Genomic DNA, 113,536 nt, shown 5'->3' with positions numbered 1-113,536 from the left:
CCGCCCGCGCCCCCGGCACCTCCCCGGGCCGTCCGGGCCCCGGCCGCCCCGGCCTCCCGGGCACGGTGCCCCCGGGACGCCGGGGCTTGGCCGTACGCGCGGGTACGGGCCGCACGGGCGACCGAGGGGAGAACGAGGGACGCCGTACGGCGGCGGGGACGGCCACCGCAGCCGCACCGGCCACCGATCCCGCACCGGCCTGGGCCGCGGCCCAGGAGGCGACGGGCGCCGGTCCGGGTCCGGTTCCGGGTCCGGCGGAGGTCAGATACGCCCCTGCCGCCGCCGCCAGGGCGGCGGCCGCCACTCCCGCGAGGACGACTCCGGTACGGAGTCGGGGGCGGCGCGCGGGGCCCCGCCGCGAGCCGGTGCCCGAAGGTCGCGACGGGCGGACCCGCCACCGGCGGACGGGCCCCGGGAGACCGCTCCGCTTGCGGTGCCGCCCGTCCGTCCGGGGTGCGGGGGCGCCGGGGCGGGACGGGTGAGGGTCGGGGTGGCCGTGGTGCCGCATGGAGGTCCGCTCTCTCGCCGTGGTCGCCGTACGGTCCGGGGCGGGGGAGGGCCACCGGGGCGACGGCGATAACCCTTTCCGGTCGCGGCCGCCCCGACACTCCTTGTCAACCGGACGCGTCAATCCGACCCGCCCGGCCCCCTTCAGCCCTGCGGGATCACCGCCACCGGGCAGGGCGCGAGGTGCAGCGCCGCGTGCGCCACGGAGCCGATGCGCGGCCCGATGGCCCCGCGCTTGGCGCGCCGGCCGACCACCAGGAGCTGTGCGGCGCCCGAGGCGGAGAGCAGCACCTGCCCGGCGCTGCCCAGCTCCACGTGCTCGGTGACGGGCACGTCCGGGTACTGCTCCCGCCAGGGCGCGAGGGCTTCACGCAGGGCCTTCTCCTCGTACGGCACGAGCCCGCCGGCCTCGTCGGCGAGCCGCATCGAGGCGGGGCTGTACGCGTACAGCGGGGGCAGGCTCCAGGCCCGAACGGCGTGTACGCCCACACCGCGCGCGGCGGCGGTGGCGAACGCGAAGCCGAGGGACCCCGCGCTGTCCTCGGGGGTGCCGAGCTGGCCGACGAGCACATGCCCGGTGGGCGGCTCGATCTGTTCGCCGTCGCGGGTGCGGACGGCCACCACCGGACGGGTGGCCCCGGCGATGATCTGCTGACCGTACGAACCGAGCAGGAAGCCCATCAGACGGCCCTGGCCGCGCGAGCCGATGACCAGCATCTCGGCCCGCTCCTCGATGCCGAGCAGCGCGGCCACCGGGGTGTCGGGAAGCACCTCGGAGGCGATCACGAGACCGGGGTACCGGTCGGCGACGGCGGCCTCGGCCTCGTGGAGGAGGGTCTGCGCCGCGCGTTCCTGGGTCGCGCGGTCCTGGATCAGGGGGAGGTCGATGGGTTCCCAGCGCCACGCGTGCGCGAGCCGTAGCGGGAGCCCCCGGTGGAGGGCCTCGCGAGCGGCCCAGTCGGCCGCGGCGAGGCTCTCCGGGGAACCGTCCACTCCTGCGACGATCTCACGACTCATCAGGCTGCCTCCGTCGGTGCGGTGACGGGCCCGCCCGGTGGTCGGACCCTGCTGTCTCCCAGCTTGGGCCCAACAGCCCCCGGGCGAGAGGGTCGGACGTCCCGACATGCCGGTCCGACCGGCCCTTCGTCCCCGTGGCGGAGGGCGTGTCAGGCCAACAGGGTGAGCCGGGCGTGGGTCGAGTTGAGGTAGTGGTCGCCGATGTCCCGCAGCCGGTGGGCCGAGGGCGTGGGGGCGGTGAGCGCGCGGGCGTTGCGCCAGAAGCGGTCGAAGCCGGGCCCGCCGCGCCGTATGTCGGCGCCCGCCGCGCCGTCGACGAGTTCGAGGACGCGGGTCGTGATGGAGACGGCGGCGTTCCCCGCGACGGTCTCGGCGGCGGCCACCAGGACGGCGATGTCGGCCCGTTCCTCCACGCCGAGGGTCCACCCGGCGAGCAGACCGCGGGTCAGGGCGTCCGTGGCCCGCTCCACCACGGCGGCGGCGGTGTGCGCGGCCGTCGCCAGCTCCCCGTAGGCGAGCAGCAGATACGGGTCGTCCCCGGTGCCGTCCGTGGCGGGGTGCCGCCCCGGGTGTCCGGCGCGGCTGATGTCCCGCGCCTCGGCGAGCGCCCCCTCGGCGATCCCGAGCCCGACATGGACGAGGAGGAGCCGCAGGGCGAGCGGGGCGAGGGTGGTGAACGGGGCGACGGCGTGCTCGTCGTGGGGGAGGACGCCGAGGACGTGCTCGGGTGTCACGGGCACCCGCTCGAAGGCGACGGTGCCCGCCCCCGCGAGCCGCTGTCCGACCCGGTCCGGCCCGGCTTCGGTGAACACGCCGGGCGCGGCGGGGTCCACGAGGATCACGAGCAGATCGCCGATGCCGCCGGGGCGGGCGCCGACGACGAGCCGGTCGGCCACGGCGACGGCGGAGGCGAAGGAGCGGGTCCCGTCGAGGAACCAGCCGCCTTCGGGCGTGTCGGAGGGCGTCAGGACGAGCCCGGGGTCGGACTCGGAGCACGGCGCCTCGATGTCCCCGGCGAGCAGCCAGTTCTCCTCGGCGGTCCGCGCGTCGAGCGGGATGTCCGAGGTGTGGAACGGGGCGAGGAAGCGGCTGCTCCAGGACAACGCGTAGTGATGGGCGAGGAGTTCGCCCACGGAGCTGTCGGCGGCGGAGATCTCCCGGACGACCGCGCAGGCGGCCCGCCAGTCGGCTCCCCGCCGGTCCGGCCCCGGCGCGGTGAGCAGGGCGGGAAGCCCGGCTTCCTGGAGCCGGGCGACCTCGTCGAAGGGGGCCTTGCCCGCCCGGTCCCTGGCCAGGGCGTCGACGGCGAGGTCGTCGGCGAGTTCGCGGGTGACGCGGGGCCAGAAGTCGTCCTCGACGGGCCGGTCGGGCGGTGCGGAGGCGGTGCGGTTCGCTGCTCTGGTCGGCGCTTTCCTTGGTGTGCTCACGTCACCTCACCTGATTCCCTAATCCCCAGTGGAATACTAGGGATAGTGACAGAGGAGGATCCTCCGGCCCAAGGGGCGTCCGAAGGGTGGACGGGGCTGTACTGAAGGGTGAGATTCCGTCAAGTCACCGCAGGTCGGCGAGGGTTGATCCGATCCGCAGGGGAGAAGGGCGGAGCCTTCGGGGTGGGTCTCGGAGCCCGTAAGGGGCGGCGTCGGAGCCGCCGGGGAGTGGCACTGAGGCTCCCAAGGGGCGTTTCCGGGGCCCTCAGGGGTTGGTCCAGGCCTCCGGATCCTCCGTCCGGCCCACGATCTCCTCCGGCAGCCGGGCCGCCGCCACCTCCGCGAGGGAGACCCCGAGCACCTCGCGGACCCCCACCCGCAGCGCGATCCACAAGGTGAGCAGCGATTCGGCGGGCCCCGTGTAGGACAGGTCCGGCGGGCGCTCCCCGCGCACCGAGACCAACGGCCCGTCCACACAGCGGATGACCTCCGCCACCGAGATCGACTCGGCCGGCCGGGCCAGCCAGTACCCGCCGTTGCCGCCGCGCTGGCTCTGCACCAGCCCGCCTCTGCGCATATCGCCGAGGATGCCCTCCAGAAACTTGTGCGAGATGCCCTGGTCCTCGGCGATCGCCTCGGCCTTCAGGGGACCCGCGTCCTGGGCGGCGGCGAGCTGGAGGGCGGCCCGCACCGCGTAGTCGGCCCTGGCTGAAATGCGCATGCGCGCATTATTCCGTACAGGTGTGGGCCGATCCCTGCCCGAGCGGCACCGGGCCCGGGAACTGCCCGAACCGGCCGCAGGTCGGCCGGGAGGCGGCGGACCCGCGCGCATGAGACAGTCCGTGAGACGGCCGTGCAGCACCTCTTGACGCCGCTCCGGGCCGGTCGGACACTCGGGACGGGATAACCGAGTGAACAGGTAGGGAACCATGGGACGCACCGGCCGGCGGAACACCGGGTTCGCCGCGCCCCTTCCGCGCTCCCTGCCCCTCACCTCGCGCCGCCACATCGATCTGCTGCGGGTCTGTAGCGCGGCGAGTCGCCCCGCCTGAGCCGCCTCCCGGCACACGGCACCGCTCCGCTCCGAACCTCCCCACCCGTCCGGCCGCCCCTCACCGGGGTGCCTCCGGCGGGCGCCCGGGGGTGGTGCCGGAACCGGGGTGGCGCCTGACACCGGTTGGCGCCTGCGCCCCCGGTACGGGCCCCTTCCGGGCGCCGCCCTGGCCGCCGTACGCGCCTGGTCGCCGTTCGTCCCCGGCCGGGCATCCGTTCCCGGCCGGGCATCGGTCCGGGCGGCCGGGCATCCGTCCGGGCCGGACATCCGTCCCGGCCACCGAGACAACCCGTCCGTGAATCGGCCTCGCGCCCGCCATCCCTCCTTCCCCCGCCGTCCCTCCTTGCCCTTCCTTCCCGCCGTCCCTTTCCGCCCGTATCCCTATCCCTGCCGTCCCTGCCCCCGGACCGCCCACCGCACCACGGCCCCCGGCCGGGGCGGCACTCAGCCCGAGTGCCCAGCCCCGAGCACCCGGCACCGAGCACTCTCAAGGGAGAAGCATGTCCGTCGTCGTCCCGTCCTCGCTGCTGCCCGCCTCCGCCGTGCCCGCCTTCCGCGGTCGCATCGGCCGTGACGTGCACAGCGGCCACTACGCCGCCCCGCACCGCTACCGCCTCCATGTCGCCCCCTCCGATCCCGACTGTCTGAGGATCGCGCTCACCCACGCCCTCCTCGGACTCGACGGCACCCTCCCCCTCACCGTCCTCCCCGAGGCCCCCGACACGCCCGACGGCGGATACGACGCGCTCCGCCCGCTCTACGAGGCGAGCGCCCACCTCTACGGCGGTCCCGCCGCCGCCCCCGTCCTCAGCGACGACTGGACCGGACGCATCGTCAGCACCCACGTCCCCGACATCCTGCGCGACCTCGCCCTGCGCTTCCGGGGCGAAGGCCCCGACCTGCTGCCCGAGGAGCACCGCGGCGACATCGAAGCCCTCTCCGACCTGTGCGAGCGCGGCATCAACCAGGCCGCGCAGCGCGCCGGGGAGCTGGGTCTCGACGACGAGGCCGCCCACCGTGACCCGCTCACCGTCCTCTTCACCGCCCTCGACTCCCTCGAACACCGCATCGCGCGCCACCCCTACCTCCTCGGCGACGCGCCGACCGCCGCCGACGTCCACGTCTGGGTCACCCTGGTCCGGCTCGACACCGTCCACCGCTGGCACCTGGACGCCGCCGCCATGGACCGGGTCGCCGGATATCCGGCGCTCTGGGCGTACGCCCGACGGCTGGCCGCCCTCCCCGAGTTCGGCCGCTGCCTGGACATCGACGCGCTTCTCCGCCGCCACCAGGCCGACTGCCGGGGCCGCGAGGCGGCCGGTGGCGCGATCCGCCTCATCGACTGGCCCGCGGCGACGGACAACTGAGCCAAGGGCCGGGGCCGGGGAGCCGGGCTGCGGGCAAGGGACAGGGGTGTGGGCGCGGGCGGAGCGGCGCCTCCGGCCCTCGGCTGCCCCTCCTGCCCTCGGGCCCGGCCCGTCCTGCCCCGGCCCGCCCGGTTCCGGTCCGACGGCCGGGGGCTCCCGCACTGGCACCCGGCCGCCGGACCCTCCTCGTCCGCCCGTCCGCCCGTCCGCCCGACCGATACGCCGATACGCCCGCGCCCGGCCACCCCCTCCCTCCCCGTGCGCACCAAGGGACCCGGTCGCCACCCCGTACGCCCCTGACCTTCCCCGTACGATCGAAGGCCGCCGACCCCGTCAGCCGATCCGGTGTCCCGCCAAGGGCCCCGTGGACTCGCCCTTGCCCGAGCGGACCCCGCGCAGAAACGCTTCCACCGCTTCGAGGGAACTCTTCTTCGGCTCCCATTCCAGCTCCCGGCGCGCCCGTTCGGTGGCGAGCAGGGGGAGTTGCCGCAGTGCCTCGAAGAGGCCGGGGGAGGCGGGGACGAGGCGCAGGTGCCAGGCCGCCGACAGGGCGCCCCGCACCGCGCCCGCCGGGACCCGTACCGGCTTGGCGTTCAGCAGCCCGCCGAGGGTCGCCGCGTCGAGCACCGGCTCCGCGGCCAGGTTGAACGGGCCCCGCACATCCCGAAGGAGCGCCCGCAGATAGGCGTCGGCCGCGTCCTCGGTGTGCAGGACCTGGAAGCGCAGTCCCTCGAACTCGGGGAGCAGCGGCAGCAGATCGGGCCGTATCAGCTGCCCGGGGAAGAACCGCCCCGCGAAGATCCGCCGCTGCTCGCTCGCCGCCTCCTCCTTGAACAGGAACGCGGGACGCATCCGTACCACCCGCACCAGCGGATGGTCTCTTTCGAAGGTGTCGAGGACCCTCTCCAGATAGGCCTTCTCCCGGGTGTACGCGGCTTCCGGCCAGCCGTGCGTCGGCCATGCCTCGGACACCGGGGCACCGCCCGACGGGCCGGGGGAGTAGGCCCCCACCGAGGAGGCGTGCACCAGGACCGGGACGCGCGCCGCCGCCACCGCGTCGAAGACCCGCACCGCGCCGAGGACATTGGTCCGCCAGGTCTCCGCCGGATCGTGGGTCGGCCCGAACCGCCAGGCCAGGTGCACCACCGCGTCCGCCTCCGCGACGTACCCGGCGAGTCGCGGCTCGTGCCCCTCCTCGGAGAGGTCCACCTCGGCCCACTCCACGCCGGGCACGTCGAGGTCCGGACGGCGCCGGGCGAGGCCCAGGACCGAGCCGACCCGGGGTTCGTCCGCCAGGGCCCGGACCAGGCTCGTACCGACGTTGCCGGTCGCTCCGGTGACGACGACCCTCGACAGGGTGTTCGGGTTCATGTCTCCGACCCTCCGCCATGGGCGGGCGAACCGCACCCCGGGAGACCCCGGCGGGACCCCGTCACCCAGCGTGTCCGTGCGGGTCGCGGCCGTGGCCGGTGCCCGGCAGGATGGAGCGATCCACCAGAGAGGAGGCCCCCATGCTGCTGCTGCCCGACCGGAAGACGGTCGACCGGCTGCTCCGGCACTACCGCGCCCAGGAGCGGACCGTACGGGCCAGACCGTGCGACCTGTCGGCCCGGCGGCGCTTCGAGGACACGACGTACACCCTGTGCGTCCTGATGGGAGAGCGGACCGCACCCGCCGCCGTCTTCGCCGCCGAGCGCCATCTGGCCGGAATGAGCCTGGTGCCGCCCCTCGATGCCGGAACTCTGGCGGCGCCCCTCGAAGGTCTTCCCGTGGCGCCGCCCCTTGAGGACGTCCCTCTCGCGCCGCCCCTCGAAGGCGTCCCCTGAGTCCCGGCTCCGGCCATCGGTCAGGAAGCGAGAAGCGTCGCCGTCCCGCCGCCGCTAGTGTGGCGGTCATGGACCCCGCGACACGTCCGCCGCCTGGCGCGGCGCGACGCGCGGGTCCATGCACCGGACCCGTGCGACAGCTGGAGAGACGATGAGCAAGGCCCCGAGGGCGGACGAGCGGACCGCGCACCCGGCCGACCGGCACGACCTGATCCGCGTGCACGGCGCGCGCGAGAACAACCTCAAGGACGTCAGCATCGAGATCCCGAAGCGCCGGCTCACGGTCTTCACCGGTGTCTCGGGCTCCGGCAAGAGCTCCCTCGTCTTCGACACGATCGCCGCCGAGTCGCAGCGGCTCATCAACGAGACGTACAGCTCCTTCGTCCAGGGCTTCATGCCCACCCTGGCCCGCCCCGAGGTCGACCTCCTCGACGGGCTCACCACCGCGATCATCGTCGACCAGCAGCGGATGGGCGCCGACCCCCGCTCCACCGTCGGCACCGCCACCGACGCCAACGCGATGCTGCGGATCCTCTTCAGCCGCCTCGGCGACCCCCACATAGGCCCGCCCGGCGCGTACGCCTTCAACGTCCCCTCGGTGAAGGCCAGCGGCGCCATCACCGTCGAGCGCGGCGACAAGAAGGCGGTCAGGGCCGACTTCCAGCGCACCGGAGGCATGTGCCCCCGCTGCGAGGGCCGGGGCACCGTCTCCGACATCGATTTCACACAGCTCTACGACGACACCAAGTCGCTCGACGAAGGCGCCCTCACCATCCCCGGCTACACGCCCGGTGGCTGGAACTACCGCCTCTACGCCGAATCCGGGCTCGTCGACCCCGCCAAGCCGATCCGCCGCTACACCAAGAAGGAACTCCACGCCTTCCTCCACCACGAGCCCACCCGCATGAAGATCGCGGGCATCAACATGACCTACGAAGGGCTCGTCCCCCGCATCCAGAAGTCCTTCCTGGCCAAGGACAAGGAGGGCATGCAGCCGCACATCCGCGCCTTCGTGGAGCGCGCCGTCACCTTCACCACCTGCCCCGAGTGCGACGGCACCCGCCTCACCGAAGGCGCCAGGTCCTCGAAGATCGGGCGGATCAGCATCGCCGACGCCTGCGCGATGCAGATCAGCGACCTCGCCGCCTGGGTCAGGAGCCTCGGGGAACCCTCCGTCGCCCCGCTGCTCACCGCCCTCCAGCTCACCCTGGACTCCTTCGTCGACATCGGCCTCGGCTACCTCTCCCTCGACCGGCCCGCCGGCACCCTGTCCGGCGGCGAGGCCCAGCGCGTCAAGATGATCCGGCACCTCGGCTCCTCGCTCACCGACGTCACCTACGTCTTCGACGAACCCACCGTCGGGCTGCACCCGCACGACATCCAGCGCATGAACGAACTGCTGCTCCAGCTCCGCGACAAGGGCAACACCGTCCTCGTCGTGGAGCACAAGCCGGAGACGATCGCGATCGCCGACCACGTCGTCGACCTCGGACCGGGCGCCGGTACGGCGGGCGGCACCGTCTGCTTCGAGGGCACCGTCGACGGGCTGCGCGGCGCGGACACCGTCACCGGCAGGCACCTCGACGACCGGGCGTCCGTCAAGGACGAGGTGCGGCGGCCGACCGGCGTCCTGGAGATCCGGGGCGCGACCGCCCACAACCTGCGGAACGTCGACGTCGACCTTCCGCTCGGCGTCCTCACCGTCGTCACGGGAGTCGCGGGCTCCGGCAAGAGTTCCCTCGTCCACGGCTCCCTCCCGGCGGGCACGGACGTCGTCTCCGTCGACCAGAGCCCCATCCGGGGCTCGCGCCGCAGCAACCCGGCCACCTACACCGGGCTCCTCGACCCGATCCGCAAGGCCTTCGCCAAGGCCAACGGCGTGAAGCCCGCGCTCTTCAGCGCCAACTCCGAGGGCGCCTGCCCCACCTGCAACGGCGCCGGAGTCGTCTACACCGACCTCGGCATGATGGCCGGAGTCTCCTCCACCTGCGAGGACTGCGAGGGCAAGCGGTTCCAGCCCGCCGTCCTCGCCTATCTCCTCGGCGGCCGGGACATCAGCGAGGTCCTCGCGATGTCCGTCACCGAGGCGGTGGAGTTCTTCGCCTCGGGCGAGGCGAAGACCCCGGCGGCGCAGCGTGTCCTCGCCCGCCTCGCCGACGTCGGCCTCGGCTACATCAGCCTCGGCCAGCCCCTCACCACCCTCTCCGGCGGCGAGCGCCAGCGCCTCAAGCTGGCCACGCACATGGGCGAGACGGGCGGGATCTACATCCTCGACGAGCCGACCACCGGACTGCACCTCGCCGACGTCGAACAGCTCCTCGGCCTGCTCGACCGGCTCGTGGACTCCGGGAAGTCGGTCATCGTCGTGGAACACCACCAGGCGGTCATGGCCCACGCGGACTGGATCGTCGACCTCGGCCCCGGAGCGGGCCACGACGGCGGCACGATCGTCTACGAGGGCACCCCGGCCGAACTCGTCGCGACCCGCGCCACCCTGACCGGCGAGCACTTGGCGGCGTACGTGGGGGCGTAAGGCTTACGGGGAGGGCGGGGCGGCCCCCTCGGCGCCGGGCGGGCGCAGGGGCGTGGGCGGGGGCGCGGGGGGCGGCTCACAGCGGGGTCCAACATCGAGGGCGGCGGCTCTCAGCGGGGCCGGAGGGACGCCCTCCGGCGCAGCGTCCACAGGGCGAGGGCCGCCAGACAGGCCGAGCCCACGAAGATCAACGGCAGCCCCTTCGAGCCGCCGGGGGCCGCCTCGCGACCGTGCGTCCCGGCGGCCCCGGCGCGGGACTGCGGGCCGCCCGCCTCGACGGGCTCGCCGCCGTGCGCCACCGACACCGGACGCGGGTCCGAGGCGCCCGCCTCCTTCGCCTTCTCCGGCAGCAGCGAACCCACCGCCTGCACCCGGCCCGCCGCATCGAACCCCCAGTCGAGCAGCTCGCGCGCCTCCTCGTACACCGCGAAACCGCCCCCGGCCTGCGGGTTCATCACCGAGACGACAAGGGTTCTGCCATCTCGCCGGGCGGCCGTCACCAGGGTGTTGCCCGCATTGGTCGTATAGCCGTTCTTGATGCCGATCAGGCCGGGATAGCCTGCCACGCCGTCCGTGCCCGTCAGCAGCCGGTTGGTGTTCGCGATCCCGTACGACCACGAGCCCGCCGGGAAGTCCGCGTACCGGGTCGAGCAGTACCGGGTGAACGCCGGGTCCTGGAGTCCCGCCCTGCCGAAGAGCGCCAGATCGTACGCGGACGAGACCTGCCCCGGAGCGTCGTACCCGTCCGGGGAGACCACCTCGGTGTCCCGGGCACCCAGCGACCGGGCCTTCTCCTGCATCTGCCGGGTCATCGACTCCCAGCCGCCGTTCATCGCGGCCAGGACGTGCACGGCGTCGTTCCCCGAACTGAGGAAGACCCCGTTCCACAGATCGGAGACCTTGTACGTGTACCCCTCCTTCACCCCGACCAGACTGCTGCCGTCCCCGATCCCGGTCAGCTCGGCATCGCCCACCGTGTGTTCCTCGGACGGCTGGTGACGGGGGAGCGCCGTGAGCGCGAACAGCGTCTTCAGGGTGCTGGCGGGCGGAAGCTTCCGGTGCGCGTCCCGCGCGGCGAGCACCTCGCCCGTGGCGGCGTCCGCCACCACCCACGACAGGGCGGAGACCGAGGGCACGGCCGGTGCGCCCGGCAGCGGCCGTACCTGCACACCCGCACGGTCGAGCCCCGCCGGGTCGATGCGGTGCCGGGCGGGCGGCGTCGGCTCCTCGGGCACGAGGGTCGTGCCGTGCCGCCGGACGGCTACGGGGAAGGGACCGGCGGAGGCGGAGGCCACCGGGACGGGCAGCACCAACAGCAGCACCACGGCACCGGCGGCAGCGGGACGGACAGCTGACGTGACGATCATTCAGCCACCGTAGGAACCGCCCGCCGTCCCCGCAGATCGAAGTGCGCCGACCGGCGTAGCGCGTGTCGCGGGCGGTGCGGCATACGGGTGGGGACCCGGCATGAACGGGCCCCCACCCGGGTGATCCGCACGGCTCGCGAAGGCGGGCACCGGCGCGCACGGTGGGCGGGTACAACGTGCGTCAGTTGGGCCGGTACAACGCGCGGATGGTGGGCGGGTACAGCGCGGCCACGGTGGGTGGGCTCGACGGGTGGGGTTGGGGTAGGACGGGTGGGGTACGACGTGGGCACGGTAGGCGGGCACGGTGCGCGCCCGACGGCGGGCACGGCGCTTCGGGACCGGCCCGACCGGCCCCGGCCCCGGTCCGGGGCCGCGCAGGGGGCCCGCCTTCGGCGGTCGACCCCTCCGAACCGGCCGGCGGTCCGCTGTCGGTGGTGCGAGGCATCCTGGTGACGTGCCCTCATACCCCGACCCGAGCGATACCGTTCCGGCCACGAACGTCCCCGCGCCGGCCGCCGAGCCGGTCCCCGGCCCCGTCAGAAGTCCCTTCGGCGCACCCGTCTCCCGGGCCGAGCGTCAGCCCCGTGACGCCCTCGACGGGCACATGATCGTCTGCGGGGACGACGCCCTCGCCCACCGCCTCGCGGGCGAACTGCACGAGGTGTACGGGGAGCGGGTCACCCTCCTGGTCCCCGCCCGGCCCGACACGCCCCGCGCGCCCACCGCCCGCACCGGCCGCGCCCTGGCGCTCTTCGGCCGGGTCACCGCCGCCGTCGCCCGCACCACGGCCGCCGTGGGCGCGGCCGACGCGGGGACCGGCGCCCTGCGGGTCGTGGAGGCGGCGGAGGCCGACGAACGGGCCCTCACCGAAGCCGGAGTGGAGCGCGCCGCCGCCCTCGCCCTCGTCCACGAGGAGGACGAGACCAACATCCGCGCCGCCCTCGCCGCCCGCCGCCTCAACCCCCGGCTGCGCCTGGTCATCCGCCTCTACAACCGTAAGCTCGGACAGCACCTCGAAACCCTCCTCGACCAGGCCGCCGCCGTCGCCGAGCCGGGCCGCGACCCCGAGACGGCCGACGCCGCCACCACCGTCCTGTCCGACGTGGACACCGCCGCACCCGGGCTGGTCGCCTCCGCCGTCGCGGGCACCAGCAAGGTGGTGCAGGCGGGCGGTCTGCTGCTGCACGCCGTGGAGCGACCGCCCGCCGAAGGCCGGGCACCCGCACCCGGCCTGTGCACCCTGGCCCTGCTCTCCGCCACGGCCGGGGACCCGGCGGGCTTCGAGGGCTCCGAGCGCAGCGGCGCCGACGGCCCGCTGCTGCTCCCCGACGCCCGCACGGTCGCCGAGGCCACCGGCCGTGCCGCCGTCACCCTCGAAGCGGTCACGGCGGCCGGCCCGGGTACGCCGTCCGCCCGGCTCACCGCCTCCGCGCTGCCCGTCGCCTCCCTCTTCTCCCGGCGGCTCCGCTGGTCCCTTGCCGGGGCCGCCGGAACCGTCCTCGCCCTGGCCCTCGCCTCCACGTTCACCACCGGCGACCACCCCCTGCACGCGGCCTATCTGACGCTCCTCGACATCTTCGCCATCGGCGACCCCGCCGTCGGCGAGACGACCAGCCGTCAGGTCCTCCAGATCCTCGCCGGGTTCGTGGGCCTGCTTCTCCTCCCGGTGATCGTCGCCGCCCTGCTCGAAGGGCTCGGCACCTTCCGTTCGGCGACCACCCTGCGCCGCCCGCCCCGGGGCATCTCCGGGCATGTGGTCCTCCTCGGCCTCGGCAAGGTCGGCACCCGCGTCCTCGCCCGGCTGCGCGGCCTCGGCATACCCGTGGTGTGCGTCGAGTCGGACCCCGAGGCCCGGGGCATCGCGGTCGCCCGCCGCCTGCGCGTCCCCACGGTCATCGGCGACGTCACGGAGGAAGGCGTGCTGGAGGCCGCCCGCATCGACCGGGCCCACACCCTGCTCGCCCTCACCAGTGCCGACATCACCAATCTGGAGGCGGCGCTCTCGGCCCGTGCCGTCACCCCGGACCTGCGGGTGGTGCTCCGCCTGTTCGACGACGACTTCGCCACCGCCGTCTTCCGCACCCTGCGGACCGCGCACCCCGCCGCCCTCACCCGCAGCCGCAGTGTCTCCCATCTCGCCGCCCCCGCCTTCGCGGGCGCCATGCAGGGCCGCGAAGTGCTCGGTGCCGTCCCCATCGAGCGCCGGGTGCTTCTCTTCGCCGCCCTCGACGTCGCCGGGCATCCGCTGCTCGACGGCCTGACCGTGCCCGAGGCCTTCCGCGCGGGCGCCTGGCGGATCATCGCCCTGGACGGAAGCCCGGCATGGGACCTGGCCCCCGACCGGCGCCTCGGGCCGGGCGACCGCGTGGTGGTGGCCGCCACCCGCAGGGGCCTCGCGGAACTCCTGGGCGGGGCAGGACGAGCGGGAGGGGCGGTGGAAGCGGTCGACTCGGTACGTGGGGCGGGGAGTTGACCGTACGATGAGCCGTCCCAGGGACCGGGCTTCCCGGAGCGCGACCCCTCCGAGGAGCCGGGCTCACCGGAGCGCGACCGTCTCCGGCGGGGCCAGCCGGACGCCCTGGGACGCCGCACCGCACCTCGTACACCGCACCTCGTACACCGCGCTCCGCCCCGCACACCGACCTTCACCCGGAACACCCGTACCCCACCCGGCACAGCGCGCTTCACCCCGTACACCCGTATACCCCTACCTCACCCCGTACGCCGTACCTCACCGGGAACCCCCACACCCGGGCAACGCCCACCCCCCCCGCCGTATCGGACCGTCCCGCAGTCAGGAGTTCCCTCCGTGAACGCACCGCACGGCTCCACCCCCGGCCGGACCCCGCACCGCCTGGACGCGGCCGGGGGCTGTCCGCATGCCGTCAACGCGCGGCTGCTGGCCCAGGGCGCCGTCGCCCCCGTCGTCCTGCCCGGCGGGATCGAGGGCATGGCGGTCCTCGGTCACGACGCCCTCCGTGACTTCCTCGCCCACCCCGACGTCGCCAAGGAGCCCCGGCACTTCACCGCCCTCGCCGAGGGGCGGATACCCGAGGGCTGGCCGCTGCGGACCTTCGCCACCGTCCCCGGCATGACGACCGCCGACGCCGCCGACCACCGCCGCCTGCGCGCCCTGGTCGGCGGCGCCTTCACCGCCCGCCGGGTCGAGGCGCTCCGCCCCCGCGTCGAGGAGATCGCCGCCGGGCTGCTCGACGACCTCGCCGGGGCCGCGCGCGGCGCCGACGGAGTCGCCGACCTGCGCCGCGCCTACGCGCTGCCGCTGCCACTCGGCGTCATCTGCGAACTGCTCGGCGTCGACCCGGCCCATCAGGACCGGCTGCACCGCCTCTCCAGCGTGGTCGTCGCCACCGACACCGAACCCGCACGGGCCGTCGCCGCCAACCGGGAACTCCTCGCACTCCTCGCCGCCATCGCCGCCGAGAAGACGGCCACACCCGGTGACGACCTCACCAGCGCCCTGATCGCCGTCCGCGACGAGGACGGCGACCGGCTCGCCGGGCCCGAACTGATCGGCACCCTGCTCCTGATGATCGTCGCGGGGCACGAGACCACCCTGAACCTGGTCACCAACGCGGTCCGGGCGCTCTGCGCGCACCGCGACCAGCTCGCCCTGGTCCAGTCGGGCCGGGCCGACTGGGCGGACGTGGTGGAGGAGACCCTGCGCTGGGACAGCCCCCTCGGCTACTTCCCGTTCCGCTACCCCACCAGGGACCTCACCGTCGACGGCACCCCGATCCCCCGGGGCACGCCCGTGCTGGCCGGATACGCGGCGGCGGGCCGGGACGCCAAGGCCCACGGCCCGGACGCCGACCGCTTCGACATCACCCGGAAGAGGAAGACGAAACACCTCTCGCTCGGCCACGGCCCCCACTACTGTCTGGGCGCGCCGCTCGCGAGGCTGGAGGCGACCGTCGCCCTGGAAGCGCTCTTCACCCGCTTTCCGGAACTCGACCTGGCCGTCCCCGAGTCCGCGCTGCGCCCGCACGCCGGTTTCGTCGGCAACAGCGTCCGCGCACTCCCGGTCCGCCCCTACCGCTGACGACCGGCCCCTGAGCAGGGAGGCTGGCCCCTGGCCCCTGAGCCCGGCCCCCGAGCCGGGTCCTCGTTCCCGTCGAGGCCCGCAGCGCGGAGCGCCTCGTGCGCCTCGGCCATCGGCCGGGTCGGCATCAGCCCCGCGTACGGGACGAGGAGAGGACCGGTGAGTACGGCCCGGGTGGAGGCCAGGAGCCGCAGATACGCCTGGGTGGCGGCGCGCTCGGGGGCGGTGATCGTGGTCATGTCGGACTCTCCGTCGACGGTTCGGCGCCCACCAGCCTCCCGCACGGGTCCGACAACCGCGCTCAGGTCCGTCCTTCGAGCCGGGCCACCAGCCGCTCCAGGAACACCCGCTGGCCCTGGACGAGCAGCGGCGCCGCCGCCTCCGGAGCGAACCAGCCCACCCGGTCGACCTCGGGGAACTCCCGTCGGACCCCCGACCGGGGCGGCCACTCCAGGGTGAACGTGCCCGGCACGACCGAGGCCGGATCGAGGGTGCCCTCGACGGCCCAGACGGTCACCGTCTTCCCGCCGCGCTGCCGGGACTCGCCCAGGTCGAGCCACGGCCCCTCGGGCACGGCCAGGCCCAGTTCCTCCTGGAACTCGCGGCGTGCCGCCGCCTCCGGCGCCTCCTCGGGGCCGTACTCGCCCTTCGGGATCGACCAGGCAGCCTCCTCGCGCGAAGCCCAGAAGGGCCCGCCCATATGGCCGATGAGGACTTCGACGCCCCCGTCCGGCGGACGGCGGAAGACCAGGAGACCCGCGCTGCGCTTGTCCGGCATGCCGCCAGTGTGACCCGGGAGGCCCGCCGGGGGCCGCAGCGCCGCCCCGGGACTCACCCCACTGCCCGGTAGCCGACGGCCTGCCCCCGGGGCATCGGGACCGCTGTCCGTCCTGGGGTCCACTATTGCCCGGCAGGCCGACGACCCACCCCCGGGGACCCACCCATGGTGGCCACCTCGCCCCGGGACTCACTCCTCCGTGCCGAGCACCACCGGTCCGCCCGCGAGATCCACCCCGCTCGTCCACCACTCCCCGAGACGCACCGGGCGCCCGGGATCGAGCGTCCCCCGCAGCCGCTCCCGCCGCGATGGAACGCCGTCCTGGGCGACCGTCAGGACCGGTCGTACGAGCCGTCGCTGCGGTCGTACGAGCAGGGGCACCGGGTCCGGTCCGAGGAGCCCGGGTGTCACCCGGTGCAGCGCTCCCGCCGCCGTGATCGGCACTCGGCCCTCGGGCCAGGGCCGTCCGGCGAGGTGCCCGAGCACCGCCGCCGTCACCGCCCGGCCCTCGGCGGCGGCGGTCCGCGCGGATTCCCCGCCGTGCAGCAGACTGCCGACGGCGAAGACCCCCGGCTCGGCGGTGCGGAAGGCGCCGTCCGTGACCGGCCCCCGGGTGCCCGGGGCGAGGGGCAGCCCGCAGGCACGGGCCAGTTCGTGGTCGGGGATCCAGTCCCCGGTGAACACCACGGTGTCGCAGCGCAGGACGCCGGTGCGCCCGTCGCCGCCCCGCACCGCCACCCCGGTGAGCCGTCCGCGCCCATGCAGCTCCGTCACCACCGTCTCCGCGAGCACCGGCACAGGACCGAACGCGCCGTGGCGCGCCGGGCGTTCGCAGACGACCGCCACCACGTCGATCCCGGCCGCGCGCAGGGTCCGCACCGCGCCGCGCGCCACCGGGTCGCCGCCGACGACCACGGCCCGTCGCCCGACGGGCTCCCGTGACGTCCGGGCGGACGGGACCAACTGCTGAAGCTCCCCGGTGGTGAGCACCCCGGCGGGCCGCGAGCCGGGGACGAGCCGGGCGCTGCGGGGGCGTTCACGGGCGCCCGTGGCGAGGACCACGGCCCGCGCTCGGATGGTTTCGAGGCCGGTGGGCGCGGTGACGTCGAGGGTCAGGGGACCGGTCCAGCCGGTGGCCGAGACCCCGGTCCGTACGGTCGCCCCGGCCCGGAGCGCCGCCCGCACCGCACGCCGGGCGAAGGCGGGTCCGTCCAGCGGACGGCCCCGGAGGTCCGCGCCGAACCCGGGGCGCACACAGTGCCGGGGGACCCCGCCCGGGGTCCGCTCCCGTTCCAGGACCTCGACCCGGCCCGCGCCGGCCGCCGCGAGTCCGGTCGCGGCGGCGAGCCCGGCGGGACCCGCCCCCACCACGAGCACGTCGACCGTGCGGTTCACCGGCCGTCCTTCCCTTCGCGTCCGTGGTCCTCGACAAGGGTGCGGACCCGCGCGCCGCAGTAGTGCCCCTGGCAGCGACCGCCCCGCGCGCGGGTCCTGCGGCGGAGCCCGTCGAGTCCGGCCGGCGGGATCGTGGAGGCGAGGGCGGCCCGGATCTCGCCCCGGGTGACCCGCTCGCAGTGGCAGACGATCGACCCGTACGCGGGATCGGCGGCGATGAGCCGGGCGTCCCGGTACGGCCGGGGGAAGGCCTCGCCGATGTTCGGCATCCGGACTTCGGCGAGCGGCCGTTCGGGTCCGGCGTCGAGCCCGCAGTCGTCGAGCAGCCCCCGGACGTGTTCCGCGATGGCGAGGGAGGCGGTGAGCCCGGTGGACCGGATGCCGCCCACCGTCACGTACCGCAGCTCCGGGTGGGCCGCGATCCGGTAGTCCTCCTGGCCGGTGGCGGCCCGGAGCCCGGCGTAGACGGCGGTGACCTCCTCGTCGAGCAGGGCGGGCAGGATACGGCCGCCCTGGGCGCGGAGCCCGGCGAGCCCGTCCGCCGTGGTGCCGGTGGCGGTCTTGTCGGAGAGGTCCTCGGCGGTGGGGCCGAGGAGGACGTTCCCGTACACGGTGGGGGTGATCAGGACCCCCTTGCCGAGCGGCCCGGGGACGGGCAGCAGGATGTGCCGGACGAGGTCGCGGGCGAACTTGTCGAAGACGAGGAGCTGGCCCCGGCGCGGGGTGACGGTGAAGTCCTCCCGGCCGACCAGCGCGTCGAACGCGTCGGCGTGGAGCCCGCAGGCGTTGACGAGCAGGCGGGCGCGCAGCACTCCGCGCGGGGTGACGAGCCGGTGGTACGGGTCTCCCGCCCGGACCGTCTCCACCCGGCAGCCGAGGTGGAGGTCCACTCCGGAGCGGACGGCCTGGGTGGCGTACGCGAGAGTCGTCGTCCAGGGGCAGATGACCGACTCGCCGGGCACGGCGAGCGCCCCGAGCGCTCCGGGTCCCAAGTGGGGTTCACGTTCGAGGAGTTCGGCGGCGGAGAGCAGCCGGGTGGTGTGGTGTCCGTTGCGGGCGGCCTTCTCCGCGAGCCGGGGGAGGGTGGCGAGCTGCTGTCCGTCCCAGGCCACCAGAAGCGCGCCGAGCGGTTCCACGGGGATGCCGGTCTCCTCCGCGTAGGCCGAGAGCAGCCCGTGGCCCTCGCGGACGAGCCGGGCCTCAAGGGTGCCGGGCGCGGCGTCGAAACCGGTGTGCAGGATCGCGGTGTTGGCCTTGGACGTGCCGTCGCCGACGTCGTCGGCGGCGTCCACGAGGGCGATCCGCAGCGGATGGCGGGCCAGCGTCCGGGCGATGGCGGAGCCGACGACGCCCGCGCCGACGACCACCACGTCGTAGTCGGCGCCCGGCCCTTCGGGAAGCGGCCCCCGCCGGGTGACGCTCATCGGGTGGCCCCGCCGGGAGAGGCGTCGGCCCCCCCGGGGAGGGCGCCGGTCGCACCGGGCAGGGCGTTCGCCCCGTCGGGCGGCGTACCGGCCCCGTCGGGCGGCATGCCCTCGGCTCCGGTGCGCTCCACCAGCGCCGCGACCTCCGCGCGGAATCGGGAGAGCCGCGCCTCGGCCTCGTCGCGGGAGATACGGGGCTCGTAGACGGCCGAGGGCCGCCACGCGGGCACGGCGTGCTCCGGGGCGAGCCCCGGGTCGAGGCCGAGCCGGGCCACCGCGCCGACGCCGAGGGCCGTCGCGTCGGGGGAGGAGGCCACCTCGACGGGAAGCTGGAGGAGATCGGCCTGGGTCTGCATGAGGAGCGCCGAACGGGTGAGTCCGCCGTCGGCGCGCAGCGAGGTCGGCGGCGCCCCCCGCTCGGCGGCGACGGCCGCTGTGAGGTCCACGACCTGCGCGGCGATCCCCTCGCAGAGGGCGCGCACCAGATGGCCCCGGTGGGTGTCGAGGCCGAGCCCGGTGAGCGAGCCCCGGACGTCCCCGCGCCACCAGGGCGCGGCGAGTCCGGCGAGGGCGGGGACGAAGGCGACCCCGCCGGTGTCGGGCGCGGTGGCGCCGACGGAGTCGAGTTCCCCGGCTCCGGCGATCACGCCGAGGTCGGTGAGCCAGCGGACGGCGGAGGCGACCGTGTACACCTGCCCGTCCAGACAGTGGGTGACCTCGCCCCGGAGCCGCCAGGCCACGCAGCCGACGAGGCCCGAAGTAGTGCGGTGGGGTGCGGATCCGGTCCTGGCGAGGAGGAACGCGCCGGTGCCGTAGGTGCACTTGGCGGCGGCCGGATCGTCCGCGCTCTGCGCGAACAGCGCCGCCTGCTGGTCCACCAGGAGGCCGGTGAGGGGGAGCGGCGGCCCGAAGGCGCGAGTGGTGCCCACGGGGGTGTCGCAGTCCACGATCCGGGGCAGGCGCTCGCCGTCCAGACCGTAGTGGCCGAGGGCGGTCGCGGACCACGCGAGGGTGTCCAGATCGAGCAGTCCGGTGCGGCCTGCGGTGGCCGTGTCGGTGACGAAGGCGCCGGTGAGCCGGTGGACGAGCCAGGAATCGCTGGTGGTGACCACACCGGAGCGGGTGGCGTGACGGCGTATCCAGGCCATCTTGGGCGCGGCGAAGTAGGGATCCACCGGAAGGCCGGTGAGATGCGCCAACTCGGCTTCGTGCGGGGCGAGTTCCGTGCAGATGCCGGAGGCTCTGCGGTCCTGCCAGACGAGGGCGTCGGTGAGGGGTTCGCCGGTCACGGGGTCCCAGGCGAGGACGGTCTCGCCCTGGTTGGCGAGGCCCACGGCCACGACCCCGGTGCCCGCGTCGGCGAGGGCCGCGCGTCCGGCGGCGACCACGGAGTCGTACAGCTCACGAGGGTCGACCTCGACCAGACCGCCCGGCAGATAGCGGGGCCGCACCGGGGCCGTGCCGCTGCCGAGGACTCCGCGCTCGGGGCACAGGACGAGCGCCTTGGTGCCCGAGGTGCCCTGGTCGACGGCGAGTACGGGACCGCCCGTCATCGTGCCGCTCCTGTCCTGTGGAATCCGCTCGGTGATCATCCGGTCACCGAAAAGGGTCAGGGTGCCGTCGTGACGGGACTTCGTCAAGCCCGGAAGCCGGAGCCCGTCACCTCGGCGCGCCTAACTGACAACAAGTCAAATTCAGTCGCTGGCTCAATAGTTATCGTCGTGAAAGAAAGTGGACCGGCCGCATCCAGAGCCCTCTATAGTGATCGCCGATCAACGGCCGGGACGCCCGCCGGGGGACTGACCACCCCCTCCATCCACCGAGGACCCATGTCATCGACACCACCCCCCACGCCCTGATGGCCGCACAAGCCTTCCGCCCCGTCTACCACCCGGCGGGCCACGACCACGCCCTGCGCCATGCCCTCCAGGACTTACGCACCGGGCGCTGGGTCGCGATGGCCCGACTCCTCGACGAGACGGCCGACTGGGAGGCGTGGACCCGGCGGACCCAGGTCCTCGCGGCCGTCGCCGCCGGTACCGACGTCGTCCACACCTGGCGCACCGAGCAGCCCGGGAGCCGCGCCGCCGCCGTCATGCACAGCCGCGTCACGGTCGAGCGCGCCGTCCGCGCCCACCGCGCCGGCCACACCCGGACCCGGGAGCTGTGGCAGGAGGCCTGGACCGCCTGCCGGGACGCCGCCGACCACGCCCCCGAGGACCCCGTGCCCTGGGTCGGGCTGATCGCGCTCGCCGCCCTCGACGCACGCCAGCGCATGGCCGAACACCGCCTCACCCCGCCCGCGCCCATGCTGCCGCCCGGACCCTGGGGGCTGCTCGCCGAGGCGGAGAAGCGCGACCCGCACAACCGCGAGGCGCACCACCGCATGCTCCAGTTCGTCTACGCACGGCGCCCGGGGCCGCTCTCGGAGGCCGTCAACTACGCGCACTGGGCCGCCTCGTCCGCGCCCGTGGGCTCGGCCCTGCACGCCCTCCCGCTCTACGTACGGGTCGAGCGCTACCGGCGCGAACGCGGTCACGAACGCGCCCTCGACCTGCACTGGGTCGCCGAGGACGCCGTACGGGACGCCCAGCGGGCCCTCGACACCTGGTTCTTCTTCTGCTCCGCCGAAGACGCCTCGCTGCTCGACCTCAACCATCTCGCGCACGCCCTCTACGGGGCCCTCCGCTTCCCCGACGCCGCCCGCGTCTTCGAGGCGCTCGGCCCGTACTACACCACCCTGCCCTGGGCCTACCGGACCCCCCATCCGGACGACCGCGCCCTTGCCGAAGAGGTCTTCCTGCGCGCCCGTGCCCGCTGTCTCGGCGGCTGAGGACGGCCGAACCGCCGCCGGACGCCCGAGAGCCGCGCACCCCGACCCTTCCCCCCCCGCTCACCCCCGCCCCGGAGGAACCCATGGCCCGCACCGAACTGCCCGACGCGACGCGCACACCCTCCGCGTCCGCCGGGATACGCACGACCCCACCTGTCCAGGACGAGGAGGCGAGGCTCAGGGAGCTGGGATATCAGCCCGTCCTCGCCCGCCGGATGGGCGGTTTCGGCAACTTCGCCATCAGTTTCTCCGTCATCTCCGTCCTCTCCGGCTGCATGACCCTGTACGGCTTCGGTCTGAGCACCGGAGGTCCCGCCGTCATGCTCTGGGGCTGGGCAGGCGTCGGGCTCTTCGTGCTCTGCGTCGGGCTCGCGCTCGCCGAGGTCACCAGCGCCTATCCGACCTCGGGCGCGCTCTACTACATGGCCGACCGGCTCGGCGGACGCCGCTGGGGCTGGTACACGGGTTGGCTGAATCTGCTCGGTCTGCTCGGCGCCATCGCGGGCATCGACTACGGCGCCGCCCTCTTCACCGGAGCCTTCCTCAACCTCCAGTGGGGCTTCGAGCCCACGGCGGGCTCCACCTTCGTCATCTTCCTCGCGATCCTGCTGCTCCACGCGACCCTGAACCTCTTCGGCGTCCGGCTGGTCAGCCTGCTCAACTCGATCAGCGTCTGGTGGCACCTCGCCGGTGTCGCCGTCATCGTCGGCGCGCTCGCGATCGTCCCCGAGCGGCACCAGTCCGTCGAGTTCGTGTTCACCGAGTTCGTCAACGACACCGGCTGGGCGAACCCCTTCTACGTCGCCGCCATCGGTCTGCTGCTCGCCCAGTACACCTTCTCCGGCTACGACGCCTCGGCCCACCTCTCCGAGGAGACCTCCAACGCCTCCGTCACCGCCGCCAAGGGCATCGTGCGGGCCATCTGGGTCTCCTGGCTCGCCGGATTCGCCCTGCTCGCCGGACTGACCTTCGCCATCCAGGACTACGCCGCCACGCAGAACAGCGCCACCGGAGTCCCGCCCGCCCAGATCCTCCTGGACGCGCTCGGCTCCGGCGGCGCCACCGCACTGCTCCTCGTGGTCATCGTCGCCCAGCTCTTCTGCGGCAACGCCGAGGTCGCCGCCGCCAGCCGGATGGTCTTCGCCTTCAGCCGCGACAACGCCCTGCCCGGCTCCGCGATCTGGCGCAAGGTCAGCGGCCGTACCCAGACCCCCGTCCCCGCCGTCTGGCTCTCGGTGGCCGTGGCCGCGCTGCTCGCCGTCCCCTCCCTGTACTCGGCCACCGCCTACGGCGCCGTGACCGCGATCAACGTCATCGGCATCACCCCCGCCTACGCCATCCCGATCTTCCTGCGCCTGCGCGCCGGGAAGCGGTTCACCCCCGGCCCGTGGAGCCTGGGCCGCTGGAGCAAGCCGATCGGCTGGATCGCCGTCGTCTGGGTGGCGTTCGTGACCGTGCTCTTCTGCCTGCCGCAGGCGTCCCCCGTGACGGTCGACACCATGAACTACGCGGTGATCGCGCTGGTCGTCGTCCTCGTCCTGGCCAGTGTCTGGTGGTACGTGGCCCGGCGCTCGTACGGCACCCCGACGGCGTACGGAACGGCCCGCGAGGAGGCCGAGATCGCCGAGGGCATCATCTGACGCGTGCCCCGAACCGGTTCGCCGGCTCCCCGCCGGACGGGGTGGGGAGCGGCCTCAGACGCTGAACTCGTAGGTCCAGGAGGCCGAACGGGCGGAGCAGTCGATGTCCGTGATCTCCAGGGCGTGTCCGTGCTGGTCGGTCACCACCCGGTGGACGACCAGCCGGGTCGCGCCCCCGGCCGTCGCCGGGCCGGGGGGGACGCCCACCGACTCCCGGTGGGTGATCCGCAGCCCCGCCTGGTGCATCCAGTGGTAGAGCAGCCGCAGGTCGGGCTGCTGGCGGCAGTCCCGGCCACGCCGGTAGCGGGACAGCTGCGGGATCTCGGACAGCGCCGGCCGGGAGAACCAGGAGACCGCCCGCTGGAGCGTGCTGCCCTGCGGCCCGAGCACCATGTGCCGGTGCACGAGGGTCGGTTCGCCCGGGGTGAGCAGCAGCCGAGGCGCCAGTGGCGCGGGCGGCGGCTCCCAGGTGAGCGAGGCCCGGACCAGCGAGTCCGCGGCGCGCGGCCCGCCGGGGAAGATCGGCCGCCGGGCCGTCGGCGTCGGGGCGGCGCCCTCGCCGCCGGGTCCGCCGGGACCGCTGGAGGCGAAGGTGCCGCGCCGGTCGGTGACCACGAGACGTTCGTCCCGCAGGAGTTGCAGCGCGCTGCGCACGGTCTGACGGTTGACGTGGTAGCGCTGGGACAGGGAACGCTCCGATGGAAGCCTGTTTCCGGGGGCGATATGCCGGTTGGCGAGGTCCTCGCGCAGCGCGGCGGCGACCCGGAGATAGAGCGGCGCGTCCGCCGCAGCCTCGGTAACGGGCTCGGCCATGATCAAACCCTCTCTTCGCTCTGCGTGACCGCATGGGTCGGTTGCGTGATCAATTCCTATCATTGGTCTAAACCATTTTGCTAGGGCGGTCCGGCAGAGTGGCCGAAAGGAGCGAGGCGCCGTGTAATGAGGTACCAGGTGAACGGGGGGCCAGACCGCGGCGCGGAAAAGGCGGGTGAGGCCGGATGACGACACCGTCGGAACGTGCCGCACGGGGCAAGTCCGCCCGCCATCGGGTCTCCCGCTCCTCCCACGGCCGCTGGATCCCCGGCTCCCACCGCCCCGACCCCCTTGACGTGCTGGAACGCCAGTCCGTCGACCGGCTGCCCCACCTTGTTCCGCTCCGCTACGGGCGCATGGCCGCCTCCCCCTTCGCCTTCCTCAGGGGCGCCGCCGCCGTCATGGCCGCCGACCTCGCCGCCCTGCCCCACACCGGACTCACCGTCCAGCTCTGCGGCGACGCCCACCTGCTCAACTTCGGGGTCTACGCCTCACCCGAACGGGCGCTTCTCTTCGATGTCGACGACTTCGACGAAACCCTCCCCGGACCCTTCGAGTGGGATGTGAAACGGCTCGCCGCCAGCGTCACCGTCGCCGCCCTCCAGAACGGCGGAAGCAAGACCACGGCGCACCGCGCGGCCCTCGCCGCCGCCGAGTCGTACCGGACGCATCTGCGCCGCCTCGCCGGACTCGGCGAACTCGCCGTCTGGTACGAACGGATCGACGCCGACGAGATCGTCCCCCTCCTGCGCCGTGGTCAACGCACCCGCGTCGCCGACAGCCTCGCCCGCGCCCGCCGCCGCACCAGCCTCCACGCCCTCGCCCGGCTGACCGCGCCCGACGCGCACGGCACCCACCGCTTCGTCGACGACCCGCCGCTCCTCGAACGCGCCACGGATGTCGACCGGGTCACCCTCGGCAAGATCTTCAGCGACTACCGCAGCTCGCTCTCCGAGGAGCGCCGTGTCCTCCTGGACCGCCACCACTTCCTCGACGCCGCCACCAAGGTCGTCGGCGTCGGCAGCGTCGGCACCCGCTGCTTCGTCCTGCTCCTTCAGGGGCGCGACGCCGAGGACCCGCTCATCCTCCAGGTCAAGGAAGCCGTCCCCTCCGTCCTTGAGCCCTATCTCACCCCGACCGCCTACCCCCACCAGGGGCAGCGCGTCGTCTGCGGTCAGCGCCTCACCCAGGCCGCGGGGGACATCTTCCTCGGCTGGATGACCGGGCCCGAGCGGCGGAACTTCTACTGGCGCCAACTCCGCGACATGAAGGGCTCGGCCGAGATCGAGACCATGTCCCCGTCGGGCCTCCGGGAGTACGCGCGGCTCTGCGGCCGGGCCCTGGCCCGCGCCCACGCCCGTACCGGCGACCGCATCGCCATCGCCGCCTATCTGGGCGGCTCCGACGTCTTCGACCGGGCCATGGCCGATTTCGCCCTGGCCTACGCGAACCAGAACGCCGACGACTACGCGGCGCTCGGTGCGGCGATAGCGGCGGGCGTGGTGACGGCGGCGCCGGGGGCGTGAAGGGCGGGGGAGCGGCGCGAGAGCGGCGGACGGGGTGGCGGGACGACGGCGTGGTGGGCGGCAGTACGTGCCCCCGCCTGCCGCTGCCCCGCCTCCCGCCGTACCCCCGCCTGCCGTGCCCCCTCCCTGCGAGCCCACTGCCTGGCCCGCCGCCCGCCGCCCGCCGCCCGCCGAGGCCCGTCCGTCCCTCGCGCCCGCCGCCCGGTCCTCAGACGGTCCGGCGCAACGGCGGCTCCACCGGACCCGGCGTCACCGGCCCGAACAGCACCGCGCGCAACACGGCGGGCGCGAAGAGCGTGGACATCGGCGCGGCCAGCATCGTCGCCTCACGGAACGGCGTACCCACCACCGGGTCGCCCGCCGCCCGCACCTGGAGCCGGGCCAGATACCAGCCCGCCACCTTGTCCCGCAGCCCCGTCCGAGCCGCGTCGCCGGTCGCGCCGGGCATCTTCTTGTCGGCTCCGGCCGAGATGTCCCAGGCCTGCCGCGAGGCGTCCAGCAGCGCCCGCTGCACCCGACGGGTGCTCGGCGTGCGCTTGCGGTCCGCGAGCGCACGGCGCAGCGCGACCGCCGTGATCGCGGCGACGGCCATGCCCTGCCCGTACACCGGGTTGAAGGCGCAGAGCGCGTCACCGGTGGCCAGGAACCCGGCCGGCCTGCGCCCCGGACGGTCGTACCTGCGCCGGATGTTGGAGGTGTTGCGGAAGCCGTACACCGGGGACACCGGCTCGGCCCGGTCCAGCCAGTCGCTGACCAGCGAGTGGGGCAGCCGCTTCGCGTACTCCTCGAACGCCCCGTCCTCCGTGGGCGGCTTCTCGCCGCGCAGTCCCGAGAGGGTGACGATGTGCCGTCCGTCGCCGAGCGGCAGCACGACACCGCCGTACCGCTGACCCGGGTTGGGCACGATGTTGCAGCCGATGGCGTCGGTGTCGAGACCGTCCTCCGCGAACCGGTACACCCGGGTGCTGTACGCCAGACCGGTGTCCAGGGTCTCCTCGTGCGCCGCCTCGGCGCCGATCCCCGACAGCCAGTCGGCGGCCTTCGTGGACCGCCCGGAGGCGTCCACCACGAGATCCGCCGCGAGCGTGCGGGGCTCCTTGTCGGCGCCCGCGCCGCGCTCCCGGACGCGAATGCCCCGGACCCGGGTGGAATCGCCGACCAGGCCCACCGTCTCGGTGCCGTCGACCAGCTGGATCCGCGGGTCCGCGAGCACCCGCTGCCGCACCAGCCACTCCAGCTGCGCCCGCGGACCGCTGAAGAAGAACGCGCTCTCCTCCGAACGGCGGAACCAGGTGCCGCCCTGCCACTGGAGCATGTCCCGGGGCGAGCCCACCTTGGGGGCGCCGAGTTCCCGCAGCTCGTCCGTGAACCCCGGCAGCAGTTCGTCGAGCGCCCGCTGCCCTCCGCTGATCAGCACGTGCAGATGCCGGGCCTGCGGGACACCGGACCGTGCCTCCGGCCCCTCGGGGATGCGGTCGCGCTCGACGACCGTCACCTTCTCCGCGTGCTCGGCCAGTACCCGAGCGGTCAGCAGCCCAGCGAGACTTCCCCCGATGACCACCGCGTGACGTGTCGCGCGGCGCCCCAACTCGTCGGCCATACCCGCCCTTTCGTGTGGTGGACTCCAGCCGTCCAGTATCCACGCCGGTGCGGATCACGTCGCGTTCCGCCGTCCGTGCGGCGGGCCGGACCGTACGGTTTCGGCCGTCTGACAGCCTCGGGCACCACGGGCAGAGGCCCGCCCCCCGACGGGGACGGGCCTCGGCGGGATCGGCGGATCAGACGCCCGCGATCGACTGGATCCAGGAGCGGTAGGCGGTCACGTTGGTGTACGCCGTGCTGGTCTGGCGGTCGCTGGTGGAGGCCACGCCGACCTGGGCACCGGCGGCCATCATCGGGCCGCCCGAGTCGCCGCCGGCCGTGATGCCGTCGCCGCGCCGGGCGCAGATGGCCGAGCCGCCGTAGGCGTCGGTGCAGCCGCTGGTCACCGTCACGTTGGCGACCTTCAGATAGCGGGACTGGCAGTTGATCTCGGAGCCGCACTGCGACGTGGCGCCCCAGCCGTACACCTGCACGTTCTGCCCGACCGTCACGGTGCCGGGGCGGCCCAGCGTCGCGTAGGTCGTGGACACGGAGCGGTCGAGGCGGACGAGCGCCAGGTCCGCGCTGTGCGTGTACGTCTGGATGCCGTTGGCGACGGTCCCGCCGCTGAACTGGTCCAGGCTGCCGATCCGGAAGGTGAGCCCGCCGCCGCTGACGCAGTGTTTGGCGGTCAGGATCCAGGTGGGGGCGATGATCGTGGCCGAACAGGTCTCCTGGCCCTGGGAGTAGAGCCGGGCGGCCCACGGGCCGCTCGAAGCGTAGCCGCCGCCGATGATCGGCTGGGCGGCCTGGACCGTGGTGCCGGCCGGAGCGTGGTCGGGAGCCGCCGTCGCGGTGGGGGCCAGCAGCGCGAGCACGGACAGTGCCGTGGCCGCCGCGGTCGCCCAGATGCGGTGGATACGCAAGGTTCCTCGTCTCCGACGGCGCGCGAAAGCGCCGCCCGTGGGGGGAGTGGTGGAACCAGGGTGTTCGCGCGGAGGCCGCCCGGGTAATCCCGTATGGCCATAACACCGTGCTATCCCGGGGCGGGACGCCCCTGCGGGGGAAGCGTCGCCACGCGGCGGAGCCGGAGCCTTCCCGGCGGGGAGCCCAGGCCCTCGGGGCGGGGGCGGGGCCCGGTCCTCACTCCGTGCCCAGCTCCGTGAGCGCGCCCGTCAGCCACTCCACCCAGAAGCGCTCCATCTCGATCCCGCCCTTCAGGACGAGGTGGCGCAGCCGGTCGGCCTCCGTCCGGCGACGCTCCGCCGGGAAGTCGCGGTCCTCGATCTCCAGGTACTCGTCCAACTGCTCCCGGTGCAGCACGAGATGGCGGGAAAGCTCGGCGCGGAGCCCGTCCGCGCCGACCACCGCCGCCGCCCGCATCCGCAGCAGCAAGGCGGCCCGCATCGGCTTGGGGTCCTCGGACGCGCCGACCCAGGCGCTCAGCTCGGCACGGCCCGCGGGCAGCACCTCGTACTCCTTGCGCTGTCCCCGTACGGGCACCGGAGCGGGCAGGACGCGGATGTGCCCCGCCTGTTCCAGCCTGCCCAGCTCACGGTAGATCTGCTGGTGGGTGGCCGACCAGAAGTAGCCGATCGACCGGTCGAAGCGGCGCGTCAGTTCGAGGCCGGAGGACGGCTTTTCGAGCAGCGCGGTGAGGATCGCGTGCGGCAGGGACATGTCCGCATCCTAGGTCGTGACCGGAAATCGCTCCTGCCCGGAGGAGGCGGTGCCGGCATGTGCCCTCGGGCCCGCGCCGCCGGACCGCCCCGGCTCAGAACGTGGCCGCGAGACGGGTGCCCTGGTCGATCGCCCGCTTGGCATCCAGCTCGGCGGCGACGTCCGCCCCGCCGATCAGATGCGCCGTACGCCCCGCCGCCACCAGCTCCTCGTACAGATCGCGGCGCGGTTCCTGACCCGCGCAGAGCACCACGGTGTCCACCGGGAGCAGTTGGCTCTCGCCGTCGATGGTGAGGTGGAGGCCCTCGTCGTCGATCCGGTCGTAGCCGACGCCCGCGACCATCGCCACGCCCCGGTGCTTCAGCTCGGCGCGGTGGATCCAGCCGGTGGTCTTGCCGAGGCCCGCGCCGACCTTGGACTCCTTGCGCTGGAGCAGATGCACCTGACGCGGCGGCGTACCGCGCTCGGGGGCGCGAAGGCCGCCCCGGTTCTCGTAGGCGGTGTCCACGCCCCACTGCCGGAAGTACGTCTCGGGGTCCCGGCTCGCGCCCTCCCCGCCGTCCGTGAGGAACTCGGCGACGTCGAAGCCGATCCCGCCCGCGCCGATGATCGCGACCCGCTCGCCGACGGGCGCGCCGTCCCGCAGCACGTCCAGGTAGCTGAGGACGCGGGGGTGGTCGACACCGGGGATGGCGGGAGTGCGGGGCGTGACGCCGGTGGCGACGACGACCTCGTCGTAGCCGTCCAGATCGGCGGCGCCGACGGGGGTGTTCAGCCGGACCTCCACCCCGCGCTCCGCGAGCTGTACGCGGAAGTAGCGCAGTGTCTCGTCGAACTCCTCCTTGCCGGGCACCTTCCTGGCGATGTTCAGCTGGCCGCCGATCTCGGCCGCCGCGTCGAAGAGGGTGACGGCGTGGCCGCGTTCGGCCGCCGACACCGCGCAGGAGAGTCCGGCGGGACCGGCGCCGACGATGGCGATCCGCCTGGCCCGGCGGGTGGGGGAGAGGACCAGCTCGGTCTCGTGGCAGGCGCGCGGGTTGACCAGACAGGAGGTGATCTTGAGGCTGAAGGTGTGGTCGAGGCAGGCCTGGTTGCAGCCGATGCAGGTGTTGATCGTCTCGGCGTGCCCGGCGGCGGCCTTGGCGACGAAGTCGGGATCGGCGAGGAAGGGGCGGGCCAGCGAGACCATGTCGGCGCGGCCGTCGGCGAGGATCTCCTCCGCGACCTCGGGGGTGTTGATGCGGTTGCTGGTGACGAGCGGCACGGAGACCGCGCCCATCAGCTTCTTCGTTACCCAGGTGTAGGCGCCGCGCGGGACGGAGGTGGCGATGGTGGGGATGCGGGCCTCGTGCCAGCCGATGCCGGTGTTGATGAGGGTGGCTCCGGCGGCCTCGATCTCCTGGGCGAGCCGGACGACCTCCTCCAGGGTGGAGCCGCCGGGCACGAGGTCCAGCATGGAGAGCCGGTAGATCAGGATGAAGTCGGGGCCGACGCGCTCGCGGATCCGGCGGACGATCTCCAGAGGGAAGCGGACGCGGTTCTCGTAGGAGCCGCCCCAGCGGTCGGTGCGGTGGTTGGTCGCGGAGGCGATGAACTCGTTGATCAGATAACCCTCGGAGCCCATCACCTCGACCCCGTCGTACCCGGCCTCCCGGGCGAGTTCGGCGCAGCGGGCGTAGTCCTCGACGGTCTGCTCGACCTCGGCGTCGGTCAGCTCGTTCGGTACGAAGGGGCTGATGGGGGCCTTGAGGGCGCTGGGGGCGACGAGGCCGGGGTGGTACGCGTACCGGCCGAAGTGCAGGATCTGGAGCGCGATCCGGCCACCGGCCTCGTGGACGGCGTCGGTGATCCGCCGGTGCTCGACGGCCTCCTCCGGGGTGGCGAGCCGGGCGCCGCCGTCCCAGGGGCGTCCGGCGTCGTTGGGCGCGATGCCGCCGGTGACGATGAGCCCGGCGCCGCCCCGGGCGCGCTCGGCGTAGAAGGCGGCCATGCGCTCGAAGCCGTGCTCGGCCTCTTCGAGACCGACGTGCATCGACCCCATGATCACCCGGTTGGGCAAGGTGGTGAACCCGAGGTCGAGCGGGCTCAGCAGATGCGGGTACGGGGTCATGCGGGCGCCTCCTCAAGCGGGATCGTCGCCCTCAGTTCTAGGGGACGCGTTTCTCTTCTGCAACTAGTTGCAGAAGATTTGAGGAGTGATGTCTACTACTCGGTAATAAATAGGCCGGGGGCTCCGGCCGTGCGCCCCGACCGACGACTGCGGACCGGGACGCACGGAAGGGGACGAAGAGGGATCCCTTCCCGTGAAGGGATCCAGGGAAGGGCGTGTGCGGGCGCCGCGAGAACCTCACTCCTTCCGGTAGACGTACGCCTCCGAAGCCGCCGCCGTCACCGCGTCGATACAGCCGCCCGCGCTGGCCGTGACGAGGGCGGCGACCGCGCCCTCGACGAAGGGGGCGTCCGCGAGACGGGTCCCCTCGGGGAGTTCGTCACCCTCGGCGAGCAGGGCCTTCACCGTGAGCACGGCGCTGCCGAGGTCGACCAGGATCGCCACTCCGGCTCCCCGGTCGACGGACTCGGCCGCCGCGCGGATCAGCTCGGAGCTGGTGCCCAGGCCGCCGTCGGGGGTGCCGCCCGCCGAGGCTATCGGGGCGAGATCCCCGCCTCCGGCGAGGCCCCGTGCCAGCTCGGCCACGGCCCTGGCGACGGCGGCGCTGTGCGAGACGAGCACGATGCCGACCAGTTCCTTGCCGCTTCCTGAACTCATGACGCCTCCTCGGTGTGCGGGGCCGCGCCCCGTGTGGTCTCGTCCGCTGCCGTCTCGCCGCCCTCGGGGGAGCCGCCGCCGTGCGCCGTCTCGGCCAGTGCCGTGAACAGCAGCGCGGAGGACGTCGCCCCCGGGTCCTGGTGCCCCTCCGAGCGCTCGCCCAGATAGCTCGCCCTGCCCTTGCGGGCCCGCAGCGGTACGGTCGCGAGGGCGCCGTCCTCGGCGGCCGTGCGGGCCGCGTCGAACGACTCCCGCAGTCCCGCCACGGCCGGTACCAGGGCGTCCAGCATCGTCTTGTCGCCGACCTGGGCGCCGCCGAGGCGGGACACCGCCGTCACCCCGGAGCCGAGCGCTTCCGCCAGCTCCTCCCGGGTGATCCGTACGCCGTCCCCCAGGGCCTTTCCCGTACGGCGCAGCAGCGTGCCGTACAGGGGTCCCGAGGCGCCGCCGACGGTGGAGATCAGCTCCCGTCCGGCGGTGGCGAGCACCGCGCCCGGGGTCTGCGGCGGCTCCTTCGTCAGCGTCTCGGTCACGGCGGCGAAGCCCCGCTTCAGGTTGGCGCCGTGGTCGGCGTCGCCGATGGCCGAATCCAGCTCGGTGAGCCGGTCCGCATCACGCTCGACGGCTCTGGCGGCTGCGATCAGCCAGCGCGCCAGGAAGTCCGCGCCGTAGGTCTCCGTCATCTCGTCCACCTGTCCCATCCCGCGTCTCACCGGCCCCAGCGCAGCGCGGGCGTCCGCACGGGGGCGTCCCACAGCCGGAGCAGTTCCTCGTCCACTTCGCACAGGGTCACCGAGCAGCCGGCCATGTCGAGCGAGGTCACGTAGTTCCCCACCAGCGTCCGGGCCACGGGCACGCCCCGCTCGCCGAGCACCCGCTGCACCTCGGCGTTGAATCCGTACAGCTCCAGGAGCGGGGTCGCGCCCATCCCGTTGACCAGGGCGATCACCGGGCCGGAGGGGCGGAGGTCCTCCAGGACGGCGTCGACGGTGAAGTCCGCGATCTCCCGGGAGGTCATCATCGGCCGCCGCTCACGCCCGGGTTCGCCGTGGATGCCGACGCCCAGCTCCAGTTCGCCGTCCGGGAGGTCGAAGGTGGGGCTGCCCTTGGCGGGTGTGGTGCAGGCGCTCAGCGCCACGCCGAAGGAACGGGAACGTTCGTTGACCCGGCGGGCGATCGACTCGACCCGCTCCAGGGGTGCGCCCTCCTCGGCGGCGGCGCCCGCGATCTTCTCCACGAAGAGCGTGGCCCCGGTCCCGCGCCGCCCCGCCGTGTAGAGGCTGTCGGCCACGGCGACGTCGTCGTCGACGAGGACCTTGGCGACCTGGATGCCCTCGTCCTCGGCAAGTTCGGCCGCCATCTCGAAGTTCAGCACGTCGCCGGTGTAGTTCTTGACGATGAACAGCACTCCGGCGCCGCTGTCGACGGCTGCTGCCGCCCGCACCATCTGATCGGGAACGGGGGAGGTGAACACTTCGCCGGGACACGCGGCGGCGAGCATGCCGGGTCCCACGAAACCGCCGTGCAGGGGCTCGTGCCCGGACCCTCCGCCGGACACCAGCGCGACCTGCCCGGCGACGGGCGCGTCCCGCCGCAGAACGATCCGCCGCTCCACGTCCACGGTCAACTCGGGGTGCGCGGCGGCCATTCCGCGCAGGGCGTCGGCGACGACGGTCTCCGGAACGTTGATGAGCATCCTCAACTGACTCTCCTCGTTAGGTGAACAGATAGCGCGCTGAGCTGTGTTCTCGCAGATCGGAGGGCGTATGGATGGTTGTGGATCTTAGCGGTCCGCGGCGGTCGGAAACGGGTGTTGGCGGAACTCTTGCCGACTCGATGCCGACTTTTTTGACCAAGCGTCAGAGATGATTCGGTGTACACGGATATGGCGGATATCGACGGCATGTGATCCACGGGAAACGGCCTGGTCCTGGTCCGGTGTGCGCAGGGCAGGTCGTGCCACGGCTCAGGGGAGGTCGGTCCGGCCGGCTCCGGCTGCGGGCCTCACCCGCCGGACGGATTCGGCTCCCGGGCTTGTCCCGGCAGGCGAGGCTCAGCGCGGCGAACAGCCCCACGGGATGACGACCGCCGACCACGGCTGCGGAATGCAGTGCTGACCGCCGACGACCAGAGCGGCGAGTGCCGGCCAGCCGAACGGCAGCCACGGCCGCTTGGTCACGCCGAGGCGCACCGCCACCAAGCGACTGCCGAAACCCGGTCCGTGCACAGGTTCACCCCGCCCGGCGGAATTCCCGCCCCCGCGGTCGCACCGCACGGGAGGTCCGGAAAGGTCTCCGCCTTTCCCTACCTTGCCCGCGCGGCAGGGGTACTGCATTCAGGTAGGCCATTGACCGGAGTGTCCCCCAGGCCCAAATCCACCGCCCGGACATTGCCCCAGTAATCCTGGCCCTTGAACTGCGTCCAATACCAGATGTCGTTGCCTTCCGAGTAGAACTGGCCATGTCCCCAGCATAAATATCGGCTGGGTTGGCCGTTGAGCGTGTAAACGACCTCGGTGTCCGTGCTGCGTTGACGGCGCAACTTGATCTCGGACAGGCTGCCCGTGCAGTACAGGACTTCGTCGCGAACCTTGCACTCGATGGCGCTGGTCGGCAGGACGGTATTCGGCTGATCGTGAGAAGTCTTCTGCGGGGAAGGCGTTTCGGTAGCAACCGTGGCCTGTTTGTTTCCGCCGCTTTCAGCGCTGTCCCCACCGGAGGCCAACGCGGTGGTGACGGCGATGGCCACGCCGAACATCCCGCCGCCGACGGTCGTGATCACTGCGGCGACAAGAGCGACTTTCCCCGCCTCGGTCAGACCGCCGAACCACTCCCTTGTCTGACGCGTGCGCGACGGGCGCTGCGGGGGAGGTGCTGGTTCGGAAGCCGAATCCGGAGTCGGGCTCGGGTCACTGCCGGGGGGTGGTGGTGCCGAGGACAACGATACCTCCTGGCCTCTTCATGGGCTGGCCGGGCAGACGCTAGCGGATTCGGGTGCCCAAGGCCATCAAGCAAGCTCAGTGGCGGTATTGCCCGGCCAAACGCAGCGGCCGCCTCCGCGGCTGCGACGCGGAAGCCGAGCGGCCGCGGGACGACTTCCGCGCCGAGTACGCCCACCAGCCGCCCGGCGCCGAGGACGTCTTCGGCCACCAGCTCCTGGCCCTGCTCAAGCAGTTGGACGCCACCTGCCAGGCCGTGGACGATCTCGCGGAGGCGGCCGCAGCCGCCTCGTCGACGTCGGCTTCCTCCGGGACTTCGCCGCCCTCACCGCCTCCCCCGAAGCCAATGCTCACCACCGACGCGAACACGGAGACGGGCATGCCGCCGCACGACGACACCCGCTCAACCACTTCCTCGGTCGGCTCCACCACTGCCTCAAGACCCGCCGCAATTCGACGAACAACGCGCTTTCCCGTCGCTCCTCCCCACATTGCCGGATGCCGGAAGACAACTGCTCCCACCACCTGCCGCGCCCTGCACATGAGGTGTCGCATCCGGAACGCCATCATGGCGACCCGGTGCGGGCCTTGGTGTGGGAGGCGGCATGACGTGAGAAGAGCGGGGCGCGGATGTTCGGGATCCAGACCGATGGGCTGGAGACGGCTGGGGGAGTGTTCATGACGGTCATGGCACTGGGCTCGGTGTGGCTGGGAGGGCGGGCCGTGCTCCGGCCGCACCGGCCGCCGCAGCCGATCGAGGGTCCCGTGTGGGTGGCCCGCACCTGGGGTCTCGCCCATGTGCTGCTGGGCATCGGCATGGCTGCCAGGATGACGACCATGCTGGCCGGCAAGGAGCCGGCCTGGCCGATGGCCGTGCTCCACTGGGCTGCCGGACCGCTCCTGATCTTTTCTGTGATCGCGGCATGCGTGTCCCAGTGGCGAGCGCGCCGTCGGACTGGTGGTGCCGTCAGTGGCCGGCACAGACGGCACAAGTGAAGCGGCCCGTGTCCTGGAGCGAGACGGCACTCGTGAGCGCCGCCTGCTGGGCGATCAGCGGGCTGGGATACGGGGTGTTCGCCGCCCTCGATGAGCCGCAGCTGTCCCCTGCACCCGTGATCGGCCTGGGCTTGACCCAGTGGTTCATTGCGTATCACCGCTGCTGGCGGGCGGCTGTCGCGGCGTGCCTCGCGGGTTTTTTCGTGCTGTTCGGGCTTGTGGACATCCTGCGGCCGGACCTGGGCCGGTATGTGGCGGATGCCCTGGTCATGGGGACCGCGTCGACGGTCGCCCTGACCGTCTTCGCCCTGGTCGACCGCGTATGTGGACGCCGCCATGGCGCAGCAGGCCGACACTGGTAGCGCGGCTGCATCCACTCGTCGACGGGACGGACGCCCCCGAAGGCACGTACCCGTACCAGGTCTCCGTGCGGCAGCAGGCCACCGACGGCTGGCACCCCAGGTGCGGAGGGTCGGTCATCGGCGACAGATGGATCCTGACCACCACCACGACAACCCGCTCCCCCGGCCGGTACACCCTTGCCGACCCGGACGGCCGCACGATCGTCCTCACCGTCGCCGAGCCGTCGACGAAGCCTGCGGGGTGAGCGGTGAGCGGTGAGCGGACCGTGGCCGGGGGGAGCGGGTTGTCGTGGTGGTGGTCAGGCCCAGGCGGAGGTAGCCGGTGGCGGGGCGTGAGACCGTCGGGTACAGCTCGATCACCGTGCCGCTTTCCAGAGTTGCGGCGTGGTGCTGGGGACCGGTGCCGTGCTGCTCCGGTGCGAGGGACAGGACCAGGCCGGTGTAGAAGGCGCGGCAGGCGTCGAGCCGGTCCGTTTAGATGACGATCAGATCGAGGTGCAAGGTCGTCGGTCTCCTTGGCCGCGGTAGCGGCGGGGGTAGCGGCGGGAGGGTGCCCTCCCGGCGGATACCTCGCACCCCTCATGCCATGCGCACGCTGGGGATGCCGTGTTTTCTCGCCGCCACCGGCACACGCGTCAACGACGCACCCGCCCCTGTCCTCCTGCCACCGTACGCCGCGTCCGCCCCGCGCCCCGACTGGCCGAGCCGCCTGACGCTCTACCGGAGGATGAGGGACCGGCGCACCGGGACTCTGGTGGCCCGCAGGTCCCCAGGGACGCGTCAGAGGCCCGTATCTGTACGCACCCCTGACGTCAGGGGTGCGTCAGGGAGAGCACGGGCGGGGTGGCCGCCGGGCATAGCGTTCGAGGAACCCGGTGCGATCGTGCCGGGACCCGACCACCCGACCCCGGAGGCGACCATGAAGCACACCCTGTACGGAGACGATCCCGAGCCCGCCGAACCCCTCCCGGCCGGGCGGCTCTGCGTCCCCGTCCGGCCGGGCCCGCACGGCCACACGGCCGTCCGCCTCTTCCGTACGCCCGTCGGCGACCGGACCGCCGTCGCCTTCACCGACCCGGCCCGGCTCACGGCCGCCCTCGGAACCGGCCGCCCCTGGATCGGCCTCTCCGAGCCGGCCCTGCGCGCCCTGATGGAGCCACTGGGAGTCCGCGCCTTGACGGTCGACCCGGTGCTCACGGCGCCGTCCCCGGTGTCGGCGCCGATCCGGACCCCGGACGTCCTCGCCGTCGAGACCTGCGGCGCGCAAGGCCCCACCCCGCGCCCCGTCACGGCTCTCACGCGCTGAAGGGGGCCCGAGATGACCACGCTTCCCCTCACCGCCGCCCCCGCCGACCCCTGTACCCCCGCATCCGCCCTCTCCGTCTGGCCCCGGAGCGTCACCGAGCAGGCTCACGGGAGCCTTCTCGTCGGTGGTGTGCCGCTCGCCGGGATCGCCGAGGAGTACGGGACCCCCGTCTACGTCCTGGACGAAGCCGAGGTCCGCGAGCGCTGCCGTGCCTATCGGGCGGCCTTCCCCGGAGCCGGGATCCACTACGCGGCCAAGGCCTTCCTCTGCCGTGCCGTCACCCGCTGGGTCGCCGAGGAGGGGCTGGGACTCGACGTCTGCTCCGCCGGGGAACTCGAACTCGCCGTGGCCGCCGGGTTCCCGCCCGAGCGGATCCTGCTCCACGGCAACGCCAAATCGCCGCGCGACCTGGAGAGCGCCCTGCGCCTCGGAGTCGGCCGCATCGTCATCGACACCCCCTCCGAGATCGCCCGCATCGCCGCCGCCGTCGGCGCGGGAGACCGCCAGAAGGTCATGGTCCGGGTGACACCGGGGATCGCGGCGGGCGGCCACCGGAAGATCCGGACCGGCACCGACGACCAGAAGTTCGGTCTCTCCCTCGGCGACGGGCACGCCCAGCACGCCCTCGCGCGCGTACTGGAGCAGCCACGGCTCGAACTGACCGGGATCCACTGCCATCTGGGCTCGCAGATCACGGACGTCAAGCCCTATCTGGTGGCCGTACGGCGGCTCGTCGGCCTGATGGCCAGGGTCCGCGACACCCACGGGGTCGCCCTGCCGGAACTCGACCTCGGCGGCGGGCACGGCATCGCCCACCGCCCCGGCGAACCCGCCCTCGACCTCGCCGACCTCGCTCGGCGGGTCCGCGCCGAACTGGCCGCGAGCTGCGCCGCCGCCGGACTTCCCGTCCCGCGTCTGATCCTCGAACCGGGGCGCGCGGTCACCGGTCCCGCCGGAGTGGCGATCTACCGGGTGCTCGCGGTGAAGCGGAGCCCCGGCCGGACCTTCGTGGCGGTGGACGGCGGGATGAGCGACAACCCGCGCCCCGCCCTGTACGGGGTGCGGTACGCGCCCCGGCTGATCGGCAGGCGCTCGGGAGCCGGGCCCGCGCGCGTGACGGTCGTCGGACGCCACTGCGAAGCCGGGGACATCGTCGCCGAGGACGTCCCGCTCCCCGCCGACGTGCACCCGGGGGACCTGCTCGCGGTGCCGGTGGCGGGCGCCTACCACCTGTCGATGGCCTCCTCGTACAACCTCGTCGGACGTCCGCCGGTCGTCGCCGTCCACGAGGGCCGGTCCCGGCTCCTGGTGCGCCGGGAGACCCTGGAGGACCTCGGGGCACGGGATGTGGGCCTCTGAGCCGTCCCGTTCCTCAGGTCCGGGCGGGCAGCTCCCGGGCGAAACGGCGGACGGCGTCGGTGAAGGCGTCCGGCGCGTCGAAGTTCGCCAGATGCCGGGCCCGGGGGATCAATTCGACGCGGGCGGCGGGGTGCGCGCGGGCGAAGGCGCGCTCGTCGGACCGGAAGAGGGTGTCCTTCTCGCCGTTGAGGATCAGGACGGGAGCCCTCACGTGCCGCATGGCGCTCGCGTCGAATCGGCCGAGCACCTCGCCCCAGGCGGCCGGAAGCGTGTGGAACGCGTAGCCCGATCGTATGGTTTCGGCCACCACCTCGGGCGGGTAGAGCCGGCGTAGCAGCTTGTCGTTCCACCGGGTCAGCAGGCCCGGGGACACACGCGGTACGAGCCCCGCCGCCCATCGGTACGGCAGCGTCCGCGCGCCCCGGGTCGAGGCGCTGGCCCCCGCGAGGACGAGGCCGCGCAGGTGCTCTGGACACCGCCGGGCGAACTCCAGCGAGGCGTACCCGCCCAGGGAGTGCCCGACGACGAGCGCCGGACCGCTGCCGAGCGCTTCCACGGCTGCGGCGATCACCTCGGTCGCTGCCGCCAGACTCCAGGGCCGGCCGGAGCGGGAACCGTGGCCCGGGAGATCGACGGCCGCCACCGGGAAGTCCTCGCGCAGGGCGGCGAGCTGCGGGCTCCACTGCCCCGCGCTGAACCGCGTCCCGTGGACGAAGACGATGGGCGGTGTGTCCTTCGCCGTCATGAGTGATCCCCCCGGTCGGTGCTCTCCTCGGCCCGACCCTAGCGGGGAACGGCCCGGCCTTGGCGGGAAATAGCCCGGCCCCGGCGGGGAACGGACCGATCCTGGCCGGGGGGAATGGGCCGGTCCCGGGCGGGGGAGGGGAATGGGCCGGTCCCGGCCGGGGGGAACGGATCGGTCCCGGCGGGGTAGGCCCTGGCCCTGGCCCCGGCGGAGAGACAGGACCGGTCTGTCCGGTCAGGGGCGCAGGATCAGACGGATCGGGTCGCCCGTCTTGTTCTCCAGCCGCTCCACCGCCTCGGCCGCCCGCGCCAGCGGGAGTTCACCGCTGATCGACCCGGAGAAGTCGAGCCGCCCGCCCTGGAGTAGGGACAGCAGCTGCGGCAGCGCGACCGGCATGTCGGAGCCGTAGTGGCCGAGGACCTGCTGCTGGAGGTAGCTGAAACGGGTGCCGTCGGCGATGTTCAGCGGCTTGTCGGTCAGGCCGACGAGGACCAGCCGGCCCTTGCGGGCGAGCACCGAGAGCGCCTGCTCGCGGACGGCCGGCACCCCGGCGAAGTCGAAGGCGGCGGCGAGACCGGTCCCGCCGGTCGCCTCGCCGATCCGCTCGCGCAGAGCCGGGTCGGCGGGGTCGAGCGCCAGGTCCGCACCCTGGGTGAGGGCACGCTCACGGGCCACGGGATTGGGGTCGACCGCGATGACGGGGCACGCGCCGACGGCCCGCAGCAACTGCACGGCGTGGACGCCGAGCCCGCCGACGCCCCAGACGCCGACCGCCTCTGCGGGCTTCACGGCGCCCGTGACGGTGATCGCGCCCCACGGGGTGGAGACCGCGTCCGGGATGATCGCGCCCTGGTCGAAGGGGATGGCCGCAGGAAGCTCCGTGAGGGCGTTCTCGGCGGAGAGCGCGTACTCGGCCCAGCCGCCGTCGTAGTCCACACCGCGGGTGTACGTGACACCGTCGCGGACCTCACCGGCGTACAGCACGACCCGCTGACCCGGGGTCCAGCGGGTGACGCCCGGTCCGGTCTCCGCGATGGTGCCGGACACCTCGTGGCCCAGGGTCACCGTGTCGCCGCTCAGCAGCAGCGGCGTGAGGGTGCCGTCGATCAGATGGACGTCCGACAGGCAGACGCCCGCCGCCTCCACCTTCACCAGGACCTGGCCGGGGCCGGGGGAGGGCTTCGCCACCTCCTCGATCCGCAGAGTGCGGCTGGGGATGTGCAGCCGGGCGGCGAGCATCTGCTCCATGACATGGCCTCCTTGACGCGGCGGCGACCCCCGGGGGCTCCGGGCGGAGCCCTTTCACCCGAGCGGGCTCCGGGCGGGGCCCGTAACGCAAGTCGCCTTGCGATGAACGTACGCCCGGCCTCCGGGTAAAGCAAGTGGACCTGCGTTACGATGCGGGCATGGCCTCCTCCGACCCGACCGCACCGCCCCTGCGCCGCCGAGGAGCCCGGATGCGCTCCGCCGTCCTCGCCGCCACCGTCGACGTCCTCACCGAACACGGTCTCGCCGGGACCACCGTCGGAGCCGTCGCCCGCGCCGCAGGCGTCCACGAGACCTCCGTCTACCGGCGCTGGGGGACCCGCGAGAACCTGATCCTGGAAGCGCTGGGCGAACAGTTCGACACGGCGCTGCCCGTCCCGGACACCGGACGCGTCCACGACGACCTCACCGCCTACTTCGGCACGCTCGCCCGGCTCCTCGCGACGGCGCAGGGCGAGGCGCTGCTCCGCCTGAGCGCCGAACGCGACGACACCCTGCCGGACCGCCGCCTCTCCTACTGGACCGACCGCCTCGAACGCGGCGCCGTCATGGTCCGGCGGGGCGTCGAGCGCGGCGAACTCGCCCCGGACACGGACCCCGGTCTCGTCATCGAGGCCATCGGCGGCGCCCTGTTCACCCGCGCCCTCATCAGCGGCGCCCCGCTCGACGAGCACCTCGCCGCCCGGCTCGTCACCCTCACCCTGGCCGGTACGCTCCCCGCCCCCGGCCGGACCCCGCCGCCCCCGAACCCGCCGACGGATCCGGAGAACCGTCCCCGCAGGCGATGACCTACGGGCTACCCACTGGTACGGTCCCTGGCCGGGCGGTGTCCCGCCGAGGGCCGCCGCGCAGCCAGGGGAGGGGCACGGAGATGCTGGAACGAGCGGACGGGGTGCTGCCGCACGGGCTCGCGGAGGCGATCCTGGGGACCGCCGAGGACATCGCGGAGGTCCTGCGCACCGAATCGGACACCGACCGCGTCTCCGCGCTCCCGGTACCCCGCTCCACCTGGACCGTCGGGGAGGCCACCGCGCACCTCGCGCAGGCCAACGCGCTCATGGTCGCGCTGGCCGAGGGCCGGGAAGTGCCCCATGGCGACGGCACCCCCGCCAGCCTGGCCGAGGCCAACGAGCGGGCCCTCGCCCGTTTCGCCGAGCGGAAGCCCGGACCCCTCGCCGCCATGATCACCGAGCGGGCCGCCACCTTCCTCACGGTCGTGGAGGAGTGCGACCCGGAGATGCTCCTCACCACCCCGCTCGGCCCGCTGTCCCCGGCCCACCTCGGCTCGTACCTGCTGGCCCACATGCTCGGGCACGGCTACGACCTGGCCGGCGCCCTCGGTCGCCCCCACATGCTGGACGCGCGCCGGGTCGAGCTGAGCCTGCCGTTCGTGCTGCGGGTGATGCCCCGGGTGACGGACCCGGCGGCCGTCGCCGGGCTGACCGCGCGCTACGCGATACGGCTCCGGGGCGGCCCGGAATTCGGTGTCCTGGTGGCCGACGGCGCGGTCGAGGTCACCGAGGAGCCGCCCGCCCGGCCGGACTGCGTGATCCTCACCGAACCGGTCGCCTTCCTCCTCCTCGCCCTGGGCCGGGTCGACCCCTGGCCCACGATCGTCCGGGGCAAGGCGCTCGGCTGGGGGCGCAGGCCCTGGCTCGCGCCGCGCTTCCCGCGCCTCTTCCGCGCCCCCTGAGCCCCGGGCCGTTCCCGGGCACGCGGCACCGGGGCCTCCCCGCGCGCCCGGAGCCGTGCCGGGGGATCCTGGAAGGACCCGGAAGGGGCCGCGCCTCGCTTCCGCGCGGCCCGTGCGCGAGGAGGCGGACCATGACCCGTACCCAGGAGTGGACGGTCGGCGTGGAACTGGTCGAGGACGGCGGCCGGACCAAGGCCGAGGCCAGACTGAGGACCGGCACCTCGACCCTCACGGGCCACGGCTCGGCCCGGCGCAACCCCGAGGACGTGGACGTGCCCGCGATCGGCGACGACCTCGCCGCGAGCCGCGCGATGAAGGACCTGGCGGGCAAGCTCATGAGGGTGGCCAACCGGGAGATGGACGCGGCCGGCGCGGGGACCGTACCCCAGCGCACCGGACCGGGCTACGGCTGGCCGGAAGCGGTCACCTGACAGGACGGGGTCCACGGGTGACGGGACGGGGTCCACGGGCGCGGACCCGACGGCCCTCCCTCGCGGCGCCCGCCGTGTCCTTCGGATCCTGCCGGGCTCGCGGCCTGATCCAAACGAGACGGCCTGGCCGTCGGACCCGTCCGGCGTCAGCCGTCGGACCCGTCCGGCGCGGCCTCCTCGTACCCCAGACGGTCCGTGACCTCGACCACGCCGTCGACCGTCTCGCAGAGACGGACGATGATCGGGCCGATTCCCGGGCGGTCCAGGGTGCCGCTCAGCGTCACCCGGCCCTCGTCCACGTCGATGTGCACGGCGGAGGGGGAGAGGCGCAGGATGCGGACCACGACGTCCTCCCTGATCTCCTCCTGGATCGAGCGGTCCCTGCGCAGGAAGAGCTGTAGCAGATCACTGCGGCTGAGGACGCCGATCAGGCGCCCGTCCGCGTCCACCACCGGGAGCCGCTTCACGCGGTGCCGTTCCATGAGGCGGGCGGCCTCGACCGCCGTCCAGGAGGGCCGGGCCGTCACCACCGGGCTCGACATCATGGCCTCGGCCGAACTCGGCCCGCCCTTCGCCGTGTGCCGCCGCAGCAGGTCCGCCTCGGAGACGACACCCACCGGCCGGTTCTCGCCGTCGACCACCGGGACCGCGGTGATGCCGTACTCGTCGAGGAGCCGGGCGATCTCCTTGAACGTCGTCCCGGGCTGCACCGCGACCGCGTTCGGCGTCATCAGGTCGGCGACACTGCGGTGCCTCATCGTCCGTACCGCCCCTTCCGCTTTCCGACTCCCATGATCCCTCACCGGGACGCGGAAGCGGTACGAGGGGTCGATACGGCGGGGCCCGGTGGCCGGATCGCACAGGGATCCGCCCCGGGCCCCGCACGGGCTCAGGCCCGGTGTACCGACACCTCGTACAGCGAGTAGCCCCACTGCGTCGCCCGCCGCTCGCCGTGCACCCGTACGTAGCGGGCCGGCGTCGACGGGAACTCCGCCGTGTCGTAGCCGCCGTCCCCCGCGTCCGTCGACCACACGGTCCGCCAGTCCGTGCCGTTCTCCGAGACCTCGATCCGGTACCGGCGCGCGTACGCCCGCTCCCAGTCGAGGGTCACCCGGCCGATCCGGCGCACGGCCCCGAGGTCCACGCCCAGCCACTGGTCGTCCGACCAGTCACTGGCCCAGCGGCTGCCGACGTCGCCGTCGACCGCCCGGCCCGGTGCGTAGCTCGTGAACGGGTTCCACTCCGAGGAACTGGCCGAGGCGGGGGCGCCCGCCGCCAGATCGACCCCCATCTCGTGGTTCTCGGTCGCCCGCCAGGTGGTCAGGTACGACTCCGCGCCGCGCGTCAGATCGTCCACCACGCCCGGACCGCCCGCCGTGAGCCGGATCTGCTCGATCCAGTCCGGCACCATGCCGTTGTGCGCGGCGCCGTCGGTGTTGAGATCCCAGGTGCGCCGACCCGTCACCTGGCGGTCGATCACCGATCCGCCGTCGACGCTGCGGAACGGGTAGGTCACCTTGTTCGACGCGTCGGCGCCGACCGGGCCCGGCCAGCCTCCGACGCCGTTCATGTCGGTCCCGTAGCCCAGCCCGACGCCGTACTTCGCCCGCAGCGCCGCCTTCTGCGACGCCTCGCCGACGAAGCCCTCCGCGCCGTGCATGTACGGGGCGACGAAACCGCCAAGCCGGTAGAGCCGCTCGGTCCAGTCCAGATCCATCCAGCTGTGGCTGGAGATCACGCCCGGGTACTCCTCGGACTCCAGGATGTCGAGCGCCCGCCCGGCCGCCTTCACGCTCATGTGGTCGAGTTCCAGCATCATGCCGCGCTCCATCATGCCCCGCAGCGCGTACTCGCCGAGGCGGGAGAGCCCCCGGGTGTTGCACTTCGCGTCGGAGGCATACGAAGGGACGCTCACGCCCACCGGAAGCCTGGTCGCCATCACCGGAGCGGCGGCCAGACCGATCGGATTGTCGTGCTGCGGGCCCGTGCACTTCTCCGTGGCCCAGAAGGTGCCTGTCGACAGGAACTGGCCGATGTTGACCGCCGTACCGGTCGCGCCCTCGTCGAAGCGGACCCCGCACAGGGCGTTGTCGAACTTGTGGCAGAGGAACATGCTGCGGACGCCGAGCCCGTACAGCTCGTCGAGCCCCCGGTCGATGTCCTCCTTGCCGCACTGGGCGACGTCCAGGATCTGCTTGCAGCCGAACGGCTCCGAGGTCTCCACGCCCAGGACGACCGCGAGCTTGCCCTGCTCGATCACCGTACGCGCCTGGGCGGCGCTGGTGACGATCCGGAACCAGCCCTTGCCCGCGCCGCCGTACATCCGGTCGACATACTCCTGGAGTTCGTACGACTTGCGCGCCTGGAGGCGGATCGAGGTCATCTCGTCGCAGTCCCGGTCACGGGGGAGGATCGAGCAGATCAGGCCATTCGTCACCAGGTCGTCGACGAGGACCCGCTGTCCGCCGCGCCAGGCGCGCTCCACCCAGGCGTAGTAGTTCTGCTGGTGGGTGAGGGAATCGTGGGCGGGCCAGTCCTCGAACGTCGGCCAGCCGACCGGGTCGTGGTGGCCGTCCGCGCCGCCCGTGATGTTCTCGAACAGCGCGCCCGAGCCGTCGGGATAGTGCTCGGGACAGTCCTTGAGCGCCTCGGGGGCGCCGCCTTCGGCGAAGGTCCGGCCGCAGATGAGCCGCCCGCCGAAGCCCTCGTTCGACATGAGGTGGTTGTGCGCGTCGACGAAGCCGCGCACCTTCCCCCGTGCGTCCGTGCCGGTGAACGGCGCACCCGTGACGTTGATCTCCGAGTCGGCCGGAGGACGGGCGGTGGGCTCCCACCACCCGGCACCGGCCGCGGCGGCGGGCAGGGGGCCGGAACCGAAGAGCACGGCGGCCAGGGCCAGGAACAGGACGAGGGCGGCGGATCCGCCGCCCGTCCGGCGAGTGAAGGATCGGATCATGTCTGTGCGGCCTCCGGACGGTGGGTGTACCGGGCGCCCCGAGGATCGCGGTGATGGCGGAGTGAGTCAAGAGTCCGGGACGGATGACCTGGTGGAGCGCGGACGGTCCTCGCGGACCGCGCTCCCTCCCGAGGGTCCGGCTCTACTCCTCGATCAGACGCACCAGTTGATCGGCCGTCAGCTCCAGCAGCTCGGCGGCCGCCCGCTCGTCGCCCAGGACCAGGAACTGAAGCGTCAGACCGTCGATCGCCGCCGCCAGACTCCGGGCGAGCGACTCCACCGACACCCGGGGCGTCGCCCCCCGCTCCCCGCAGACCTGTTCGATCAGGGCGCCCGCAGACGCCACGTACTGCTCGTACTGCGCGCGGGCCACATGCTCGAACCCCGGCTCCCGCAGTGCGTACTGGGTGAGGTCGTAGGTGAGCATGTGCTCACCCGGCCGGGCCGTGACATGGTCCCAGTACGTCCCGAGCGCGCCCCGCACGGCCTCGCGCAGAGTGGCGCCGGGCTCCACCGCCGACCTCACCCGCGTCACGTAGTTCCCGGTGATCGTCTCGATCGCGGCTTCCAGCAGCGCCTGCTTCGACTCGAAGCAGTAGTGGAAGACGCTCAGCGAGACACCCGCCTCCGCGCAGATCGAACGGGTCGTGGTCCTGGCGACGCCGTCCCTGGTCATCGCCCTGATCGCGGCCTCGACCAACTGCTTGCGCCGTACGGCCGACGGCATCCGCCCCATGGTTCCTCCTCGCGTCCGGCGCCAGGGTAACGGCAGCCCCCGTGCCCCGGCCGGTCAGAGCCCGTGCAGGGTCAGGACCTCGTGCAGGGCCGCCACCGCGTGCGCGCGGTGCTCGTCGAGCCAGCGCACCACGGCGTCCTCGTCGCCGTGCCGCAGCGCCGAGATGACCGCCCGGTGCTCCCGCACCGCCTGCGCCCGGTGCGGGCCCTCCGTGTAGTAGAGCGAGCGGTACGCGTCGGTGGCGTCCCACAGAGTGGTGATCAGACGAACGAGGCGGGGCATCTCCGACGCTTCGATCAGCGTGAAGTGGAACAGGCGGTTCGCCGCCGCCATGGCGGCCACGTCCCCCTCCTCGGCCGCCCTCTCCACCTGCCGCTGGACGCCTTCGAGCGTGGCCGTGAAACCGTCCGGGAGCCGCCGCACGGCCCGGCGCACGGCCTCGGTCTCCAGCAGCTCCCTGATCCGGTAGATCTCCTCAAGGTCCGTCAGGGACAGCTCCGCCACGAAATAGCCCCGGTGGACGTGATGGACGACGAGCCCCTCCGCCTCCAGGGTCTTCAGGGCCTCGCGCAGCGGCACCCGGCTCACCTCGAAGCGGGCCGCCAGCGCGTCCTGACGGATCTGGCCGCCCGGCCGCAGCTCCCCACTGGTGATGGCGCGCCGCAGTTCCTCAAGGACGAACTGCTGGGCGGTCTGCGGCCGCCTCCTCTGCACCGCGCTGCTCATCGCCTGTGACCTTCCGTTCCTTCGCCTCGCCCGCCGCCGGAGACCACTCCGCCGGTCCGGACCATCTTCCTACGGGACGAGCCCTACGGAGTCCGCCCGGCCGCAGCCCCCGGCCGCCCCCGCCCTTCGAGAACGTCCTCGGTGTGCTCGCCCAGACGCGGGGGAGCGGACCGGTACGCGGCCGGGGTGGCGCCGAACCGGATCGGGTGGGCGACCTGCCCGGGGCCCGCCTCGGACTCCGGGACCCTCGGGGCGAGCCCCAGCCGCTCCGCGAGGCCGAAGGCGTCGGCCAGGTCGTTGATCGGCCCGCACGGCACGCCCACGGCGGTCAGCTCCCCGAACCACTCGTCGGCGGTACGGCCCGCGAGCGCGGGGGCGAGGGCCGCGACCAGCTCCTCCCGGTGGGCGACCCGGGCGGTGTTCCCCGCGAACCGGGGATCGTCGGCGAGTCCGGGCAGCCCGAGCCGCCCGCACAGCGCCCGGAACTGCCGGTCGTTGCCCACGGCGAGCACCAGCGGCCGGTCCCGGGCCTCGAACACCTCGTACGGGGCGATGCTCGGATGCCGGTTGCCCATCGCGCGCGGCACGACCCCCGCCCCGAGGTGCGCCGCCGCCTGGTTGGTGAGCGCCGACAGGAGGGAGGAGAGCAGCGAGACCTCGACCCGCTGCCCCTCGCCGGTACGCTCCCGGTGCCGGAGGGCCGCGAGGACGCCGAGGCCCGCGTGCAGTCCGGTGACGACGTCGACCAGGGCGACCCCGGTCTTCGTGCCCGGCCCGTCCGGCTCGCCCGTCACGCTCATCAGCCCGCCCATGGCCTGCACGAGCAGGTCGTAACCGGGCAGCCTGGCACCCCCCTCGGTGCCGAAGCCGGTCACCGAGCAGTAGACGAGTCCCGGATTCGTCCCTCGCACCTCGTCGTAGCCGAGACCGAGCCGGTCCATCGTGCCGGGGCGGAAGTTCTCCACCAGGACATCCGCCCGGTCCACGATCGCGCGCGCCGCCGCCAGCCCCTCGGGGTCCGCGAGATCGAGCGCGACGGAGCGCTTGTTCCGGTTCACACCGAGGAAATAGGTCGCCTCGCCGTCCGCGAACGGCGGCCCCCACGCGCGCGTGTCGTCGCCGGAACCAGGACGCTCGATCTTGATCACGTCCGCGCCCAGATCGGCGAGGAGCATCGTCATGTACGGCCCGGCGAGCACCCGGCCGAAGTCGGCGACGACGATCCCGGACAGGGCGCCGGCCCCGGGGGTCCCCGTGGCCTCCGGCATGTCTTCCGTACCCGGCTGAGCCGTGGGCATTTTCCGTTCTCCCTCGCTGGCGATCGGATCCCATCGGACCGTACGGCGGGGATATCGGATTTTCAATACTGGATCCAATATCCGGAAGGGGGCTACGCTTCGGCTCGCCGAGTTGCCACAGCCGCCAGGAGGCCGTCCGTGAAGTCGTCGCAGTCGTCGCAGTCGTCGCAGTCCAGCTCCGCCCCCGTCCACCCCTTCGACCTGCTCGCCGTCGACGGACTGCTCAGCGACGAGGAGCGCGCGATCCGCGACACCGTCCGGGCGGTCGCCGACCGCGAGCTGCGCCCGCATGTCGCGGGCTGGTTCGAGAAGGGCGAGATCCCGGCGCGTGAACTCGCCCGGACCCTCGGCGGCGTCGGCGTGCTCGGCATGCACCTGGAGGGATACGGCTGCGCGGGCACCAGCGCCGTCGCCTACGGCCTCGCCTGTCTGGAACTGGAGGCCGTCGACTCCGGGCTGCGCTCCCTCGTCTCCGTCCAGGGCTCCCTGGCCATGTACGCGATCTGGAAGTACGGCTCCGAGGAGCAGAAGCAGCGCTGGCTGCCGGGGATGGCGGCGGGCGAGTACATCGGCTGCTTCGGCCTCACCGAGCCCGACGCGGGCTCCGACCCGGGCGCCATGCGCACCCACGCCAAGCGCGACGGCTCCGACTGGATCCTCAACGGCACCAAGATGTGGATCACCAACGGTTCGGTAGCCGACATCGCCGTCGTCTGGGCCCGCACCGAGGAGGGCGTGCGCGGTTTCCTCGTCCCGGCAGGCACTCCCGGGTTCAGCGCCCCGGAGATCAAGATGAAGCTCTCGCTGCGGGCCAGCGTCACCAGCGAACTGGTCCTGGAGGACGTACGCCTCCCGGCAGACGCGATGCTGCCGGGGGCCCGTGGCCTCTCGGGCCCGCTCGGCTGTCTCAATGAGGCCCGGTTCGGCATCGTCTTCGGCGCCCTCGGCGCCGCCCGCGACTGCCTGGAGACGGCGATCTCCTACGCCCGTGAGCGGATCGTCTTCGCCCGCTCCCTCGCTTCGTACCAGCTGACGCAGCAGAAGCTCGCGGACATGTCCGTGGAGCTGGGCAAGGGCATGCTGCTCGCCCTCCACCTCGGCCGGCTGAAGGACGCCGGGGAGATCACCGCCGAGCAGATCAGCGTCGGCAAGCTGAACAACGTGCGCGAGGCCATCGCCATCGCCCGCGAGTGCCGCACGATCCTGGGCGCCAACGGCATCACCCTGGAGTACCCGGTGCTGCGCCATGCCAACAACCTGGAGTCGGTGCTCACCTACGAGGGGACGAGCGAGGTCCACTCCCTGGTCATCGGCAAGGCGCTCACCGGGGAACAGGCTTTCCGCTGAGCCCGGCTCAGCTCGCCGTGACCCGGTCGACGAAGGCGGACAGGTTGCCCGTGAGGCGGGCGACCTGCTCGTCGAGGGTCAGGGACTCCTCGTGGCGTCGGCCGCGCAGCTTCGGCTGTCGCTTGCCCCGGACGTAGAGGGAACAGGCCAGATCGGCGCAGAGGTAGATGCCGACCGTGTTCCCCTCCCGGCCCCGGGGCCCGGCCAGCGGTGCCACGAGGAGGGTCACACCCGAGGAGGCGTGCCCGGTCAGGCAGACCTGGCAGAGGCTCGACTTCACGGCACTGGTCCGGCCCGAGGCCGGTACCCGGAGGCTCACCCCGACCAGGCCGTCCGGCCGGGGCAGGACCAGATGCGCGCGCAGCGGCGCACCCGGGTCCACCCAGCCGAGGAAGTCCAGGTCGTCCCAGGGGAGTTCGGCGAAGTCGAGCGGCAGCTTGAGGCGGGCCGCCTCGCCCTTCGTACCGTTCACGAAGGACGAGCGGATCTGTTCGTCGGTCAATGGTTCCACTCCAGGGACCGTACAGGGAGAGGACCGGACGGGCATCCGAATAATCCCGCGCCCGCCGCGCCCGTCACGCCCGCCGCGCCCGCGTACGGAGCCGGCACGGGCGGCCCTCAGGGCGTCCGCCGCGACCGCACGGCCGTTGCGTACAGCGCGGGAGCGTACGGGGAGCGCCCGCGCCGCCATGGGCTTGCCGTCCGCGCCGTATGACGAGCACGTCTCAGGCGGCCGTCAGGGGACCGGCCGTCGTGGGCGGGGGTTCCGGACCCGGCGACTGGGCCGATGTCTGGGTCGCGGGTGCCGATTCCGTCGGTGGGGGCGGTGTGCTCGGCGGCGGGGGCTGGCTCGTCGGAGGAATGGCCGGTGGCGGGGCCGTGGGGGGAGTGGTCGGGGGAGCCGTCGTCGGGGCGGACTCCGGGGCCGTGGCGGTGGGTGTGGTCGGGCACGGGGAGGGCGCCGTGCAGGGCTCCGGCGACGAAGGCGTCCCGGACGGGGACACGGACGGGGACGCGGGGGCCGAGACCGAGGGGGAGGCCGTGGGCCGCGAGGTGGGCTCGTCGTGCCGCCCGGTGTCGCCGTCCTGGCGGGCGAACCAGCTACGGTCCTGCGGGTCGTACACCACGAAGGTGGTCACGACGGTCGGCGACGGCGCCACCGCGACCACCTGATCGGCCCGGTACCCCGCCCACGGTGTGCCGGTCGTCCGGGGTGCCTTCTGCGCGACCGGGCCGGTCAGCGGGTTGCCGCAGGCACAGCGGACCCTGGGCATCCCATGGCTGTCGACCAGGACCGCCGTCCCGGCCTGAAGGACCGCCTGGTAGCTGGTGGCGGCGCCGTCCCGGTAGCCGTGGTTGGTGACCCGGGTGTCGGCGCGGAGCTGGAGCGGGGTCAGCGAGCGCAGGTAACCGGGGACCCCGGTGGGGGAGACGCCGACGACCGAGGCGAAGGCGGCGTTCTTCGCGGGCGCGTCGGACAGATAGCGCACCTGCCGTTCCACGTCGCAGCTGGCCACCGACAGGGTCCCGCCGTAGAGACCGGGGGTGGCGCCCGAGACCTCGGGCGTGGCCGAGGAGGTACGGGGCGGCAGCGAGGCCGGAGGGGCGGTGGCGGCGCCGGTACGGGTGGCCGTCGACTTCGTGAACGGATCGGGGCCGACGGCTGCCGCGTTCTGGAGGAAGACCTCGCCGCCCGAGCCCGCCGAGCCGCCCTGGTCGCCGGAGCGTTGGGTGAGGACGACCGCGAGCGCGACCGCCGCCACGAGCACGGCGGCGGCCGAGGCGACCTTCGGGACGGAACGCCACCAGGGGCGCTTGCCGGATGCGCCGCCGCCCGTACCGCCGTCCGGAGCACCGCTGCCTGTACCGCCACTGCCTGTACCGCCGTCGTCCGTTCCGCCGCCGGAACCGCCTCCCGGTCCGTCACCGCCGGTGGGGCCGCCGGAAGAACCGCCGGGAGAGCCCCCGGAGGCACCGCTGCCGCCCCGGCCCTCACCGTTTCCGCCGCCGGGGCCGTGCGGCGGGGGCGGCGGGCCCGCGACGCCGGGGTGGGCGCCCGGTTCCGCGAGAGGACCCGAAGGAGGGCCGGAAGGGGGAACGGCGGGAGAGGAGGGAGGAGGAGACGAGGGAGGGCCTGACGGCGGAACCGGCGGCCGGTCGGGCGGCGGATGGGACGGCGGGTGGGAAGTCACGTTTCTCCCTTTCTTCCGTTCCGGGCCCATTGTGTGCGCCGACCGGCACACGCCCGCAAGCGGAAGGAACCGCGTCCGGACGCGGAACGGGCCCTCTCCGAGGGAAGCGGACACCGCCTCCCGAGCGGAGCGGACACCGTTTCCCTGACGGAGCGGACACCGTTTCCCCCACGGAGCGGACACCGCCCCTCCACCGGAGCAGACGCCGACCCTGCGGATCGGCCCCCGTCCGGAAGCGGGCGTTCCCCGCCGGTACTAGCGTGGGCCGCGTGAGCAGTCGGCTCCCCACCCCCGCACCGTCCGCCGCGAGTACGGCGGCACCCTTCGCCCGTATCGGTGTCCAGGCACTCACCGCCGTGGTCGCCGGGTTTCTCGTGATGGGTGTCGTCGCGGCCCTCGGGCTCTGGGCCGCCGGTGCCGCCGACCTGCCCGGCGGCTTCCCCGCCGTGCTCGCCGCCGTCGTCGTCCTGGCCACCGGAGGCAAGGTCGACCTCTCCGGCACCGCCGGTTCCCTCGCCGGGACCAACGCCGAACTCACCGCGATGCCCCTCAGCGTCACCCTTGCGGGCGCACTCGTCACCGGGTTCTGTTTTCTGCGCCCCCTACGCCATCACGCCGTCATCCCCGCGCCGGAACTCGCGCTCCGGGCCGCGAGCACCGTCGTCCTCTGGCTGGCCGCCCTCGCGGGCCTCACCGCGCTCGCCCGGCACGACTTCCCCGTCACCCTCCCCGGCGGCAGCGACGCGGGCATCCTCACCGACCTCTTCGGCGCGCTCCTCGACGCGGTGAACCCCACCGTCGGATTCCGGACCGACCTCGGCCCCACCCTGTTCTACGGACTCCTGTGGATTCTCGGCGTCCTCCTCGTCGCCCTGCTCGTCTCCCGCAGGACCCCCCTCCCGCCCCGCCTCCTGCGCTACCAGGAATCCGTCAGGCCCGCCGCCCGCGCGATGCTCGGACTGCTCCTCGCGTACGTGGCCGTCGGCCTGATCGCCGGTCTGGTCGTCGCCGCGACCAGGGGGCACCCCGCCGACACCCTCGCCGTCCTCCTGCTCGGACTGCCCAACATCGCCTGGCTCGCCCTCGGCGTCGGCATCGGCGGGTCCTGGGAGGGCACGGCCGAAGGCCCCTTCGGCCTGCCCATGCCCCGGATGCTCGACGCCGTACTGCGCCAACACGGCGGCGGGACGACCCCGGACCTCTCCACCGTCGACCTGCACGCCCTCGCGGCCCAGGACGCACGGGCCTGGTGGCTGCTCCCCGTCGCCTTCGTCCTGCTCCTCGCCGTGGCCTTCGCCGCAGCCGTACGCTCCCCGGCCCGCTTCGCGCCCTGGCGGCACGCGCTGCACCTCGGGATCGCCTTCGCGCTCACCATGCTGGCCGTCGCCCCGCTCACCCTGGTCGAGGCCCGCTTCGGCCTCTCGGTCCTCGGCATCGGCGACCTCGCCTCGCTCGGCGGCCGGATCGTCCTGCGCCCCCAGGTGTGGAGGACGGCCGGATTCGCCCTCCTCTGGGGTCTGGTCCTCGGCTTTCTCGGCGGATTGCTCGCCACCCGGGTCCGGCATCCCGGCCAGACCGATCCCGGAACACCGGCGCAGGAGGGCCGCGAAGCCGGTACCTGACGGGCCCCGGCGGCCGGACCTGCCCCGCTCTAGAGTTCCCGAAACACCGGACGTGCCCACGCGGGAGGCTCACGCGGCGGGCCGATCGGATCGCTCCGCCGTACGGTCACCGGACCCGTACCGCCCGAGGACAGCGCGGCCCGCAGTGCTGCGACGAACTCCAGACACGTCCCGTACCGCTCCTCCGGCGTCTTCGCCAGGGCCTTCGCGAACACCGCGTCCGCCGCGTCCGGCAGCCCCGGCCGCACCTCGGACAGCGGCGGCGGAGGATCGTACTGCTGCGCCCACAACACCGCCCAGTCCGTGTCGCGATGGAACGGCGGCGACCCCACCAGGGTCTCGAACACCACGCACGCCAGGCCGTACACATCGCACCGCCCGTCCACCGGCTTCCCCGAGATCTGCTCGGGCGCCACGTAGTCAAGGGTTCCGACGAACTCGCCCACCGTTGTGAACCCGGTCAACGAGAGCGACTTCTTCGTCAGGCCGAAATCGGTGAGATACACATGCTCCGGATGGTCGCCGTCGGTGCCCTCCGCGATCAGGACGTTGCCCGGCTTCACATCCCGGTGCACCAGATCGTGCGCGTGCGCCGCGTCGAGCGCCGACGCCACCTGCACGGCGATCCGGCCCGCCTTCGCCGGTGGCAGCGGCCCCTCCCGGTCGAGCAGCGCCGCCAGATCCTGCCCGGCCACGTACCGCATGGCGATGTACAGCACACCCTCCGTCTCGCCCGCGTCGAAGACCGGCACGATGTGGGGGTGGTCGATCGAGGCGGCGACGCGAGACTCGTGCGCGAAGCGCCTGCGGAAGGTGTCGTTGCGGGCCAGTTCGGGAGCGAGCAGCTTCAGCGCCACCGTACGGTCGAGCCTCAGGTCACGCGCCCGGTACACGACCGCCATCCCGCCGCGCCCGATCTCGCCCTCCACCCGGTAGCCCGCGATCTCCTTGCCCAGCAGCCCCGAGGGGCGCCCCGCCGGCAGGTTCCGCTCCTCGCCCGGCCCGCCGGTCATCACCTCTCACCGTCCACCCGGGACGGCCGCGCCACGACCCGCGTCGGCGGCGGCCCGGCGGGCACGTCCTCCTGGGCCACGACCTCGGTCGGCGGCGGCCCGGCGGGCATCTCGGCCACCACCCGCGTCGGCTCGTACGCCACCCGATCGGCTTCCTCCGGCGCGGGCTCCTCGGACACCGCTTCCTCCGACACCGCTTCCTCGGATACGGGCTCCCCGGACACGGGCTCCTTCCGCGCGGTCTCCGGAGCCGTCGACGTCACCGAGGGCGCCGATGCGGCGGCGTACGTGCTCAGGCCCACGCCGTCGCAGTACACCCAGCGCTCGTGCTCCGCGTCGTACAACCACACCGACTCGCCGTCGACCACCATGCCCACCCGCAGCCCCCGGGTCCGCAGCCGGAACTGCTCCCCGTCGAGGCGGCGCGCGCCCAGCTCCTCGGCGGCACGCCGGTAGCGTCCGAGCGCGTCCTCGGCGCGGGCGATCAGCGGCCGGGGATCGGCGGTCCGGGCGAGCGGCCGGCCCGCCGCCGGAGGATCCTCGGGTACGGAGACGAGCAGGCGCGCGTCGACCCATGCCGTCCAGCCGTTGGAGCACCTGATCCGCCCCCAGTCACCGGCCCGCTCCTCAAGGCGCACCGGCAGGAAGGCGTCCAGGGGAGCGGTGGGCAGCCCCGGGTCCGGCGCCTCCCAGGCGGCGAGCCCCTCGCGCGGCACGACATGGGTGGGCCGGAACTCCGGTGCGTACGCGGGTACTGGAACGCTCACGGGCCTACCTCCGCATCACGACCGGCTCGTGGCGGCGCAGCAGCCGGGCCACGACCAGGCCGAGGACGAGACAGAGCACCACCAGCATGCCCATGTCGAAGAGCCAGGCCTCGGCCGTGTGCCGCATCAGCGGGTCGGCCGTCTTCTCGCCCGGGACGATCCTGGCGATGTCGATCGTCGCGCCCATCGCGGCGAACGCCCACCGCGAGGGCACAAGCCAGGCCAGCTGCTCCAGGACCGGCGTGCCCCGTACGGTCAGGAGGGCGCCGCAGAACACCACCTGCACGATGGCGAGGAGGACGAGCAGCGGCATCGTCACCTCCTCCTTGCGGACCAGCGCCGACACGAAGAGACCGAGCATCATCGCGGTGAAGGCGAGCAGGGCCACGGCAAGGGTGATCTCGACCAGCGGCGGCATCAGGACGCCCTGGCCGTCGGGCGTGTTCAGCGGGACGCCGATCAGGGCGACCAGGGTCAGGACCACCGCCTGGAGGACGGTGATCGTGCCGAGCACGACCACCTTGGAGGCGAGGTACGCGGAGCGGGAGAGGCCGACGGCTCTCTCGCGCCGGTAGATGGTCCGTTCCTTGACCAGCTCGCGCACGGCGTTCGCCGCGCCCGTGAGGACCCCTCCCACGCAGAGCAGGAGCAGGACGTTCATGGTCGACTCGGCGTTGAACCGGCCCTCGGAGAGGGCGCGTGCCATCGCGCCCATCACGAACGGCAGGGCGACCATGATGACGAGGAAGGTGCGGTCGGCGGCGAGTGCCGCCGTGTAGCGGCGCACCAGGGTCCACAGTTGCGAGCCCCGGCTCTGCGGCTTGGGCGGCGGGACGGGCCCGCCGGGGCCCGCCGGGGCGGGGGAGGAGCCGACGGGGAGTCCCGGCGGTCCCGGGGTGGTGGCCTCGGTGACGTAGCGCTCGTGGAAGCGGGACGCCTGGTACTGGCCGGCCCAGTCGCGGTCCCGGTCGTTCTCGAACGCCTCGAACGCCTCCGGCCACTGCGCGAAGCCGAAGAAGCCGAGGGCGTCCTCCGGAGGGCCGTAGTAGGCGATCCGGCCGCCCGGCGCGAGGACGAGCAGCCGGTCGCAGACGTCGAGGCTGAGCACGCTGTGGGTGACCACGACGACCGTCCGCCCGTCGTCGGCGAGCCCGCGCAGCATGTGCATCACCGACCGGTCCATGCCGGGGTCGAGACCGGAGGTCGGTTCGTCGAGGAAGAGGAGGGAGGGCTTGGTGAGCAGTTCGAGGGCGACGCTCACCCGTTTGCGCTGCCCGCCGGAGAGACTGTGGACCGGCTGGTCCGCGCGCTCGGCGAGGCCCAGTTCGCGGATCACCTCGTCCACCCGGGCCCGGCGCTCGGCGGGGGCGGTGTCCTGGGGGAAGCGCAGCTCGGCGGCGTATCCGAGGGCGCGGCGGACGGTGAGCTGGAGGTGCAGGATGTCGTCCTGCGGGACGAGCCCGATGCGCTGGCGCAGTTCGGCGTAGTCCCGGTAGAGGTCGCGGCCGTCGTAGAGGACCGTGCCACGGTCGGCGGGACGCTGTCCGGTGAGCGCGCCGAGGAGTGTCGACTTGCCCGCGCCGGACGGGCCGACGACCGCGAGCAGGCACTTCTCGCCCACGGGGAACGACACCCCGTCGAGGAGGGTGCGCCGCCCGTGGTCGACGGTGACGGCGAGCGCCCGCACGTCGAGGGAGACCACGCCGGTGTCGGTGAACTCGACGAGCTGTCCGCCGAGCAGACAGAACGCGCGGTGACCGATGCCGACGATGTCCTCCGGTGTCACCCGGGCGTCCACGACGGGACGCCCGTTCAGGTAGGTGCCGTTGTGGCTGCCGAGATCGTGGATCGCGTAGGTGCCGTCGGGGTGCGCGCGGAGTTCGGCATGGTGCCGGGAGACGACGAGATCGGACACGACGATGTCGTTGTCGGGTGCCCGTCCGATCGTGACGGTGTGCGCGGGCAGGGGCCGCACGGAGGTCGGCCGCCGGAAGGTCCCGGTGGCGGCGGGATGCGAGACGGAGGGGGGCCGGGGAACGGGGGAGGGATGAGCGGGATCGAGCGAGGGGGCGGAAGAAGGGACGGGCGCCACGGGAGCCGGTGGCGGGGGGCGTACGGGCTCGGCCCGGGGCGCGGGGGCGGGTGCGGACGGGGGCTCGTCGGAGGGGGGTGCTGACTGGGGCGGGGTTTCCTGCGAGGCTTCTAGTGGGGATTCCGGCGGGGTCCCGCGTGGTGTCTCCGGCGCAGTCTCGTGCTGTGCTCTGGGCGGTGCCCTGTGAGGTGTCTCAGGAGGGGCCCTGTGCGGCGCTTGAGGCGGGGTCTTGTGTGGTGCTCCGGAGGGGGTCTCGTGCGGCGCCTCGGACGGGGTCACGGGTGGTGCCCCGGACGGGGTCCCGCGTTGTACCCCGGAAGGGGGCACGCGTGGTGCCTCAAGCGGTGTCTCCGGTGGGGTCCCCCGTGCCGCCCCCGGCGGCGCCCCGAGCGGTGCCCCCGGTGACGCGGGGGTCTCCGTCGCGAGGGACAGCACCGCGCGTGGCCCCTCCGTGGGGTGGCCGAAACGCAGGACCGTGCCGGGACCGACCTCCCTCGTTCCGGAGAGGCGTGTGCCGTCCGTGAAGGTGCCGTTCGTACTGCCCTCGTCCGTCAGCGTCCACCGGCCGTCGTCGACGGCGAGCACCGCGTGATGCCAGGACACCCGTGCGTCCGAGAATACGACGTCCTCGGCGGGGTCGCGCCCGATGCGATAGACGCGGTCAGGATCGATGTGTGTCGCGTCCCCGTCGGTCTTGAGGACGAGATCGGGTGCGGACGCGACAGGCCGCTCTCCCATGGCTGAATTTTATCCGCCGCAGCCGGTCCGTGCCCGGGATGGGCCGCCGGTAGGGTGGGCGTCCGCCCTGCGGAAACGGCCCTACGAAGCCGGTGCGGAGACAGGACGAAGCCGGTGCGCAACCGGCGCGAAGGAGGACCGCCCGTGCCGAAAGGTGTGACCCGTCGACGGCCCCGTACCCGCGCGGCGCTCCTCAAGGCCGCCCTGGAGGCGTTCGCCGAGCACGGTTTCCACGCGACGACGATCGAGCAGATCTGCGAGCGCGCCGGGTACACACGGGGCGCGTACTACTCGAACTTCGCGGGCAAGGAGGAGCTTTTCCTCGCCCTCTTCGACGAGCACAGCGAGCGGACCGTGCGGCGGCTCGCCGAGGCGATCGACGGGCTTGCCGCCGGGGAGTACACCCTCGCCCGGCTCGCGGAGCTGGCGGCGCGGGTCGAGCCGGACGAACGCGACTGGTACCTGGTCACGACCGAGTTCACGCTGTACGCCATCCGCGACCGGCAGGCCGCGTGGGTGCTCGCCCGCCACGACGAGCGGCTGCGCGCGGAGATCGCCCGGGGGCTCACCCTGGTGCTGCGCCGGGCGGGGCGCGAGCTGACGGTGGACGCCGACCGGTTCGCCCGGCTTCTCATCGCCCTGCGCGAGGGCGGACTGGCGCAGAGCTACGTGGAACCGGCGGCGCTGCCGCCGGGCAGCCTGGAACGCCAGTTCCTCGCCCCGCTCCTGGAGGCGTCGACCCGTGAGGTGCCGGGACCGGGCCCCTCGGAGACGCCGGGCTCCGCCGAGCCCCAGGCGGGGGACACGGGCCCCGTGGGGGATCAGCCGAAGAGGTCGGGGTCGGACGCGGTGATCTGATCCCACAGCGGACGCGCCTGGAACCAGCCCGCGAGGTGACCGCCGACCTGCCCCCGGGTGAGAAGCGCGGTCTCGCGGTCGATGAGGCGGGGTGTTCCGGCCGCCATCGCGAGGAGCTGGGCCTGACAGGAGCGTTCCATGGTGACGAACCACCAGACGGCCTCGGCGACGGACTGGCCGACGGTGAGCAGACCGTGGTTCCTGAGGATGACGGCCTTGTGCGGGCCGAGCGCCTTGGCGATGCGCTCGCCCTCCTCCGTCTCGTTGACGACGCCCCGGTAGTCGTCGTGGATCCCGTGGTCCTCGAAGAAGGCGCAGGCGTCCTGGGTGATCGGGGCGAGCGGGATGCCCAGGCTGGAGAAGGCCTTGCCGTGCAGCGAGTGGGAGTGGGCGGCGGCGATCGCGTCGGGCCGGGCGGCGTGCACCCGGGAGTGGATGACGAACGCGGCCCGGTTGACGGGGCGGCGGCCTTCGAGGACGGTGCCCTCGTGGTCGACGAGGACGAGGTCGGAGGCCTTGATCCGGCTGAAGCTCATGCCGAACGGGTTGACCCAGAAGGCGTCCGGGTCGCCGGGGTCGCGGACGGTGATGTGCCCGGCGACACCCTCGGAGAAGCCGAACCTCCCGAAGATCCGGAAACCCGCGGCGAGCTGTGCCTTGCGGTAGGCGCGCTCCTCGTCGACGGAGTCGAAGACGGGCGGCAGGGGCAGCTCGACCCCGTCGGGCAGAGGCCCTACGACGGCGGCGAGCGCGGGTGGCACGGTGCTCATGGCGACTCCTCGGCGGGGCGGACGGGCACGGCGCGCCAAAAGATACAGAGATGCATCCGATACGACAATGGGCAGGCGGGAGTTGCGGCCCGGGGTTCCCGCTGGCTACGGTTCCCTATGTAGCAAGCGCTTTCTATCCGGGTGTTCCCGGAGGCCCGTCCCACCCGCGAGGAGCCCCGTGTGCCCAGCGCAGACGTCCTGATCTACACCCGCACCGCCGGGTACCGCCATGAATCGATCCCCGACGGCGCCGCCGCCCTCGCCGAACTGGCGGCGGAACTCGGCCTGACCTCCGAGATCACCGACGACCCGGACGTCTTCACCCCCGGCCGGCTCGCGGACCGCGCCGCCGTCGCCCTGGTCTCCACCACGGGAAACGTCCTCACGCCGGAGGGCCGCGCCGCCTTCGAGGCGTATCTGAGGGGCGGGGGCGCCCTCCTCGCCGTCCACGCGGCGGCCAACGCGGAGCCGGACTGGCCCTTCTACGGGGAACTGCTCGGCACCCGCTTCGCCGGGCACCCGGAAATCCAGCCAGGCAGGGTGCTGGTCGACGACCGCGCCCACCCGGCGACGGCGCCGCTGCCGGAGCGCTGGCAGTGGACGGACGAGTGGTACGACTTCACGGCGGCTCCCACGGGACCCGTACGCGTCCTCGCCCGAGCCGACGAGACCAGCTACCGGGGTGGCACGCACGGCGCCGACCACCCGCTGGTCTGGTGCCGGGACATCGACCGGGGCCGTGTCTTCTTCACCGCACTGGGACACGCCCCGGAGACCTACCGTGTCCCCCTCTTCCGGGCCCACCTGCGCGGCGCACTGGAGTGGCTGACGTCCCGGGCGGAGACGGCGGAGTAGCGGAACCCGGCCCCGGGAGCCGCGGGTGGCGGAGACGGGACCACCGGGGTGAAGTCGGCGGGCGCGCGGTTTCGGGACGGACGGTGACGGTCCATGCCTGATCCATGACACCGTACGCGCTGCCGCTCGCCGCATCCGGTCTGAAGATCGACTGGACCCGGATGCCGACGTACAACACGATCATGTCCGTGGCCGCGGGCGCCGGGCTGCTCCTCGTGGTGGCCCTCGGCCACAAGCTCCTCGGCGAGCGACGCGACATCACCCCGGACGGCTGGGCGCTGGCCTTCGGCGCCCTCGGGTTCACCCTCGTCACCACCGGACTGCACATGACCCTGACCTGGCCGCTGGCCGGGCAGGGCTTCCCGTTCGACAACGTCATCTTCGGCGAACCCGCCCTGGCCTTCGGCGTCTTCCTGCTCGCCGCCTCCCTCTACCTCTGGAAACGCGGCGCTGACCTCCTCGCCCAGGACCCGGTGGACCGGACCGTCCGGGTCGCCCTGCCGATCTCGGTGTACGTCTTCGGCATGGGCCTGGCCTGCTTCGGGATCGCCGCCGCCGGCTGGAAGTACACCCTGTTCGCCGCGCCGCCCGAGGAGCCCATCTCCGGGGAGTTCGCAGACTGGCCGTGGCTTGAGGCCAGCTTCATGTCCGGGCTCTACGTCCTCGTCGGCATCGGGGCGGTGCTCTTCCCCTTCGCGCTGCGCAGGCCGAGGACCTGGACGAGCAAGGTCGTCGGGGTCGTCTGGGCCCTCGCCGGGATCGCCTTCCTGCTCTTCGGCGGACTGAACTACTTCACCCACATCGGTCTCATCGTCAACACCATGTAACCGCGCAGGACCCCGCCCCCGAGCCGCACGGGACCCGTCTTGAAGGCCGTACAGGACCCGCCCCGGATGCCGTACGGGCGGGCCCGCGGCTCACCCCGGCGCCCCGCCCCTGTTGCGCCGCGCCCCGCTTCACGGAAGGTTACGGAGAGGGGGAGATGGCACGAGGAGGCAGGTCATGGGCATCGCCAGCGTGAACCCCGCGACCGGCGAGACACTGCGCACCTACGAGGCCCACGGGCCCGACGAGGTCGAGCGGCGGATCGCCGCCGCCCATCGGGCGTACCGCCACTACCGCACCACCCCCTTCGCCGAACGCGCCCGGCTCCTGCGCGCCGCCGCCGCCCTGCTCGACGAGGACAACGGGGACATCGCCCGCACGATGACCGTCGAGATGGGCAAACCGATCGCCGCCGCCCGCGCGGAGGCGGCCAAGTGCGCCAAGACCATGCGCTGGTACGCCCGGCACGCGGAGGAACTCCTCGCCGACGAGCACCCCGCCGAGAGCGACGTCCGGGACTCCGGCGCGGAAACGGCCCGCGTCCACTACCGGCCCCTCGGCCCGATCCTCGCCGTCATGCCGTGGAACTTCCCGCTCTGGCAGGTCGTCCGCTTCGCCGCGCCCGCGCTCATGGCGGGCAACACCTGTCTGCTCAAGCACGCCTCCAACGTGCCGAGGACCGCGCTCTACCTCGGCGACCTCTTCCGCCGCGCCGGGTATCCCGAAGGCTGCTTCCAGCCCCTCCTGATCGGCTCCCGCGAGGTCGAGGGAGTGCTGCGGGACCCGCGGATCGTCGCCGCCACCCTCACCGGCAGCGAGCCCGCGGGGCGCGCCGTCGCCGCCGTCGCGGGCGACGAGGTGAAGAAGACCGTCCTGGAACTCGGCGGCAGCGACCCGTTCGTCGTCATGCCCTCCGCCGACATCGTCGGCGCGGTCAAGACCGCCGTCACCGCGCGCGTGCAGAACAACGGGCAGTCCTGCATCGCCGCCAAGCGGTTCATCGTCCACCAGGACGTCTACGACGACTTCTCCGAGCGCTTCACCGCCGCCATGAACGCGCTGTCCGTCGGCGACCCCCTCGACGAGTCCACCGACATCGGCCCCCTCGCCACCCAACAGGGCAGGGCCGATCTGGAGGCGCTCGTCGACGACGCCGTGAGCCTGGGGGCCACCGTCCTGTGCGGCGGGCGCCGCCCCGAGGAACCGGAGCTGCGCGCCGGCTGGTACTACCGGCCCACCGTCCTCACCGGCATCACCCCCGGCATGCGCATCCACCGGGAGGAGGCCTTCGGACCGGTCGCCACGGTCTACCCGGTGAGCGACATCGAGGAGGCCGTCGCCGTCGCCAACGACTCGCCGTTCGGCCTCAGCTCCAATGTGTGGACCCGCTCCCAGGAGGAGGTCGCCCTCTTCGTCCGCGACCTGGAGGCGGGCGGCGTCTTCGTCAACGGGATGACCGCCTCGCACCCCGCGCTCCCCTTCGGCGGGATCAAACGCTCCGGATACGGCCGGGAACTCGCCGCCCACGGCATCCGTGAGTTCTGCAACGCGACCACGGTCTGGCAGCGCACCTGACCCACCGGCCGACGTTCCCGGACCCGACCCGACCCGACCCGACCCGACCCGACCCGACCCGACCCGCGTGCCTGGTCCGCACGGCCCGCTTGGTTCGCGCAGCCCGGCCGGTCCCCCCCCGGCCGACCGCTCCGCCCGATCCACCCGGCCCGTCCTGTCCACACGGCCCACCCGGTCCGTCCGGTGGGCCCCCTCCGTCCGGTCCGGGAGGCGGGCCCTACCCCCGTGTCCACTCCCGCAACCGCTCCACCTCCCATGTGTTGATCACCCGCTCCTCCGGGACCCCGCACTCCTCCGCCCTCGCGCAGCCCAGGATCTGCCAGGCCAGCTGGCCCGGCGCGTGCGCGTCCGTGTCCACGGCGAAGTACGTCCCCGCCGCCACGGCGAGCCGCAGCAGCCTGCGCGGCGGATCGAGCCGTTCCGGACGGCTGTTGATCTCCACCGCCGTGCCCGCCTCGGCACACGCGGCGAACACCCGCTCCGCGTCGAACTCCGACTCGGGCCGCAGGCGTCCGCCCGCCACCAGCCGTCCCGTGCAGTGCCCGAGGACGTCCAGCAGCGGATCGCGTACCGCCCGTTCCAGTCGGCGGGTCATCGCCCCCGCCTCCATCCGCAGCTTCGAATGGACCGAACCCACCACCAGATCCAGCCGGTCCAGCAGCTCGGGCTCCTGGTCGAGCGAACCGTCCTCCAGGATGTCCACCTCGATCCCGGTCAGCAGCCGGAACGGCGCCCACTCCTCGTTGAGCCGCGCCACCACCTCCAGCTGCTCCCGCAGCCGCTCGGGCGAGAGACCGCGCGCCACCGTGAGCCGGGGCGAATGATCCGTGAGCACCGCCCACGCGTGGCCCAGCTCCGCTGCGGCACGGCCCATGTCCTCGATCGAGGCCCCGCCGTCCGACCAGTCCGAGTGCAGATGGCAGTCACCGCGCAGCGCCGCCCGCAGGGCCTCGCCCTTGCCGTCCGAAAGGCCGGTGCCCGTACCCAGCGAGTCCTCAAGCTCGGCCTCCAGGTCGGCCAGATACTCCGGGACCCGGCCGTCGAGGGCCTCCCGTACCACCGCCGCCGTCTTCGGCCCCAGTCCCTTCAGCCCCTCCAGGGTGCCCGCCGCCGCGCGTCGCTCCGCCTCGCCCGGCGGCAGCGCGTCGAGCGCGGCGGCGGCCGTCCGGAAGGCCCGTACCCGGTACACCGGCGCACGGGCCCCCTCCAGCAGGTACGCGATGCGTCGCAGGGCTGCCACCGGATCCACGGCCCACCTCCTCGGTCACCGCCCGCGGGCGTCCTCAGACCCCGTCCGCGGGAACGTCGCCCGGCACGGGCGCCGGGCCGATCTCACACCACACCGCCTTGCCCTCGCCGCGCGGCTCGACCCCCCATCGCGAGGCCAACGCGTCGAGCAGCAGCAGCCCCCGCCCCGACGTCGCCGCCTCGCCCGGGGTACGCCGACGGGGCCAGGCACTCGACCGGTCCTGCACCGAGAGACGTACCCGCCGCACCGGCTCGGGCAGCACCTCCAGGGTCAGCACCGCGCCGCCCTCCGTGTGCAGCAGCACATTGACGAGGAGTTCGCCGGTCAGCAGCTCGGCGTCGTCGGACAGCTCCGGCATGCCCCAGTCCCGCAACGCCTGGCCGACCGCCGCCCGCGCGTCGGAGAGGCCCTGCGGATCGGCCTGGTGGATGTACTGGTGGATCCGGGGCGCCCGATGCGTACCCGGGTCCGGGCTCCGCCGCAGTACCAGCAGAGCCACGTCGTCACCCGAGCCCCAGCGCTCCCACAGCCGCTCCGACAGGTGGTCGGCGAGCGCCTCCGCCTGCGGCGGTCCGCTGCTCACCGCCTCCGAAAGCGCGGCGAGACCGGTCGCGATGTCAGCGCCGGGCTGTTCGACGAGCCCGTCCGTGCACAGGACGAGCGTCTCCCCGGGCACCAGGTCGAGCCGGGTCTCCGGGAACTCCTCGTCGCCGAAGACGGTCGCGAGCCCCAGCGGCAGCCCGCCCCGCAGCTTGGGCTGCCCGACCCGGCCGTCGGTGTGCCGGATCAGCGGTCCCAGGTGCCCGGCCCGTACCGCGCGCAGGGTCCCTCCTGCCAGGTCCACCTGCGCGTACGTACAGGTCGCGAAACGGTTGGTGTCCAGATCGGCGAGGAAACGGGAGGCACGCGCCAGGACCGTCGAAGGGGCGTGTCCCTCGCCCGCGTACGCGCGCAGGGCGATCCGGAGCTGTCCCATGATGGCGGCGGCGTGCGTGTCGTGCCCCTGGACGTCGCCCACGACGATTCCGATCCGGCCGCGCGGCAGCGCGATCACGTCGTACCAGTCGCCGCCGACCTGCCGCCCGCTCCAGGCGGCGTGGTAGCGGACCGCGATCTCGCCGCCGGTGATCTCCGGGATGCGGCGCGGCAGCATCGTCTCCTGGAGCCCGGTCGCCAGCTCCCGTTCCTCGTCGAAGAGGATGGCCCGCTGGAGGGACTGGGCGATGATCGCCGAGAGACCGAGGGCGAGATTGCGCTCATCGGGGTTGAAGGGCGTGCGCCCCCGGTAGAACAGCGCCATCCCGCCGAGCGACCGTGCCTGCGCCACCAGAGGCAGATAGCAGGCGGACCGGAACTCCAGCCGCTCCAGATACGGTGCGAGGCGGGGGAAGTCCCGGGCGAGCGCGGGGAACGAGGACACGAACCGGGGCCGTCCGCTCAGGACCGCCTCCGCCAGCGGCAGGTCCCGGTCGATGCGGCGGACCCGCAGGTCGTCGAAGACGTCGAGGGAGTCGCCGCTGAGGGCGATGATGTTGAGCGAGCCGTTCTCCACGAGGCCGAGGGCCAGACCGTCCGCGCCGAGCCGGGCGAGCCCCCCGGGGCCCGTCAGGGCGGCCGTCACGTCGTCCACGGTGACCGCCCGCGACAGCGCGTTCGTCGTCCGCTCGACGATGCTCGTCTGCACCTCGCGCTGCTTCTCCAGCTCCTGCACGAAGGCGAACCGGGTGACCTCGGCGGTGGTGTCCCTTACGAACCCGACGATCCGCCGGGCCCGTCCGTCCGCCGAGCGCAGGATGCGCGCCTGGATATGCGTCCAGTGGACGGAACCGTCGCCCTGCGGAAGGGGGAAGTGCGCGGTGAACGCGACCTTCCCGCCGGTGACCGCGCGGCGCACGATCTGCTCAAGCCGGATCCGCTCGGCGGGGTCGAGCCGGGCGACGAGCGACACCGGACGCCCGTCGTAGGCGTCCGGGGCCAGCCCGAAGACCAGCAGCCCCGACTCGTCGACGTCGACGGTGCCCCGGTCGAGATCCCAGTCGAAGCTGCCGGTCCGGTTCATGGCGAGCCATTCGGCGGGCCCGATCTCGCCGCTGCGCGTACGCCGGTCTTCCTCGGTCATCCTCCCCATTGTCGAACCCGCACCCCGCCGACGCCATGGCGGTCGCACGGCGTGGCGCGGGTTGATCGGCCCGCCCGGCGCCCGGACGGCACCCGGGCGCCGCGAAACCCACCAGGGCGCCCCACCCCGGGAGGCGGAACGCGCCCGGCGCCCGGACGGCGAGCCCGCGCGCCGGCCGAGCCGGGCCGAGCCGAGGCGGGCCGATCAGGAGCGCGCCGGGACCCCGGCGGTACGCCCGTGTGGTCACGAGCGGGGCGGGGCGCTCGCTCTCGGGGCCGTCGCACTTCCGGTACGCCCTCCGGGCGACCCGCCGGGGCCGTGAACCGGGCCCGGTTCAGCCGTTCGCAAGCCGTTCCCGGGCCTCCGCGAGGTCCTCGGGGGTCGGCGCGTCGTCCTGGCTGAGCCGGTGACGCCAGTACCCGGAGAAGTGCACCGCCCGCCGGTCGACGCCCCGCTCCGCCACGAGGTGCCGCCGCAGCGCCCGGACGGCCGACGCCTCGCCCGCGAGCCAGGCGTACGGGTGCCCGTCCGGCAGCGCGTCGGCCCGCAGGGCGTCGACCGGCGAGGCGCCGGGGGCCAGGGTGCGTACGGTCAGATCGGCGGGTGTCGGCAGCGGCTGCCGTTCGGCCTCGTCCGGGAGCTGGAGGTAGGCGACCGCCCGCCGTCCGGGCGGCAGGGCGGCCACGACGGTGGCGAGCGCGGGCAGGGCGCAGGCGTCGGCGTACAGGAGGACCCAGTCGCCCGAGGCGGTGTCGACGGGCGTCGCGAAGGCGGCCGAGGGGCCGAACATCCCGAGGGCGTCCCCGGGCCGGGCGGCCCGCGCCCACCGGGTGGCGGGTCCTTCCGCGTCGGCGCCCGCGCCGTCCGGTGCGCCGTGCAGGAAGAAGTCGATGTCGACGGTCCCGGACACGGGGTCGTGGGCGCGCAGGGTGTAACTCCGCATCCAGGGGCGCAGTGGTTCGGGGAGCGCGGCGAAGGCCGCGTACCAGCGCATGACGTCCCCGTCGGCACCGGGATCGGGCAGCACCGGCTCGGATTGGCCGGGCCGGGGAAAGAACAGCTTGACCTGCTGGTCGGGCCCGGTGAGCGCGAAGCCTTCGAGGTCGGGGCCGCCGAGGGTGATGCGGCGGGTACGCGGGGTGAGGGCGTGGACGGCGGTCACCCGCAGGCGCCGCAGGGGGAGGGAAGAGGGACGGGACGGGGACACGGAGGCTCCTCGGGTACGGGGTGGGGGAGAGCGCGGGCCCTCCCGGTGCGCCCTCACTCTCCTCGCACCCGTCGGCCCGCCGTCGACATCGCGTCGACACGGAGGGCCCACGAGAGCCAGGCTCCGGACGTGGTGCGGGTGGCTCAGGGGGAGTCCGGCTCCGGAGGTGGGGCCGGGGGCTCAGGGGGAGTCCGGCTCGGACGTGGGGCCGGGGGCTCGGAGGGAGTCCGGCCCCGGATGCGGTGCGGGTGGCCGGACACGAGAATGGCGGGAGCCGGAAGAACACGTAGGAGGCGGCATGAACGCTGAGCCCGACAAGACGTCCCCGGGGGACCGCCCGACCCCCGACCGGCTGCTGCACGCCGGGTCGGAGGGCGAGTTCACGGCCGAGGACCTGGTCCTCGCCTCCGGACGCGATGTGAATCCGAAGAACCTGGCCTGGGCGGAACGGCTCATGGCGGAGAAGGGACGCGCCTCCCTTGAGGAGCTGCTGCCCTAGACACACCCCGGACCCGCCCAGGACATGGCCGAAAAGCAGCGCCGGCTGCCCGCCCGATGACGAGGCGGGCAGCCGACCGGGGGTTCGGCGGGGGGCTTTCGTATGAATGGGTGATGGACTCGGTGATCCGAGGCCGTTCCGGGCGTCGGCATGGGTCGTACCGGATGCCGGTGTACGGGGAGGGCGCGCGGCCCGGGTGATCACGGGCGAGGTGTCGGTCCCGTCAGGCCAGGGCGGCTACCCGTCGACGGCACGGACGAAGACGCACGCATCCGCCCCCGTACCAGCGTCGGCCACCTGCGCGGACGCCTCATGTACCACAGAGGGACGCAGAAGTCCCTTGTGCCAGGCGGCTCTTCTACAGTGGGGTGTCCCCCATGAAGAAGAGAAGCCTCGCGATACTGACCGCGGCCCTGGCCATGACCCCCCTTCTGACGGCGGGTGTGCCGGGACAGCGTGCGGTGGCCGCCGACTTCGCCGCCCAGGGTTCCCCGTCCCTCGCCGAGTCCACGCTCCTGCACGGCGTGGACCTGGAGACGGCGACGATCCCCGAACTACAGACGCGCATGAAGCGCGGCTCCCTGACCTCGTCGGCCCTGACCCAGGCGTACCTCCGACGGATCGAGAAGATCGACCCGAAGATCGACGCGGTCCTGCGCACCAGCCCCACGGCCCTGCGCGAGGCGGCCGCCAGCGACGTCCGGCACCGCCTGGGCAGGACCCGGGGACCGCTCGACGGAATCCCGGTCCTCCTGAAGGACAACGTCGACACCCACGACATGCCGACGACGGCGGGTTCGCTGGCGCTCGCCGGACGCCCGCCCGCCAAGGACGCGGAGCTGGTGCGCAGGCTGCGCGCGGCGGGCGCGGTGATCCTCGGCAAGACCAACCTGTCCGAGTGGGCCAACTTCCGTGCGGCGAAGCCCACATCGGGCTGGTCGGCGGTGGGCGGTCAGACCCGCAACCCGTACGTCCTCGACCGCAACCCGTGCGGCTCGTCCTCCGGTTCGGCCGCCGCGCTCGCCTCGACCCTCGCGCAGGTCGCGATCGGCACCGAGACGGACGGCTCCATCGTCTGTCCGGCCGGGATGACCGGGGTCGTCGGCCACAAGCCCAGCCTCGGCCTGGTCAGTCAGTCCGGCGTCGTCCCGATCTCCGCCGAGCAGGACACAGCCGGTCCCATGGCGCGCAACGTCGTCGACACCGCCCTCGCCTTCTCGGTCCTCAGCGGCCAGGACGTCTCGGGCGTCGCGGGCACCACCGGAACGGGCACGGCGGGAACGGGAGCCACCGGCACCGCCACCGGCCACGGCGGACTGCGCGGCAAGCGGATCGGTCTGTGGCGGCTGCCCTCGCTCGGCGCCGACGTGGACGCCCTGATGACCAGTACCGCGGCCCGGCTGCGGGCCGCCGGAGCCCAGGTCGTCGAGGTGACTCCGCCGTACCAGGACCGGCTGGCCGAGCTGGAGTTCCCGGCGCTGCTCACCGAGTTCCACCGGGACATCGACGCCTATCTGGCCACCCGCAAGGGGCCCCGGGACCTCGCCGGGCTGATCGAGTTCAACCGGCGGACCCCGGCCGAGCGGACCTGCTTCGAGGGACAGGAACTGTTCGAGATGTCCCTGGCCGCGCCGCCGACGACGGACCCGGGGTACCGGTCCGCGCGGGCCGAGCTGAAGAACCTGTCCCGGCGTTCCATCGACGAGACCATGGCCGCCTACCGGCTTGACGCCATCGCCTCCCCGGCCAACCCGCCCGCCTGGACGACCGACTGCGCGCGCGGCGACAACGACGTGATCCCGTCCTCCACCCCGGCTGCGGTCGCCGGATACCCCTCGCTCTCCGTGCCCGCCGGGTTCGTCGGCGAACTCCCGGTCGGACTGCTCCTGATGGCGGGCGACCGGCAGGACGCCGGACTGCTCTCGCTGGGGGCCGCGGTGGAGCAGCGTCTGAAGGCCTGGCGCACGCCGGGCTACCTGCCCATGGTGTCCCCCGGCACCCACGGCTGAGCAGGCTGTACGCGGGGGGAGGCGATCCGGCCACCCCGCGCTGAGGAGGCCCCGGCGCGGCACGCCCCGCACCGGGGCCTCCGGCCGTTCCGGGGGCCTGCGTCGACCGGGCCCCCTCCCGGGGCTTTCCGGCCGCCTCCGTCCCGGCTCTTCCTCCCGCATGGAACACGTTCTACCGTGTCCGCCGTCGCGCGTCGTACCGCACGGAGGGCGCCGCGGGACCGTATCCCGGGAGGCTCCATGCACCTCGCGTACACGCCCGCCCAGAACAGCCTGCGCGCCGAACTGCGGGCCTACTTCGCCGAGCTGGTCCCGGACGACGTCCACGCCCGGTACGCGGACCCGGCCGCGCAGAAGCGCTTCTACCGGGCGACCGTACGGCGGCTCGGCGCGGACGGCAGGCTCGGCGTGGGCTGGCCGACCGAGTACGGCGGGAGCGGGCTCACCCCGGTGGAGCAGTTCATTTTTTTCGACGAGGCGGCGCAGGCGGGCGTACCGCTCCCGCTGATGGCTCTGAACACGGTCGGCCCCACGCTCATGCGCTTCGGCACCGAGGCGCAGAAGGCGTACTTCCTGCCACGCATCCTCGCGGGCGAGATCGACTTCGCCATCGGCTACAGCGAGCCGGACGCGGGCACCGACCTGGCCGCCCTGAAGACCCGCGCGGTCCGGGAGGGTGACGTGACGTCCGGGACGTACAGGGTCGACGGGCAGAAGATCTGGACCACGAACGGCGACACCGCCGACTGGGTGTGGCTCGCGGTGCGCACCGATCCGGAAGCCGCGCCGCACCAGGGGATCACGATGCTCCTGGTCCCGACGAGCGATCCCGGCTACTCCTGCACGATCATCGACACCCTCGCCTCGCACGACACGACCGCGAGCCACTACGACGACGTGCGGGTCCCCGCCTCGCACCGGGTCGGCGAGGAGAACAAGGGCTGGCGCCTGATCACCAATCAGCTCAACCACGAGCGGGTCACCCTGGCCGCGCACGGCACGATGGCGATCCGCGCGCTCCACGACGTGCAACGCTGGGCCGCCGCGACACCGCTCGCCGACGGCCGACGGGTGATCGACCTCCCCTGGGTCCGGCGCACCCTGGCCCGCACCCATGCCCGGCTCGACGCGATGAAGCTCCTCAACTGGCGGATGGTGAGCGCCGTCCAGGACGCCACGCTCACCCCGCAGGACGCGTCGGCGGTCAAGGTCTACGGCTCCGAGGCGCGCCGCGACGCCTACGCGGCCCTGATGGAGGTCGTGGCGGCGGCGGGCGCCCTCAAGGAGGGCTCGGCGGGCGCGGTGCTCCACGGCGAGCTGGAGCGCGGCTACCGTTCGGCGGTCGTCTTCACCTTCGGCGGCGGCAACAACGAGATCCAGCGGGAGATCATCTCCTGGATCGGCCTGGGCATGCCCAGGGTCCGCCGCTAGGCCGTGCCTCTCGTGTCCCTCGCCCGCCTTGCATCCTCGCGCCTCTCGCACCCCTCATGTCTCTCGCACCCCTGGGGCCTCTCGGATCCCGGCGGGCGCGCGGGCCCCCCGGGTGTCCGAGGTCGTACGCCCTCCCGCCGGCCGCATCCGCCCCGGGTGCCTCCCCGGTGCCGTACGCCCTCTTGCCAGCCGCGCACGAGGTTTCGACAATGTGCATGACAAAAAGAACTTCCGTCGCACCGTCATCGGGCATCGGACATCGGACATCGGAGGGGACCCCCCACATGAAGAAGCCTCTCATCGGCACCCTGCTCGCCCTGACCCTCGCCGGAGCGGCCGCCGCTCCGGCCATGGCGTCCGCACCTCGGGACGAGGCGCCCAAGGCCGTGGCGCCCACCGCCGTCGACTTCGCGGGAACGGTCGCGCTCAGCAACTGCTCCGGCTCCCTCGTACGCACCCCCGCCTCGCTGCCGACCGACCCCGCGCTCGTGCTCTCCAACGGGCACTGCCTGGAGTCCGGCATGCCGGGAGCCGGACAGGTCGTCAAGGACCAGGCGTCCAGCCGCACCTTCTCGCTGCTCAACTCGACCGCGACCAAGGTCGGCACGCTCCAGGCCAACCGGATCCTGTACGCCACGATGACCGACACCGACATATCGGTCTACCGGCTCACCAAGACGTACCAGCAGATCCAGACCCAGTACGGGATCGGCGCGCTCACCCTCGACACCGTCCGCCCGGCCCAGGGAGCGTCGATCAAGGTGGTCTCCGGGTACTGGAAGAGCACCTACAGCTGCAACGTCGACGGGTTCGCCTACCGGCTCAAGGAAGACGCCTGGACCTGGAAGGACTCGGTCCGCTACACCTCGTCCTGCAACACCATCGGCGGCACCTCCGGCTCCCCGGTGATCGACACGACCACCGGCAAGGTCGTCGCCGTCAACAACACGGGGAACGAGAGCGGCGGCACCTGCACCCTGAACAACCCCTGCGAGGTCGACCAGAACGGCGCCGTCACGGTCCGCCAGGGCATCAACTACGCCCAGCAGACCTACATCATCGTCCCGTGCGTCGGCCCCGGAAACGTGATCGACCTCAACCGCGCGGGCTGCACGCTGCCGAAGCCGTAACCCCCACGCGCCTTCCGTGCGGCCGGGACTCCGGAGACGGGTCCCGGCCGCTTCTCCGTGCCCGGAACCGGCCCGGGAGAGCCGTCGGCCCGGGAACGGCCGATCGGGGCGCGCTCCGAAACGGTCTCAGTCCGTGGACCCCGGGTGAAACGAATCGGCCAACGGGCGCTCGGGGGACGGCATCTCGCGCGGTCGCGGGATGACCGTGCAGTGGCGGGAGATAGTTGACGGGGGCATGGCGAAGAGCCGGGGCGGTGGCGGGTTCCCCGCCACTCCCTCGCCGCCCCTTCCGCCGTGCTCCGCCCCGTCCCCCTCCCCGTTCCGCTTCCCGTCCGGATCCGTCCGCGCCCCGTCCGGCTCCTCCAGACCGCCGAGCACGCTGCCGAGCCGGTCCAGGACCTCCCGCGCCGCCGCGATCAGCCCGCCGAGGTTCCCCCGGCCCCCCGGCGCGGGCCCCGCGGCGGACGGGACCGCCGGCGAGCCCGACGCCAGCAGCCGGTTGCGCACGAGGACCCGGTGGACGGTGGAACGCGAGGGCGGGGCGGTCACGCCGAGGTCCTCAAGGGCGGCGCACAGGCGCCCCGCGCCCCAGTCGGGATGCCGTTCCCGCAGCGAGCAGATCAGCGCCTCCACGGAGGGGTCGATCCGCGCGGGGCTCCGATGGGGACGCCGTGACCGGTCCCGCAGACCGCCCTCGCCGTGGGCTGCGTAGCGCTGCCGCCAGACGTACAGCGTCTGGCGCGAGACGCCGTGCCGCCGGGCGACCTCGCCGACCGGCCGCCCGGCGAGCACCTCCCGTACGGCCCGGTGGCGCTCTGCCGCACTCGCGTGACGGATCACCGTTATCCCCTCCTCCTGCCGCCCCCCGGGCACCTCGTGCCCACTCCGGTATAGACCTCGCCACGTTTCAGCGATGTCTCCGCCGAGCCCCGCCGGACGTCAGGAATGTCGTGGAACTCCTGACACGAATGCACCGAAGAATGGACGCGAACAGCCCCGTACCACAATTGGACAGCCCTTCAGACGGCGTTGACACCACTCCTCGGCGCTGACGAGGATCTACCCCGCTCCGCACAGAAGTACGGAGTTCCTGAAGCACCTGGAAGCAACGGGAGAGAACATGGAAGAGCGCAATTCGCTGCGGCCCGAGGAAATCGAGGTCTCGCAGTCCCCGATCGCGACGCCCGATTTCGTGATCTCGGACAACGACCCGACCGACCCGGTCATCGTCATCGCCGACAACGACCCGTCGGACCCGGTGATCTGACCGCATGGCCGTGACCCACGGCGGGTGGAAGGCTGCGCCCCTGGCGGCGCAGCCTTCGCTCGGCCTCGGCAGCCTTCTGTCCCCCGTCACCCCAGCCGAGTTCAAGAACACGTACTGGGAACGAAAACCGCTCGTCGTCCACCGGGAGAACCCGGACCACTATGCGGCCTCGCTCAGTTTTCACGATGTCGACCACATTCTCTCCACCTCCAGTGTGCGTTCCTCGGAGCTGAAGGTCGTCGTGAACGGGCAGGAGATTCCGCTCGTGGAAATGGCGGCCTCGGGGCCGGGCGGACCGAGCAATGGCCTCGAAGTCCTCTACGACCTCTACCGGCGCGGCTCGACCGTCGTCTTCAAGTTCCTGCACGAACGCTGGGAACCGCTCGGCCGACTCTGCCGCACACTGTCCGGCGAGTTCAGCGCCGGATTCCAGGCGAACGCCTATCTCACCCCGGCCGGAGCCCAGGGACTCACCAGTCACTACGACACCCACGACGTCTTCGTGCTCCAGGTGTGGGGGTCGAAGCACTGGCGGCTCTACGAGTCCCCCGACACCCTGCCGCTCGCGAACCAGCCGTACCGCAGACCCAAGGAAGGCCCCGGCGCACCGGTCCGCGAGTTCGACCTGCGGCCCGGCGATCTGATGTACATGCCGCGCGGCACCGTGCACGACGCCACCTCCAACGACGAGGCCTCGCTGCACATCACGCTCGGCGTCCTGCCGGTGCTCTGGTCGACCGTACTGAAGGACGCCCTGGACCGGGCGATCGCGGACGACCCGCGCTACCGGGGCGCGCTGCCGCCCGGCTTCGCGCTCGACCCGGAGCTGCGGACCGAGGCCGCCGCCACCCTGGCGGAACTCCTCGCCTCCGTGGCCGCCACCGCGAACCCGGCGGACCTGGTCGAACGGGCCGCGAGCCGCGCCCTGGTCGGCCGCCGCCCGGTCCTGGACGGGCACCTGCTCGACCTGGAGGCGCTGCGCACCCTCGGCCCCGACACCCGGATCCGGCGCCGCTCCGAGCTGCTGTGGTCGCTCACCCCGCAGGACTCCGGGCTCCACCTGGAGTTCCACGGCAAGGTGGTGCGGCTGCCCGCCCGGATCGAGACGGAGCTGCGGTACGTGCTCGATGCCCGGGGCCCGTTCACGGCGCGGGACGTGACCGGCCGGCTCGACGTCGAGGGCCGACTCGTCCTGGTCCGCAGACTGCTCCAGGAAGGACTGCTCACCCTCGCGTGAGCGGCCCTCGGCCGCATCGAGGGCCGGGCGGCGAGCCGGTCCGCAGACCGTGCCGGGAGGCGACCTGCGGGCCGTGCCGTGCCCGGGAAGTTCCGCCCGCTCCACGGCGTTACTCCCCGGGCACGGCCTCACGGTCGGAACCGCGGTCCGCCCCGTGGCCGGTCCCGCGCTCGGTCCCGCGCTCGGTCCCGCCCTCGGTTCCGGCCGTCTCCTCGTACCGGCCGCCCAGGTGTTCCGCGAGGAAGCGTTCGGCGGCCGCGTAGAACGCCATTCGGTTGCGGGGCCGGACGAATCCGTGCCCCTCGTCGGGAAAGAGCAGGTACTCATGGGGAACGCCGCTCCGGCGCAGCGCGGACACCAACTGCTCCGACTCCTCGCGCCGCACCCGGGGATCCCGCGCCCCCTGCCCGACGAGCAGCGGGATGCGGATCCGGTCGGCGGCGAAGAGCGGCGAACGGGCCCGCAGGAACTCCGGCTCCGCCTCCGGCGAGCCGACCCTGCGGCGCAGCATCGCCGCCATCGGCCCCCACGTCGCGGGCACCGACTCGATGAAGGTGAGCAGCGAGGACGGCGCGGCCACGGCGACCGCGCAGCGGTAGGCGTCGGGAGTGAAAGCGGCCCCGGCCAGCGCCGCGTACCCGCCGTACGAGCCGCCGTAGACGGCGACCCGGCCGGGATCGGTGTGGCCCAGGGCGACACAGTGGCGTACGGCGTCCTGGAGGTCGTCCTGCATCCGGCCGCCCCACTCGCGGTCCCCGGCCCGGGTGAACTCCTTGCCGTAGCCGGTCGAGCCCCGGAAGTTGACCTGGAGGCAGAGATAGCCCCGGTTCGCCAGCCACTGCGCCTCGGCGCGGAAGCCCCACTGGTCGCGGGTCCACGGGCCGCCGTGGACACAGAGCACGGTCGGCAGCCGGTCCCGCCCGGCGCCCGGCGGGAAGGTGAGATAACCGTGCACCGCGAGCCCGTCGCGGGCCGTGAAGCGGAAGGGCTCGACCCGGGCGAGCCGCTGCCCTTCGAGGGCGGGAAGATGACTGAACAGGTACTCGGCGCGGGCGGGTTCGCCGTCCCCGGCCCGGTGCAGGACGCGGTAGCCGGCGGGCGCGTCGTCGGTGTTGTGCTGGACCAGCCAGTGCCGGTCCGCGCGGTCGCGCCCGAGGACGGTGAGGTCGCCGGGGGCCTCGGCCCGCAGCGCGGCGAAATCGGCTTCGAGCTCCGGGTCCAGCACCTCCAGGTCGTTGCGGGCCCGTCGGACGAGCACGAACTGCGCCTCGCCCGTACGGGGATGCACCCCGACCCCGTCGACGTCGTGGACGGGGTCCGCGTACAGCACCTTCCGCTCACCGGTCACGGCGTCGACGCGCAGCAGCCGGGCGGTGTCCGCGCCCTCGGAGGAGAGCAGCAGCAGGTGCCGGCCGTCACCGGTGAAGCCGAAGGGGCGCAGCGCGGGCGCGTCCTCCGGCTCCGCGCGGAGCAGTTCGCGCCAGGGGGCGCCTTCCACGTCCCGGACGAGCAGACTCGTCGAACCGTCCGGATGCGGGCGCAGCGCACCCCGCACCCGCAGATCGCCGTCGGCCACCCAGCGGCTGAACCCCTCGTCCCGGGCGGCGAGTTCGATCGAGCCGGTCTCCGGGTCGAGCCGGTAGGCGTCGTGCACGGCCGGGTCGCGCAGATTGAGCCCGACGAGCAGCCGGTCGGGCCGACGCGGGTCGAGCGACACGATCCGCGCCTGCACGCCCTCGTACGGGGTGAGGTCGCGCGCCGGAGGGCCGTCCGGGTCCGGCGACACGGCGTACAGATGCGTGTTCTCGTCGCCGTCACGGTCCTGGACGTAGAGGATGTGCCGCCCGTCGGCGGACCAGGCGAAGGCGCGCACCCCCCGCCCGGCATCGGCGGTGACCGGCCGGAAGTCCCGCTCGCGCCAGGGCCCGGCGTGCACGTTGAGCACCCCGGAGGCGGCGGGCGCGAGGAAGGCGAGCCGCTCGCCGTCGGGCGAGAGCGCCGGGCTCATGCGGTGCGGGTTGCCGAAGAGCACCGAGCGCGGGATGAGGGGCGGCATCGCGGACGTCGGGGGAGTGCCGTGCGTCGCGGTCATCGCGGATCACGTCCTGTCGTCGGGAAGCGGCGGGGAAACGGGGGCGGCGGAGACGCCGGGTACGGAGGGTCCGCCAGGGGCATCTGGTGCGGCGGGGACGCCGGGTGCGGCGGGGACGCCGGAGGCACCACGTACGGCGGACGCACCGGAGACACCGCGCACATCACGCACACCGCGCACACCGCGTACATCGGGCGCGTCGCGGACGTCGGAGACAACGAGCGAGAGGGGTGCCGCTGATGCGGCAGATGGTGTTCGCCTCCAGGGAGGCGGCGAGCAGCGGCGGCAGCGGACTGACCGGGCCCGTGGACTTCCCCGAGCCGGAGGACGAGCGGCCCCGCGGACGCCGGGGTCCGGTGGCCGGGGCGCGTGCGGCGGCGCTCGCCACCGCCCGTACGGTCTCCGGTCTCGGTCGGGTGCTCGCCCTCGTCTGGGGTACGAGCCGGAGGCTGACGGTGGCGCTCGCGCTCTCCACGGTGTTCGTCGGTCTGGTCCCTGCGGCGGTGGCGATGACGGCGCGGCTGCTCGTGGACACGGTGGTCAAGGGCGCCGCGCTGCACACCGGCGGACGCCCCGACCGGATCGGACTCGCCCTGGACCTGCCGGGGTTCACCTGGCATCCGCCGGTCACCACGACGCTCGCCGCCCTGGTCCTGCTCGCCGCCGTGCAGTGCGGGGTGTTCGCGCTCGGCGCGCTCGCGACCGCCGTCCGGAGCATCGCGCAGCAACTGCTCCAGGAACGCACCACACAGCATGTGCAGACGCAGGTCATGGAGCACGCGGGAGGGCTGCCGCTCTCCTTCTTCGAGGACTCCGCCTCCTACGACCTGCTCCGGCAGGCGCAGCAGGAGGCCTCGACCCGGCCGGTGATGATGATCGGCGGCGCGTTCACGCTGCTCCAGCACACGGTGACCTTCGCGAGCATGGTGGGGCTGCTCTTCGGGCTCGGTCCGCTGGTCGCCCTCGTGGCGCTGCTCGCCCCGGTGCCCGCCTTCGTCGCCGACGCCCGCTACGGCATGCGCGGCTTCCAGGTGGCACTGTGGTCCTCGCCGATCCGACGCCGGATGGAGTACCTGTCGCGACTCGTGTCCACCGACACGTACGCCAAGGAGGTCAAGGTCCTCGGGCTCGCGCCGTTCCTCACCGCGCGCTTCCGGCTGCTCGGCGCCGCCGCGTACCGGAAGCTGCGCGGAGTGGTGACGGCCCGTCATCTCGTCGGCAATGCCTGGTCGTTGCTGACCACCGTCGCCGGATCGCTGACCTATCTCTACGTGGCGGTGCAGGCCGTACGCGGTCGGCTCAGTCTGGGCGACCTCATCCTCTACACCTCGGCGGCCACCGCCGTGACCGCCGCCGTCCAAGGCATGTTCGGCGGCGCCTCCGGAATGTACGAGCACCACCTCTACCTGCGCAAACTGTACGAACTGCTTGCCGTCCCGACCGCCTCCCCGGGCGGTCTCGCGCTGACCGGCCCGGTACGCGGCCATGTGGTCCTCGAACACGTGACCTTCCGCTACCCGGGTGCCGACCGGCCTGCCCTCGACGATGTCAGCCTGGAGATCCCGGCCGGAGCGACGCTCGCGGTGGTGGGACGCAACGGGGCCGGGAAATCCACCCTGATCAAACTGCTCTGCCGACTGTACGAGCCCGAGTCCGGCCGCATCCTCCTCGACGGCACCGACATCCGCGAGCTGGACCCGGAGGCGCTGCGCGGCCAGGTGGCGGCGATGTTCCAGGACTTCGTCACGTACCAGGCGACGGTCGCGGAGAACATCGGGCTCGGCGACCTGCCCGGACTTGAGGACCGCGAACGGGTCGAGGCGGCGGCGGACAGCGCCGGGGCCACCGGTCTCGTGGAGCGGCTGCCGCAGGGATACGCGACGGCGCTCGGCAAGTGGTTCGACACGGGCGTGGAACTGTCCGGCGGAGAATGGCAGAAGGTCGCTCTGGCGCGGGCGTTCATGCGGGAGGGCGGACTGCTCGTCCTCGACGAGCCGACGTCGGCGCTCGACGCGGAGGCGGAGCACGAGCTGTTCACCCGGCTGCGCGAACTGGCGGCGGGCCGCACCACGGTCTACGTCTCGCACCGCTTCTCCACCGTACGGCGCGCGGACCTGATCGTCCTGATCGAGGACGGACGGCTCGCCGAACGCGGCACGCACGAGGAACTGATGCGGCTCGGCGGCTCGTACGCCCGCCTCTTCGCCCTCCAGGCGGAGGCCTACCGCGACGCGCCCGCCGTCGCCCAGGTGCTGCCGGGACCCGGCGGGGCGAAGGCGGCGGCGATCGCGGCGGCCCTGGCGGCGAAGGGCAAACCGGCGCCGTGAAGAACCGGCCTGCCGGAGCCCGCGTCGGGAGAGCCCATTCCCCGGGAGTCCCGCCCTCGGGAGTCCCGTCCATGGGAGCCCCGTGCCAGGGGTTCCGCCCCGCGCGCCGCTCACGACGGCACCTCGATCCGTACCCACAGACCACCGTCCGGTGGGGCGGTCAGGGTCACGGTGCCGCCGTGCGCCTGGGCGATGGAGCGGACGATCGACAGGCCGAGCCCGGCGCCGTCGCCGCTGCGCGAGAGGCGCCGGAAGGGTTCGAGCAGGCCGTCGGTCTCCTCGGGCGGCACGGGCGCCCCGGTGTTGCGGACGACGAGCACGCCCCCGCCGCGCCCGCCCGGCGGCCCGGCGACCGCGACCTCGATCACCCCGTCGGGCACGTTGTAACGGGCCGCGTTCTGCACGAGGTTGACGACGAGCTGATGCAGCAGAACGGGGTCGCCGCGCACCGGGGCGGGCCGCAGGTCGAGGTCGAGCCGCAGCCCGGCGGCGTGGATCGCGGGCCGGTTCTGGCCGACGGCCTCGGCGGCGATCCGGGCCAGGTCGACCGGTTCGCGCCGGTCGAGCCCCCGGTCGCTGGTGGCGAGGGTGAGCAGCCCTTGGATGAGCCGCTCGCTGCGCCGGTTGGTGGCGAGCAGCTCCTCCTGGATCCTGGGCAGGTCCTCGGGCCTGGCCCGGCCGAGCCGGATCTGGATGGCGGCCCGCTGCACGGCGAGCGGGGTGCGCAGCTCGTGGGAGGCGTTGGCGACGAAGCGGCGCTGTGCCTCGAAGGCCGCGTGCAGCCGGTCGAGGAGGGCGTCGAAGGTGTCGGCCAGGTTCTTCAGCTCGTCCTCGGGCCCGGTGAGGCCGATCCGCTCGTGCAGGTTCGCGGCGGACAGGCGCTGGGCGGTGGCGGCGATGGTGTGCAGGGGCCGCAGGGCGCGCCCTGCGACCAGCCAGCCGAGGGCGACGGAGGCGACCAGCATGACGAGCAGCGCGAGCAGCGACATGAGCAGCAGCTGATCGAGGGCGTCGGCGCGGAGCCGGTCGGCGAGCGCGGCGACCTGGGACTTCGTCAGCGTGGGCGGGTTGCCCGTGTACGGCGCGTCCTTGGGGAGGACGAGGACGGTGGTGCCGGTCAGCCGCTCGCGGAAGAGCACGTAGGTGAGGCCGAGGAGCAGCAGCCCGGTGACGGAGAAGAGCCCGCTGTAGAGGGCGGTGAGCCGCAGCCGTAACGAACTCTGCCCCCGCCGGAGGAACCCACGAAGAAACCCCCGGAGGAACCCCCGGAGGAACCCCCGGAGGAACCCCCGGAAGGACCTCTGGGGGATCGACCGTGAGGTTCGGCGGGTCCGAGGGGCCTGTGAGTCCCCGGTGGCCCGCGGGGAGGTCGGAGTCGACGAGTCCACGTGTGCCCCTCAGATGCGGTAGCCGCTGCCGGGCAGGGTCTCGATGAGCTGTGGCTCGCCGAGTTTGGCCCGCAGCTTGCTCATGGTGATCCGTACGGCACTGGTGAAGGGGTCGGCGTTCTCGTCCCAGGCCCGTTCGAGAAGCTCCTCGGTGGAGACGACGGCGCCCTCGGCGGACAGGAGCACTTCGAGGACGGCGAACTCCTTCGGGGACAGGCGCAGAAAGCGGCCCTCGCGGAAGGCCTGGCGGCGCGGCATGTCGAGGATGATCCCGGCGCGTTCGAGGACCGGCGGCAGCGCCCGGGTGGCACGCCGGGCCAAGGCCTGGACGCGCGCCACGAGTTCGGGATACTCGAAGGGCTTGGCCAGATAGTCGTCGGCGCCGAGCGCGAGCCCGGCGACCAGATCGGTGGTCTGCCCGGCGGCCGTCAGCATGAGGATGCGGGTACGCGCCTCGGAGGCGACGACCCGACGGCACACCTCGTCGCCGTGCACCTCGGGCAGGTCCCGGTCGAGGACGAGCACGTCGTAGTCGTTGACCGTGAGCCGTTCGAGGGCCGCGTCGCCGTCGAGGGCCACGTCGACGGCCATGCCGTGGGCGCGTAACCCCTCCGCGACCAGTTCGGCGAGCATCTCCTCGTCCTCGGCCACCAGTACCCGCATCTGCGTCACGTCCTTTCGTCCCGCCGCGGCTCTCCGTGATACCCGGCGTGATGTTTCGCCAAGGTATGCGGGTCCGGAGACGGCCCGGCAACCCCGCCCTCGGTAGATCTGTCACCACGGAAAACGGTCCGAGGAGAGGAGCGAGCATGGCGGGCGCGACGAGGACGAGGGGCGGCACGGGCGCGATGGACACGGCGCGAGGACAAGGCGCACGACAGGGGTACGGCCACGGGCGAAGGAGGGGTGGCCTCCGTGTGCGCGGCGCGATCGCGGCGGCGGCGCTCACCCTGCTCGCCACGGCCTGCGCGGGCGGCGGATCGGACGAGCCGGGCGTGGCGAGCAAGGGCGGCGGCCCGACCGCCTCCCCGGGCTCCGCTTCCGCGTCGCCGAGCGGCACCCGGCAGGACCAGCTGGTGGCCTTCGCCCGCTGCATGCGGGAGAAGGGCGTCGACATCGCCGACCCGGCGCCGGGCGACGAGAACGTCCAGCTGCCGCCGGGCACCAAGGGCGACGCCCGCACCCAGGAGGCCCTGGCGGGCTGCCAGGGGCTGCTCGGCGCGGGCGGCAAGGAGAACACCGACGCCTCGGCGCAGGACAAGGCCGTCCGGCTGGCCCGCTGCCTGCGGGAGAAGGGACTCGACGTCGCCGACCCGGAGCCCGGCAAGCCGCTCCAGCTCAGCGGCGCGGGCAGCGACCCGAAGGCGCGGACGGCGATCACCGAGTGCAGGGCGTCGGTGCGATGACGGACCAGGACACGGCGGTGGCGCCCCGGACCGAGGAGGACCCGGAGCCCGGGTCCCCGCGCTCCCGGGGCCGCCGGGGGCTGCTCCTCGCCGCCGCCGTGGTGGTGCTGGGCGCGGTCGTGGCCGGGGGAGTGGTCCTTGTGCAGCGGGGTGACGGGCCGGACGCCCCGGCCGCGGGACCGCGCACCGGCACGGCGCCGGTGGTGCGCACCGATCTGGTGCAGAGCGAGCGGATCGACGGCACCCTCGGCTACGCGGGCGACTACCAGGTGAGCGCGCCGCACGGCGGCGGCATCGTGACCTGGCTGCCGGACGTGGGGGCGACGGTCGCGCGCGGCCAGCGCGCGTACGCGGTCGACGGCGTCCGCGTCCCGCTCTTCTACGGTTCGACACCGCTCTACCGCACCCTGGAGGAAGGCGTCGACGACGGCCCGGACGTACGGGTCGTGAAGCGGAACCTCAAGGCGCTCGGCTACGGCCCCCAGCTGGCCGACGACGAGGTCTTCACCTCCGGCACGGCCGAGGCGGTACGGGACTGGCAGGAGGACCAGGGCAGGGAGCGGACCGGCGAGGTGGCGCCCGGGGACCTTCTCGTGGAGCCGGGCGCGGTCCGGGTCACCGAGGTCCCCGGCATCATCGGCGCCCCGGCGGAAGGCCCGCTGCTCCGCCTGTCCGGGACCCGCCGGGTGGTGACCGTGGACATGCCGGTGGCCCGCCAGCAGCTCGCACGCGGCGGCGCCCCCGTCACCGTACGGCTGCCCGGTGGGAAGAGCACGCGGGGGAAGGTGTCACGGGTGGGCACGGTGGCCCGCGCTTCCGAGCAGGGCGGTGCGAACCGGCCCGGGGCGACCGGCGGCGGGGCGGGCGGGGCGGACGCCACGGTGCCGGTCGAGGTGACCCTGTCGAAACCCGGGGACGTCGGCACCCTCGACGGCGCCCCGGTCCAGGTCGACTTCACCAGCGAGCGCCGCGACGACGTGCTCGCGGTGCCCGTCCCGGCGCTCCTCGCGCTCGCCGAGGGCGGCTACGCGGTGGAGACCCCGGACGGCCGGCTGCTCCCGGTGACCCTGGGCGTCTTCGCCCAGGGCCGGGTGGAGGTCTCGGGCGCGGGGCTCCGCGAGGGCCTGAAGGTGGAGGTCCCGCTGGCATGAGCGAACCCGTGATCACCTTGGAAGGGGTCTCCAAGACCTATCCGGGCGGTGTCCGCGCGCTGCGGGACGCCGACCTGACCGTACAGGAGGGCGAACTCCTCGCGGTGGTGGGCCGTTCGGGCTCGGGGAAGTCGACGATGCTGCATCTGATGGGCACCCTCGACCGCCCCAGCACCGGCCGGGTGCTGCTGCGCGGCCATGACGTGGCCGAGCTGAACGACCGTCAGATATCGGCGGTACGGGCACACTGGATCGGCTTCGTCTTCCAGCAGTTCTTCCTGTCGCCCGGCCGTACGGCCGTCGAGAACGTCGCCGAGGGCCTGCTCTACCACGGCATCGCGGCCCGTAGGCGAGAGAAGCTCGCGGAGGCGGCGCTGCGTCAGGTGGGCCTGGGGCACCGGCTGCACCACCGGCCGCACGAGATGTCGGGCGGCGAGCGGCAGCGGACGGCGATCGCGCGGGCGGTCGCCATCCGGCCTTCGGTGATCCTCGCCGACGAGCCGACCGGCAACCTCGACTCGGCGGCGGGCGCGGGCGTGCTCGAACTGTTGCACGAGCTGCATGCGCGGGGCACGACGATCGTGGTCATCACCCACGATCCCGGTCTCGCCGCCCGGCTGCCGCGCCGGGTGGAGGTCCTGGACGGGCGGATCCGCACGGACACGGCGCTCGGGGCGGCGGGATGAGCCCCCGCGTGCAGGCCGGTCCCCGCACCGGCACCCCGCTGCCCAGGCCCGCCCGCCTCCCGGTCGCCGACGTCCTGCGCGTCGGTCTGGTGGGGATGCGGTCCCGGCCCACCCGGGCCGTGCTCTCCGCGCTCGGCATCGCGATCGGGATCGCCGCGATGGTCGCCGTCCTCGGCATCAGCAACGCGGGCCAGACCGAGCTGATGAACCGGATCAGCAGACTCGGTACGAACCTCCTGACCGTGTCGCCCGGCCGTGACCTGTTCGGCGAGGAGGCCAGGCTGCCGAAGGACGCGGTGGAGATGGTCGGCCGGATCGGACCGGTCCGCTCGGTCACCGCGACCGGCGCGCTGACCGGGGTGACCGTACGCCGCACCGACCGCATCGACCCGCTCGCGGGCGGCGGCATCGGGGTGGCGGCGGCCCGCACCGACCTGCTCGGCACGGTCGGCGGGACCGTCCGCGACGGCGAGTTCCTGAACGGCGCGACCGGCCGCTATCCGGCGGTCGTCCTCGGCGCGGTGGCGGCGCGGCGCCTCGGCATCGAACAGATCGACCGGCAGGTCTATCTGGGCGAGCGGTGGTTCACCGTCGTCGGCATCCTCGACCCGGTCGCGCTCGCCCCCGAGATCGACCGCTCGGCGCTCATCGGCTGGGAGGCGGCGCGCGAGCTGTTCGGCTTCGAGGGACATCCGACGACGGTGTACGAACGGTCCCCCGACGAGTCGGTGGAAGCGGTCCGCGCGGTCCTCGCGGCCACCGCCAACCCGGAGAACCCGCAGGACGTCCGGGTCAGCCGCCCCTCCGACGCGCTGGAGGCGCAGTTGGCCGCGAAGTCGGCGTTCACCTCGCTCTTCCTCGGACTCGGCGCGGTGGCACTGCTCGTCGGCGGGGTCGGCGTGGCCAACACCATGGTGATCTCCGTCCTGGAGCGCCGCCCCGAGATCGGTCTGCGCCGCTCGCTCGGCGCGGGCCGGGGGCAGATCCGGCTCCAGTTCCTCGCCGAGTCGGTGGCCCTCTCGGGCGCGGGCGGCACGGCCGGAGTCCTGCTCGGCGCCCTGGTCACGGCGGCCTGGTCGGTCTCGCAGGACTGGCCGGTGGTGCTGCCGGTGGACATCCTGCTCGCGGGCGTGGCCGCCGCCGCGCTGATCGGCACGGCGGCCGGCCTCTACCCGGCGGGCCGGGCGGCCCGGCTGACCCCGACGGAGGCCCTGGGCGCGGTCTGACCCCGCCACCCGAGACTCCGCCACCCGAGACCCCGGCCCCGTCGATCGAGCGGAACGATCGGCGGGGCCGGTCCGATCCACCGGGCGCGTTCCCTTGCCAGGCAGGATCCGGCAGAGACGGCCTAGCGGCCCAGCTTCCCCGGCCACCAGGCCCGGGGGCCGATGTCGATCATCAGCGCGGGGACCAGCAGGGAACGGACCACCAGGGTGTCGAGGAGCACCCCGAAGGCCACGATGAACGCGACCTGCACCAGGAACGCCAGCGGGATCACCATCAGGGCGGCGAAGGTCGCGGCGAGCACCACGCCCGCCGAGGTGATCACACCGCCGGTGGTGGTGAGGCCGCGCAGCACCCCCTGCCGGTTGCCGAGGACGAGGGCCTCCTCCCGGACCCGGGACATCAGGAAGATGTTGTAGTCGACGCCGAGCGCCACCAGGAACACGAAGCCGTACAACGGGACCGACGCGTCCGTGCCGCTGAAGCCGAGGACGTGCTCGAAGACGAGCGCCGAGACCCCCAGGGTGGCGAGGAAGTTGAGCGCCACCGTCGCGACGAGCAGCACGGGCACGAGCAGGGAACGCAGCAGCAGCATCAGGATGAGAAGGATGACGGCGAGCACCACGGGCACGATGACCGTCCGGTCCCGGGCGGCGGTGTGCTGGGTGTCGTACTGCTGCGCGGTGTAGCCGCCGACCAGCGCGTCCGCGCCGGGCACCGCGTGCACCCGGGCGCGCAGCCGCGCGACGGTCTCCTTGGCCGCCTCGCTGTCGGCCGCGTCCGCCAGGGTCGCGTCGACGCGCACCCGCCCGTCGACGACCAGGGGTTCTCCCGTACCGGCCCGGCCGGACGCCGGGACCGCCCCGGCGGACGCCACTCCCTCGGTGCCGCGCGCGGCGGCCGTCACCTCGGCGACGCGGTCGGCGGCGGCGATGATCACGGCCGGATTGCCCGAGCCGCCGGGGAAGTGCTCGCCGAGCGTCCGCTGGGCGGCGACCGAGGGGGCGTCGTTGACGAAGGTCTCGTCGAGCGGTACGCCCCGGGCGGAGAGGGAGGGGGCGAAGGCGGCGAGGGCGGCCAGCGCCAGGGCGGTCACCACCCAGGTCCGGCGCGGCCGGCCGCTCACCGTCGCGGCCACCCGGCGCCAGACGCCCCTGCCCTCCGCCGACTCCTCGGGGGCCTGCGGCCGGGACGGCCAGTACGCGCGCCTGCCGAGGAGGGCCAGCGCGGCGGGCAGGAAGGTGAGGGCGGAGAGCGCCGCGCAGACGATGCCGATGGCGCCGACCGGCCCGAGGGCCCGGTTGTTGGTGAGGTCGCTCGCGAGCAGGGCGAGCAGACCGAGCGCCACGGTGGCGGCGCTCGCGGTGATCGCGCCGAAGGAGCGCCGTACGGCGGCCGTCGCGGCGGCGGTACGGTCCCCGCGCACGGCGAGTTCCTCGCGGAAGCGGGCGGCGAGCAGCAGGGCGTAGTCGGTGGCGGCGCCGATGACGAGGATCGAGAGGATGCCCTGCACCTGCCCGTCGACCCGGACCACGTCACGGTCCGCGAGGGCGTAGACCACGGCGCAGGCCAGTCCCAGGGCGAGGACGGAGCCGAAGATGATCAGGAGCGGCAGCAGGACGCTCCGGTAGACGAGCAGCAGGATCAGCAGCACGGAGCCGAGCGCCACGCCGAGCAGGATGCCGTCGATCCCGGCGAACGCGGCGGACAGATCGGCCCGGCTCGCGGCGGGACCGGCGATCCGCGCCGTGCTGTCCGGCACGCTCCGCGCCGCGTCGAGCACCTCGTCCAGGACGGGTGTCAGGCCCTTGCCCAGATCGGGCTGGAGCTGGACCACCGCCTGGAGGGCCCGGCCGTCCTCGGAGAGCAGGGCGGGGGAGGGGCGGCCCACGATCCCCTCCCGGCCCGCGAGCGCGCCGACCGCCTCGGTGGCGGCCTGACGCCGGATCGGGGTGAACGGCCCCCCGTCGGTCGTCCAGACCACGATGGCGGGCAACGTCTCCGACTGGTCGAACGCCTTGCGGGCGTCCAGCACCCGGGTCGACTCGGCGCTCCCGGGCAGGAAAGCGGCCTGGTCGTTGGTGGCCACCTCGCCCAGCCTTCCCGCGTAGGGGCCGAGCGTCCCGCCCACCCCCAGCCAGACGAGCAGCAGGACGAACGGTACGAGCCACCGGGCCCGGCGTGGTGCGGTGCGCATGGGCATCCCCTGGAGCGGACGAAGTGTGTCGGTCATCAAGTATCTTGATCGTCGAGAGATATTAGGATAGGCGGCATGAGAGGTTCCGGTGCCCCCACCCCCACCACCCCTTCGGACGACCCGACGGGCTTGCAGACCTTCGCCGTCCTGCTGCGCCGGATGAACGCCGAGTTCAACCGCATCACCCACGAGTTCGCCCAGGACCAAGGCCTGCACCCCACCGACGTCCAGGCCCTGATCGCCATCCTGGACGCCGACTCCGGCACCGACGCGGCGGAGGGCCCGATGACACCGGGCCGCCTGCGCGGCCACCTCGACCTGACCTCCGGCGCGATGACCGCCTGCCTCGACCGGCTGGAACGGGCCGGACACATCCGCCGCGCCCGCGCCGCCGACGACCGGCGCGTGGTCCACCTGCACTACGCGGACGCGGCCAAGGACGTGGCCAGGGACTACTTCCGGCCCCTGGCGCAAGGCACCGACACCGCCCGAAGCCGCTTCACCCCCGAGGAACTGGCCGTCGTCGTCCGCTTCCTCACCGAGATGAACGGGGAGTTGGCGGGGCTTCGCCGGGACAAGGGGCACTGAGGCGCGGCGCCCCGGACGGCCACCGGAGGGCCTTCGCCCTCGCGGGGCCGTCCGCCGAGCGAGCCCTCGCCACGGGCCGGCCGCCGCGAGCACTCGCCGGGCCCGCCGCCGCAGGCCCTCGTCCCTGCCGCTTCCCGCCCGCGCGCCCGCCCTTCGCGTGGGGCCCCGTCAAGCCGCTGACGGGCCGTCGCGGGGCCCGGTCCGCACGCCTGTGCGGGGTCCGCCACCGGTTCGTACGCCCCCGCTCGTGACCGCGCGCGTACCCCGCCCCGTACCCACTGTCAGCACCGGCGTCCATACTGGGGAGGCCGGGGAAGGCACAGGAAATCGACGGGGGCGACAGCACGTGACGGGGGAGACCAGAGTCATTCAGGGCCGGTACCGCCTGCACGAGGTGATCGGCCGCGGGGGCATGGGCGAGGTGTGGCGCGCCACCGACGAGGCGCTGGGGCGGGGCGTCGCCGTGAAGTGCCTCAAGCCGCTCGGGCCGCAGCAGGACCCGCAGATCCTCACCGTGGTCCGCGAGCGGTTCCGGCGCGAGGCCCGGGTGGCGGCCGCGCTCCAGCACCGGGGCATCACCGTGGTGCACGACTTCGGCGAGTACGACGGGGTGCTCTTCCTCGTCATGGAACTCCTCGAAGGGCGCAATCTCAGCCAGCTCCTCGCCGCCAACGAACAGGAGCCGCTGCCCGTCCAGGACCTCGTCGAGATCGCCGACCAGGTCGCCGACGCCCTCGCCTACACCCATGGCCACGGGATCGTGCACCGGGACCTGAAGCCCGCGAACATCATGCGGCTGCGCGACGGCACGGTGAAGATCTGCGACTTCGGCATAGCGCGCCTCGGCGCCGACATGGGCTTCACCTCCAAGCTCACCGGCACGGGCATCGCCATGGGCACCCCCCACTACATGTCGCCCGAGCAGATCGGCGGCGGCGAGGTCGACCACCGCTCCGACCTCTACTCGCTCGGCTGTGTGCTGTACGAGCTGGCCACCGGCGTGCCACCGTTCGACCTGGGAGACTCCTGGGCCATCCTCATCGGCCACCGGGACACGGTGCCGAGCCCGCCGCGCACCCACCGCGCAGAGCTGCCCGACTACTTCGACCGCATCGTCGTCGACCTGCTCGCCAAGGTGCCCGAGGAACGTCCGGCCGACGCGGGGGACCTGCGCCGCCGCATCGTGTCGGGCCGCGTCCCGCCCGCCCCCTTCGCCCACAGCGGCGTCCGGAGCCCCGCCCCGACCCTCGCCCACACCGTCGTCCCGGGCCCGGGCCCGGCCCCCGCCCCGCCCGCGTGGATCCTGGGAATGACCGGCGGACCCCGGCCCGCCGGAGCCGCGCCCCGCCCGGCCGCCCACGACCCGGCCGCCGCCGTGCTCACCACGGAGTGGACCCCCGCGCCCCGTCCCGCTCCCGGCCGCACCTCCGGCCGCACCTGGACCTCCGCCAGTGGCCAGACCTGGACCGTGGCCCCCGGCGAGACGGAACGGACCGAACGGACAGAAAGAACCGAACGGATCGATCAGGCCGGACCGGCAGGACGCTTCGAGGAGGCGGAGCGGCTCGACCGGCCGGGCCCGGCCGGTCGGATCCAACAGGCAGGTCAGGCAGGTCAGGCAGGTCAGGAAGGCCGGGCGATCCAGGCGGGCCAGGCGGATCCGGCGGCCCGGACCACACCGGTCCGGCTCCCCGCCGTCCCCTCCGCCGAGCTGGTCGCCGTGCTCGCCGGCCGGTACCGCGCGGGCCTGGGCCTCGGCCGGCTCGGCCGCTGGGACGAGGCCGAAGCCGTGCACCGCTCGGTCGCCGAGGACCGTACGGCCGCCCTCGGCGAGGACCACCCCGACACCCTGGCCAGCCACTACGAGGTCGGCTTCGCCCTCGCCCGGCTCGACCGCCCCGGTGACGCCCTGCGCGTCTTCGACGGGGTCGCCGCCACCCGCGCCCGGGTCCTCGGCGAGGACCACCCCGACACGCTCGCCGCCCGGCAGGAGAGGGCGTACGCGCTCGGCCGCCTCGGCCGCCACCACGAGGCGTACGACGGCTATCTGACGGTGCTCGCCGCCCGCGAGCGCACCGTGGGCCCCGACCACCCCGACACCCTGCGCTGCCGTCACAACCTCGCGTTCACACTCGGCCGCCTCGGCCGTCTGGAGGAGTCGTACCGTACGGCCCACGAGGTCGCGCGGGCCCGCGCCCGAGTGCTCGGCGAGGACCATGCCGACACGCTTCTCACCCGGCACGAGGTCGCCTACGCCCTCGGGCGTCTCGGACGCGGACAGGAGGCGCTCGCCGAGTACCGCGCCCTCGCCGAGGCACGCGCCGCGACCCTCGGCCCCGACCACCCCGACACCCTCGCCGCCCGCTACGAGACCGGCGTCCACCTCGGGCGACTCGGTCTGGCCGCCGAAGCGCTCGACGTCTGCCGCGCCCTCGTCACCGCCCGCACCCGTGCCCAGGGAGCCGACGGACCGGAGACCCTGCGCGCCCGTCACGCCCTCGCCGTCAACCTCGGGCGGCTCGGCCGGTGGGCGGAGGCGCTCGCCGAATCCGAAGCCGTCCACGCCGACCGGGCGCGGATCCTCGGACCCGCCCACCCCGACACCCTGCTGAGCCTCCGTGAGACGGCCGTCGCCCTCGGTCGGCTCGACCGCGAGGAAGAGGCCCTGGAGGCGTACCGGGCCATCGCCGCCGCCCGCACCCGGGTCCTCGGCGCGGCCCATCCCGACACCCTCGCCGCCCTGGGCGACGAGGCCCACTGCCTGGAGCGCCTCGGCCGCCCCGCCGAAGCCGCCGACCTGCATCTGAGAGCGGCCATGCCGGGGCCTGACCGGCGACGCGGGGGAGACGGCCGAAGACGGCCGGGCACCGTCTGAGGAGCGCCCGGAAGCATGCCACGCGGAAGGCCCTCGGCCGACCGGACACGCCGTAAGGAATGTCCGGAAAAGTGCCAACTCGGGGAGTGCGGTCGTGCCGGTCCTCCGGACGTGACCTAGGTCCCTTCTCCGGCCGTCGGGCCCATGTGAGCATGAGCCATGAGCGAACCCGCAGCGCACCCGAGCGCCCCCGGACCGTCCCGTTCCTACGACGCCGTCATCGTCGGCGGTGGCCACAACGGACTGGTCGCCGCCGCCTATCTGGCACGGGCCGGACGGAGCGTCCTCGTCCTCGAACGGCTCGACACCACGGGCGGAGCGGCCGTCTCCACCCGTCCCTTCGCCGGGGTCGACGCCCGCCTCTCCCGGTACTCCTACCTCGTCTCGCTCCTCCCGGAGAAGATCGTGCGCGAGCTGGGGCTGCGCTTCGCCGTGCGGAAACGATCCGTCTCCTCGTACACCCCCCGGGGCGACGGCGGACTCTTCGTGGGCGGCGGACCCGAACGCACCCGTGCCTCCTTCGCCGCGCTCACCGGCTCCGATCGCGAGTACGAGGCATGGCAGGGCTTCTACGCCCGCACCGGCCGGGCCGCCCGCCGGATCTTCCCGAGCCTCACCGAACCCCTGCCCACCCGCGAGGAGTTGCGTACCCGGGTGGACGACGCCGAGACCTGGCGGATGCTCTTCGAGGAACCCCTCGGCCTCGCCGTCGAACGGACCTTCACCGACGACCTCGTGCGCGGGGTGGTGCTCACCGACGGTCTCATCGGCACCTTCGCCGACGCCCACGACCCCGCACTCCCGCAGAACCGCTGCTTCCTCTACCACGTGATCGGCGGCGGCACCGGCGACTGGGACGTGCCCGTCGGTGGCATGGGCGCCCTCACCGACGCCCTCGCCGAAGCGGCCAGGGCCGCCGGAGCACACCTCCGCACCGGCCACGAGGTCACCGGGATCGAGACCGACGGGCGCCGCGCCGAGATCCGCTACCGCACCGCCGACGGCGAGGGCACCGTCGAGGCGGGCCAGGTCCTCGTCAACGCCTCCCCGAGCGATCTCGCCGCCCTCCTCGGCGAGACGCCCCCGCCCGCCCCCGAAGGCGCCCAGCTGAAGGTCAACATGCTGCTGACCCGCCTTCCGAAGCTCCGCGACCGCTCCGTCGACCCGCGCGAGGCGTTCTCGGGCACCTTCCACATCGCCGAGGGATACGGGCAGTTGGCCACCGCCCACGCCGAGGCCGCCTCGGGCCGGCTGCCGTCCGCCCCGCCCTCCGAGATCTACTGCCACTCGCTCACGGACCCGACCATCCTCGGCCCCGAACTGACCGCCACCGGCCATCAGACGCTCACCCTCTTCGGACTGCACGCGCCCGCCCGGCTGTTCGCCGCCGACAACGACGCCGCCCGCGCCGCGCTCCTCGCGGCGACCCTCGAACAGCTCGACGCCCATCTGGACGAGCCGATCACCGACTGCCTCGCCCTCGACGCGGACGGCCGACCCTGCGTCGAGGCGAAGACCCCGCTCGACCTCGAACGCGACCTGCGCCTGCCGGGCGGCCACATCTTCCACCGCGATCTGACCTTCCCCTACGCGGAGGAGGGCGGCGGACGGTGGGGCGTGGAGACCGGGCACGCCAATGTGCTGCTGTGCGGCGCGGGCGCCGTCCGGGGCGGGGGAGTGAGCGGCATCCCCGGCCACAACGCGGCGATGGCCGCCCTCGGCCGGTAGCCGACCCCCCCCGCGAGGGCGCGTCGGCACCGGCGCGCCCTCGGCGTGAAGCTGATCTGCGAGCGCGCTTAAGAAATCCTCGATGGACCGCGAGCCCTTCGTACGGAAGATTTCCGTCCGGGGATCTTGGGCGCCCACCCGCGCCCGCACCCCCACATCACAGGACACGTACGTCGGGAGCCATTGCATTGAAGGCGCTGGTCAAGCTGAAGGCGGAGCCGGGACTCTGGCTCACGGACGTGCCCGAGCCGGAGACCGGCCCCGGGGACGTGCTGATCAAGGTCAAGCGGACCGGAATCTGCGGAACCGACCTGCACATACGGTCCTGGGACGGCTGGGCGCAGAAGACCATCGCGACCCCGCTGACCGTCGGCCACGAGTTCGTCGGCGAGGTCGTCTCCGTCGGCCGTGACGTCACCGACATCGCCATCGGCGACCTGGTCAGCGGCGAGGGCCACCTGGTCTGCGGCAAATGCCGCAACTGCCTCGCCGGGCGCCGCCACCTCTGCCGCGCCACCATCGGCCTCGGCGTGGGCCGCGACGGCGCGTTCGCCGAGTACGTCGCGCTGCCCGCGTCCAACGTGTGGGTGCACCGCGTCCCCGTCGACCTCGACGTCGCCGCGATCTTCGACCCGTTCGGCAACGCCGTGCACACCGCGCTCTCCTTCCCGCTCGTCGGCGAGGACGTCCTGGTGACCGGCGCGGGCCCGATCGGCATCATGGCCGCCGCCGTCGCCAAGCACGCCGGCGCCCGCAACGTCGTCATCACCGACGTCAGCGAGGAGCGCCTGGCCCTGGCCCGCAAGACGGGCGTCTCCCTCGCCCTGAACGTCGCCGAGCAGACCATCGCCGACGGCCAGCGCACCCTCGGGCTCAAGGAGGGCTTCGACGTCGGCCTGGAGATGTCCGGCAACCCGCACGCCATGCGTGACATGGTCGCCAACATGACCAACGGCGGCAAGATCGCGATGCTGGGCCTGCCCAGCGAGGACTTCGCCGTCGACTGGGCGAAGATCGTCACCTCCATGATCACGGTCAAGGGCATCTACGGCCGCGAGATGTTCGAGACCTGGTACGCGATGTCGGTGCTCCTGGAGGGCGGTCTCGACCTCGCCCCGGTGATCACCGGCCGGTACGCGTACACCGACTTCGAGGCCGCGTTCGACGACGCCGCCTCCGGCAAGAGCGGCAAGATCATCCTCGACTGGACTGCGGGAGCCTGACCCATGTTCGATTCCGTACGCGACGACATCCGTACCACCCTCGACGAGATCCGGCAGGCCGGGCTCCACAAGCCCGAGCGCGTCATCGGCACCCCCCAGTCGGCCACCGTCGAGGTCACCTCCGGCGGCCGCCCCGGCGAGGTGCTCAACTTCTGCGCCAACAACTACCTGGGCCTCGCCGACCACCCCGACGTGGTCGCCGCCGCCCACGAGGCCCTGGACCGCTGGGGCTACGGCATGGCGTCCGTCCGCTTCATCTGCGGCACGCAGGAGGTGCACAAGGAGCTGGAGGCCCGTCTCTCCTCCTTCCTCGGCCAGGAGGACACGATCCTCTACTCCTCCTGCTTCGACGCCAACGGCGGTGTCTTCGAGACGCTCCTCGGCGCCGAGGACGCTGTCATCTCCGACGCCCTCAACCACGCCTCCATCATCGACGGCATCCGCCTCTCCAAGGCCCGCCGCTTCCGCTACGCCAACCGCGACATGGCCGACCTGGAGCGCCGTCTGAAGGAAGCCGCCGAGGGCGGCGCCCGGCGCAAGCTCATCGTCACCGACGGCGTCTTCTCCATGGACGGCTACGTCGCCCCGCTCGACGAGATCTGCGACCTGGCCGAGCGCTACGACGCCATGGTCATGGTCGACGACTCGCACGCGGTCGGCTTCGTCGGCTCCGGCGGGCGCGGCACCCCCGAGCTGCACGGCGTGATGGACCGCGTCGACATCATCACCGGCACCCTCGGCAAGGCCCTCGGCGGCGCCTCCGGCGGCTATGTCGCGGCCCGCGCCGAGATCGTCGCCCTGCTGCGCCAGCGCTCCCGCCCGTACCTCTTCTCCAACACCCTGGCCCCGGTGATCGCCGCCGCCTCCCTCAAGGTCCTCGACCTGCTGGAGTCCGCCGGAGACCTGCGCGACCGGCTGCGCGCCAACACCGAGCTGTTCCGCACCCGGATGACGGCCGAGGGCTTCGACGTCCTCCCCGGCGACCACGCCATCGCCCCCGTCATGATCGGCGACGCCTCCGTGGCCGGCCGGATGGCCGAGCTGCTCCTGGAGCGCGGGGTGTACGTGATCGGCTTCTCGTACCCGGTGGTGCCGCAGGGCCAGGCCCGCATCCGCGTCCAGCTCTCCGCCGCGCACTCCACCGAGGACGTGAACCGCGCCGTGGACGCCTTCGTCGAGGCCCGCGCTGCCCTGAACGCCTGAGGGCCGGGAGGCACACGGAGTCTTGAGGGCCCGGGGTCCCGAGAGCCTGACGGCCGGGAGGGCCACGGGGCCCTGAGGGCCCAGGGTCCCGGGGCCCCCGTGGGCTTGACGGCTCCGAGGCTTACGTGGTCCCGAGCGTCGTACCGTCGTGAGGCTCACGTGGTCCCGAGCGTCGGACGGTCGTGACGCTCGCGCAGGCCTGAGGCCTACGGCTCTGAGGCCCGCGCATGCCTGAGCGCCCGACGGCCCCGGGGCTCGCGCGGGCCCGGGAGCCCGACGGCCCGACCGGGTGCGGGGTCTCGCGGTCCGGCTCGCACGGGCCTCGCGGCCTGCGAGACTAGGGGCATGATCGAAGCGCGGCGGTTGCACATCCTCCGTGCGGTGGCCGACCACCGCACGGTCACGGCGGCGGCCGCCGCGCTCTATCTCACCCCCTCCGCCGTCTCCCAGCAGCTCGCCGCGCTGGAACAGGAGACGGGCCACCGGCTGGTGGACCGCAGCGCCCGGGGCGTCCGGCTCACCCCGGCGGGCGAGATCCTGCTCAGCCACGCCAACGCGGTCCTCGCCCAGTTGGAGCGCGCCGAGTCCGAGCTGGCCGCCTACGGCTCCGGCCAGGCGGGCACGGTCACGGTCGCCGCCTTCGCGACCGGCATCGGCCTCGTCGTCGCCCCCGCCCTCACGGCTTTGGCCCGCACCTCGCCCGGCATCCGGGTCCGGGTGCGGGACGCCGAGGGCGACGAGAGCCTCCTCATGGTCCTCGACCGACAGGTCGACGTGGCCGTCGCCGTCGAGTACCGGGGCGCCCCGGGCGAGGACGACGCCCGGCTCACCCGCGTCCCGCTCTATGCGGAGCCCTTCGACGTGGTCCTGCCCCCCGGCCATCCGCTCGCCGCGCGCGAGCGGGTCGCGCTCGCCGACCTCGCCAAGGACGTCTGGACCGGTCAGTCCACCGGCAACCCCTGCCACGATGTGACCGTCCTGGCCTGCGAGTACGCCGGGTTCGCCCCCCGTTTCACACATGTCTCCGACGACTTCAGGGCCGTCGTCGCCCTGGCCTCGGCCGCCGCCGGAGTCGCCCTCGTACCCCGCTCGGCACTGCGCGGGACGGACCTCGCGGGGGTCGAGATCCGCCCGGTGGACGGGGTCGCGCCCACCCGCCGGGTCTTCGCGGCGGTACGCCGGGGAGCCGAGGAACACCCGCTGATCAGCCCGCTCCTCACGGAACTGCGCGCCGCCGCCGAACCGGAACGGGTGGACGCGCGGAGCTGAGAGGCCGACCGTGGCCGAGGGACCTCCGGAGCCGGGAGGCCGACGGAGGCCGAGGGACACCCGGGAGCGGCCGACCGTGGCCGAGGGACACCCGGGGGTGAGGGGTCCACGGAGGCCGAGGGGCCGGACGGCTCGGTCGTTCGGTCCGGACGGTCCGCTCGGTCCGTCCGGGGCCGTCCTCAGTCCGCCGAGCGGTGCCACCCCGTCGCCGTGATCCGTTCCCCGTCCGGTGGCCGTGTCTCGTCGAACAGCGGTCGGCCGCCCGCGTCCAGGACCCGCATCCCGGCCACGTAGACCCCCCGGCCGACGTACCGCTCGTCCGCCGTGTACCGCCACCGCAGCCGTACGGCCCCCGCAGGGCTCGCGGGGCCCGCGGCGCTCGCGGGCAGGTCGGCGCTCAGGTGGTGCCAGACCCGGCCGGACCAGCCGTCGACCGATCCGGTCGGACGGAGTTCCGCGCCCGCCCCCGGGCGGACGGTCGTGAACGGCACCGGCTCCCAGTCCGCCTCGCCGCCGCCCGTACGGCACTCCAGGAGGACGCGGCCCGTACCGGGCACGGTGTCCCACCACAGCGCGCAGGCGAACCGCGCCCCGCCCCGCACCGGAGGCAGCACGAGGGTGCCGCCGACGCCCGGTGCCATCCCGGAGAACCAGGCGGTACGGCCCCGGGGCGGCCGGACGGGCACGGCCCTGGCCAGCAGGTTCGCGGCCGCGACCCGGGGCGCGGAGCCGGAGCGCCAGGAACGCGCCGGGTGCACGGAGTTGCCGAGGAGGACCAGGAAGGCGTCGCTCGTCGGGTCCAGGACGAGGCTGGTGCCGGTGAAACCGGTGTGCCCGGCGGTCCGGGGCGTCGCCATGGCGCCCATGTACCAGCGCTGGCCGAGGTCGAAGCCGAGCCCGTGCCCGTCGCCGGGCAAAGCGGTGTTGAAGTCGGTGAAGAGCAGCTCGACCGAGGCGGGGGAGAGGATACGGGCCCGGCCGTACGCCCCGCCGTTGAGCAGGGTGCGGGCGAGGACGGCGAGGTCCCAGGCGCGGGAGAAGACCCCGGCGTGACCCGCGACCCCGCCCAGGGCGTACGCGTTCTCGTCGTGGACCTCGCCCCGGACCATCCCCCGGTCGAGACCGGACCACGGCGGTCGTGCGTCCTCGGTCGCGGCGATGCCCTGCCGCCACGAGGGCGGTGGTGCGAAACGAGTGCGGCGCATCCCGAGCGGTGCGGTGATCCCCTCGCGGAGCAGGACGTCCAGACCGAGACCGGTGATCTCCTCCAGGACCAGCTGAAGCGAGATCAGGTTCAGGTCCGAGTAGCGATACGCGGAACCGGGCGGGCCCAGCGGCTCCTCCTCCCGCAGCCGCCGCCGCTTGCCCTCCCGCGTCGGCTCCTCGTACAGCGGGATCCAGGGGCGCAGCCCGGAGGTGTGGGTGAGCAGCTGCCGGACCGTCACGTCCCGCTTCCCGCCACCGCCGAACTCCGGCAGGTACGCCGCCACCCGCGCGTCCAGGTCCAGCGCCCCGCGCTCGACCTGCCGCACCGCGAGGACCGCGGTGAACAGCTTGGAGACCGACGCCAGATCGAAGACGGTGTCCTCGGTCATGGGCACGCGCCGCTCCGGCACCGGCTCGACGCCGGTGTCCGTCGCCTCGTCGTACGCCGCGTACCGCACGGCCGAGCCGATCGCCCGGTGCAGCGCCACGGTCCCGCCGCGCCCGGCGAGCAGCACGGCGCCCGCGTACCACGGGTGGACGGGGGAGGGGCCGAGGAAGGCCCCGGCCTCCTCGACCAGCCGTTCGAGCGGGCCCGGGAGCAGCCCGGCCCGCCGCGCGGACCCGCGCCGCAGCGTGGTCCGCCGGGCCTTCCCCCGTTCCCTGCCGCTCGTCACCACCGCACCTCCGCCGCGTCCCGGCACTCCCGCACCCTGCTCCACGGCCCCGAGCCGCGCCCGTGACCTCGTGTCCACCCTCTCGTACGGCGCCCGTCAGGGAAACCGCGACAGGCTCGACGGCCGCACCGCAAAGAATCTGACGCTACATCAGAAAAGCTCTTCCCTCCGTCGTACCGCTGCGGCATCCTGCCGCCCATGCAGACGGAGCTGAGTCGCACACTGGGGATCGAGCACGCCATCTTCGGCTTCACGCCCTTCCCCGCGGTGGCCGCCGCGCTCACCAGGGCCGGCGGTCTCGGGGTCCTCGGCGCGGTCCGCTACACCGCCCCCGACGACCTCGCCCGCGACCTCGACTGGATGCAGGAGCACACCGACGGCCTGCCCTACGGCCTCGACGTGGTGATGCCCGCCAAGAAGGTCGAAGGGGTCACCGAGGCCGAGGTCGAGGCCATGATCCCCGAGGGGCACCGGGCCTTCGTCCGCGCCACCCTGGCCAGACACGGGGTGCCCGGACTCCCCGAGGGCGAGGCCTCCGGCTGGCGCATCACCGGCTGGATGGAACAGGTGGCCCGCCGACAGCTCGACGTGGCCTTCGACTACCCGATCAGGCTCCTCGCCAACGCCCTCGGCTCTCCGCCCCCGGATGTCGTCGCCCGCGCCCACGACCGCGGGGTCCTCGTCGCCGCCCTCGCCGGGAGCGCCCGGCACGCCCGGCGCCACGCCGACGCGGGCATCGACATCGTCGTCGCCCAGGGGTACGAGGCCGGCGGCCACACCGGCGAGATCGCCTCCATGGTCCTCACCCCCGAGGTCGTCGACGCCGTGTCCCCGCTGCCGGTCCTCGCCGCCGGAGGCATCGGCAGCGGGGAGCAGATCGCCGCCGGACTCGCCCTCGGCGCGCAGGGCGTGTGGCTGGGCTCGATCTGGCTCACCACCACCGAGGCGGAGCTGCACTCCCGGGCGCTCACCGCCAAACTCCTCGCCGCCGGATCCGGTGACACCGTCCGCTCCCGCGCCCTCACCGGCAAGCCCGCCCGGCAGCTCCGCACCGAGTGGACGGACGCCTGGGACGACCCGTCCGGCCCCGGCCCACTGCCGATGCCGCTCCAGGGGCTGCTGGTCGCCGAGGCGGTCTCCCGTATCCAGCGGCACGAGGTCGAATCTCTCCTCGGCACCCCCGTCGGCCAGATCGTCGGCCGGATGAACTCCGAGCGCAGCGTCCGGCAGGTCGTCGACGACCTCACCCGGGGCTTCGAGAAGGCCGTCGACCGCATCGACCGCATCGCGGGACGGAGCGCCCGATGACCCGGGCGCCCGGCGGCTTCTGGGCCCAGGCCACCGCCGACCCCGGCCGTACGGTCCTGATCGCCCCCGACGGCGAGGAGTGGACGGCCGGGCGGCTGCACACGGAGGCCAACCGGCTCGTCCACGGGCTGCGCGCCGCGGGACTCGAACGCGGCGACGCCTTCGCCGTCGTCCTGCCCAACGGCCCCGAGTTCTTCGTCGCCCATCTCGCCGCCACCCAGGCCGGGTTCTATCTGGTCCCCGTCAACCACCACTTCGTCGGGCCCGAGATCGCCTGGATCGTCGCCGACTCCGGCGCCCGGGTCCTCCTCGCCCACGAGCGCTTCGCCGAGACGGTCGTCCTCGCCGCCGACGAGGCCGGCCTTCCCGCCGACCGCCGATACGCCGTCGGTGCGATCCCCGGCTTCCGTCCGTACGCCGAACTGCTCGAAGGCCGAAGCGGCGACGCACCCGCCGGGCGCACCCTCGGCTGGGTCATGAACTACACCTCGGGCACCACCGGACGGCCCCGGGGCATCCGCCGCCCGCTCCCCGGCAGGCTCCCGGAGGAGACCCACCTCGGCGGCTTCCTCGGCATCTTCGGCATCCGGCCGGCCGACGGCAACGTCCATCTGGTCTGCTCTCCGCTCTACCACACGGCCGTGCTCCAGTTCGCCGCGGCGGCCCTGCACCTCGGGCACACGCTCGTCCTGATGGACCGGTGGACGCCGGAGGAGATGCTCCGGCTGATCGACCGGCACGCCTGTACCCACACCCATATGGTCCCCACCCAGTTCCACCGGCTGCTCGCCCTTCCCGAGGAGGTACGGGAGCGGTACGACGTCTCCTCGATGCGGCACGCCATCCACGGCGCCGCGCCCTGCTCCGAGCACGTCAAGCGGGCGATGATCGACTGGTGGGGCCGGTGCGTCGAGGAGTACTACGCGGCCAGCGAGGGCGGCGGTGCCTTCGCGACGGCGGAGGAGTGGCTGAAGAAGCCGGGCACGGTCGGCCGTGCCTGGCCGATCAGCGAACTCGCGGTCTTCGACGACGACGGCGTCCGTCTGGGGCCGGGCGAACTCGGCACGGTTTATCTGAGGATGGACACCGGCGGCTTCCGCTACCACAAGGACGAGGCCAAGACCGCGAAGAACCGGATCGGGGACTTCTTCACCGTCGGGGACCTGGGCGTCCTCGACGAGGACGGCTATCTCTTCCTGCGCGACCGCAGAATCGACATGATCATCTCCGGTGGCGTGAACATCTACCCGGCCGAGATCGAGGCCGCGTTGCTCGCCCACCCGGCCGTCGCGGACGCCGCCGCCTTCGGCATCCCGCACCCGGAGTGGGGCGAGGAGGTCAAGGCGGTCGTCGAACCGGCCGACGGACACACGCCGGGGCCCGGACTCGCGGCGTCGGTACTGGCCCACTGTGCGGACCGGCTCGCCGGCTTCAAACGTCCCAAGTCGGTCGACTTCATCGCGGTCATGCCCCGCGACCCCAACGGCAAGCTGTACAAGCGGCGCCTCCGCGACCCGTACTGGGAGGGCCGCGAACGGCCCCTCTAGTCCTGGTCGATTCCCCCGACATGCCCGGTTCCAGGTGCGGCTGGAACCGGGCATGTCGCCGTCTTCCGGTAACATCGACCCCCGGATATCTCTTTGCTTTGAAAGCAAATGAAATGGGGAGGGGTCAGGATGCCGAACGCGCGCAGGGACGACGAGGCCGCCGACCGGCCGGAGACCGGCGAGGCAGAGGACGAACCGGAGCACGAACCCGAGGGTCGAGACGAACCCGGGAGTGAGGGTGGAGGCGGCGCCGGGGGCGGCGGGGGGACTGAGGGGCCCGAGGTCGACGAGGCCGTCCGGACGCTGCTGATGCTCATGCCTCGCGTGGTCGGACGCATCCGGCGGATGCGGATCCCCCCGGAGTTGCAGTCGCTCACGCTGGCGCCGCGACACCTCTCCCTTCTCGCCTACCTCCTGTTCGACGGACCGCTGAGCGTGAACGAGCTGGCCGCCCGTCTGGAAGTGGCTCCCACCACCGTGAGCCTGATGGTGGGGGACCTGGTGAAGAAGGACGTGCTGGAGCGGACCGAGGACCCCGTCGACCGGCGGCGGAAGATCCTTTCCATCGCCGAGGCGCACCGCGCCGACATCGACGGCTGGCTCGGTCGCAGCGCCGCCGCCTGGCATGCCGCCCTCGCTCCCTTGGACGCGTCCGAACGGCGCGTCTTCGTCGAGACCCTCGCCGCGTACGAACGCGGTCTCAGTGACCCTATGAATTGATCGAAATCGGGCGAAAGCCCCCTTTGTGGCAGGATGCGGATCATGAGTTCGAGTAAGGCGTCGATGGCGCGACAGTGGACCACCTGGGGGCCGGTGGTCGCGGCCCTTGACCTTGTCGTGGCCTGGGGCCGCGATCTGCAAGGCTTCGCCGTCGCCCTCATCGCACTCTGCCTGATCGCCGCCGTCCTGGCGGCGGTCCACCACGCCGAGGTGGTCGCCCACCGCGTCGGCGAACCCTATGGCTCGCTGGTCCTCGCGGTGGCCGTCACCATCATCGAAGTCGGACTCATCGTCACCCTGATGGCAGGAGGCGGCGACAAGACCTCCACCTACGCGAGAGACACCGTCTTCGCCGCTGTGATGATCACCTGCAACGGCATCGTCGGCCTCTCCCTCCTCGTCGGCGCGCTCCGCAACCGCGTCGCCGTCTTCAACGCCGAGGGCTCCGGCGGCGCGCTCGCCATCGTCTGCACCCTCGCCACGATGACGCTGGTCCTGCCCGCCTTCACCACGAGTCACCCGGGCCCCGAGTTCTCCGCCGCCCAACTGGCCTTCGCCGCCGTCGCCTCCATCTGTCTGTACGGAGTGTTCGTCGCCGTCCAGACCGTCCGACACCGCGACTACTTCCTCCCCGTGCCCCGGCCCGGCCACGACTCGGCGGACTACCACGCCGACCCGCCGGGCAAGCGCGAGACCCTGACCAGCCTCGGTCTGCTCCTCCTCGCCCTCGTCGCCGTCGTCGGCAACGCCAAGCTGATCTCGCCCACCATCGAGAACGGCGTCGAGTCGGCCGGTCTGCCCAATGCGGTCGTCGGCGTGGTCATCGCGCTCATGGTGCTGCTGCCCGAGACCCTCGCCGCCGTCCGCGCGGCCCGCCGCGACCGCATGCAGACCAGCCTCAATCTCGCCTACGGCTCCGCCATCGCCAGCATCGGCCTCACCATCCCCGCGATCGCGCTCGCCTCCATCTGGCTCGACGGGCCTCTGGTGCTCGGCCTCGGCCCGCTCCATATGGTCCTGCTCGTCCTCACCGGTGTGGTCAGCGCGCTGACCGTGGTCCCCGGCCGGGCGACGCTCCTCCAGGGCGGCGTCCACCTCTCGATCTTCGCCGCCTTCGTGTTCCTCTCCTTCAGCCCCTGAGCCAGGGGCCCGCAGAACCGTCCCATCTCCCCCAGCGGGGCCCCGCGGAACCGTCCGGTTCCCGACAGCGGGGCCCCGCGGCGCGTCTCACTCCCTGACGCTCACCACCTTCAGCGCGGGCGAGCCCAGGATGTCCGCCTCGCAGAACCGGGAAGTCACCCAGCGCTCGGCCCCGTACAACCGGGTCTGATCGCTGTAGTGCGGTGACGCCGGGTTCGACGACTGGGAGTACGCCAGCAGCGTGCGGGCCACCGGACACCGGCCGCCGTCCCAGCCGACCGCCTGGACGTGACTCGTGCCGTGCCTGACCTCGGTGTAGCCCCCGCCCGCCGGGTCCCACACGGCCTCCGTCTTGTTCCACACCCCCAGCGCCTCGGTCCCGCCGCTCACCGGGATCCGCTCCCCGTTCCGCGTGACGAACTGATGCGCGCCGAGCGGCGCGTCCAGCGCGATCCCCGCCGCCCGCAACTCCGCCGCCGCGTCGCCGAGCGCCTTGGCGAAACCCGCCCCCGCCGTGTTCACCGTGCGCGGAGTACGGACCGGGTCCGCCGCCGAGAACGGCACCAGCCACTGCCGCTCCACCGGCACCGTCGCCGTGAACCTGCGCCAGAACCGGTCGAAGAGCAGCGCTCCCCGGCTGTCCCGCCTCATGGTCCGGTCCCAGGCACCGATCACCCGGCAGACCTCGGGGTCGCCCGGCAGCGCCGCGGGACAGGCCCGCGCCACCTCCGCCGCCGCCAGATCACCCGCCGGCGCCCGGTTCGCGAACTGCTGGCGGTGCAGGTCCGCCACGGTCAGACCACCGCGCCCCGCCATCGCCGACACGTCCTCGATCGCGCCCCGGGTACGCAGCGAACGCGGGGTCCCGACCGTTCCGAAGATCCGCTCGTAGCCGGTCAGCGGCCGGTCGGCGTGGGTCAGCCAGGCGCTGTCGTTGGAGTTCTCCACATACGTGGCGTCCCGAAGGACCGGCATCCTCGCCGGGCCGAAGATCCCCGGCTGCACCGCGTCCGGGTCGGAGCCCGGCGCGCACGCCGAGCGGGAGCCGTCGAGCACCGCGACGCCCGAGACCGGATAGATGGCCCGGCCGAGCGGGGTGGAACAGCGCGCCACGAGGTCGTCGGTGATCCGGGGGAGCACCTGCGCCTGGGTGAAGAGGGTGTGGCCCGCGGAATCCGCCGCGATCGTGTTGACCCAGGGCAGCCCCTGAGTGCGGCGCAGCGCCTCCGACACGTCCCGGACGGAGCGAGCCTTGCCGAAGCCGAGCGCGGTGTCGGAGCCCCGCAGGTTCTCCGCGTTGGGGTCGTTCAGCGCGTACGCGGCGGTCGTCGTCCACGGCAGCGGGAGCTGGGAGCCGAGCCCGCCGACGACCGGCCCGTACCGGGTCCACCACTGGGTGCGGGAGACCGGCGCGCCGTCCTTCACGGCCACGGTCACCCGGCGCTGGACCATCCGCTCGGTCCGGCCGTCCACCAGATACGCGGTGGGATCGCCCGGGGTGAGCGTCAACTGGTGCAGATCGAGCGGGACGCCGGTGGCGACGGTGTGGGACCAGGCGACCTTGTCGTTGAAGCCGATGTTGACGACGGCCGTGCCGAGGAGCGAGGCACCCGAGACGTTCAGCTCGCCCGGGATGGTCTGCTGCGACTGCCAGAAACGCCGGCCGCCCTGCCAGGGATAGTGCGGGTTGCCCAGGAGCAGTCCGCGTCCGTTCGCCGTCGTGGCACCTGAGAAGGCGACGGCGTTGGAACCCATGGTGGCGTTCTCGGGGGCGAAGAGGGCGCGGGCGGCCTCGGCCGCGCGCTCCGGATCCGGCCCCCGGCCGGACGGGCCCGGCGGCGAGGCGGCGCCACCGGCTTTCGCCGTCCCCGAGGTCCCCGGCGCTGTCGGCGTGGCCGGGGCGGTGGAGGAGGCGGGGGTGACGGGCGGTCGGGCGGCGGTGATGCCGTCGACGGCCAGGCCCTGCCCGCCGAGGACGGAGACGGCGAAGCCGTGCCGGGCGACGTCGAGCGCGGTCACCGGACGGACCCAGTCGGCACCCGCGCAGGCCGGGTCCGTGATCCGGTTCTTGCGCAGCCAGGCGCTGTAACCCGCCGCCCAGCCCCGTGCCAGTTCCTTGAAGTCCTGACTCGGCCCGGCGGGCTCCGGGGTCCGCAGCAGTCTCTCGACGGTGCCCGCGTCCTTGACGCCCCGGAAGTACAGGTCGCTGGAGAGGTTCGTGGTGGCGGAGGAGAGCGAGAAGTCCGGGGCGGCGTCCGCTCCGAAGTACCGTGAGCGCTCGCCGTTCACGGTGAGGAAGCCGTCCGCGAGGGTGCAGACCTGGTCGGCGGCCTGGGCCCACCCGGTGCCGAAGCCCAGGCTCGCGTAGTCCTTGGCCACGATGTGCGGGATGCCGTACTCGGTGTACCGGATGACGGCCGAGAGGCCCCGGTCGGACGGCCGGTGGTCCCGGTCGCCCGCTTGTGCGACGGCGGCGCCGGGCACCGCGGCCGTGACGACGGCCAGGGCGGCGCCGACGAGCGCCAGATGCTTCATACGGGTGCGGAAGTGCAACGTGCCTCCTGGTGATCAGGGATGGACAGTGCGCGTCGGCCCCATGGGTGCGAAGGTGGGGGCCGTGCCGGCAAGCCGTTCCGTATTCGAGGGACGGCCGGGCAGGGCGTGCCGCACGGTACTTGACCTGCCGCCCGCCGCCCGCCGAAGATCACCGCATGGACCGACTCCTCAGCCGAACGGTCGACGGCGTGCTGCGCGCGAGCGCCCGGCGCGTGCCCGACCGCACCGCCGTCCGGTACGCCGACCGAAGCTGGACGTACGCCGAACTCGACGCGGCCGTCTCCACCGCGGCGGCCGTCCTGCGGGACCCGGACCGCGGCCTCGGTCTGCCCGAGTCCGCCCGGGTCGCCACCTACGGCCACAACTCGGACGCCTACCTCATCGCGTTCCTCGCCTGCGCGCGGGCGGGGCTGATCCACGTACCGGTCAACCACCATCTGACCGGCGATGACCTCGCGTACCTCCTGGAGCAGTCGGACACCTCCCTCGTCCTCGCCGATCCGGCCCTCGCGGATCGGGTGCCCGACGGATTCGCGGTCAAGGCGCTGCGGGACGCCCCCGGTTCGCTGCTCGACGCGCTCGCCGAGCCCGAGCCGTACGAGGCCGACCGGGACGCCCGCGACCTCGTCCAGCTGCTCTACACCTCGGGCACCACCGCCCGGCCCAAGGGCGCGATGATGACCCACCGGGCCCTCGTCCACGAGTACGCCAGCGCGATCGAGGCCCTCGGTCTGCACGAGGACGACCGGCCCGTGCACGCTCTGCCGCTCTACCACTCGGCCCAGACGCATGTCTTCCTGCTGCCGTACCTCGCCGTCGGCGCCGAGAACACGATCGTCGACGGACCCGACCCGGCCGTCCTCTTCGACCTGGTCGAGGCGGGCCGCGCCGACAGCTTCTTCGCCCCGCCGACCGTCTGGATCGCCCTCGCGGGACACCCTGGTTTCGCGGAGCGCGACCTGTCCGCGCTGCGCAAGGCCTACTACGGCGCCTCGATCATGCCCGTACCCGTGCTGGAACGGCTCCGCGCGCGCCTTCCCGGGCTGCGGTTCTTCAACTGCTTCGGCCAGTCCGAGATCGGCCCGCTCGCCACCGTCCTCGGCCCCGACGAACACGAGGGCCGGATGGACTCCTGCGGGCGTCCCGTCCGGCACGTCGAGGCCAGGGTCGTCGACGAGGAAGGCGAGGACGTCCCCGACGGGACGCCCGGCGAGATCGTCTACCGCTCCCCACAGCTCTGCGAGGGCTACTGGCGCAAACCCGAGGAGACCGAGGCGGCCTTCCGGGCCGGCTGGTTCCACTCCGGCGACCTCGCCGTCCGGGACGCCGAGGGCTACCTCACCATCGTCGACCGGGTGAAGGACGTCATCAACTCCGGGGGAGTGCTGGTCGCCTCCCGACAGGTTGAGGACGCGCTCTACACCCACCCGGGCGTCGCCGAGGCGGCGGTCATCGGGCTGCCCGACGAGCGCTGGATCGAGGCGGTCACGGCGGTGGTCGTCCCGCGCGGCGAGGTCACCGAGGCGGAACTCCTCGCCCACGCCCGGGAGAAGCTCGCCGGCTTCAAGGCCCCGAAGCGCGTCCACTTCCTTCCCGAACTGCCCCGCAACGCGAGCGGCAAGATCCTCAAACGCGACCTCCGGGACCGCTTCGCCCCCAGGCCACCGGTCTGACCACCCCGCCACCGCCCGGGGGCCCGCCCCCCGGGCGACCGCCCTCCGGCATGCGCCCGCCGTCATCTCACCCCTCCTTCCGCAGGTCCACGATCCGCTTGATCTTGCCGACCGAACGCTCCAGCGTTTCGGGATCGACCACCTCGACCCCGACGGACACCCCGATGACGTCCTTGACCGCCGCCGCGATCGCCCGCGCCGCCTCCGCCCGCTCCGCACCCGTCGCGTCCGGACGGGCCTCGGCCCGCACCGTGAGCGCGTCGAGGCGTCCCTCCCGCGTCAGCCGCAGCTGGAAGTGCGGGGCCACTCCCGGGACGCCCAGCACGATCTCCTCGATCTCTGTGGGGTAGAGATTCACCCCGCGCAGAATGATCATGTCGTCGCTGCGCCCGGTGACCTTCTCCATCCGCCGGAAGTTCCGCGCCGTCCCCGGCAGCAGCCGGGTGAGGTCCCGGGTCCGGTAGCGGACGACCGGCATGGCCTCCTTGGTGAGCGAGGTGAAGACCAGCTCACCCTTCTCCCCGTCGGGCAGCACCTCGCCGGTGAAGGGGTCCACGACCTCCGGGTAGAAGTGGTCCTCCCAGATGTGCAGCCCGTCCTTGGTCTCGACGCACTCCTGCGCCACACCGGGACCGATGACCTCCGACAGGCCGTATATGTCGACCGCGTCGATCGCGAACGCCTCCTCGATCTCCCGCCGCATCGCCTCCGTCCACGGCTCGGCCCCGAAGACGCCCACGCGCAGGGAGGTCGACCGGGGGTCCACACCCTGCCGCTCGAACTCGTCGAGGAGGGTCAGCATGTACGAGGGGGTGACCATGATGATCTCCGGTCGGAAGTCCTGGATCAGCTGCACCTGCCGGGCCGTCATACCGCCCGAGGCGGGAATCACCGTACAGCCGAGGCGCTCCGCGCCGTAGTGGGCACCGAGCCCTCCGGTGAACAGGCCGTAGCCGTAGGCCACGTGGACCTTGTGTCCGGGACGGGCGCCTGCGGCACGCAGGGAGCGGGCCACCATGTCGGCCCACATGTCGAGGTCGCCCCGCGTGTAGCCGACGACGGTGGGCCTGCCGGTGGTCCCGCTGGAGGCGTGCAGGCGCCGGACGCGGGACTGGTCGACGGCGAACATCCCGAAGGGGTAGTGGTCGCGGAGGTCCGCCTTGGTCGTGAAGGGGAACCGGGCCAGATCGGCGAGGGTACGGCAGTCGTCGGGCGTGACCCCGGCGGCGTCGAAGGCCCGCCGGTGGAAGTCCACGTTCGCATAGCAGTGGCGCAGGGTCGCGCGCAGCCGCTCCAGCTGAAGGGCGGCCAGCTCCTCGCGTCCGAGCCGCTCGCCTTCGTCCCGTACATCCGTCATCACGTCTCTCCTTCACCGTCACCAAACGGACGACCGATCATTCGGTAGATCCGCTGATGGCCAGTAAATCCGGAGTCACCGGGGGGCTGGCAAGGGGTCGCGACCCTGATCCGCGGCCTCGGAACCCTGACAGGGGCGCGCGAACACCCGTGCGGCCGGTGAAGTTCACCCCCGGATCACACCTTTGTGTGCTTTCCGGGCGGGGCGGGCGTCGGCGCGAGAGGCCGGGGGAAGGCCTGGAACGCCCCCAACCACGGAGACAGGGTCCCCCCTCATGCTCGACACACACGTCCCCGGCCCCGCCGACACCCCCCGCGTCCACTTCTGGGCCGTACCCGACCTCACCGGGCTCGACTTCGACCCGCTGCTCGCCAAACTGCTGCACGAGGACCCCGTCACCCGGGTCCGGCTGCCGCACGGCGAGGGCCACGCCTGGCTCGTCACCCGGTACGAGGACGTCAAGTTCGTCTCCGTCGACCCGCGCTTCAGCCGCCAGGCCGTGTGGGGCCGCTCCATCACCCGCGTCGCCCCGCACTTCATCCCGATGGAAGGCGCCGTCGGCTTCGCCGACCCACCCGACCACACCCGGATGCGGCGCGTCGTCGCCCGCGCCTTCAGCGCCCGCGCCCTGCGTGCCCTGCGCGACCACGCCCAGGACGTCATGGACCGACTTCTCGACCGGGTCGAGGAACAGGGCGCCCCCGTGGACCTGATGGCGATGGTCAACCGGCCGTTCCCGCTCGCCATGGTCAGCGAACTCATGGGCGTTCCCGAGGGCGACCAGCCCCTGATGGCCCACTGGTCCGACACGATCATCTCGGCCGGCGCCGGACGCGAGGCCAGCGAGCAGGCCAAGGCCGAGATGGGCCGCTACTTCACCGAACTCGTCGGCCGCAACCACGGCACCGGCAAGGAAACCCTCGCCGCCGTCCTCGCCGACGCGGTCGACGACGAGACCCTCACCGAACACGAGGCCGTCGGGCTCGCCGTCCTCATCCAGATCGGCGGCGCCCACGCCGTCCGCAACAACAGCGCCAACATGGTCTACGCGCTGCTCACCCATCCCGAGCATCTGGCCCGGCTGCGCGCCGAACCCGAACTCGTGCCCCAAGCCGTCGACGAACTCCTCCGCTACATCCCGCACCGCAACGCCGTCGGGCTCTCCCGGATCGCCCTGGAGGACGTCGAGGTCGGCGGGGTCACCATCCCCGAGGGCGAGCCGGTCTACGTCTCCTATCTGACCGCCAACCGCGACCCCGACGTCTTCCCCGACCCCGACCGGATCGACTTCGACCGCGGCTACAACCCGCACGTCGCCTTCGGACACGGCCCCCACTACTGTCCCGGTTCCACTCTCGCCCGCATCGAGTCCGAGATCCTCGTCGAGTCCCTGTGGAACCGCTTCCCGAACCTGCGGCTCGCCGTCCCGGACGATCAGCTCCACTGGCAGCGCGGAGCCCTCATCCGAGGACCCGAAACCCTCCCGGTCGCCTGGTGAAAGGAATCCGCACCCCGTGACAGCCACCGCGATCGGACCGGGCAGCGGCCTCATCGTGCCGCCCGGCCACGGCAAGACCCTGAAGACGGCCGCCCAGCACGTCACCTTCAAGGTGACAGGCGAGCACACCCGTACCGCCTCCACCTTCGAAGTGCTCGTCCCTCCCGGCTTCGACGTCGGCGCCCACGCGCACGGACGCAGCGAGGAGCTTTTCTACCTTCTGGAAGGCGAGCTGGACGTCCTCGCCTTCGAGCCGCTCGTCCGTACCAAGGACAGCTGGCGGGAGTGGGAGTCCGGCTCCGGGCAGCGGGCCGTGCGCGCCACCCCCGGCACCCTCATCCTCGTCCCGCCGGGCTGCCCGCACGCCTTCGCCAACCCCACGGGCGACCCCGTCCGCATGCTGTTCCAGGCCTCACCGCCCCCCGACCACGAGCGCTACTTCGAGGAACTCATGGACATTCTCGGCTCCGGCGGAGAGGTCGACCACGCGGCCATCGAGGCACTCCGCGTCCGCTACGACATCGAACAGATCACCCCGCTCCGGCACGACGCGGGCCGGAGTGACGCGCCCCCGGCCCCCTCGACGAAGGCGGTCGTGTCATGACCCCGCCCGACGACCGCGGCCCGGCAGTCCACGAAGGGCCCGTCCGCGAGCGACCCGTCCACGAGGGGCCCGTCCGCGAACAAGCCGCCCGCGAGCAGACCGCGCACGCAGAGCCCGCGGACCCGGAGCCCGCGCATGAGCAGACCGCACACGGACAGACCGCACACGGACAGGCCCACCCCGGGCGGTCCGTCCCCGGGCACCCCGTCCACGACTGGATCGTCGGCCCCCTCGTCGGCGCGGAGTTCGACCCGCTGCCCCACCGGCTGCTGCACGAGGAGCCGGTCGCCCGGATCCGCCTCCGGCACGGCGAGGGCGACGCCTGGCTGGTCACCCGCTACGAGGACGTCAAGCAGATCGCCTCAGACCCCCGGATGAGCCGCGCCCTCACCGTCGGCCGGCCCATCACCAGCATGACCCCGCACAACATCGCCCCGGCCGGCGGCGTCGGCCGCGCCGACCCGCCCGACCACACCCGCCTGCGCAGACTGATCGCCCCCACCTTCGGCCGCCGCCGCATGCGCGGACTGCGGGAGCACACCCGGGAGCGGGCCGCCGACCTCGCCCGCCGCACCGCCGAGGCGGGCCCGCCCACCGACCTCGCCGAATCCTTCATCGGCCCGCTCTCCTCGTCCGTCGTCGTCGGGCTCCTCGGCATCCCGCCCGCCGACCTCTCCCAGGTCGAGCGGTGGCGCGCCGGCCTCATGTCCAGCGACACCACCGAGGCCAAAGGGGAAGCGGTCAAGAAGGAGATCGTCGCCTACTTCGCCGACCTCGCCCGCCGCCGCTCCACCGAGCCGGGCGACGACCTGCTCAGCGAACTCGCCGGAGCCCGCGAGGACGGGGAACTCAGCACCCAGGAAATGATCTCGGCGGCCGTCATGCTCACTCTCAACGGGCTCGACGCCGTCCGCAACATCGTCGCCACCATGGTCTACGTCCTCCTCACCCACCCGGAACAGACCGCCCGGCTGCGCGCCGAACCCGACCGTCTCTCCCTCGCCATCGACGAACTCCTCCGCTACATCCCCCAGCGCAACGGCGTCGGCATGCCCCGGATCGCCACCGCCGACATCGAGGTCGGCGGCGTCACCATCCGCGAAGGCGAGGCGGTCTACGTCTTCTACCCCGCCGCCAACCGGGACCCCACCGTGTTCACCGACCCCGACCGGCTCGACCTCGAACGGAACGAGGCCCCGCATCTCGCCTTCGGGCACGGCGTCCACTACTGCGCCGGAGCCCAACTCGCCCGCATGGAGGCGGAAGTGATACTGGAAACCCTGCTCGACCGATTCCCCGGCCTCGCCACGGCCGTGCCGCCCGAGCAGATCGTCTGGCGCACCGGCACCGTCAACAGAGGCCCCGTCACCCTGCCCGTCACCTGGTGAGGCCAGGCCGAAACCCGTTGCCGAGCCCTGGCCCCGGCTGCTGAAGTGACCGGCATGGACCCTTGGCATCTCCGCGACCTGTACGACCGGCAGCTGCGCCGGGGCGCCCGCCCCGACGGCCCCGGCTGCCGGATCGAGCACGTCGAAGGCGTCGTACGCCAGACCGGGCCGGAGCACGCCTGGAACGGTGTGCTCTGGTCCGGCCTCGACCCCCGCACCGCGGACCGTGCCATCGCCGCGCAGATCGCGCACTACCGCGCGGAGGGACTGCCCTTCGAGTGGAAGCTGTACGCCCACGACACCCCCGCCGACCTCGGAGACCGGCTCCTCGCGGCAGGCTTCACCGCCGAGGACCCCGAGACCCTGATGGTCGCCGAGGCCACCACCCTCCCGGACCTCTCGCTTCCCGACGGTGTCGAACTCCGCGCGGTCACCGACGAGTCCGGAGTGCGGCAGGTCGTGGAGGTCCACGCGCGGGCCTTCGGCACCGACAGCACCGCCATCGGAGTGCGACTCCTGGAACGGCTCGGCGCCGAACCCGGGGCCGTGCCCGCCGTCGTCGCCCTCGCCGACGGCGAACCCGTCAGCGCCGCCCGCCTCGAACTCCACCCCGGCACCGACTTCGCGGGCCTGTGGGGCGGCGGCACCGTCGAGGGCTGGCGCGGCCGTGGCCTCTACCGCGCGCTCGTCTGCCACCGAGCCCGGATCGCCGCCGCGCACGGCCATCGGTATGTCCAGGTCGACGCGGCCGACACAAGCAGACCGATCCTGCGGAGCCTGGGCTTCCAGGCCCTGACGACCACCACCCCGTACACCCACGCCCCGACGAACACCGTCTAGGCCACCGGCACCCTGACGACCACGACCACGACCACGATCATGACCCCGGGCGCCCGCGCCTCGACGTTCGTCACCCCGCCCCACCACGCCCGGAAGACCATCCGCTCCGGAAGACCGCCCGCTCAGGCCCGGTGCGGCGTTCCGGCGTCAGGCCGTCCAGTGCGCCGGGCGCTCGAACCCCTCCGGGAGGCGGGTCCCTGCGTTCCCGCGCGCCGCGTTGAGCTGGGGCTGCGTAAGGAACAGGGCGCCCGTGAGATCCGCCCCCGACAGGTCGGCGTCCCGCAGGTCGGCGCCGATCAGATCCGTGAGCGACAGATCGGCCCCGGTCAGGTCGGCGGCGATGAGCAGCGCCCCGCGCAGGTCGGTGCCCCGCAGCCGCGCCCCGCGCAGCCGCTTCCCGACGAGATCCGCTCCGCGTCTGCTCTTCGGCTTGCCGCCGGCCGTGGCGCGGACCAGTTC

At 73.4% G+C, this 113,536-nt stretch carries 94 protein-coding genes and 1 pseudogene (1 of these 95 cut by a window edge); 50 read left to right on the top strand and 45 right to left on the bottom strand.

The window, feature by feature from the left end:
• Nucleotides 1-651: 651 nt before the first annotated feature.
• From BU197_RS10420 to BU197_RS10410, 3 genes are all read right to left on the bottom strand, one after another.
• Nucleotides 652-1,524: a universal stress protein gene (locus BU197_RS10420; RefSeq protein ID WP_188267967.1), complete on the bottom strand. Its 873-nt coding sequence runs from the start codon at nucleotides 1,522-1,524 to the stop codon at nucleotides 652-654.
• Nucleotides 1,525-1,673: 149 nt separating this feature from the next.
• Entirely contained in the window at nucleotides 1,674-2,951 is a 1,278-nt protein-coding gene (locus BU197_RS10415; RefSeq protein WP_188267966.1) for an acyl-CoA dehydrogenase, read from the bottom strand.
• Between the two features lie 265 nt (nucleotides 2,952-3,216).
• Nucleotides 3,217-3,672, bottom strand: coding sequence for an RrF2 family transcriptional regulator (locus tag BU197_RS10410; RefSeq protein WP_188267965.1), 456 nt, complete (start codon nucleotides 3,670-3,672; stop codon nucleotides 3,217-3,219).
• Between the two features lie 208 nt (nucleotides 3,673-3,880).
• Between BU197_RS10410 and BU197_RS30960 the strand changes: the two genes are divergently transcribed.
• Entirely contained in the window at nucleotides 3,881-4,003 is a 123-nt protein-coding gene (locus BU197_RS30960) for a hypothetical protein (RefSeq protein WP_262928237.1), read from the top strand.
• A 502-nt stretch (nucleotides 4,004-4,505) separates the two neighbouring features.
• Nucleotides 4,506-5,372, top strand: coding sequence for a glutathione S-transferase C-terminal domain-containing protein (locus tag BU197_RS10405; protein WP_188267964.1), 867 nt, complete (start codon nucleotides 4,506-4,508; stop codon nucleotides 5,370-5,372).
• A 333-nt stretch (nucleotides 5,373-5,705) separates the two neighbouring features.
• Here BU197_RS10405 and BU197_RS10400 read toward each other — a convergent pair whose 3' ends face one another.
• The gene (locus tag BU197_RS10400) at nucleotides 5,706-6,743 is read right to left on the bottom strand and encodes an NAD-dependent epimerase/dehydratase family protein (protein ID WP_188267963.1); all 1,038 of its coding nucleotides are present in this window, start codon (nucleotides 6,741-6,743) and stop codon (nucleotides 5,706-5,708) included.
• A 140-nt stretch (nucleotides 6,744-6,883) separates the two neighbouring features.
• Between BU197_RS10400 and BU197_RS10395 the strand changes: the two genes are divergently transcribed.
• Nucleotides 6,884-7,198: a DUF5133 domain-containing protein gene (locus tag BU197_RS10395; RefSeq protein WP_317452144.1), complete on the top strand. Its 315-nt coding sequence runs from the start codon at nucleotides 6,884-6,886 to the stop codon at nucleotides 7,196-7,198.
• A 151-nt stretch (nucleotides 7,199-7,349) separates the two neighbouring features.
• A complete protein-coding gene (locus BU197_RS10390; RefSeq protein WP_188267962.1) occupies nucleotides 7,350-9,731 on the top strand; it encodes an ATP-binding cassette domain-containing protein in 2,382 nt (793 codons plus the stop codon).
• A 110-nt stretch (nucleotides 9,732-9,841) separates the two neighbouring features.
• Here BU197_RS10390 and BU197_RS10385 read toward each other — a convergent pair whose 3' ends face one another.
• Nucleotides 9,842-11,098, bottom strand: a complete 1,257-nt coding sequence (locus BU197_RS10385) for a D-alanyl-D-alanine carboxypeptidase family protein (protein ID WP_188267961.1) — start codon at nucleotides 11,096-11,098, stop codon at nucleotides 9,842-9,844.
• 604 nt (nucleotides 11,099-11,702) lie between these two features.
• Here BU197_RS10385 and BU197_RS10380 point away from each other — a divergent pair.
• Together BU197_RS10380 and BU197_RS10375 are read left to right on the top strand one after the other, a co-directional pair.
• Nucleotides 11,703-13,571, top strand: coding sequence for an NAD-binding protein (locus tag BU197_RS10380; RefSeq protein ID WP_188267982.1), 1,869 nt, complete (start codon nucleotides 11,703-11,705; stop codon nucleotides 13,569-13,571).
• A gap of 336 nt (nucleotides 13,572-13,907) precedes the next feature.
• Nucleotides 13,908-15,158 carry a cytochrome P450 family protein gene (locus BU197_RS10375; protein WP_188267960.1) on the top strand — a complete coding sequence of 417 codons (1,251 nt, stop codon included), beginning with the start codon at nucleotides 13,908-13,910 and terminating at the stop codon, nucleotides 15,156-15,158.
• On the opposite strand, the gene BU197_RS10370 is transcribed toward BU197_RS10375, so the two are convergent.
• From BU197_RS10370 to BU197_RS10350, 5 genes are all read right to left on the bottom strand, one after another.
• Nucleotides 15,149-15,397: a hypothetical protein gene (locus BU197_RS10370; RefSeq protein ID WP_188267959.1), complete on the bottom strand. Its 249-nt coding sequence runs from the start codon at nucleotides 15,395-15,397 to the stop codon at nucleotides 15,149-15,151. The two genes, BU197_RS10375 and BU197_RS10370, sit on opposite strands and share 10 nt — an antisense overlap.
• Before the next feature lie 62 nt (nucleotides 15,398-15,459).
• The gene (locus BU197_RS10365; protein ID WP_188267958.1) at nucleotides 15,460-15,936 is read right to left on the bottom strand and encodes an NUDIX domain-containing protein; all 477 of its coding nucleotides are present in this window, start codon (nucleotides 15,934-15,936) and stop codon (nucleotides 15,460-15,462) included.
• A gap of 189 nt (nucleotides 15,937-16,125) precedes the next feature.
• Entirely contained in the window at nucleotides 16,126-17,331 is a 1,206-nt protein-coding gene (locus tag BU197_RS10360; RefSeq protein ID WP_188267957.1) for an FAD-dependent oxidoreductase, read from the bottom strand.
• Complete coding sequence (locus BU197_RS10355; RefSeq protein ID WP_188267956.1) at nucleotides 17,328-18,755, bottom strand: FAD-dependent oxidoreductase; 1,428 nt, start codon at nucleotides 18,753-18,755, stop codon at nucleotides 17,328-17,330. The genes BU197_RS10360 and BU197_RS10355 overlap by 4 nt, the downstream gene beginning before the upstream one ends.
• Complete coding sequence (locus tag BU197_RS10350) at nucleotides 18,752-20,308, bottom strand: FGGY family carbohydrate kinase (protein WP_188267981.1); 1,557 nt, start codon at nucleotides 20,306-20,308, stop codon at nucleotides 18,752-18,754. The genes BU197_RS10355 and BU197_RS10350 overlap by 4 nt, the downstream gene beginning before the upstream one ends.
• A gap of 305 nt (nucleotides 20,309-20,613) precedes the next feature.
• On the opposite strand from BU197_RS10350, the gene BU197_RS10345 reads away from it, so the two are divergent.
• Nucleotides 20,614-21,588, top strand: coding sequence for a hypothetical protein (locus BU197_RS10345; RefSeq protein ID WP_188267955.1), 975 nt, complete (start codon nucleotides 20,614-20,616; stop codon nucleotides 21,586-21,588).
• 83 nt (nucleotides 21,589-21,671) lie between these two features.
• Nucleotides 21,672-23,228 (top strand): amino acid permease, encoded by a 1,557-nt coding sequence (locus BU197_RS10340; protein WP_223183065.1) that lies wholly within the window; start codon nucleotides 21,672-21,674, stop codon nucleotides 23,226-23,228.
• 54 nt (nucleotides 23,229-23,282) lie between these two features.
• On the opposite strand, the gene BU197_RS10335 is transcribed toward BU197_RS10340, so the two are convergent.
• The gene (locus BU197_RS10335) at nucleotides 23,283-24,041 is read right to left on the bottom strand and encodes a winged helix-turn-helix domain-containing protein (RefSeq protein ID WP_188267954.1); all 759 of its coding nucleotides are present in this window, start codon (nucleotides 24,039-24,041) and stop codon (nucleotides 23,283-23,285) included.
• A 185-nt stretch (nucleotides 24,042-24,226) separates the two neighbouring features.
• On the opposite strand from BU197_RS10335, the gene BU197_RS10330 reads away from it, so the two are divergent.
• Nucleotides 24,227-25,567: a DUF2252 domain-containing protein gene (locus tag BU197_RS10330; protein ID WP_188267953.1), complete on the top strand. Its 1,341-nt coding sequence runs from the start codon at nucleotides 24,227-24,229 to the stop codon at nucleotides 25,565-25,567.
• Between the two features lie 208 nt (nucleotides 25,568-25,775).
• On the opposite strand, the gene BU197_RS10325 is transcribed toward BU197_RS10330, so the two are convergent.
• The 9 genes from BU197_RS10325 to BU197_RS10290 all read right to left on the bottom strand — a co-directional run bounded on the left by BU197_RS10325 (nucleotide 25,776) and on the right by BU197_RS10290 (nucleotide 34,376).
• Entirely contained in the window at nucleotides 25,776-27,167 is a 1,392-nt protein-coding gene (locus tag BU197_RS10325; RefSeq protein WP_188267952.1) for an NAD(P)/FAD-dependent oxidoreductase, read from the bottom strand.
• A gap of 178 nt (nucleotides 27,168-27,345) precedes the next feature.
• Complete coding sequence (locus BU197_RS10320; protein ID WP_188267951.1) at nucleotides 27,346-28,074, bottom strand: S1 family peptidase; 729 nt, start codon at nucleotides 28,072-28,074, stop codon at nucleotides 27,346-27,348.
• A 217-nt stretch (nucleotides 28,075-28,291) separates the two neighbouring features.
• Entirely contained in the window at nucleotides 28,292-28,828 is a 537-nt protein-coding gene (locus BU197_RS10315; RefSeq protein ID WP_188267950.1) for a PadR family transcriptional regulator, read from the bottom strand.
• 94 nt (nucleotides 28,829-28,922) lie between these two features.
• Nucleotides 28,923-30,938: an NADPH-dependent 2,4-dienoyl-CoA reductase gene (locus tag BU197_RS10310; protein WP_188267949.1), complete on the bottom strand. Its 2,016-nt coding sequence runs from the start codon at nucleotides 30,936-30,938 to the stop codon at nucleotides 28,923-28,925.
• 237 nt (nucleotides 30,939-31,175) lie between these two features.
• Nucleotides 31,176-31,595 (bottom strand): PTS-dependent dihydroxyacetone kinase phosphotransferase subunit DhaM, encoded by a 420-nt coding sequence (locus BU197_RS10305; protein ID WP_188267948.1) that lies wholly within the window; start codon nucleotides 31,593-31,595, stop codon nucleotides 31,176-31,178.
• Nucleotides 31,592-32,278: a dihydroxyacetone kinase subunit DhaL gene (gene dhaL, locus BU197_RS10300; RefSeq protein WP_188267947.1), complete on the bottom strand. Its 687-nt coding sequence runs from the start codon at nucleotides 32,276-32,278 to the stop codon at nucleotides 31,592-31,594. The genes BU197_RS10305 and dhaL overlap by 4 nt, the downstream gene beginning before the upstream one ends.
• 26 nt (nucleotides 32,279-32,304) lie before the next feature.
• A complete protein-coding gene (gene dhaK / locus BU197_RS10295; RefSeq protein ID WP_188267946.1) occupies nucleotides 32,305-33,297 on the bottom strand; it encodes a dihydroxyacetone kinase subunit DhaK in 993 nt (330 codons plus the stop codon).
• Nucleotides 33,298-33,648: 351 nt separating this feature from the next.
• Nucleotides 33,649-33,774, bottom strand: coding sequence for a hypothetical protein (locus BU197_RS30955; RefSeq protein ID WP_262928236.1), 126 nt, complete (start codon nucleotides 33,772-33,774; stop codon nucleotides 33,649-33,651).
• A 125-nt stretch (nucleotides 33,775-33,899) separates the two neighbouring features.
• The gene (locus BU197_RS10290) at nucleotides 33,900-34,376 is read right to left on the bottom strand and encodes a hypothetical protein (RefSeq protein WP_188267945.1); all 477 of its coding nucleotides are present in this window, start codon (nucleotides 34,374-34,376) and stop codon (nucleotides 33,900-33,902) included.
• 257 nt (nucleotides 34,377-34,633) lie between these two features.
• Between BU197_RS10290 and BU197_RS30350 the strand changes: the two are divergent.
• The 6 genes and pseudogenes from BU197_RS30350 to lysA all read left to right on the top strand — a co-directional run.
• Nucleotides 34,634-35,078 (top strand): annotated as a pseudogene (locus BU197_RS30350) (hypothetical protein); the annotation flags it as partial.
• Nucleotides 35,079-35,163: 85 nt separating this feature from the next.
• Nucleotides 35,164-35,529 carry a hypothetical protein gene (locus BU197_RS10285; protein WP_188267944.1) on the top strand — a complete coding sequence of 122 codons (366 nt, stop codon included), beginning with the start codon at nucleotides 35,164-35,166 and terminating at the stop codon, nucleotides 35,527-35,529.
• 8 nt (nucleotides 35,530-35,537) lie between these two features.
• A complete protein-coding gene (locus BU197_RS10280; protein WP_317452143.1) occupies nucleotides 35,538-35,891 on the top strand; it encodes a hypothetical protein in 354 nt (117 codons plus the stop codon).
• A complete protein-coding gene (locus BU197_RS10275) occupies nucleotides 35,852-36,136 on the top strand; it encodes a trypsin-like serine protease (RefSeq protein WP_188267942.1) in 285 nt (94 codons plus the stop codon). The genes BU197_RS10280 and BU197_RS10275 overlap by 40 nt, the downstream gene beginning before the upstream one ends.
• A 674-nt stretch (nucleotides 36,137-36,810) precedes the next feature.
• On the top strand, nucleotides 36,811-37,197 hold the full coding sequence (locus tag BU197_RS10270) for an SAV_915 family protein (RefSeq protein WP_223183064.1): 387 nt from the start codon (nucleotides 36,811-36,813) through the stop codon (nucleotides 37,195-37,197).
• A gap of 12 nt (nucleotides 37,198-37,209) precedes the next feature.
• Nucleotides 37,210-38,556, top strand: coding sequence for a diaminopimelate decarboxylase (gene lysA, locus BU197_RS10265; RefSeq protein ID WP_188267941.1), 1,347 nt, complete (start codon nucleotides 37,210-37,212; stop codon nucleotides 38,554-38,556).
• A gap of 13 nt (nucleotides 38,557-38,569) precedes the next feature.
• Here the strand turns inward: lysA and BU197_RS10260 are convergent, their stop codons facing one another.
• Both BU197_RS10260 and BU197_RS10255 read right to left on the bottom strand, forming a co-directional pair.
• Nucleotides 38,570-39,301: an alpha/beta fold hydrolase gene (locus BU197_RS10260; RefSeq protein ID WP_188267940.1), complete on the bottom strand. Its 732-nt coding sequence runs from the start codon at nucleotides 39,299-39,301 to the stop codon at nucleotides 38,570-38,572.
• 234 nt (nucleotides 39,302-39,535) lie between these two features.
• Entirely contained in the window at nucleotides 39,536-40,549 is a 1,014-nt protein-coding gene (locus tag BU197_RS10255; RefSeq protein ID WP_188267939.1) for a zinc-binding dehydrogenase, read from the bottom strand.
• Between the two features lie 158 nt (nucleotides 40,550-40,707).
• On the opposite strand from BU197_RS10255, the gene BU197_RS10250 reads away from it, so the two are divergent.
• From BU197_RS10250 to BU197_RS10240, 3 genes are all read left to right on the top strand, one after another.
• Nucleotides 40,708-41,355, top strand: coding sequence for a TetR/AcrR family transcriptional regulator (locus BU197_RS10250; RefSeq protein ID WP_188267938.1), 648 nt, complete (start codon nucleotides 40,708-40,710; stop codon nucleotides 41,353-41,355).
• 83 nt (nucleotides 41,356-41,438) lie between these two features.
• The gene (locus BU197_RS10245) at nucleotides 41,439-42,260 is read left to right on the top strand and encodes a maleylpyruvate isomerase family mycothiol-dependent enzyme (RefSeq protein ID WP_188267937.1); all 822 of its coding nucleotides are present in this window, start codon (nucleotides 41,439-41,441) and stop codon (nucleotides 42,258-42,260) included.
• Between the two features lie 131 nt (nucleotides 42,261-42,391).
• Nucleotides 42,392-42,691, top strand: coding sequence for a DUF1876 domain-containing protein (locus tag BU197_RS10240; RefSeq protein WP_188267936.1), 300 nt, complete (start codon nucleotides 42,392-42,394; stop codon nucleotides 42,689-42,691).
• 146 nt (nucleotides 42,692-42,837) lie between these two features.
• On the opposite strand, the gene BU197_RS10235 is transcribed toward BU197_RS10240, so the two are convergent.
• From BU197_RS10235 to BU197_RS10215, 5 genes are all read right to left on the bottom strand, one after another.
• Nucleotides 42,838-43,449: a CBS domain-containing protein gene (locus BU197_RS10235; protein WP_188267935.1), complete on the bottom strand. Its 612-nt coding sequence runs from the start codon at nucleotides 43,447-43,449 to the stop codon at nucleotides 42,838-42,840.
• Between the two features lie 131 nt (nucleotides 43,450-43,580).
• Entirely contained in the window at nucleotides 43,581-45,647 is a 2,067-nt protein-coding gene (locus BU197_RS10230; RefSeq protein ID WP_188267934.1) for a discoidin domain-containing protein, read from the bottom strand.
• A gap of 142 nt (nucleotides 45,648-45,789) precedes the next feature.
• A complete protein-coding gene (locus tag BU197_RS10225; RefSeq protein WP_188267933.1) occupies nucleotides 45,790-46,383 on the bottom strand; it encodes a TetR/AcrR family transcriptional regulator in 594 nt (197 codons plus the stop codon).
• Nucleotides 46,384-46,437: 54 nt separating this feature from the next.
• Nucleotides 46,438-47,109 carry a GntR family transcriptional regulator gene (locus BU197_RS10220; protein ID WP_188267932.1) on the bottom strand — a complete coding sequence of 224 codons (672 nt, stop codon included), beginning with the start codon at nucleotides 47,107-47,109 and terminating at the stop codon, nucleotides 46,438-46,440.
• 83 nt (nucleotides 47,110-47,192) lie between these two features.
• A complete protein-coding gene (locus BU197_RS10215; RefSeq protein WP_411158473.1) occupies nucleotides 47,193-48,407 on the bottom strand; it encodes a CaiB/BaiF CoA transferase family protein in 1,215 nt (404 codons plus the stop codon).
• Between the two features lie 138 nt (nucleotides 48,408-48,545).
• Here BU197_RS10215 and BU197_RS10210 point away from each other — a divergent pair, with 138 nt between their 5' ends.
• On the top strand, nucleotides 48,546-49,754 hold the full coding sequence (locus BU197_RS10210) for an acyl-CoA dehydrogenase family protein (RefSeq protein ID WP_317452142.1): 1,209 nt from the start codon (nucleotides 48,546-48,548) through the stop codon (nucleotides 49,752-49,754).
• A 7-nt stretch (nucleotides 49,755-49,761) separates the two neighbouring features.
• Here the strand turns inward: BU197_RS10210 and BU197_RS10205 are convergent, their stop codons facing one another.
• Together BU197_RS10205 and BU197_RS10200 are read right to left on the bottom strand one after the other, a co-directional pair.
• Entirely contained in the window at nucleotides 49,762-50,301 is a 540-nt protein-coding gene (locus BU197_RS10205) for an FBP domain-containing protein (RefSeq protein WP_223183063.1), read from the bottom strand.
• Between the two features lie 178 nt (nucleotides 50,302-50,479).
• Nucleotides 50,480-51,976: a DUF6777 domain-containing protein gene (locus BU197_RS10200; RefSeq protein ID WP_411158472.1), complete on the bottom strand. Its 1,497-nt coding sequence runs from the start codon at nucleotides 51,974-51,976 to the stop codon at nucleotides 50,480-50,482.
• Between the two features lie 239 nt (nucleotides 51,977-52,215).
• Here BU197_RS10200 and BU197_RS10195 point away from each other — a divergent pair, with 239 nt between their 5' ends.
• The gene (locus BU197_RS10195; RefSeq protein WP_411158471.1) at nucleotides 52,216-53,568 is read left to right on the top strand and encodes a streptophobe family protein; all 1,353 of its coding nucleotides are present in this window, start codon (nucleotides 52,216-52,218) and stop codon (nucleotides 53,566-53,568) included.
• Between the two features lie 29 nt (nucleotides 53,569-53,597).
• Here the strand turns inward: BU197_RS10195 and BU197_RS10190 are convergent, their stop codons facing one another.
• Genes BU197_RS10190 through BU197_RS10180 form a run of 3 tightly spaced genes read right to left on the bottom strand, consistent with a single transcriptional unit; the run spans nucleotide 53,598 to nucleotide 58,178 of the window.
• Nucleotides 53,598-54,581: a serine/threonine-protein kinase gene (locus BU197_RS10190; RefSeq protein WP_188267929.1), complete on the bottom strand. Its 984-nt coding sequence runs from the start codon at nucleotides 54,579-54,581 to the stop codon at nucleotides 53,598-53,600.
• Entirely contained in the window at nucleotides 54,581-55,348 is a 768-nt protein-coding gene (locus BU197_RS10185) for a hypothetical protein (protein WP_188267928.1), read from the bottom strand. Before BU197_RS10185 ends, BU197_RS10190 begins: the two co-directional genes overlap by 1 nt.
• Nucleotides 55,349-55,352: 4 nt before the next feature.
• The gene (locus tag BU197_RS10180; protein ID WP_188267927.1) at nucleotides 55,353-58,178 is read right to left on the bottom strand and encodes an FHA domain-containing protein; all 2,826 of its coding nucleotides are present in this window, start codon (nucleotides 58,176-58,178) and stop codon (nucleotides 55,353-55,355) included.
• 144 nt (nucleotides 58,179-58,322) lie between these two features.
• On the opposite strand from BU197_RS10180, the gene BU197_RS10175 reads away from it, so the two are divergent.
• On the top strand, nucleotides 58,323-59,036 hold the full coding sequence (locus tag BU197_RS10175) for a TetR/AcrR family transcriptional regulator (RefSeq protein ID WP_317452140.1): 714 nt from the start codon (nucleotides 58,323-58,325) through the stop codon (nucleotides 59,034-59,036).
• Here BU197_RS10175 and BU197_RS10170 read toward each other — a convergent pair.
• Nucleotides 59,000-59,806 (bottom strand): class II aldolase/adducin family protein, encoded by an 807-nt coding sequence (locus tag BU197_RS10170; RefSeq protein WP_188267926.1) that lies wholly within the window; start codon nucleotides 59,804-59,806, stop codon nucleotides 59,000-59,002. The genes BU197_RS10175 and BU197_RS10170 overlap by 37 nt on opposite strands.
• Before the next feature lie 180 nt (nucleotides 59,807-59,986).
• On the opposite strand from BU197_RS10170, the gene BU197_RS10165 reads away from it, so the two are divergent.
• The 3 genes from BU197_RS10165 to BU197_RS10155 all read left to right on the top strand — a co-directional run bounded on the left by BU197_RS10165 (nucleotide 59,987) and on the right by BU197_RS10155 (nucleotide 63,061).
• Nucleotides 59,987-60,661 carry a ThuA domain-containing protein gene (locus tag BU197_RS10165; RefSeq protein ID WP_188267925.1) on the top strand — a complete coding sequence of 225 codons (675 nt, stop codon included), beginning with the start codon at nucleotides 59,987-59,989 and terminating at the stop codon, nucleotides 60,659-60,661.
• Between the two features lie 104 nt (nucleotides 60,662-60,765).
• Nucleotides 60,766-61,488, top strand: coding sequence for a DUF981 domain-containing protein (locus tag BU197_RS10160; RefSeq protein WP_188267924.1), 723 nt, complete (start codon nucleotides 60,766-60,768; stop codon nucleotides 61,486-61,488).
• A gap of 175 nt (nucleotides 61,489-61,663) precedes the next feature.
• Nucleotides 61,664-63,061: an NADP-dependent succinic semialdehyde dehydrogenase gene (locus BU197_RS10155; RefSeq protein ID WP_188267923.1), complete on the top strand. Its 1,398-nt coding sequence runs from the start codon at nucleotides 61,664-61,666 to the stop codon at nucleotides 63,059-63,061.
• A 217-nt stretch (nucleotides 63,062-63,278) separates the two neighbouring features.
• On the opposite strand, the gene BU197_RS10150 is transcribed toward BU197_RS10155, so the two are convergent.
• The 3 genes from BU197_RS10150 to BU197_RS10140 all read right to left on the bottom strand — a co-directional run bounded on the left by BU197_RS10150 (nucleotide 63,279) and on the right by BU197_RS10140 (nucleotide 67,636).
• Nucleotides 63,279-64,310 carry a PHP domain-containing protein gene (locus tag BU197_RS10150; protein WP_188267922.1) on the bottom strand — a complete coding sequence of 344 codons (1,032 nt, stop codon included), beginning with the start codon at nucleotides 64,308-64,310 and terminating at the stop codon, nucleotides 63,279-63,281.
• Between the two features lie 34 nt (nucleotides 64,311-64,344).
• Nucleotides 64,345-66,429, bottom strand: coding sequence for a SpoIIE family protein phosphatase (locus BU197_RS10145; protein ID WP_188267921.1), 2,085 nt, complete (start codon nucleotides 66,427-66,429; stop codon nucleotides 64,345-64,347).
• A gap of 334 nt (nucleotides 66,430-66,763) precedes the next feature.
• A complete protein-coding gene (locus tag BU197_RS10140) occupies nucleotides 66,764-67,636 on the bottom strand; it encodes a siderophore-interacting protein (RefSeq protein WP_188267920.1) in 873 nt (290 codons plus the stop codon).
• Nucleotides 67,637-67,934: 298 nt separating this feature from the next.
• Between BU197_RS10140 and BU197_RS10135 the strand changes: the two genes are divergently transcribed.
• From BU197_RS10135 to BU197_RS10120, 4 genes are all read left to right on the top strand, one after another.
• Nucleotides 67,935-68,135: a hypothetical protein gene (locus tag BU197_RS10135; protein ID WP_188267919.1), complete on the top strand. Its 201-nt coding sequence runs from the start codon at nucleotides 67,935-67,937 to the stop codon at nucleotides 68,133-68,135.
• 377 nt (nucleotides 68,136-68,512) lie between these two features.
• On the top strand, nucleotides 68,513-70,144 hold the full coding sequence (locus BU197_RS10130) for an amidase (RefSeq protein WP_188267918.1): 1,632 nt from the start codon (nucleotides 68,513-68,515) through the stop codon (nucleotides 70,142-70,144).
• Between the two features lie 240 nt (nucleotides 70,145-70,384).
• The gene (locus BU197_RS10125; RefSeq protein WP_188267917.1) at nucleotides 70,385-71,575 is read left to right on the top strand and encodes an acyl-CoA dehydrogenase family protein; all 1,191 of its coding nucleotides are present in this window, start codon (nucleotides 70,385-70,387) and stop codon (nucleotides 71,573-71,575) included.
• A 284-nt stretch (nucleotides 71,576-71,859) separates the two neighbouring features.
• Nucleotides 71,860-72,705: a serine protease gene (locus tag BU197_RS10120; protein WP_188267916.1), complete on the top strand. Its 846-nt coding sequence runs from the start codon at nucleotides 71,860-71,862 to the stop codon at nucleotides 72,703-72,705.
• 126 nt (nucleotides 72,706-72,831) lie between these two features.
• Here the strand turns inward: BU197_RS10120 and BU197_RS10115 are convergent, their stop codons facing one another.
• Complete coding sequence (locus BU197_RS10115; protein WP_188267915.1) at nucleotides 72,832-73,545, bottom strand: helix-turn-helix domain-containing protein; 714 nt, start codon at nucleotides 73,543-73,545, stop codon at nucleotides 72,832-72,834.
• A 280-nt stretch (nucleotides 73,546-73,825) separates the two neighbouring features.
• Here BU197_RS10115 and BU197_RS10110 point away from each other — a divergent pair, with 280 nt between their 5' ends.
• Both BU197_RS10110 and BU197_RS10105 read left to right on the top strand, forming a co-directional pair.
• The gene (locus tag BU197_RS10110; protein ID WP_188267914.1) at nucleotides 73,826-73,972 is read left to right on the top strand and encodes a hypothetical protein; all 147 of its coding nucleotides are present in this window, start codon (nucleotides 73,826-73,828) and stop codon (nucleotides 73,970-73,972) included.
• Between the two features lie 4 nt (nucleotides 73,973-73,976).
• Nucleotides 73,977-75,209, top strand: a complete 1,233-nt coding sequence (locus tag BU197_RS10105; protein ID WP_188267913.1) for a cupin domain-containing protein — start codon at nucleotides 73,977-73,979, stop codon at nucleotides 75,207-75,209.
• Nucleotides 75,210-75,318: 109 nt separating this feature from the next.
• Here BU197_RS10105 and BU197_RS10100 read toward each other — a convergent pair whose 3' ends face one another.
• Nucleotides 75,319-77,301: a S9 family peptidase gene (locus BU197_RS10100; protein ID WP_223183025.1), complete on the bottom strand. Its 1,983-nt coding sequence runs from the start codon at nucleotides 77,299-77,301 to the stop codon at nucleotides 75,319-75,321.
• Nucleotides 77,302-77,540: 239 nt separating this feature from the next.
• Here BU197_RS10100 and BU197_RS10095 point away from each other — a divergent pair, with 239 nt between their 5' ends.
• The gene (locus BU197_RS10095; RefSeq protein WP_188267912.1) at nucleotides 77,541-79,628 is read left to right on the top strand and encodes an ABC transporter ATP-binding protein; all 2,088 of its coding nucleotides are present in this window, start codon (nucleotides 77,541-77,543) and stop codon (nucleotides 79,626-79,628) included.
• Between the two features lie 110 nt (nucleotides 79,629-79,738).
• On the opposite strand, the gene BU197_RS10090 is transcribed toward BU197_RS10095, so the two are convergent.
• Nucleotides 79,739-80,767, bottom strand: coding sequence for a HAMP domain-containing sensor histidine kinase (locus BU197_RS10090; protein WP_317452134.1), 1,029 nt, complete (start codon nucleotides 80,765-80,767; stop codon nucleotides 79,739-79,741).
• Between the two features lie 258 nt (nucleotides 80,768-81,025).
• On the bottom strand, nucleotides 81,026-81,679 hold the full coding sequence (locus BU197_RS10085) for a response regulator transcription factor (RefSeq protein ID WP_188267911.1): 654 nt from the start codon (nucleotides 81,677-81,679) through the stop codon (nucleotides 81,026-81,028).
• Nucleotides 81,680-81,933: 254 nt separating this feature from the next.
• Here BU197_RS10085 and BU197_RS10080 point away from each other — a divergent pair, with 254 nt between their 5' ends.
• Genes BU197_RS10080 through BU197_RS10065 form a run of 4 tightly spaced genes read left to right on the top strand, consistent with a single transcriptional unit; the run spans nucleotide 81,934 to nucleotide 85,485 of the window.
• Nucleotides 81,934-82,422, top strand: coding sequence for a hypothetical protein (locus BU197_RS10080; RefSeq protein ID WP_188267910.1), 489 nt, complete (start codon nucleotides 81,934-81,936; stop codon nucleotides 82,420-82,422).
• On the top strand, nucleotides 82,419-83,573 hold the full coding sequence (locus tag BU197_RS10075; RefSeq protein WP_188267909.1) for a peptidoglycan-binding protein: 1,155 nt from the start codon (nucleotides 82,419-82,421) through the stop codon (nucleotides 83,571-83,573). Before BU197_RS10080 ends, BU197_RS10075 begins: the two co-directional genes overlap by 4 nt.
• Nucleotides 83,570-84,259 (top strand): ABC transporter ATP-binding protein, encoded by a 690-nt coding sequence (locus BU197_RS10070; RefSeq protein WP_188267908.1) that lies wholly within the window; start codon nucleotides 83,570-83,572, stop codon nucleotides 84,257-84,259. The genes BU197_RS10075 and BU197_RS10070 overlap by 4 nt, the downstream gene beginning before the upstream one ends.
• Entirely contained in the window at nucleotides 84,256-85,485 is a 1,230-nt protein-coding gene (locus tag BU197_RS10065; protein ID WP_188267907.1) for an ABC transporter permease, read from the top strand. Before BU197_RS10070 ends, BU197_RS10065 begins: the two co-directional genes overlap by 4 nt.
• A 122-nt stretch (nucleotides 85,486-85,607) precedes the next feature.
• Here the strand turns inward: BU197_RS10065 and BU197_RS10060 are convergent, their stop codons facing one another.
• Nucleotides 85,608-87,680 (bottom strand): MMPL family transporter, encoded by a 2,073-nt coding sequence (locus BU197_RS10060; protein WP_188267906.1) that lies wholly within the window; start codon nucleotides 87,678-87,680, stop codon nucleotides 85,608-85,610.
• 75 nt (nucleotides 87,681-87,755) lie between these two features.
• Between BU197_RS10060 and BU197_RS10055 the strand changes: the two genes are divergently transcribed.
• From BU197_RS10055 to BU197_RS10030, 6 genes are all read left to right on the top strand, one after another.
• Nucleotides 87,756-88,268: a MarR family winged helix-turn-helix transcriptional regulator gene (locus BU197_RS10055; protein ID WP_188267905.1), complete on the top strand. Its 513-nt coding sequence runs from the start codon at nucleotides 87,756-87,758 to the stop codon at nucleotides 88,266-88,268.
• A gap of 412 nt (nucleotides 88,269-88,680) precedes the next feature.
• A complete protein-coding gene (locus BU197_RS10050; protein ID WP_188267974.1) occupies nucleotides 88,681-91,143 on the top strand; it encodes a serine/threonine-protein kinase in 2,463 nt (820 codons plus the stop codon).
• Nucleotides 91,144-91,302: 159 nt separating this feature from the next.
• Nucleotides 91,303-92,871 carry a phytoene desaturase family protein gene (locus tag BU197_RS10045; RefSeq protein WP_188267904.1) on the top strand — a complete coding sequence of 523 codons (1,569 nt, stop codon included), beginning with the start codon at nucleotides 91,303-91,305 and terminating at the stop codon, nucleotides 92,869-92,871.
• A 188-nt stretch (nucleotides 92,872-93,059) separates the two neighbouring features.
• The gene (tdh, locus tag BU197_RS10040; RefSeq protein WP_188267903.1) at nucleotides 93,060-94,094 is read left to right on the top strand and encodes an L-threonine 3-dehydrogenase; all 1,035 of its coding nucleotides are present in this window, start codon (nucleotides 93,060-93,062) and stop codon (nucleotides 94,092-94,094) included.
• A 3-nt stretch (nucleotides 94,095-94,097) separates the two neighbouring features.
• A complete protein-coding gene (locus BU197_RS10035; RefSeq protein WP_188267902.1) occupies nucleotides 94,098-95,297 on the top strand; it encodes a glycine C-acetyltransferase in 1,200 nt (399 codons plus the stop codon).
• Between the two features lie 345 nt (nucleotides 95,298-95,642).
• A complete protein-coding gene (locus BU197_RS10030; protein ID WP_188267901.1) occupies nucleotides 95,643-96,566 on the top strand; it encodes a LysR family transcriptional regulator in 924 nt (307 codons plus the stop codon).
• A 179-nt stretch (nucleotides 96,567-96,745) separates the two neighbouring features.
• On the opposite strand, the gene BU197_RS10025 is transcribed toward BU197_RS10030, so the two are convergent.
• Nucleotides 96,746-98,491: a serine hydrolase domain-containing protein gene (locus tag BU197_RS10025; RefSeq protein WP_411158470.1), complete on the bottom strand. Its 1,746-nt coding sequence runs from the start codon at nucleotides 98,489-98,491 to the stop codon at nucleotides 96,746-96,748.
• A gap of 153 nt (nucleotides 98,492-98,644) precedes the next feature.
• On the opposite strand from BU197_RS10025, the gene BU197_RS10020 reads away from it, so the two are divergent.
• The 4 genes from BU197_RS10020 (at nucleotide 98,645) to BU197_RS10005 (ending at nucleotide 103,161) form a co-directional block, all read left to right on the top strand.
• A complete protein-coding gene (locus tag BU197_RS10020) occupies nucleotides 98,645-99,754 on the top strand; it encodes an NAD(P)H-dependent flavin oxidoreductase (RefSeq protein ID WP_188267899.1) in 1,110 nt (369 codons plus the stop codon).
• On the top strand, nucleotides 99,751-101,301 hold the full coding sequence (locus tag BU197_RS10015; protein WP_188267898.1) for an acyl-CoA synthetase: 1,551 nt from the start codon (nucleotides 99,751-99,753) through the stop codon (nucleotides 101,299-101,301). Before BU197_RS10020 ends, BU197_RS10015 begins: the two co-directional genes overlap by 4 nt.
• A 309-nt stretch (nucleotides 101,302-101,610) precedes the next feature.
• On the top strand, nucleotides 101,611-102,021 hold the full coding sequence (locus tag BU197_RS10010) for a MarR family winged helix-turn-helix transcriptional regulator (RefSeq protein ID WP_188267973.1): 411 nt from the start codon (nucleotides 101,611-101,613) through the stop codon (nucleotides 102,019-102,021).
• Between the two features lie 42 nt (nucleotides 102,022-102,063).
• On the top strand, nucleotides 102,064-103,161 hold the full coding sequence (locus BU197_RS10005) for a calcium:proton antiporter (protein WP_411158469.1): 1,098 nt from the start codon (nucleotides 102,064-102,066) through the stop codon (nucleotides 103,159-103,161).
• Between the two features lie 87 nt (nucleotides 103,162-103,248).
• Here BU197_RS10005 and BU197_RS10000 read toward each other — a convergent pair whose 3' ends face one another.
• Entirely contained in the window at nucleotides 103,249-105,696 is a 2,448-nt protein-coding gene (locus tag BU197_RS10000; protein ID WP_188267972.1) for a penicillin acylase family protein, read from the bottom strand.
• A gap of 176 nt (nucleotides 105,697-105,872) precedes the next feature.
• Between BU197_RS10000 and BU197_RS09995 the strand changes: the two genes are divergently transcribed.
• A complete protein-coding gene (locus tag BU197_RS09995) occupies nucleotides 105,873-107,390 on the top strand; it encodes a fatty acyl-CoA synthetase (protein WP_188267896.1) in 1,518 nt (505 codons plus the stop codon).
• A gap of 67 nt (nucleotides 107,391-107,457) precedes the next feature.
• On the opposite strand, the gene paaK is transcribed toward BU197_RS09995, so the two are convergent.
• Nucleotides 107,458-108,747 (bottom strand): phenylacetate--CoA ligase PaaK, encoded by a 1,290-nt coding sequence (gene paaK / locus BU197_RS09990; protein WP_188267895.1) that lies wholly within the window; start codon nucleotides 108,745-108,747, stop codon nucleotides 107,458-107,460.
• A 274-nt stretch (nucleotides 108,748-109,021) separates the two neighbouring features.
• Here paaK and BU197_RS09985 point away from each other — a divergent pair, with 274 nt between their 5' ends.
• From BU197_RS09985 to BU197_RS09970, 4 genes are read left to right on the top strand one after another with little or no spacing between them, the layout of a single operon-like run.
• Nucleotides 109,022-110,245, top strand: coding sequence for a cytochrome P450 (locus tag BU197_RS09985; RefSeq protein ID WP_188267894.1), 1,224 nt, complete (start codon nucleotides 109,022-109,024; stop codon nucleotides 110,243-110,245).
• A gap of 16 nt (nucleotides 110,246-110,261) precedes the next feature.
• A complete protein-coding gene (locus BU197_RS09980) occupies nucleotides 110,262-110,849 on the top strand; it encodes a cupin domain-containing protein (RefSeq protein WP_188267893.1) in 588 nt (195 codons plus the stop codon).
• Nucleotides 110,846-112,237 carry a cytochrome P450 gene (locus BU197_RS09975; RefSeq protein WP_188267892.1) on the top strand — a complete coding sequence of 464 codons (1,392 nt, stop codon included), beginning with the start codon at nucleotides 110,846-110,848 and terminating at the stop codon, nucleotides 112,235-112,237. Before BU197_RS09980 ends, BU197_RS09975 begins: the two co-directional genes overlap by 4 nt.
• Nucleotides 112,238-112,291: 54 nt before the next feature.
• A complete protein-coding gene (locus BU197_RS09970; protein ID WP_188267891.1) occupies nucleotides 112,292-113,077 on the top strand; it encodes a GNAT family N-acetyltransferase in 786 nt (261 codons plus the stop codon).
• Nucleotides 113,078-113,224: 147 nt separating this feature from the next.
• On the opposite strand, the gene BU197_RS09965 is transcribed toward BU197_RS09970, so the two are convergent.
• On the bottom strand, nucleotides 113,225-113,536 hold the final stretch of the coding sequence (locus BU197_RS09965; protein WP_188267890.1) for a pentapeptide repeat-containing protein. 585 nt of this gene lie beyond the right edge of the window; only the last 312 of its 897 coding nucleotides appear in the window; the start codon falls outside the window, past its right edge; the stop codon is at nucleotides 113,225-113,227.

This window comes from Streptomyces sp. CBMA291 (assembly GCF_014596525.1).
GTDB lineage: Bacteria > Actinomycetota > Actinomycetes > Streptomycetales > Streptomycetaceae > Streptomyces.
The sequence above is the reverse complement of the archived record's forward strand: the minus strand, read 5'-3'. Positions and strand labels throughout refer to the sequence as shown.

What these genes read in the sequence shown, in the direction of transcription:
- BU197_RS10420 (WP_188267967.1), bottom strand. Translation starts at nt 1,524, where the DNA reads ATGAGTCGTGAGATCGTCGCAGGAGTGGACGGTTCCCCGGAGAGCCTC.
- BU197_RS10410 (WP_188267965.1), bottom strand. Translation starts at nt 3,672, where the DNA reads ATGCGCATTTCAGCCAGGGCCGACTACGCGGTGCGGGCCGCCCTCCAG.
- BU197_RS30960 (WP_262928237.1), top strand. Translation starts at nt 3,881, where the DNA reads ATGGGACGCACCGGCCGGCGGAACACCGGGTTCGCCGCGCCCCTTCCG.
- BU197_RS10405 (WP_188267964.1), top strand. Translation starts at nt 4,506, where the DNA reads ATGTCCGTCGTCGTCCCGTCCTCGCTGCTGCCCGCCTCCGCCGTGCCC.
- BU197_RS10400 (WP_188267963.1), bottom strand. Translation starts at nt 6,743, where the DNA reads ATGAACCCGAACACCCTGTCGAGGGTCGTCGTCACCGGAGCGACCGGC.
- BU197_RS10395 (WP_317452144.1), top strand. Translation starts at nt 6,884, where the DNA reads ATGCTGCTGCTGCCCGACCGGAAGACGGTCGACCGGCTGCTCCGGCAC.
- BU197_RS10390 (WP_188267962.1), top strand. Translation starts at nt 7,350, where the DNA reads ATGAGCAAGGCCCCGAGGGCGGACGAGCGGACCGCGCACCCGGCCGAC.
- BU197_RS10385 (WP_188267961.1), bottom strand. Translation starts at nt 11,098, where the DNA reads ATGATCGTCACGTCAGCTGTCCGTCCCGCTGCCGCCGGTGCCGTGGTG.
- BU197_RS10380 (WP_188267982.1), top strand. Translation starts at nt 11,703, where the DNA reads ATGATCGTCTGCGGGGACGACGCCCTCGCCCACCGCCTCGCGGGCGAA.
- BU197_RS10370 (WP_188267959.1), bottom strand. Translation starts at nt 15,397, where the DNA reads ATGACCACGATCACCGCCCCCGAGCGCGCCGCCACCCAGGCGTATCTG.
- BU197_RS10365 (WP_188267958.1), bottom strand. Translation starts at nt 15,936, where the DNA reads ATGCCGGACAAGCGCAGCGCGGGTCTCCTGGTCTTCCGCCGTCCGCCG.
- BU197_RS10355 (WP_188267956.1), bottom strand. Translation starts at nt 18,755, where the DNA reads ATGAGCGTCACCCGGCGGGGGCCGCTTCCCGAAGGGCCGGGCGCCGAC.
- BU197_RS10350 (WP_188267981.1), bottom strand. Translation starts at nt 20,308, where the DNA reads ATGACGGGCGGTCCCGTACTCGCCGTCGACCAGGGCACCTCGGGCACC.
- BU197_RS10345 (WP_188267955.1), top strand. Translation starts at nt 20,614, where the DNA reads ATGGCCGCACAAGCCTTCCGCCCCGTCTACCACCCGGCGGGCCACGAC.
- BU197_RS10340 (WP_223183065.1), top strand. Translation starts at nt 21,672, where the DNA reads ATGGCCCGCACCGAACTGCCCGACGCGACGCGCACACCCTCCGCGTCC.
- BU197_RS10335 (WP_188267954.1), bottom strand. Translation starts at nt 24,041, where the DNA reads ATGGCCGAGCCCGTTACCGAGGCTGCGGCGGACGCGCCGCTCTATCTC.
- BU197_RS10330 (WP_188267953.1), top strand. Translation starts at nt 24,227, where the DNA reads ATGACGACACCGTCGGAACGTGCCGCACGGGGCAAGTCCGCCCGCCAT.
- BU197_RS10325 (WP_188267952.1), bottom strand. Translation starts at nt 27,167, where the DNA reads ATGGCCGACGAGTTGGGGCGCCGCGCGACACGTCACGCGGTGGTCATC.
- BU197_RS10315 (WP_188267950.1), bottom strand. Translation starts at nt 28,828, where the DNA reads ATGTCCCTGCCGCACGCGATCCTCACCGCGCTGCTCGAAAAGCCGTCC.
- BU197_RS10310 (WP_188267949.1), bottom strand. Translation starts at nt 30,938, where the DNA reads ATGACCCCGTACCCGCATCTGCTGAGCCCGCTCGACCTCGGGTTCACC.
- BU197_RS10305 (WP_188267948.1), bottom strand. Translation starts at nt 31,595, where the DNA reads ATGAGTTCAGGAAGCGGCAAGGAACTGGTCGGCATCGTGCTCGTCTCG.
- dhaL (WP_188267947.1), bottom strand. Translation starts at nt 32,278, where the DNA reads ATGACGGAGACCTACGGCGCGGACTTCCTGGCGCGCTGGCTGATCGCA.
- BU197_RS10285 (WP_188267944.1), top strand. Translation starts at nt 35,164, where the DNA reads ATGTTCGGGATCCAGACCGATGGGCTGGAGACGGCTGGGGGAGTGTTC.
- BU197_RS10275 (WP_188267942.1), top strand. Translation starts at nt 35,852, where the DNA reads ATGTGGACGCCGCCATGGCGCAGCAGGCCGACACTGGTAGCGCGGCTG.
- BU197_RS10270 (WP_223183064.1), top strand. Translation starts at nt 36,811, where the DNA reads ATGAAGCACACCCTGTACGGAGACGATCCCGAGCCCGCCGAACCCCTC.
- lysA (WP_188267941.1), top strand. Translation starts at nt 37,210, where the DNA reads ATGACCACGCTTCCCCTCACCGCCGCCCCCGCCGACCCCTGTACCCCC.
- BU197_RS10260 (WP_188267940.1), bottom strand. Translation starts at nt 39,301, where the DNA reads ATGACGGCGAAGGACACACCGCCCATCGTCTTCGTCCACGGGACGCGG.
- BU197_RS10255 (WP_188267939.1), bottom strand. Translation starts at nt 40,549, where the DNA reads ATGGAGCAGATGCTCGCCGCCCGGCTGCACATCCCCAGCCGCACTCTG.
- BU197_RS10250 (WP_188267938.1), top strand. Translation starts at nt 40,708, where the DNA reads ATGGCCTCCTCCGACCCGACCGCACCGCCCCTGCGCCGCCGAGGAGCC.
- BU197_RS10245 (WP_188267937.1), top strand. Translation starts at nt 41,439, where the DNA reads ATGCTGGAACGAGCGGACGGGGTGCTGCCGCACGGGCTCGCGGAGGCG.
- BU197_RS10240 (WP_188267936.1), top strand. Translation starts at nt 42,392, where the DNA reads ATGACCCGTACCCAGGAGTGGACGGTCGGCGTGGAACTGGTCGAGGAC.
- BU197_RS10235 (WP_188267935.1), bottom strand. Translation starts at nt 43,449, where the DNA reads ATGAGGCACCGCAGTGTCGCCGACCTGATGACGCCGAACGCGGTCGCG.
- BU197_RS10230 (WP_188267934.1), bottom strand. Translation starts at nt 45,647, where the DNA reads ATGATCCGATCCTTCACTCGCCGGACGGGCGGCGGATCCGCCGCCCTC.
- BU197_RS10225 (WP_188267933.1), bottom strand. Translation starts at nt 46,383, where the DNA reads ATGGGGCGGATGCCGTCGGCCGTACGGCGCAAGCAGTTGGTCGAGGCC.
- BU197_RS10220 (WP_188267932.1), bottom strand. Translation starts at nt 47,109, where the DNA reads ATGAGCAGCGCGGTGCAGAGGAGGCGGCCGCAGACCGCCCAGCAGTTC.
- BU197_RS10215 (WP_411158473.1), bottom strand. Translation starts at nt 48,407, where the DNA reads ATGCCCACGGCTCAGCCGGGTACGGAAGACATGCCGGAGGCCACGGGG.
- BU197_RS10205 (WP_223183063.1), bottom strand. Translation starts at nt 50,301, where the DNA reads ATGCCCGTCCGGTCCTCTCCCTGTACGGTCCCTGGAGTGGAACCATTG.
- BU197_RS10200 (WP_411158472.1), bottom strand. Translation starts at nt 51,976, where the DNA reads ATGGGCCCGGAACGGAAGAAAGGGAGAAACGTGACTTCCCACCCGCCG.
- BU197_RS10190 (WP_188267929.1), bottom strand. Translation starts at nt 54,581, where the DNA reads ATGACCGGCGGGCCGGGCGAGGAGCGGAACCTGCCGGCGGGGCGCCCC.
- BU197_RS10180 (WP_188267927.1), bottom strand. Translation starts at nt 58,178, where the DNA reads ATGGGAGAGCGGCCTGTCGCGTCCGCACCCGATCTCGTCCTCAAGACC.
- BU197_RS10170 (WP_188267926.1), bottom strand. Translation starts at nt 59,806, where the DNA reads ATGAGCACCGTGCCACCCGCGCTCGCCGCCGTCGTAGGGCCTCTGCCC.
- BU197_RS10160 (WP_188267924.1), top strand. Translation starts at nt 60,766, where the DNA reads ATGACACCGTACGCGCTGCCGCTCGCCGCATCCGGTCTGAAGATCGAC.
- BU197_RS10155 (WP_188267923.1), top strand. Translation starts at nt 61,664, where the DNA reads ATGGGCATCGCCAGCGTGAACCCCGCGACCGGCGAGACACTGCGCACC.
- BU197_RS10145 (WP_188267921.1), bottom strand. Translation starts at nt 66,429, where the DNA reads ATGACCGAGGAAGACCGGCGTACGCGCAGCGGCGAGATCGGGCCCGCC.
- BU197_RS10135 (WP_188267919.1), top strand. Translation starts at nt 67,935, where the DNA reads ATGAACGCTGAGCCCGACAAGACGTCCCCGGGGGACCGCCCGACCCCC.
- BU197_RS10130 (WP_188267918.1), top strand. Translation starts at nt 68,513, where the DNA reads ATGAAGAAGAGAAGCCTCGCGATACTGACCGCGGCCCTGGCCATGACC.
- BU197_RS10125 (WP_188267917.1), top strand. Translation starts at nt 70,385, where the DNA reads ATGCACCTCGCGTACACGCCCGCCCAGAACAGCCTGCGCGCCGAACTG.
- BU197_RS10120 (WP_188267916.1), top strand. Translation starts at nt 71,860, where the DNA reads ATGAAGAAGCCTCTCATCGGCACCCTGCTCGCCCTGACCCTCGCCGGA.
- BU197_RS10110 (WP_188267914.1), top strand. Translation starts at nt 73,826, where the DNA reads ATGGAAGAGCGCAATTCGCTGCGGCCCGAGGAAATCGAGGTCTCGCAG.
- BU197_RS10105 (WP_188267913.1), top strand. Translation starts at nt 73,977, where the DNA reads ATGGCCGTGACCCACGGCGGGTGGAAGGCTGCGCCCCTGGCGGCGCAG.
- BU197_RS10100 (WP_223183025.1), bottom strand. Translation starts at nt 77,301, where the DNA reads ATGACCGCGACGCACGGCACTCCCCCGACGTCCGCGATGCCGCCCCTC.
- BU197_RS10095 (WP_188267912.1), top strand. Translation starts at nt 77,541, where the DNA reads ATGCGGCAGATGGTGTTCGCCTCCAGGGAGGCGGCGAGCAGCGGCGGC.
- BU197_RS10085 (WP_188267911.1), bottom strand. Translation starts at nt 81,679, where the DNA reads ATGCGGGTACTGGTGGCCGAGGACGAGGAGATGCTCGCCGAACTGGTC.
- BU197_RS10075 (WP_188267909.1), top strand. Translation starts at nt 82,419, where the DNA reads ATGACGGACCAGGACACGGCGGTGGCGCCCCGGACCGAGGAGGACCCG.
- BU197_RS10070 (WP_188267908.1), top strand. Translation starts at nt 83,570, where the DNA reads ATGAGCGAACCCGTGATCACCTTGGAAGGGGTCTCCAAGACCTATCCG.
- BU197_RS10065 (WP_188267907.1), top strand. Translation starts at nt 84,256, where the DNA reads ATGAGCCCCCGCGTGCAGGCCGGTCCCCGCACCGGCACCCCGCTGCCC.
- BU197_RS10060 (WP_188267906.1), bottom strand. Translation starts at nt 87,680, where the DNA reads ATGCGCACCGCACCACGCCGGGCCCGGTGGCTCGTACCGTTCGTCCTG.
- BU197_RS10055 (WP_188267905.1), top strand. Translation starts at nt 87,756, where the DNA reads ATGAGAGGTTCCGGTGCCCCCACCCCCACCACCCCTTCGGACGACCCG.
- BU197_RS10050 (WP_188267974.1), top strand. Translation starts at nt 88,681, where the DNA reads ATGGGCGAGGTGTGGCGCGCCACCGACGAGGCGCTGGGGCGGGGCGTC.
- BU197_RS10045 (WP_188267904.1), top strand. Translation starts at nt 91,303, where the DNA reads ATGAGCGAACCCGCAGCGCACCCGAGCGCCCCCGGACCGTCCCGTTCC.
- BU197_RS10035 (WP_188267902.1), top strand. Translation starts at nt 94,098, where the DNA reads ATGTTCGATTCCGTACGCGACGACATCCGTACCACCCTCGACGAGATC.
- BU197_RS10030 (WP_188267901.1), top strand. Translation starts at nt 95,643, where the DNA reads ATGATCGAAGCGCGGCGGTTGCACATCCTCCGTGCGGTGGCCGACCAC.
- BU197_RS10020 (WP_188267899.1), top strand. Translation starts at nt 98,645, where the DNA reads ATGCAGACGGAGCTGAGTCGCACACTGGGGATCGAGCACGCCATCTTC.
- BU197_RS10015 (WP_188267898.1), top strand. Translation starts at nt 99,751, where the DNA reads ATGACCCGGGCGCCCGGCGGCTTCTGGGCCCAGGCCACCGCCGACCCC.
- BU197_RS10010 (WP_188267973.1), top strand. Translation starts at nt 101,611, where the DNA reads ATGCTCATGCCTCGCGTGGTCGGACGCATCCGGCGGATGCGGATCCCC.
- BU197_RS10005 (WP_411158469.1), top strand. Translation starts at nt 102,064, where the DNA reads ATGAGTTCGAGTAAGGCGTCGATGGCGCGACAGTGGACCACCTGGGGG.
- BU197_RS10000 (WP_188267972.1), bottom strand. Translation starts at nt 105,696, where the DNA reads ATGAAGCATCTGGCGCTCGTCGGCGCCGCCCTGGCCGTCGTCACGGCC.
- BU197_RS09995 (WP_188267896.1), top strand. Translation starts at nt 105,873, where the DNA reads ATGGACCGACTCCTCAGCCGAACGGTCGACGGCGTGCTGCGCGCGAGC.
- paaK (WP_188267895.1), bottom strand. Translation starts at nt 108,747, where the DNA reads ATGACGGATGTACGGGACGAAGGCGAGCGGCTCGGACGCGAGGAGCTG.
- BU197_RS09985 (WP_188267894.1), top strand. Translation starts at nt 109,022, where the DNA reads ATGCTCGACACACACGTCCCCGGCCCCGCCGACACCCCCCGCGTCCAC.
- BU197_RS09975 (WP_188267892.1), top strand. Translation starts at nt 110,846, where the DNA reads ATGACCCCGCCCGACGACCGCGGCCCGGCAGTCCACGAAGGGCCCGTC.
- BU197_RS09970 (WP_188267891.1), top strand. Translation starts at nt 112,292, where the DNA reads ATGGACCCTTGGCATCTCCGCGACCTGTACGACCGGCAGCTGCGCCGG.